This window comes from Streptomyces pimonensis (genome assembly GCF_041380215.1).
Classification (GTDB): Bacteria; Actinomycetota; Actinomycetes; order Streptomycetales; family Streptomycetaceae; genus Streptomyces; species Streptomyces pimonensis.
On the sequence record NZ_JAHWZY010000007.1, the window covers coordinates 1 to 114,460 of the forward strand.

Below are 114,460 nucleotides of genomic sequence, written 5' to 3' on the forward strand. Positions count from 1 at the left end.
GTCAGGGCCCATAGCTTCAGGTAGTGGTCGTGATCGAATCGAACCGCGCCGTCCTCGGGATTCTGCAGGTCTTTCCATGCCTTCTCGACGAACGGCATGACAATCTCAGCAAGTTGAGCTCGTTCGTCGGGTGCTCCGAGCCTCCGCAGCATCGGTACATGGTGCGGTGCCGGGAACCTGTCGGCGGACTGGCAGAAACGGGCGACCGTGCTCAACACGGTCTGGGACTGAACCCTGGGGCTGATCTCGTGAACACCGATACGGACGGGGGATGTGATGCCGAGAGCCTGCCCGATCCGCCAGGCAGGCCGTCGAGGACTGTTGAGACGGCGAGCGAAGCGGTAGCCGACTGCCGCGTAGGCCGTGGCATGCGCGGTCTTGCACAGGACGGAGCGCGAGAATCGGCCGGCGGCGTCGTTGGCAATGTCCTTGTTGAACGCGAGGTAGCGGCCACGACGTGCGGTACTCGCGGCAAGCATGCCCAGTGTGCTCGTTTTGCCTGTCCCAGCGCCGGCCTGCAACACCAAATGGTGGCCGTCACGGAAAGTATCGATGGCGTGGACTTGTTCGTCTGTGGGCGTGTGCAACAAAGGCTCCGAGGTGTAGAGGGATCAGGGGGTCGCGTCGCCGCGATTCAGAGGGTTACGATCCGCGTCGTGCGAAGCAGGTGAAGCGGAGCGCTGGCGGTTGAGCAAGAGACGGACCGCGCAGGCAAGTACCTCTTCAGGCGCCTTGTCGGCAATGAGACCTTGGAGTTGCTCGGTCAATTGCCGAGCACGCAACTGTCTGTCCCGTTCAACGGCGGCTACGACAGTCCGGGCCACGAAGTCGTGGGGCTCCTGCCTCTGAGCTGCTGCGGCCTGGCCGATTGCCGAGCGCACGGCCGGAGTGAGGGCAACGTTGACTAGGACGTGGTCCGACGCATCTGGATAGTGGGTCGTCAAGACGTCGATGGGTAGCAGCCGACCGAGTTCCCTGCGAAGTGACCGCAGCGCATGTCTCGGTGACTTGGCCCGCCGCATGGTCATGAGACAGGTGCGATCAGCGTTGGCCGCGAGCGGTACGGCTCGGCAAGCCTTGTGAAGCTCTGCCCTGGTGGCCGGCCTGACCAGGATGATCTCTACGGCATGTCGCCCTCTCACCGCTGTGCTGCCTTCCGCGGATCGCCGCCATCGTGTGGCCTACGAATGTGAGCGCGAAGACGAGGGTGCGCGTGCCCTTGGTGGATGAGCGGATCGAAGCGTGCCCAATCGGTCAGGGCCAGGTCCGCTGCGGTCAGCGCGGCCGCGTGCTGAGGGCAGCGCTGCCTGTGCCAGCGCAACTGCTCGGCGTACGGGAGACAGGGCAGGTCGTACAACGCCATTGCATCGACGGACAGAACCAGTTGGCGGCGGGCGGAAGTTGCCGTAACCAGCTTCCAGAGCCCGGCCAGGCCGTCCCACGTGAGCACCGTGTGGGTGCATAGGTCACGGTGCAGCGTCTGGGCTACGCACTGGATCTCGTCCACAGGGCGTGCGGCGAGGTAGCGAACGTAGAGGAGTTGGAGGACGGGTCTGGCAGGACGACAGGCATCGTCGGGCTGTTGCGTCGTATGTGTCGGTGCGTTCGGCGTGAACACGCCGGCCTCGGTCAGGCGACACGTGTTCACCATCAGCACCAGACGCAGCCCGGTCAGTTCAGGGGCATTGGTGGCATCGACCGCGCGAGCGGGGCGCACCACACCATGGGCCAGCCGACACCAGGGGCTGCCATCCCCGGCGTGATGCACCAAGCTGGCGCTGACGTGCCAGTGGTAGCCGACGGGCACGTCAGCCACTGACAGCTCATGTGGATGCAGGCGGACGAAGCGGTCATCAACTCGGCGGTACCACGCGATGTGGTTGCCGCATTCACGGCAGCGACTTTGGTGGGCGCAGCGGAGGAGCCTGGACGGGCTGTCTGGAGCGACGCACAGCGGACGGGATCGGCGGCTGTTGATGGGGCTGCCGTCCCCACAACGACGAAACGGTGAAGAGGAGTGCATGTGGCCGAAGGTGTCAGGTGACACGCCGTAGGGCCTGCGGCCGGGCTGGTCTGATCCCCCGGATGGCCTCAATCACTAAGACACACCTTCGATTGGCCGCTCATACCTTCGCATGCCGTCGCCGGTTTGGGTGATCGTCCCGCAGAGCCTGGGTTGGCTCTCAGGCCTGGTTCCGCCCGGGAGGCTCGTGGTCGCCACACAGGGTTCCGAAGAGCTCGTCAAGCGGAGTGCTCAGCGCATGAGCGAGGGCATGCCACGTCTTGAGGGTGCCGATGGTGCGCCCCTGCTCGATCTCGATGAGCGTCCGTCTGGCCAGGCCGCTACGGTCCGCCAGTTCGTCATACGTCCACCCATGCTCCGCCCGCAGCCGCGCGAGTTCCAGACGCAAGGCCTCGAAGTCGGGGTCGGGCGGGAAGATCGTCACCTGACTATCCGACGGTGCAGACACCTGCCCTGTCAGTGCAGACCTCTGCCCTATTTCGTCTGCGACATCCAATACTCAAGGGCAGAGCTCTGCACTAGCCTGTGCGCGTGCTCCAGCCCGACAGAGGGCGGCACAGCGAATAACGGGAGGTAGACGCCCGCCATGAGGCTCTGTCTTGCGCGTTCCGGAGTCCGGCGGACCTGGACGGTTGAACTGCGACCGGAGCCCGGCGGACCGGTCCTCGTATGCCATCAGTGCACGCATCGCGGGGGACAACTAGCCGGCTCTGCGGCTCGAACAGAACTAGTGGCTCATTTGGCCCTGCACGCTCGCCGAGACCCGCTCCCTGCCCATCTGCGGATCTGCCAGTGTCACGAGCGGGGCTGCAGCTGGCATCCCCGCCACCGCGGTTGCCACGGCCCGATCCGGCTTCTCCTGGTCCGGGAGCAGGGTGGACGCTTGTGGCGCCTGACCGACGCATGCACGGCGTGTGCGGCCTCTACTTCCCAATCCGCCGTCGTTCCCGACACGGTCCTGGGCACCGCCGCTGCGCCCCCTGGACACGTGAAGGTGCGGCGCAGGCGGCGCCCGAAGGAACCCGACAGCCAGACCCGGGTCCGCGAGATGCTGAGCTACTTCGCCGCTGCGTTGCCTGCCGAGACGAGCGCCGGTGCACGAATGCTCGCCCTCCAGTGTGCACTGCGCATGAATGTCTCGGCGCAAGCCAGGCTCAGCTTCGGGGTGCTGCGCAGCCTGCGCCTCGAAACCGCTGCGGACGCATGGTGTGAACTGCGCGACGCGGGGCTGATCCGCACACTGCCGTCCGATGAGCGCGCGGTGGTGGTTCAGATCCTCGACGCAGGTCTACTCACACAGCATCCCGCGCGCCCCGACCGGCTCCGTGCCGCTGACTGGGCAATGCGCGGCTTCTGCCCTGCTCGCACCGGATCGACCCCGCCGCTTCAACTCGCCGCCCTTTTCGCCATCGCCTGGACCGACAGAGGAACCGGACAGGGAACAACGGAGATGGAGCAGATGTCACGGGAATGCGGGTCTACTATCGCCGCGCTGCCACCCCTGCTGGATCAGCTGGTAACTGCCGGCGTTCTCACCACCTGGCAGGCGGTACGGGAGGATGGAGAGCTGAGGTGGCGTATCGGCCCAAACGGCTTCTATTATCACGCTGGTAGCGAGATTTCGTGATGCATCAAGTCTCCTGAGGGCGTCGGCCACACGGCCGACGTGGCACGCCTTCACGCATCAGGATGTTGCGTACTGTGGCGCGGCACATTCCTGCCGCATCGGCGATATTTTGAAGAGACTCGCCGAGGTGGCTGTACCGATGGATCACCTCCTGAATCAGGTGCCCATACACGCGCTCCGGAGCCCTGGAACGGATTTCCACCCCCATACGCCTTAGCTCTTTGAGGATCCTCGTCCTGCTTCCGCCCGCCACCTGACTGATTTGCGCTACAGAGAGACCGTCGAGATACAATTGACGCCATTTCTCGTTGCGCTGCGCTAATGGGCTTCTTCTGTTGAGCGGCTGCCTGTCCAGGATGCATCGCACATGGGCTGGGCTCGTTTGGAGCTTTCTGGCCACCGCCGAGGCGCTCAAGGCTCCTTCAAGTATCACATCGTGTACCTTAGAGTGATGGATACTTTCACGTACGACGCCGGGTAGCTTTGCGTTAACCGCCACAGCATACGGAACGTCTGGCTCCCAAGTAAAAGGCTCTACAATCCCCTCGGCGGACAACAGTTTTCGACCAATCTTGACCAGCCCATCGATTTCGACTGGATCCAGTTCAAATGTGAATTGTGGATATTTCTTTACTGTGTCAAGTGGGTCGGATCCGGGAGGAGAAGGAAACTGGCGGATGGGATTTCCGGTGAGGCGTTGATAAATCCATCGATTCGCCTGCTGAACATAGGCCCGCGCATCGTGCACGGGCCTGGCCAGTCGCCGGATCCTAGCCCATTCTTCAGGATCGATGAACTCTCTCCGCTGTCCGAAGACTTCGCGTCGACGTGCGTAGTCGATCGGGGAACCTGATTGATCGAGGACGTCGGCCAGCGTGGTCACGGCGCGCAGGATTTCCACGCTGGCCTCGTGGGCATGAAGGGTTTCTAGTGTGCGGGACAGAGTCTTGCGGCTGAGATCAGTACCGAGTAACTGCTGGGCCTGCGGCAAGTTGATCCATGCCCCGACCTGGAGAACACTGATCGCGAGGGCTTGCTGAACAGTGGTCCAACGGAGGTTTCCGCCAGCGTTGCGGGGCATCATCTGCAACGCCCAGTTGTCCCACAGGCTGGCGGGCACCTTTTGTGCACGTGCGCGCGGCACGGCGAGTCCCTTCGCTGGTCGCTGCGGCCGGCCTGTCGTCGTCCGGTAGTGCAGTCGTACCGCCCTACGCCCCTGACTGCGGTGCACGGCGCCCAGAACAATGGTCACGAGGTCCGGGGAGATTTCCGCACTCCATTTACCAATGTCGCAGTGCGCAGCGCTCTCGCCTCGCTCCTGCAGTCGATCGGTGAGCCAGGCGATCCGGTCGATGACAGTGTCAGGCTCAGCACCATTCAGACTGTCGAGCGCTGCGGTCAGCGCCAGGCCGGTTGCTGCGGCATCAGTGGGCGCAACCCACGATCCGCGGGTGTGTGCTTCCCGGCGGCCACGGTAAGTAGTCAGCGGGGCTTCACGGTAGGAATTGCAGCGGCGCACAAGGTCGGTGGGGCCCCAACGGGCGAAATCATCGTCCTGCGCATGCGCCAGCACGCGGGAGGCAAGCGTTTTCAAATCTGCCAACACACGCACGATTGGGACAGGGTTGCTGCCATAGACGCCTGCGAAGTCCGTTGTATTGGGTGTTTCGCCCTCGACGAGTCCGGTGAGTTTTTGCTGCGCCAGAAGAATCGGCCCATCAGCCTCCAGTTGAGGGGTATCCACCTCACCTAGGTTGTATCCGCATCGTACTGATGGGGCGTTCCTCGATTTACTCGGACAGACTCCTGGTGCGAGCGCGGTCCCGGAGTAGATGTTTCTGCTGCGCGGGATCTCTCCGCAAGAGGGGCAGGCATCCACGAGCAGCAGGTGATGGCGCGTACAAGCGAAAGTGAAGCTCAGGCGCCACGACAACTGCCAGCGCCCACCAGATTCCCTTAGACACTCCGGGCAGTAGCGAGAACCGCATGCGCGGCCCCAGAGCCGCTTCTTGTCGACGCGGCGGCGGTCCCAATCGATGAAGAGTGCCCTCCCGTGCCAACGAGCCAGCGTCATAGCCAATAGCAAGTCCCGGTCGATTCCGGAGGCCATCGCGAGGTGCTCCACCTCTCCGTCGGCCAATGCAGTTGTCCAAGGAGGCCTCGCTGATGAGTGTCGACTCGCCGGTCCGCTAAGGCCCAGCGCCTCGGTAATGTGCGTCAGGGGTGCTCTGCTACGGCAGGCGACGACCTCGAGCCAGCTGTCGAGTGCCTCACCATTCACGGGCTGGACCCGGAGGGGCAGTGTACGTGCCGCATTCAACGGCTTGCCTGCTTCTTGGAAGTCGCGGACGGGACTAGGTTGACCTTTGAGGTCCAGCTGCGGGCTCGTAGTCCTGCCTCAAGCTGTTTTCGTGCCTGCTCTGAAGCGGCATCAATCTTGACGCTGTTGAGCAGGTCGGCATCCAGCCGCTCCGCTCCGGTCCGGACTGCCCGCTGGCAACCGCGGTTGATCAGGGTCATGAGCGAGCCGATGTGTCCGGTCGTGCGGGCATAGATATAGTCCGACAGCTCATCGGCCAGCATGCCCGGAAACTTGTTCGCGAGAATCAGGCGTTTCTCCAGCCAGAGCAGCAGGCCCCGCCATTGCCGCCGAGACTGATCGTCGTTCACTGAGAACGGCGCCATCGTCAGGGGCGTGGTACGACGAGCGGTCTGAGCTAGGGTCACGTCCCCGCCCATATCCATCTCCGAGTACAGACCTCGCGCCTCCAATTCAACACCTACGAAAATCAAGGTCACGGGAAACTCGTTGGCGATGTGTTTGAAGTGGTTACTGACCTCTCGACCGTTCCGGTCCGACCACTTCAGGAAGTGGAGGTCGTCAATGATCAGGATTCGCGTCTCGCAGTCCAGGACGCAGTCAAGGGCCCGCTGCAGGAACTGCGCGGAGGTTCCCCGGAAGCGGGCCGGGTGGGCAAAGAACTCTAGGATGGAACGATTGAAGTCCTTCATGCCGATGTTACTGGTCAGACCTACCCGACACACCGGCCACCGCTCATTTCCATCCTGAGTCAGCCGCCCCAGTTCCGCGATTTCCCGACGATGGAACTCCTGAGCAAAATGCAAGACAGCGGTGGTCTTGCCAAGACCTGGAAACGCGTCGACCGCAACTGCTCCCTTGGGCTTGTCACCATCCTGCACATTACTGTCGATGATGTCCCACAAATCGTCCTGAAGTGCATTGAGCTGCGGCGTCTTGATCGGCCCGAGATTGGCGTGCCAATCTCGCCGAAGTCGGTTGTAAGCGGCATGTGCCGGCTCGTCGAGCAGAGCGACCTGCCCAACGGTCATGAGGTCGGGCTGGATACGTTTCGGCGCCTCGGCCAGTTGGCGAAATCCTTCCTTTCGGGACAGTGTCAGGTTGTCCAGCGGCAGGCTCGCACCATTCGGCGTTCTATCGGTCATGCGTCCTCCAGAGCATCCGCGTAGTAGTCGTCCTCGCCATCAGGACCGTCCGACGGACAGACAAGAACATCCAGTTCGTCGTCCTCGTCGTCATCGCCTGCTTGGGCGCCTTCGTACGGTTCGGGCTCTGGCTCCTCTTCGTCCTGCATCGTTTCCACGTTCGTGGCCATCACCTTGGCCACGGAGGGCAGCATGGCGACCTCGCCGTCAGTAGCGGGCAAGTCGATAGCCGACTGCTCACGCGCCATACGCAATGCCACGCGTCGCTCAGACCTGGTCAGGCCCAGCCCGAGATTCCAGCGCTCCAGCAGCTGCGTCAGCGCGTTCTCGTCGTCCGGATAGCGATACTTGTGCCGCGCCATCTTCCGGGCGAGCTCCAAAGCGTCCTCACTTACCGGAAAGTTCATGGCCGGAGCGTGCTCCCAGTCCAGCGTGTGCCACTTACGGGTATCAGGGCGGCGGAAGTAGACGCGGGTGATGTCGTCAGGGTCGACGTGAATAGGCCAGCGTCCTTTGGCATGGGGGGAGGTATAAGGGCTCGTCTGGTTGCGGAGGCCGTTCAGTCCCGGCCCGTTGTAGCGGCAGCCGCGGATTTCGATGCCGTAGTGCTGGATTGACCTCCAGTCAGTCTTGAGGAATTCGAATCCGAGGTCGGGATCGCGAGGGACCTCGATGTAACCAGCTCGGGCGATACCGTGATCGAACATTGCGGCCGGAGACAAATCCAGTCCTGGGATCCGAGGATCGACGAGGCCGTCGTGAGGACGCTGGTGGTAGACCAAGGCCACCCACTCCCGGATGATCGATTCCAGTTCGTTGAGGAAGAAGAAGGCCTCGCCTTCCGGATTCACCCCCCGCCCGTAGATATCTGGCCCTTTGTATCCGGGAAGGTTCTCAAGCAACCCTTCACGAAGTGTTCGGAAGAACCGCTCAAGAGGGCCCTTGTCCCGTCCTGTACGCAGTCGGGCAGGTTGGATGGAGATGCCCAGCCGCTGGCAGACACTGGTGATGTGCTCGGACACGTAGGGCTTGCCGTGGTCCACCACGATGGTCTCAGGGACCAGGCCTGGCCCCTGAGAACCCCGTCCTGTTACACGGGCTGCGGCATCCGCCATGGGGCCCTCGATGGCATCCCGATCCAGCAGGACTGTCCGGGGAATGCCGTGGTCGGGCCAAACCGCGTCACGCGGCCAGTCCTTGCCCGCCGGACGGGGACGGTAGGTTTCAAAGAGTGTCGCGGCTACGTCAACGGACTTGGTGGATGCGGGGGTCATCCGCAGTCCAGTAATACAGCGGTCGTACCAGTCCATGGCTGCCGTCAACTCCGGCTGCACCCACTTCAATGTCAGCGGGTCGAGCGCGAAGACGTCCAGCCGATTCGTGTCCAGCAACAGGAACTCACCAGGTCGTGTCGGCCGCAACTTTCCGTATACGCCGGCTGGCCGGGAAGCAATGTCACGGTTCCTCTGTGCGCTAAGGCGGAAAGTCGGCCGGCGTTTCTCGAGCTCGGAAAGCCATCGATACGCCGTTGCCCTGCTAGGGAGCGGTACCTCACTCTTCCCGTAGCGGGCTTCGAGGCGGGGACCAATGGTTCGGATGACCTTAGATTGGGTTGGCGTCGCGTCATCTTCGTGCTCTGCCATGCTCTCCAAGGCCATTTCCACCCACCGGGGGTCAGCTCGCCCCACTCCTGCCGAGTCGGTGGACCGCTCAGGCAAGTCACGCACCAGAGCTGCTTCACGTTCCGCCTCGAACGCGGCAATCCAGCGTCTGAGCGTCCTCACGCCAACGCCGAGTTCCTCCGCCTTGGCCCTGTAACGATCCATCTTGGGCGTGCCCGGCGTGTACTCGGGCCGTGGTTCCCCCGGGCCCGCCAACTCCGGCGTTCCGGAACGGTAGCCGTACAGCACCTCGTTAAGGTGCGCCGCCCGCTCGCGAATCGTCTCCAGCTCGGAATCCTCGAGCAGGGCAAGAGTTACCGAGGCTGTTTCGCCCGGATCTTCTGAGGAGGGCCCTGGGTTTTCCGCAATGACACGGGCACGGCCCGAGGCCAGCACCTCTCTTAGGGAGAGTCGGAACCTGCGACCGCGTCCGTCCTTGACCAGGATCTCGTTGCCACGGGAAGAGCCAAACATCTCCACCACCGTGACGACTTCACCGTCGTAGTGAAACCGTGTCCCCACCCCTACACGTGCTGCGCCCTGTCCGCTTCTCCGTTTGCCACCCAAGTCATCGACTTGGTTCGACACGGCGGCTTCTCGGTCATCCTGTTCTGGATCGTGGATTGGATCAGGCATCACACTCACCCCTGCACCTACAAGAGTTGCCGCTTTCCCGCTCAGTACACTCCGTTCGGACAGAATCCCAGCAAAGTCAGTAGAGAGATGCTGCGACCAAAGAAGGTGGAAGATGCTGGCACGCACAAGCTCTTTGGGCCAGTTCGGGAATGAGCGAAATGCATCACCCAGGGTCGCTCCTTCTAGGTCCGCACCGCGGATTTCTTGCAGCAGTTCCGCACGGAACAGCCAGTCGCACCTATATCCGGCCAGGAATCGCAGATTAGCCCGCTCATCATGCGGCGGTTCACACCATACTTGATACTCCTAACCCCAGGACTCGACCACCTCTCGTGCCCACCCAAGCGAAAATGACACTTTCGGTCGGGTCAGTAACTCACGCGGCTTGACATCAACCACCATAGGCACCGAGTCATCGCGCAGCAGCAAGAAATCAGGCACATGCCGTCGCCGGACCTTATCGATCTCCGCCGTAATCAAAAATGGCTGAGCGTGAATCGACCTAACTTCAGGCGAGAAATCTGCATAGATCAGGCGCGTCAGCTCCAGCCGTGATTCATAAATCACGTGAGCACGCATGGTCGAGGACCAGTAGAAACCCGAGTAATGCTTCTGGCCGTAATACCAGCGGAACGTGCGCCACGGAACCAACGATTCCATTCTTTCAATGTCCGTATACGGCCATGGCGCCGCCGCAAGCTCACCGTCACTCCGGCGTACCGTCAACGAGACAGAGTCGACCGCAATGCTCACACGTCCCCCAGCAACTCATGTGCTGGCCTCATAGCATGGTGCCGTCAGGCCGTCCCTCCGACGGTTACATGGGGGCACCCAGACACACAGAGGGGGCCGCAGGGTTCATACTCATGAGCGATGCCTCGAACGACTGTCCGTCTCATTTGATTGGCCAGTTGGCCAGACAGTGGCCAACTGGAATGAGAATTGGTCACTCATTTTGAGAACCTACACCGAGGCGGGCGTCAGCCGGTCCGGCGGATGAGGGCCAGGTACATCGCGTCGGTGCCGTGCAGATGCGGCCACAGCTGTACGTCGGGGCCCTCGCCCAGCTCCGGCACGCCGGGCAGCAGCGGCCGGGCGTCGAGCAGATCGGCGTCCGGGAACTGCTTGAGGAGGTCGGCGACCACGGCCCGGGTCTCCGCGAGGTGCGGGGAGCAGGTGGCGTAGCCGACGACACCGCCGACCCGTACGGACTCCAGAGCGGTGCGCAGCAGCCCGCGCTGGAGCGGGGCGAAGCCGTCCAGGTCCTCCGGGCGGCGCCGCCAGCGCGCCTCGGGGCGGCGGCGCAGGGCGCCCAGCCCGGTGCACGGTACGTCGACCAGCACCCGGTCGAAGCTTCCGGGGCGCCACGCCGGGCGTGTCCCGTCGGCGGCGACGACCTGGTACGGCCCCGGGTTCCCGGCGAGCGCCTTCGCCACCAGCCCGGCCCGGTGCGGCTGCTTCTCGGAGGCCAGCAGCACGGCGCCCCGCTCGGCGGCGAGCGCGCCGAGCAGCGCGGCCTTCCCGCCCGGTCCGGCGCACCCGTCCAGCCACATCCGGTCGGGTCCCTCGACGGGCGCGTTGGCGAGCGCGAGCGCGACCAGCTGGCTGCCCTCGTCCTGCACGCCGGCCCGGCCCTGGGCGACCGCCGTGACGGCGCCCGGCTCCCCGCCCTCGGTGAGCCGCACCGCGTACGGCGACCAACGGCCCGCGACGGCGGCCTCCTCCTCGAGCAGTTCGGTGGTGGTCGCCCGCCCGGGACGGGCGACCAGGGTCACCTCGGGCCGTTCGTTGTCGGCCCGCAGCAGCTCCTCGACGCCGGCGCGTCCGCCGCCGAGGGAGTCCCACAGCGCGGAGACGACCCAGCGGGGGTGCGAGTGCACGACGGCGAGGTGGTCCTCGGGATCCTCGTCGTAGGGCGGCGCGACCCGCTCGAGCCAGCCGTCGAGGTCGTCCTGCGCGATCCTCCGCAGCACGGCGTTGACGAACTTGGCCCGCCCGTCGCCGAGCACCACCCGGGCCAGCTCGACCGTGGCGGACACCGCGGCGTGCGCGGGGATGCGCGTGCCGAGCAGCTGGTGCGCGCCGAGGTTCAGCACGTCCAGCACCGGCGGGTCCACCTCGCGCAGCGGCCGGTCCACACAGGCGGCGACGATCGCGTCGTACGTCCCCTGGCGGCGCAGCGTGCCGTACACCAGCTCGGTGGCCAGCGCCGCGTCGCGCGCCTCGAAGCCGCCGTTCTCGCGCGCCTTGCGCAGCAGCGGGGGCAGGACGAGGTTGGCGTACGCGTCCCGCTCGTCGACGGCCCGCAGGGCCTCGAAGGCGAGGATGCGGACGGGGTCCTTCTCGGGCCGGCGGTAGGGCTTGGCGGGCCTGCGGGGCCGACGGGGCTGGTCACTCACGAAAAAGGTGCTCCGGATGTGGGGTGGGGTGCGCGGTCCAGCCTACGTCGTGCGGGTCCCGTCGGCGTCAGGCGCCGACGGTCTCCCCTGCGGTGATCCGCACCCCGCGCGCCCAGTCCGCCGCCCGCATCGGCTTCTTGCCCTGGGCCTGCACCCACAGCAGCTCCACGGCGTACGAACCGGTGCCCACGTACACGTTGTTCTTGCCCGCGGACAGCCGTCCGGGCGCGAGGTCGGTCAGGTCCGGCACGGGGGCGGCCTGCACGATCTTGAGGCGTTCGCCCCGGAAGGTGGTCCAGGCGCCGGGCGCGGGGGTGCAGCCGCGCACCACGCGGTCGACGCGCAGCGCCGGGGCGTCCCAGTCGACGCGGGCGTCCTCGACGGTGACCTTGGGGGCGAGGCTGACGCCGTCGGCGGGCTGCGGTACGGCCTTCAGGGTGCCGTCCTCGATGCCGTCCATGGTGGCGGCGAGCAGCCCGGCGCCGGCGAGGGCGAGCCGGGTGAGCAGGTCGCCGCTGGTGTCGGTGGGGCGGATCTCCTCGGTGACGGTGCCGTAGACGGGACCGGAGTCGAGCCCCTCCTCGATGAGGAAGGTGGCGGCGCCGGTGATCTCGTCACCGGCCATGATGGCGTGCTGCACGGGCGCGGCGCCGCGCCAGGCGGGGAGCAGCGAGAAGTGCAGGTTGACCCAGCCCCGGGCGGGGATGTCGAGGGCGGCTCGGGGAAGGAGGGCGCCGTAGGCGACGACGGGGCAGCAGTCCGGCGCGATCTCCTCGAGCCGCTCCAGGAACTCGGGGTCCCCGGGCCTGGCCGGCTTCAGCACCTCGATCCCGGCCTCCTCCGCCCGCTCGGCGACGGGGGAGGCGACGAGCCTGCGCCCGCGCCCGGCGGGCGCGTCGGGCCGCGTGACGACGGCGGCCACCTCGTGCCGCCCGGAGGCGAGAAGAGCGTCCAGTGCGGGAACGGCGACCTCGGGGGTGCCGGCGAAGACGAGCTTCATGGGGTGCTGGGGCCTCTCGGGCGAGGACGGACACGGGCGGCGCACCAGTCTATGGCGCGGCGCCGGGGACACCCGTGCCGGGACGCCGACGGCGGCGGGCCCCGGCGAACGTCCGCCTCCCGGCGGATCGGGAACAGGCGGCGCGCAGGTGGAACGACGGTCGGGGCCCGCTCCCCCGCCGGGGGCGTACGCATATGCCGCCGCGCCCCACCCCGTGACCCGCGGAGCGCTCCCGCGTTGGTCAGCGAAGAGTTGACCACGGGCCCCAGACACGGGCTCGATCCCTTCACGCCGGTTCGAGAGGCTTGTTCATGGCCGACCACGCAACCCACGACGCCCAGGCTCGGGCCAGCCTGCACTTGCTGGTGCGGGACATCGAGCGGGTCCGCCGGCAGGTGGACGCGCTGCGCACGCTCACCGCCCAGCTGGGCAACGTCTACCGCCCGCGCCGCTCCGGCCCCTCCACGGGCTTCGTCGTCTACGGACGTGCTCCCGCCCCCACGGTCCGTCTCGCCCAGGAGCTGCGGGACAGTGTCGAGACCCTGGTCACGGCGGCCGTGGACTTCGACCGCTCGCTGGGCTTCTCGTGGGACGCCGTGGGCTCGGCGCTCGGGGTCACCAAGCAGGCGGTCCACCGCCGCTACGGCACCCGCCGTGCCGCCGCCCAGGCGCCGGCGGCCACCGAGGTCCCTTCGGAGGCGTCGAACGCGCGCACGGTGAACGCGGTCGCCGCGGTGCCGACGGTCCCCGCGGCCCCTTCCATGCCGACCCAGCCCACGGCCGGCAGTCCGACCCTCCTCGACGACCCACGCCCGACGTCCTTACCCTCCCCCCGCAACGGCTGAGTCCCCGCTCGCCGCACCGCATCACGCCCTCCCGGACGCACCGCCCCGGGAAGGCGTGGTACGTCCGGCCGGTTCAGCCGATGTCCGGAGGGTCGATCCGGACCCACACGGGGATGCTCCCGCCCCGGGCCATGCGCGTCGCCTGGGCGGACTTCAGCGCGGCGGTCAGTGCGGCGCCGTTGCCGGGAGGCACCCGGACCAGCGCCCGGTCCCAGTGTTCGCCGGGGGGCGGTGCGCCCGGCCGGCGGGGACGGCCCGGCGGGGTGACCGGCAGGGGCACCGGACCCAGGATCTCCGCCCGCGCGGGCAGCTCCACCGCGCGGAGGAACTCGGCCACCGCCTCGCCCGGCCCCGAGACCGCCGCCATCCGGGACACCGGCGGGAACCCCAGTTCGTCCCGCTCGGCCAGTTCCCGTACCGCGTGCCCGACCGGGTCCCACCGGACCAGCGCCTGCACGGGCCGCAGGGTCGGCTCGGCGACCACGACCACCGTGCCGCCCGCCGACTGCGGTCGGACCAGCGCCGCCGCGCCGATCCAGCGGCGCAACGCGTCCTCCCCGGCCCGCAGATCGGGCCGGCTCAGCATGGCCCAACCGTCCAGCAGCAGCGCCGCCGCGTATCCGCCCTCGGCCACCGGCTCCGCGCCGGGCGTGCTCACCACCAGCGCGGGCGTCCCCGGCACCGTGTCCAGCACGTGCTCGCGCCCCGAGGTCCGCACCGGGACCGCGGGGAAGGCGCGGCCCAGCTCCTCGGCGGTCCGCCGCGCCCCGACCACCTGGGCCCGCAACCGGAACCCGCCGCACTCGGGGCAGTGCCAGCCGTCCTCCTCGCGCCCGCACCATGCGCACCGCAGATCGTCGGATCCCTGTGCCTGCAGCGGCCCGAAGCAGTGCCGGCACCGCGCGGGGGCCCGGCAGCCGGCGCACGCCATCCGCGGCACGTAGCCACGGCGGGGCACCTGCACGAGCACCGGCCCGTGTCGGAGTCCCTCCCTGGCGGCCTGCCAGGCGAGGCTCGGCAGCCGCGCCGCGCGGGCGGCCTCGTCACGCGCGAGGTCCCCGTCCCCCACGGTCCGCACCAGCGGTGCGGCGGCCCGCACCCGCTCCCTCCCGGCGACCAGTGGCCGGGCCCAGCCGGTCTCCACCAGCTGGGCGGCCTCCACGGTGCAGTTCCAGCTGCCCAGCAGGAAGCCGCACCGGTCCTGCGCCGCCCGCAGCAGCAGCACCTCACGGGCGTGCGGCTGCGGGGCGTGCGGTTCGCTGTGGCTGTCGTCGCCGTCGTCCCAGACGGCGACCAGTCCGAGGTCCCGCACCGGCGCGAACATCGCCGCCCGCGTCCCGACGACGGCCCGTACGGCGCCCCGCCGCACGGCGAGCCACCGCGCGTACCGCTTCTCCGGGCCGGCGTCGGCGGTGAGGACCGCGTGCCGTCCCTCCCCCAGCAGCTCGGTGAGCGCCGCGTCGACGCGGGCCACGGCTCTTCCGTCCGGCAGGACGACCAGCGCACCGCGCCCGGAGGCCAGGGTCGCGGCGACGGCCCGGGCCAGTTCCTCGCTCCAGTGCGGCCCCGGCAGCGCGTTCCACACGGCCCGTGGGGCGCCTCCCGAGGCCAGGGACCCCAGGAAGGCGGGGCCCTGCTCGTACCGCTCCCAGGGGCCGGGGGCGGGCGCCGACGGCGGCGGCAGCGGGCCGGGCGAGGGCCGTCGCTCCGCGCGGGCGCTGCGCGGCGGCACGGCGAGCTGGAGGACGTCGGCGAGGCTGCCCGCGTACCGGTCGGCGACCGCGCGGGCGAGGGCCAGCAGTTCCTCGCCGAGTACCGGTTCGGGCGAGACGACCTGCGCCAGCGCCGCCAGGGGCCCCGAGTAGTCGGACTCGGCGAGGCGCTCGACGAGGAATCCGTCGATCAGTCCGCCGCCCTCGCGCCGCCCTTCCCGCACCCGGTGCCGTCCGGCCCCGAACCGCACCCGTACCCGTACCCCGGGCTGTGCGTCGGCGTCCAGCTCCTCGGGCACGGCGTAGTCGAAGTAGCGGTCGAGATGGAGCGCGCCCTTGTCGACGAGGACCCGGGCGACGGGCAGTTCCCCGGCGAGCGCGGCGCCGCGCCAGGTGCGCGGTTTGGCCCGGGGGGCCTTGGCCTTGCGCACGCTCTCCCGGATGAGCGCGAGCTGCTCGGGCGGCGCGCCCTCCGCACCGCCGGTCTGCTGTCCGTTCTCGCTGCTCACGCCTGCATTCCTACCAAACGCCGCTGACAGCGGCGCCGTACCCGGGACCGGTCCCGGGTACGGACGGACGCCCGAAGGCGCTTCCGCCTCGGGCCGCTCGGCCGCACCGTGGGCGTGGAGCCCGCTCGTGCGGCGTGCACCGGCGTTCACGGACTCTCCGTACGCGCCGGGGCCCGGCGGCCCCTCGGAAGGGGCCGCCGGGCCCCGGCGGACGCGGGGCCGGGCCTACAGCCCCGCCGCCGTGCGCAGGGCGTCGACGCGGTCGGTGCGCTCCCAGGTGAAGTCGGGCAGCTCGCGGCCGAAGTGGCCGTAGGCGGCGGTCTGGGCGTAGATCGGGCGCAGCAGGTCGAGGTCGCGGATGATGGCGGCCGGGCGGAGGTCGAAGACCTCGTCGATCGCCTTCTCGATCTTCTCGTGGTCGATCTGGGCGGTGCCGAAGGTCTCGACGAAGAGGCCGACCGGCTCGGCCTTGCCGATGGCGTAGGCGACCTGGACCTCGCAGCGGGCGGCGAGGCCCGCGGCGACGACGTTCTTGGCGACCCAGCGCATCGCGTACGCCGCGGAGCGGTCGACCTTGGACGGGTCCTTGCCGGAGAAGGCGCCGCCGCCGTGGCGGGCCATGCCGCCGTAGGTGTCGATGATGATCTTGCGGCCGGTCAGGCCCGCGTCGCCCATCGGGCCGCCGATCTCGAAACGGCCGGTGGGGTTGACCAGCAGCCGGTAGTTCCCGGTGTCGAGCTTGATGCCCTCGTCCAGGAGCGCCTTCAGCTCCGGCTCGACGACGAACTCGCGGATGTCGGGGGCCAGCAGCGACTCCAGGTCGATGTCGGAGGCGTGCTGCGAGGAGACGACCACGGTGTCCAGACGGACCGCCTTGTCGCCGTCGTACTCGATGGTGACCTGGGTCTTGCCGTCCGGGCGCAGGTAGGGGATCGTGCCGTTCTTGCGCACGTCGGACAGGCGCTTGGACAGGCGGTGCGCCAGGAAGACCGGCAGCGGCATCAGCGTCGGCGTCTCGTCCGTCGCATAGCCGAACATCAGGCCCTGGTCGCCCGCGCCCTGCCGGTCCAGCTCGTCCTCGTCACCCTCGACCCGGGCCTCGTAGGCGGCGTCGACACCCTGCGCGATGTCCGGGGACTGCGCGCCGATCGACACCGACACCCCGCAGGAGGCACCGTCGAAGCCCTTCTTCGAGGAGTCGTAGCCGATCTCCAGGATCTTGTCGCGCACCAGCTGCGCGATCGGCGCGTACGCCTTGGTCGTGACCTCGCCGGCGACGTGCACCAGACCGGTGGTGATCAGGGTCTCGACGGCGACCCGGGAGGCCGGGTCCTCGCGCAGGAGCGCGTCGAGAATGGTGTCGCTGATCTGGTCAGCGATCTTGTCGGGGTGACCCTCGGTCACGGACTCCGAGGTGAACAGACGACGGGACACAACGCTCCCTGGGGTTGCAGCGGCTGCTGGCTGATCATTGGCGGACGGCGGGGGCTGCACCCGACGCCGTCCGTGGAACAGTTTATCGGTCGCGCTTCGCCACGGGTCCCCCGTCTCGTCTCGCGAGAGCGCTGTGACCTGCGGCACGGGCATTCTGCCCATGCCGGGCCGGGTTGACCAGAGGCGCCACGCCCCGAAGCGGGCGGGGTTTCGGGGAACCGGACGCGAATGAATCACTCACCCGAGGCGTTCGGCCACCAGGTCCCACACGGTTTCGGCCAGGCTCTCCTTCGGACCGTGCGCCACGGGGGTCTCACTGCCGTCGGCGCCCAGCACCACGGCCTCGCTCTCGTCCGCGCCGAAGGTCTTGCGCTCCCCCACCTCGTTCACCACCAGCAGGTCGCAGCCCTTGCGCTTCAGCTTGGCGCGGCCGTTGGCGAGCACGTCGTCGGTCTCGGCGGCGAAGCCGACGATCACCTGCCCGGCGCGCGGCCGGTCGCCGGAGAGCTCGGCGAGAATGTCCGGATTCCGCACCAGGGTGACGGGCTCGGGCTCCTGGCCGTCCTTCTTCTTGATCTTTCCGGTGGCGTAGGCGGCCGGCCGGAAGTCGGCGACGGCCGCGGCCATCACCACGGCGTCCGCGTCGGCGGCGGCGCCGAGGACGGCCTCGCGCATCTCCACGGCGGTCCCGACGCGGACGAGGTCCACGCCCGCCGGGTCGGGCAGGGCGGTCTCCGCCGCGATCAGTGTGACGCGGGCGCCGCGGGCGGCGGCGGTGCGGGCGAGGGCGTAGCCCTGCTTGCCGGAGGAGCGGTTGCCGAGGAAACGGACGGGGTCGAGCGGCTCGCGGGTGCCTCCGGCGCTGACGACGACGTGCCGGCCCCGGAGGTCGGGCTCGGTGACGCCGCGGGCCAGTACCCGGCGGCAGACCTCGAAGATCTCGCCGGGGTCGGGCAGCCGGCCCTTGCCGGTGTCGACGCCGGTGAGGCGGCCGACGGCCGGTTCGATGACGACGGCGCCCCGCGCGCGCAGCGTCGCCACGTTCTCCCGGGTGGCCGGGTGTTCCCACATCTCGGTGTGCATGGCGGGGGCGAAGACCACCGGGCAGCGGGCGGTGAGCAGGGTGTTGGTGAGCAGGTCGTCGGCCAGGCCGTGGGCCGCCCTGGCGAGTGTGTCGGCGGTGGCGGGGGCCACGACCACCAGGTCGGCGTGCTGCCCGATGCGGACGTGCGGCACCTCGTGGACGTCGTCCCAGACCTCGGTGGAGACCGGGTTGCCGGAGAGCGCGGACCAGGTGGCGGCACCGACGAAGTGCAGCGCGGAGGCGGTGGGGACGACCCGGACCTCGTGTCCCGACTCCGTCAGCCGCCTGAGCAGCTCGCAGGCCTTGTACGCGGCGATGCCGCCGCTGACCCCCAGAACGACCTTCGGCTTGTCCACCGTCTCTCCCCGGACCTCGGAAATGTGCGACCGCTCCCCATGAGACACCACAGGCCCGGCAGACGTGCTGCCGGGCCTGTGCAAAAGTCAGCTGCGAACAGCTGGTACGACGTACCGACCGATTACTGACCGGGGCCCTCGACGGCCTCGGAGGTCAGCAGTCCCGCGTTGATCTCGCGCAGGGCGATCGAGAGCGGCTTCTCGTGGACGTGGGTGTCGACGAGGGGACCGACGTACTCGAGCAGGCCCTCGCCGAGCTGCGAGTAGTACGCGTTGATCTGGCGGGCCCGCTTGGCCGCGTAGATCACGAGGCTGTACTTCGAGTCCGTGGCCTCGAGGAGCTCGTCGATCGGCGGGTTGATGATGCCCTCGGGCGCGGAGATGGAAGAGGACACGCTCTACCTTCCGATGGATGGGAAAGATTCAGTCGGCGCGACCGGTGAACGACTGCTCACGATCACACGACGTTCATCAAGGCTAGCAGCTCGCGGGCCACGTCCTCGACGGAGGTGTTCACCAGGGTGGTGTCGAACTCCGGCTCGGCGGCCAGTTCGGTCCTCGCGGCCTCCAGCCGGCGCTCGATGACCTCGGGCGACTCGGTGCCCCGGCCCGTGAGCCTGCGCACGAGCTCCTCCCAGGAGGGAGGAGCCAGGAACACCAGCTGGGCCTCGGCCATGGACTCCCGGACCTGCCGCGCACCCTGGAGGTCGATCTCCAGCAGCACGGGCACACCCGCCTCCAGGTGCTCCAGCACCGCCGCGCGGGGAGTGCCGTAGCGGTTGCCGGCGAACTCGGCCCACTCCAGCAGCTCGCCGTTGGCGATCAGCTTGTCCATCTCCTCGCCGGTGACGAAGAAGTAGTGGACCCCGTGCTGCTCCCCGGGGCGCGGCTTGCGGGTCGTCGCCGACACCGAGAGCCAGACTCCGGGGTGTTCCTTGCGCATATGGGCGACGACCGTGCTCTTGCCGACCCCGGAGGGGCCGGAGAGCACGGTCAGCCGCGGACGTTCAGTCATGCAGCGATTATTCCAGCAATCACGGGATGCCCGGGACGCCGGCCCCGGACCGCCCCGTGCTCAGGAGCCGGTGCTGCCGAACTCGCGCTCCAGGGAGGCGATCTGGTTGGAACCGAGACCACGCACGCGGCGGCTCTCGGAGATGCCCAGTCGCTCCATGATCTGCTTGGCGCGGACCTTGCCCACGCCCGGCAGAGACTCCAGCAGGGCGGAGACCTTCATCTTGCCGATGACGTCGTTCTCCTGGCCCTGCTTGATGACCTCGTGGAGGGAGGCGCCGGAGTGCTTGAGTCGATTCTTGACCTCGGCCCGCTCCCGGCGAGCCGCGGCGGCCTTTTCGAGCGCGGCTGCGCGCTGTTCAGGGGTAAGGGGCGGAAGAGCCACGCCTACGTCACCTCGGATGTCGAACTGTCGGATACGGACCGGTGAGGAACCTAGTCGCCCCACACCAAGGGAGCCACGAGCAACACACGCGCCCGTTCACTCTCCGTCGGAGACTAGCGGCCAACTCCGCCGGAGTCAGCGAGAACTGCGGAAAAGTCCTGGTCAGCCTCCGCCAGGCCGGGCATTTAGGACATAATTCCCTGGATTTGAGGATGCATCCAGGGGCCGGCGACCACGGATTCCCTCGTCGGCCGGTTCAGACCGACGCCACCGCGGCCCTGACCTCCTCCGCGAACCGCTCCGCGGCGTCACGCAGAGCGACCGCGTCGGGACCGTGGCGCAACACTCCCCGGCTGACGTTCGGCACGACGTTGCGCACCGCGCCGCCGAAGACCGCCGGGAGATCGGCCGCCGTCGCGCCCTGCGCGCCGATACCGGGCGCGAGGATCGGCCCGCCCATGTCCAAGTCGTACGAGGAGAGGTCGCCGAGCGTCGCGCCGACCACCGCGCCGAAGGACCCCAGCGGTTCCTCGCCGGCGTTCTCGACGGCCAGGTGCCCGAGCACGGTCGCTCCGACGGTACGCCCGTCGGCGCGGATCGCGTGCTGCACCTCGCCGCCCTCCGGGTTGGACGTCAGCGCCAGCACGAACAGGCCGGTGCCGGTCTCCCGGGCCAGCGCGACGGCCGGGCTGAGCGAGCCGTAGCCGAGGTACGGCGAGACGGTGAGGGCGTCGGAGAACAGCGGTGCGTCCCTGTGCAGGAAGGACTCGGCGTAGGCGGCCATGGTGGAACCGATGTCGCCGCGCTTGGCGTCCATGACGACCAGCGCCCCGGCCTCCCGCGCCTCGCGCACCGTCGTCTCCAGCACGGCGACCCCGCGCGAGCCGAAGCGCTCGAAGAAGGCGCTCTGCGGCTTGAGCACGGCGACCCGGTCGGCGACCGCCTCGACGACCGTGCGGCTGAACCGCTCAAGGCCCGTGACGTCGTCGCTCAGGCCCCACTCGGCGAGCAGGGAGGCGTGCGGGTCGATGCCCACGCACAGCGGGCCCCGCTCGTCCATCGCGCGGCGCAGCCGCGCTCCGAAGGGTTCCGGACCGGTCATGCCGTCGTCCTCACGTCGGCGCCCACCGCGTCGGCGAGCGTGGCGTACGGGCTGGTGCGCAGCCGCGCGGCGAGCCCCTTGTGCATGGCGCGGCCCCAGAAGGGGCCCTCGTAGACGAAGGCGCTGTAGCCCTGGACCAGCGTGGCACCGGCCAGGATGCGCTGCCAGGCGTCCTCGGCGTTCTCGATGCCGCCGACGCCGATCAGGGTGATCCGGTCGCCCACGCGCGCGTAGAGACGGCGCAGCACGTCCAGGGAGCGTGCCTTGAGGGGGGCACCGGAGAGGCCGCCGGTCTCCCGGACGAGAGCGGGCGAGGACGTCGGTCCGAGCCCCTCGCGCGCGATGGTGGTGTTGGTGGCGATGATCCCGTCCAGGCCGAGTTCCACGGCGAGGTCGGCGACCGCGTCGACGTCCTCGTCGGCGAGGTCCGGGGCGATCTTCACCAGCAGCGGCACCCGGCGGGCCGGAACGGACCGGTCGGCGGCCTCGCGGACGGCGGCGAGCAGCGGGCGCAGGTGGTCCACGGCCTGGAGGTCGCGCAGTCCGGGCGTGTTCGGGGAGGAGACGTTGACGACCAGGTAGTCGGCGTACGGCGCCAGCCGCTCGGCGGACTTCACGTAGTCGGCGACGGCCTCGTCCTCGGGGACGGCCTTGGTCTTGCCGATGTTGACGCCGACGACCGTCCTGAAGACGGGTGTCCGGGAGGCCAGGCGTGCCGCGACGGCGAGCGAGCCCTCGTTGTTGAAGCCCATGCGGTTGATCAGCGCCCGGTCCGCGACCAGGCGGAACAGCCGCTTCCCGGGGTTGCCGGGCTGCGGTTCCCCGGTCACCGTGCCGATCTCGACGTGGTCGAAGCCGAGCATCGCCAGGCCGTCGATCCCTACGGCGTTCTTGTCGAAGCCGGCGGCGAGGCCGAAGGGGCTGTGCAGGCGCAGCCCGAGCGCCTCGGTGCGCAGCTCCTCGTGGCGGGGGGCGAGCACCGCGGCGGCGAAGGTGCGCAGGCCGGGCACGCGCGCGACCAGACGGATCCAGCGGAAGGCCAGGTGGTGGGCCTGCTCCGGGTCCATCCGCTGGAAGAGCAGGGTGAAGAGAGTCTTGTACATGGTGTCCTCATGAGGAGGGGGACACCGTTTCCGGTGTCCCCCTGGGGGCTGCTGCTAGTCGCGGGCCGCGGTCAGGCGTTCCGCGTGTTCCTGCAGTGAGCGGACGCCCACGTCGCCGCGGTTGAGCGCGTCGATCCCCTGGACGGCGGCGGCGAGCGCCTGGACCGTCGTCAGACAGGGTACGGACCGGGCCACCGCCGCCGTACGGATGTCGTAGCCGTCGAGGCGGCCACCGGTGCCGTACGGGGTGTTGACGATGAGGTCGACCTCTCCGTCGTGGATGAGCTGGACGATGGTCTTCTCGCCGTTCGGGCCGGTGCCCTCGGACTGCTTGCGCACCACGGTGGCGTTGATGCCGTTGCGCTTGAGGACCTCGGCGGTGCCGGAGGTGGCCAGCAGCTCGAAGCCGTGCGCCACCAGCTCCCGCGCGGGGAAGATCATCGAGCGCTTGTCGCGGTTGGCGACCGAGATGAACGCGCGTCCCCTGGTCGGCAGCGGGCCGTAGGCGCCCGCCTGCGACTTGGCGTACGCCGTGCCGAAGACGGAGTCGATGCCCATGACCTCGCCGGTGGAGCGCATCTCCGGGCCGAGGACGGTGTCGACGCCGCGGCCGTGGATGTCCCGGAAGCGGGACCACGGCAGCACGGCCTCCTTGACGGAGATCGGCGCGTCCAGCGGCAGCTCGCCGCCGTCGCCGTTCGCCGGGAGCAGCCCCTCGGCGCGCAGCTCGGCGACGGTGGAGCCCAGCGAGATCCGCGCGGCGGCCTTCGCCAGCGGCACCGCGGTCGCCTTCGAGGTGAAGGGGACGGTGCGCGAGGCGCGCGGGTTGGCCTCCAGGACGTAGAGGATGTCCCCGGAGAGCGCGAACTGGATGTTGATCAGGCCGCGCACGCCGACACCTCGTGCGATGGCCTCCGTGGAGGCGCGCAGCCGCTTGATGTCGAAGCCGCCCAGGGTGATCGGGGGCAGGGCGCACGCCGAGTCGCCGGAGTGGATGCCGGCCTCCTCGATGTGCTCCATGACGCCGCCGAGGTAGAGCTCCTCGCCGTCGTACAGGGCGTCCACGTCGATCTCTATGGCGTCGTCGAGGAAGCGGTCGACGAGCACCGGCCGGGAGGGGCCGATCTCGGTCGACTCGGCGATGTAGGACTCCAGCCGGGTCTCGTCGTAGACGATCTCCATGCCGCGCCCGCCGAGCACGTAGGACGGGCGGACGAGGACCGGGTAGCCGATCTCGTCGGCGATGGCCTTGGCCTCGGCGAAGGTGGTGGCGGTGCCGTGCTTGGGGGCCGGCAGCCCGGCCTCCTTGAGGACCCGGCCGAAGGCGCCGCGGTCCTCGGCGGCGTGGATGGCCTCCGGGGGGGTTCCGACGATCGGGACGCCGTTGTCCTTCAGCGCCTGCGCCAGACCGAGCGGGGTCTGGCCGCCGAGCTGGACGATCACGCCCGCGACCGGTCCGGCCTGCTGTTCGGCGTGGACGATCTCCAGGACGTCCTCCAGGGTGAGCGGCTCGAAGTAGAGCCGGTCGGAGGTGTCGTAGTCGGTGGAGACGGTCTCCGGGTTGCAGTTGACCATCACGGTCTCGTAGCCGGCGTCACGGAGCGCGAAGGAGGCGTGGACGCAGGAGTAGTCGAACTCGATGCCCTGGCCGATGCGGTTCGGACCGGAGCCCAGGATGATCACCGCGGGCTTCTCGCGGGACGCGACCTCGGTCTCCTCGTCGTAGGAGGAGTAGAAGTACGGCGTCTTCGCGGCGAACTCGGCGGCGCAGGTGTCGACCGTCTTGTAGACCGGGCGGATGCCCAGCGCGTGCCGGACCTCGCGGACGACGTCCTCGCGCAGGCCCCGGATCTCGCCGATCTGCTGGTCGGAGAAGCCGTGCCGCTTGGCCTCGGCGAGCAGGTCGGCGGTCAGCTCGGGCGCGGTGGCCAGCTCGTCGGCGATCTCCTTGATCAGGAAGAGCTGGTCGACGAACCAGGGGTCGATCTTCGTGGCGTCGAAGACCTCCTCGGGGGTGGCGCCCGCGCGGATGGCCTTCATGACCTCGTTGATCCGGCCGTCGGTGGGGCGGACCGCCTCGCGCAGCAGCTCCTCCTTGCCCGTGGCGGAGCCGGGCTCGCCGACGAAGGTGAACTGGCTGCCCTTCTTCTCCAGCGAGCGCAGCGCCTTCTGGAAGGCCTCGGTGAAGTTGCGGCCGATGGCCATGGCCTCGCCGACCGACTTCATGGTGGTCGTGAGGGTGGAGTCCGCGCTCGGGAACTTCTCGAAGGCGAACCGGGGCACCTTCACGACCACGTAGTCGAGCGTCGGCTCGAAGGAGGCCGGGGTCTCCTGCGTGATGTCGTTCGGGATCTCGTCCAGGGTGTAGCCGACGGCCAGCTTGGCGGCGATCTTGGCGATCGGGAAGCCGGTCGCCTTGGAGGCGAGCGCCGAGGAGCGCGAGACGCGCGGGTTCATCTCGATGACAATGACCCGGCCGTCCTCGGGGTCGACCGCGAACTGGATGTTGCAGCCGCCGGTGTCGACGCCGACCTCGCGGATGATCGCGATGCCGACGTCGCGCAGCACCTGGTACTCGCGGTCGGTCAGCGTCATCGCGGGCGCGACGGTGATCGAGTCGCCGGTGTGCACGCCCATGGGGTCGAAGTTCTCGATGGAGCAGACGACCACGACGTTGTCGTTCTTGTCGCGCATCAGCTCCAGCTCGTACTCCTTCCAGCCGAGGATGGACTCCTCCAGGAGCACCTCGGTGGTCGGCGAGAGGGCGAGGCCCTGCCCGGCGATGCGGCGCAGCTCCTCCTCGTCGTGCGCGAAGCCGGAGCCGGCGCCGCCCATGGTGAAGGACGGGCGGACGACGACCGGGTAGCCGCCGAGCGCCTCGACGCCCTTGAGGACGTCGTCCATGGAGTGGCAGATGTGGGACCGGGCGGACTCGCCGTGGCCGGTCTTCCTGCGGACCTCCTCCACGACCTCCTTGAACAGGTCGCGGTCCTCGCCCTTGTGGATCGCCTCCACGTTGGCGCCGATCAGCTCGACGCCGTACTTCTCCAGGACGCCGTTGCCGTGCAGGGAGATCGCGGTGTTGAGCGCCGTCTGGCCGCCCAGGGTGGGCAGCAGCGCGTCGGGCCGCTCCTTGGCGATGATCTTCTCGACGAACTCCGGGGTGATCGGCTCGACGTAGGTGGCGTCGGCGATCTCCGGGTCGGTCATGATCGTCGCCGGGTTGGAGTTCACCAGAACGACGCGCAGGCCCTCGGCCTTGAGCACGCGGCACGCCTGGGTGCCGGAGTAGTCGAACTCGGCGGCCTGGCCGATGACGATCGGGCCGGAGCCGATGACCAGGACGGACTGGATATCGGTGCGCTTAGGCACGCTGGCCCTCCATCGGGACTGTGCTCATCAAAGACGTGAAGCGGTCGAACAGGTAGGCGGCGTCGTGCGGGCCGGCCGCCGCCTCGGGGTGGTACTGGACGCTGAAGGCCGGCTTGTCGAGCAGCTGGAGGCCCTCCACCACGTTGTCGTTCAGGCAGACGTGGGACACCTCGGCGCGGCCGAACGGGGTGTCGGAGACCTTGTCGAGCGGGGCGTCGACGGCGAAGCCGTGGTTGTGCGCGGTGACCTCCACCTTGCCGGTCGTGCGGTCCTGCACCGGCTGGTTGATGCCGCGGTGGCCGTACTTCAGCTTGTAGGTGCCGAAGCCGAGGGCGCGGCCCAGGATCTGGTTGCCGAAGCAGATGCCGAACAGCGGGGTACCACGCTCCAGGACCGCCTGCATCAGGGCGACCGGGTGGTCGGCGGTGGCGGGGTCGCCGGGGCCGTTGGAGAAGAACACGCCGTCCGGGTTCACGGCGTAGACGTCGTCCACGGTCGCCGTGGCCGGCAGGACGTGCACCTCGATGCCGCGTTCGGCCATGCGCTGCGGGGTCATGCCCTTGATGCCGAGGTCGACGGCGGCGACGGTGAACTTCTTCTCGCCGATCGCGGGGACCACGTACGGCTCGGCGGTGGCGACCTCGGCGGAGAGGTCGGCGCCCTTCATCTCGGGCGCCTCCTGGACGCGGGCCAGCAGTGCGGCGTCGTCGCGCACGGCGTCGCCGCTGAAGATGCCGACGCGCATGGCGCCGCGCTCGCGCAGGTGCCGGGTGAGGGCGCGGGTGTCGATGCCGCTGATGCCGACGACGCCCTGCGCGGCGAGCTCCTCGTCCAGCGTGCGCGTCGAGCGCCAGCTGGAGGGCACACGCGCGGGGTCGCGCACGACGTAGCCGGAGACCCAGATCTTCTTGGACTCCATGTCCTCGTCGTTGACGCCGGTGTTGCCGACGTGCGGGGCGGTCATCACCACGACCTGGCGGTGGTACGACGGGTCGGTGAGGGTCTCCTGGTAGCCGGTCATGCCGGTGGAGAACACCGCTTCGCCGAAGGTCTCCCCCACCGCCCCGTAGGCACGGCCGCGGAAGATCCGGCCGTCCTCCAGAACGAGTACGGCGGGAACCCTGGTGGTTCCCCTGGTGGAGGTCGTCATCGTGCGCCTTCCGTCTTGTCGATCATCTGGTTCAGGGCCTCGGCCCATTCGTTGTGCTCGGCCGCGTGGTCGGAGCGGAAGCCGGAGTCGATCTGCCGCTCGCCGTGCGTCCAGGTGACGACGAGCAGGCCGCCCTCGGTGAGGACCTTGCCGGCGATGCCCTTGTCGAGCCGTGCCCCGCGCAACGCGTGGGCCGGGATGAAGAAGTCGTTCGCCCCGGGGCGTACGACGTCCAGCCCGGCGTCGGTGAGCGTGAGCTCGGCCCGGCTGCGGGTGCCCAGGCCGTGCGCCACGATGCGGTCGAGCCACTGGCCGGCGGTGGTGGAGCCGTGGTAGCGGCCGCTCATCGTCAGTCTCGCCTGGCCGGGGTCGTCCGGCATTCCGGGCAGCGGCGGCTTGCCGCCTCCGTCGGGGGCGGCGGCGGGCGACGGGCGTGAGGGCAGCTCGGGCAGGTCGCCCTGGAGCGTGCCGCGCCACTTCCAGCCCTCGCGCATCAGCCAGTAGACGAGCGCCACGAAGAGGGCGAGTCCGACGACCCAGCCGATCCGGGCGGCCCAGTCGGTCACTTCCGCCGATTCCTTCTCGGCGGCCAGCAGGAGTACAGGTGTCACGTGAGCCTCCCGTCGACGAGCGTGGCCTTGCCCCGCAGCCATGTGTGCGTGACACGGCCCGGCAGCTCGCGGCCCTCGTAGGGGGTGTTGCGGCTGCGCGAGGCGAAGCCCGCGGGGTCCACAGGGCCACGGTATGCCGAGTCGACGAGGGTGAGGTTGGCGGGCTCACCTGCCGAGACGGGACGGCCGTGGCCCTCGGCCCGTCCGATGCGCGCGGGCGTGAAGGACATGCGGTCGGCGACTCCGGCCCAGTCCAGCAGACCGGTGTCGACCATGGTCTCCTGCACCACTGACAACGCGGTCTCCAGGCCGACCATGCCCATGGCGGCGGCGGCCCACTCGCAGTCCTTGTCCTCGTGCGGGTGCGGGGCGTGGTCGGTGGCGACGATGTCGATCGTGCCGTCGGCGAGCGCCTCGCGCAGGGCCGTCACGTCCCGCTCGGTGCGCAGCGGCGGGTTGACCTTGTAGACCGGGTCGTACGAGCGGGCCAGCTCGTCGGTGAGGAGCAGGTGGTGCGGGGTGACCTCTGCGGTGACGCGGATGCCGCGGGACTTGGCCCAGCGGACGATCTCGACGCTGCCCGCGGTCGACAGGTGGCAGATGTGGACGCGGGAGCCGACGTGCCCGGCGAGCAGCACGTCCCGCGCGATGACCGACTCCTCGGCGACGGCCGGCCAGCCGCCGAGCCCCAGCTCGGCGGAGACGACGCCCTCGTTCATCTGGGCGCCCTCGGTCAGCCGCGGCTCCTGCGCGTGCTGGGCGACGACCCCGTCGAAGGCCTTCACGTACTCCAGGGCGCGACGCATGATCACGGCGTCGTGGACGCACTTGCCGTCGTCGGAGAAGACGGTGACGCCGGCCGCGGACTCGTGCATGGCTCCCAGTTCGGCGAGCTTCCGCCCCTCCAGACCGACGGTGACGGCGCCGACGGGCTGCACGTCGCAGTAGCCGGACTCCCGGCCGAGCCGCCAGACCTGCTCGACGACGCCGGCGGTGTCGGCGACCGGGAAGGTGTTGGCCATGGCGAAGACGTTGGTGTAGCCGCCGCCCGCCGCCGCGCGGGTGCCGGTCAGGACGGTCTCGGAGTCCTCGCGGCCGGGCTCGCGCAGGTGGGTGTGCAGGTCGACCAGGCCGGGCAGCAGGACCTTGCCGTCGGCCTCGACGACCTCCGCGCCCTCGGCGGGGAGCCCGGTGCCGACCCGGGCGATCGTCTCGCCGTCGATCAGGACGTCCTGCGGCTCGCCGCCGAGCACCTTCGCACCGCGGATCAGGATCTTGCTCATGGTTCTTACTTCTCCTCGGTGGTGCGGGGTTCGGAGGTGGGCCTCGTCGCGGGGGCGGTGGCGGGCGACGGGTGGGCGAGGGCGGGTTCGTTGCCGCCAAGGAGCAGGTACAGGACGGCCATCCGGATGGAGACGCCGTTGGCGACCTGTTCGATCACGGTGCAGCGGCCGGAGTCCGCGACCTCTGCGGTGATCTCCATACCGCGGACCATCGGGCCGGGATGCATCACGATGGCGTGCCCGGGCATCCGCGCCATCCGGTCGCCGTCGAGGCCGTAGCGGCGCGAGTACTCCCGCTCGGTGGGGAAGAACGCGGCGTTCATCCGCTCGCGCTGGACGCGCAGCATCATCACCGCGTCGGACTTGGTCAGCGTCGAGTCGAGGTCGTACGACACCTCGCAGGGCCAGGTGCCGACGCCGACCGGCAGCAGGGTCGGCGGGGCGACGAGGGTGACCTCGGCGCCGAGGGTGTGCAGCAGGTCGACGTTGGAGCGGGCGACCCTGCTGTGCAGGACGTCGCCGACGATCGTGATGCGCCGGCCGGACAGGTCCTGTCCGAGACCGGCGTCCCGGCCGACCAGCCGGCGCCGCATGGTGAAGGCGTCGAGGAGGGCCTGGGTGGGGTGCTGGTGGGTGCCGTCGCCCGCGTTGATGACGTGGGCGTCGATCCAGCCGGAGGTGGCCAGCCGGTACGGGGCCCCGGAGGCGCCGTGCCGGATGACCACGGCGTCGACGCCCATGGCCTCCAGGGTCTGGGCGGTGTCCTTCAGGGACTCGCCCTTGGAGACGCTGGAGCCCTTGGCGGTGAAGTTGATGACGTCCGCGGAGAGCCGCTTCTCCGCGGCCTCGAAGGAGATCCGGGTGCGGGTGGAGTCCTCGAAGAAGAGGTTGACCACGGTCCGGCCGCGCAGGGTCGGGAGTTTCTTGATCGGCCGGTCGGCGACCCGGGCCATCTCCTCGGCGGTGTCGAGGATCAGGACGGCGTCGTCGCGGGTGAGGTCGGCGGCCGAGATGAGATGACGCTGCATCTGTCAGGCTCCGTAAGGCAGTTCAATGTGGCGAAATCGGGCAGACGGGTACGCGCGTGGGCGTGCCGAGCCGGCGCGCGCCGTCGGCGTGCGCTCCGCGGTGCTACTGGGGGGCCCGCTTGGCGCCGAGCAGCACGGTGTCGCGACCGTCCTCCTCGGCGAGCAGGACCTTGACCGTCTCCCGCAGCGACGTGGGAAGGTTCTTGCCGACGTAGTCGGCGCGGATGGGCAGTTCGCGGTGGCCGCGGTCGACGAGCACGGCGAGCTGCACCGCGCGGGGGCGCCCGATGTCGTTCAGCGCGTCGAGGGCGGCGCGGATGGTGCGGCCGGAGAAGAGCACGTCGTCGACGAGGACGACCAGCCGGCCGTCGATGCCGTCACCGGGGATCTCGGTGCGGGCCAGCGCACGCGGCGGGTGCATGCGCAGGTCGTCGCGGTACATGGTGATGTCCAGCGAGCCGACCGGGACCTTGCGCTCGGTGATCTGCTCGAGCTTGGCGGCGAGCCGCCGGGCGAGGAAGACGCCTCGGGTCGGGATGCCGAGGAGCACCACGTCGTCGGCGCCCTTGGCGCGTTCGACGATCTCGTGGGCGATGCGGGTCAGTACCCGCGCGATGTCGGGGCCTTCGAGAACGGGCCGCGCATCGGACTGCGTGCTCTGCGTGTCCATGTGAAACGGACCTCCTTCTCCGCCTCACGGGACGGACCTTAAAGGACGTCGGATTGCGCCACCCAGGCTATCAGGTCGGGATCCACCCGGAGCGACACCCCCGATCACTCCAATGGCGCAGCCGATCTTCGCTACCACGGAAGAGCCGGTGTGGACCATCCGGCTTGACGCGCAAGAGTAACGCTGCGTAACCTCACAGTGAGTTACCAGCCGCGCGGCATGGAAATCAGCCAGAGCCGCGTCGACACAGTGCCGGGGAGCTATATGTCCAGCGAATACGCCAAACAGCTCGGGGCCAAGCTCCGGGCGATCCGCACCCAGCAGGGCCTTTCCCTCCACGGCGTCGAGGAGAAGTCCCAGGGCCGGTGGAAGGCGGTCGTGGTCGGTTCGTACGAGCGCGGCGACCGCGCCGTGACCGTGCAGCGCCTCGCGGAGCTGGCGGACTTCTACGGCGTCCCGGTGCAGGAGCTGCTGCCCGGTACGACCCCGGGCGGCGCCGCCGAGCCGCCCCCGAAGCTGGTCCTGGACCTGGAGCGGCTGGCCACGGTGCCGGCCGAGAAGGCGGGTCCGCTGCAGCGGTACGCGGCGACGATCCAGTCGCAGCGCGGTGACTACAACGGCAAGGTGCTCTCGATCCGCCAGGACGACCTGCGCACCCTCGCCGTCATCTACGACCAGTCGCCCTCGGTCCTCACCGAGCAGCTGATCAGCTGGGGCGTCCTGGATGCGGACGCCCGCCGCGCGGTGGCCGCGCACGAGGAGGCGTAACCGCTCCGCGGGTACGCAGAAACGTGCCGCCGGGGTGGCCGGAACCCATGGGTTCCGGCCACCCCGGCGGTTTTTCGTCAGCCGGCTGCTGTGGTCCCTTGTCGGCCGCGGGCCGTCGAGGGCCGAGCGCGCTGTTCCCCGCGCCCTCTACGGGGCGGCTCCTACTCCCGGCGCAAGGACGGCTTGAGCTCCTTGAGCCGGCCGAGCAGCCCGTTCACGAACGAGGGCGACTCGTCCGTCGAGAACTCCTTCGCCAGCTGCACCATCTCGTCGAGGACGACGGCGTCCGGGGTCTCGTCGACCCAGATCAGCTCGTAGGCGCCCAGCCGCAGAATGCTGCGGTCGACGACCGGCATCCGGTCGAGGGTCCAGCCGACCGAGTACTGGGCGAGCAGCTCGTCGATGCGCTTCGCGTGCTCCGCGTAGCCCTCGACGAGCTGCATCGTGTACTCGCTCACCGGCGGCTGCCGGGTGTCGGACCGGGCGTGCCGGACCCAGTCGGCGAGGACGGTCAGGACCTCGGCGCCGCGCTGGTCGCCCTCGAAGATGATCTGGAAGGCGCGTTTGCGGGCCGTGTTGCGGGCAGCCACGGTTAGCTGTTCACCCGGCCGAGGTAGTCGCTGGTACGGGTGTCGACCTTGATCTTCTCACCGGTGGTGATGAAGAGCGGCACCTGGATCTGGTGGCCGGTCTCCAGCGTGGCCGGCTTGGTGCCGCCGGTGGAGCGGTCGCCCTGGACGCCCGGCTCGGTCTCCTGGATCGTCAGCTCGACGGCGGCCGGGAGCTCGACGAAGAGCACCTCGCCCTCGTGCTGGGCGACGGTGGCGGTGAAGCCCTCGACGAGGAAGTTGGCGGCGTCGCCGACGGCCTTGCGCTCGACCATGAGCTGGTCGTAGGTCTCCATGTCCATGAAGACGAAGTAGTCGCCGTCCATGTAGGAGAACTGCATGTCGCGCTTGTCGACGGTGGCCGTTTCGACCTTGACGCCGGCGTTGAAGGTCTTGTCGACGACCTTGCCGGAGAGCACGTTCTTGAGCTTGGTGCGCACGAAGGCCGGGCCCTTGCCGGGCTTGACGTGCTGGAACTCGACGACGGACCAGAGCTGGCCGCCTTCGAGCTTGAGCACCATGCCGTTCTTGAGGTCGTTCGTGGAAGCCACGGTTGCGGAATCTCCTGGACTGGACTGACGTGGACGACGGCCGGGGCGTGCGCCTGCGCCCAGCTCAGGGCTAGAGCGCGAGCAGCTCCTTGGTCGTGATGGTGAGTAGCTCGGGTCCGCCGTCCGCCTCGGGGCGTACGACGAGCGTGTCATCGATCCGGACTCCGCCCCGGCCCGGGAGGTGGACCCCCGGTTCGACGGTGACCGGCACACAAGCGTCCAGTTTACCCATGGCCGAGGGGGCCAATTGAGGGTCCTCGTCGATTTCGAGTCCCACGCCGTGACCGGTGCGCTTGGGGAGCTCCTCGGCGTACCCGGCGGAATCCAGGACGTGGCGTGCCGCGCGGTCCACGTCACGGCAGGCTGCGCCGGGTACCAGGGACTCACGGCCGGCCCGCTGGGCGGAGAAGACGAGGTCGTACAGCTCGATCTGCCAGTCCGCGGGAGCTGTGCCGATGACGAACGTACGGCCGATCTCACAGCGGTAGCCGCGGTAGGTGGCGCCGAGGCAGACGGAGAGGAAGTCGCCCTCCTCGACGCGGCGGTCGGTGGGGCGGTGGCCGGGGCGGCCGGCGTTCGGACCGGTGGCGACGGAGGTGGGGAAGGCGGGGCCGTCGGCTCCGTGGTCGACCAGACGGCGCTCGAGTTCCAGGGCGAGGTGGCGTTCGGTGCGGCCGACGAGGATGGACTCCAGAAGTTCGCCGAGGGCCTGGTCGGTGATCTCCGCGCCGATCCGGAGGCAGGAGATCTCCTCCTCGTCCTTGACGATGCGGAGCTGTTCGACCGCGCAGCCGATGCCGGCGAGGCGGAGGCGGGGGGCGACGTCGCGGATCGCACGGTGGCGGCTCACGGTGAGGTGGTGCTCCTCGACGGCGAGGGAGTCCACGCCCTGGCCGACCGCGAGGCCGGCGGCCGTGACGGCGGCCTCGCCGCCGTCGCCGGGTACGACGTGCACACGCAGCGAGTCGTCGGGGGGGCCCTGCGGTGAGCGGTCGTCGGGTGGGCCGGCGCACACCAGCAGGTCCTCGGTTCTGCCCAGCAGCAGCACGGCGCCCTCGGGGGCGGCGCCGGTGAGGTAGCGCACGTTCGCGGGCCGGGACACCAGCGCCGCCGCACTGCCGCCCGCGTGGCAGCATTCCCGTAGCCGCGTCCGGCGGACCGCGTAGACCTCTGACATTCTTCGAGCGTAGGAGGGGCGGCCGGATGCCGCCGGTCGAGCGGGGCCGAGTGGGGGCTGCGGGAGCGCGTGGGGTCACGTCGCGGGGGCGGGGGCGCGGTGGTACGGCGAGGCCGCCGCGATCGGGCCCGTCCGGTGCTGTCACACGGAACGGGGCCGGGACCGGCTGAGCGGCGGCCTCCGCCGCACCCCGCTCCCGCGCATCGGCGCCCTGCGGGAGCGTCCTTCCCGGCTACGAGCAGTCATGCCACGCCACGCGGCTGCGGCAGTCAGTCGTGCCTCCCCCGCGCCTGAACGGCCTGGGAGGCGCCCCAGGGGCGGCACGGGTGGGCGGCGGGGCGCACCTCCCGCTCGGGCGCAGCCGGGAGCGACGGAGAAATCCCGCGGGCAGGTGACACTCCGGGCCCGCCGACCGGCGGGCGGTCGTGCCGCCCCAGTGCCTTGAGCCCCAGGTCTGCGCGCCCCGGTCGACGCCGGTTCCGGAGGCTGTCGCGGCGAGGGGCGGCTACCGGGGACCCTCGCTCACCACTGCGGAGGGCTCGCTATCGCGCGGGCCAGGACGTCGTCCAGGATGCGGGCCGTTTCCGGTATGTCCAGCTGGGAGTTGTCGATGATGGGGAGACCCGAGCCGTACCAGCCGGCCATACGGCCGTGGATACGGGCCACCTCCTCATCGGTGAGGCGGCGGTTGCCGGAGCGTTCGGCGTTGCGCTCCAGGACGATGTCCAGGCCCGGGAGGAGGACGACCGGCAACAGGCCGGGGCCCACGTGCCGCTTCCAGCCGCCGAGGCCGACGACGGGCCGGTCGGGGAAGACCGCGTCGTCGAGGATGCACGAGATCCCGTTGGCGAGGAAGTTGCGCGCCGCGAAGCCGCAGGTGCGGCGGGCCAGGCGGTACTGCGCCTCGGAGTTGTCGTTCCACCCGGACTGCGGGTCGGCGAACCCGGAGCGGACCCACTCGCGTACGTCGTCGAGGCTGATGTGGGCGGTCGGCACGCGTCGGTGGTCCGCCCAGTACTTGGCCACGCTCGTCTTGCCGGCGCCAGCGGGGCCTATGAGCAGCACCGCGAGGATCGTGCCTGCCGGGTCGGGTGCGGCGGGAGCCTGCGGCGGGCTGGGCATGACGACCGGGGCGCCGGGCGGCAGCGGTACGTGGCCGGTGGTGTCCGGCGGCGGGGGCATCGAGGCGTGCCGCGGGCCCGCGGGGGGCGGGGTGGGGCCGGGCGGGGGCGCGGGGTAGCCCGGTGCCGGCGGAGGCGCGGGCGCTGGGGCGGGGCCCGGGTGCTGGCCCGGGTGGTGTGCGGCCGGTGACCAGCCGACGGCCGGTCCGTGCCCCGGCTGATGGGGCGGCGGCAGCGGAGAACCCACTGCGTGCTGCATCCGGTGCCACTCCGTCTCGTACAGGCGATGGGGGCTGACGGCGGGAGGACCCGCGTGCTACCGAACGGTACCGCCCCCTGCCGTCGTTGTGTGAACGGCCGGGGGCGGTGACGAGTGCCCGGGGTCTACTCCCCGACCTCTCCGTACGCGGCGAGCAGCACGGCCGGGTCCGGACCTTCGAGCACCGTGGGCCTGGCCAGACCGTCGAGGACGATGAAGCGCAGCAGGTCGCCGCGGGACTTCTTGTCGACCTTCATGGTCTCCAGCAGCTTGGGCCACTGGTCGTAGCGGTAGTGCAGGGGGAGGCCGACCGATGCGAGGACCGTACGGTGGCGGTCCGCGGTGGCGTCGTCCAAGCGGCCCGCGAGGCGGCCCAGTTCGGCGGCGAAGTGCATGCCGACGGAGACCGCGGCGCCGTGGCGCCACTTGTAGCGCTCGTTCTTCTCGATGGCGTGGCCGAGGGTGTGACCGTAGTTCAGGATCTCGCGGGGACCCGACTCCTTCAGGTCGGAGGAGACGACGTCCGCCTTGACCCGGATCGAGCGCTCGATCAGTTCCGCGGTGTGCGGGCCCGACGGGGTGCGGGCGGCCTGGGGGTCGGACTCGATGAGGTCCAGGATCACCGGGTCGGCGATGAAACCGGCCTTGATGACCTCGGCGAGTCCGGAGACGTAGTCGTTGACCGGGAGGGAGTCCAGGGCGGCCAGGTCGCACAGCACGCCGGCGGGCGGGTGGAAGGCGCCCACCAGGTTCTTGCCCTCGGCCGTGTTGATGCCGGTCTTGCCGCCCACGGCCGCGTCCACCATGGCGAGCACCGTGGTCGGGACGGCGATCCAGCGGACGCCGCGCAGCCAGGTCGCGGCCACGAAGCCGGCCAGGTCCGTCGTGGCGCCGCCGCCCACGCCGACGATGACGTCGGTGCGGGTGAAGCCGGACTGGCCCAGCGCCTTCCAGCAGTAGGCGGCGACCTCGGCGGTCTTGGCCTCCTCCGCGTTGGGCACCTGGATGGCGATCGCCTCGTAGCCCTGGTCGGCCAGGTCGGCACGGAGGGCGTCGCCGGTCTCGGCGAGCGCCTCGGGGTGCACGACCGCGACCCGCTTGGCCTTCTCACCGATCAGCCCGCCGAGTTCGCCCAGGAGCCGGCGGCCCACCAGGACCTCGTAGGGGTCGGTGCCCGCCGTGCCGCCGATGCGGATCCGCGTCACTGCCTCACTGCTCATGCGTCCTTCATCTCCAGTGCGTCCAGGGCTGCCTCGGTGACTTCCTCGGGCGTTCGGCCGTCGGTCGGCACGACGGCCGTGGCGGCCTCCTCGTACAGGTGCCGGCGGGCTTCCATCAGCTCGCGCCACTGCTTGCGCGGGTTGACCGCGAGGAGCGGGCGGGCGGCGCCCAGACCGGTGCGCCTGACCGCCTCCTCGACGTCCATCGACAGGTAGACGACCCGCAGGCCCGCGAGCAGTGCGCGCGTGTCGGCGTCGAGGATCGCGCCGCCACCGAGCGCCAGGACGCCCTCGTGCCCGGTGAGCGCGGCGCGCACCGCGCGCTTCTCGATGGCGCGGAAGGCGGGCTCGCCCTCGTCGACGAAGATGTCGGCGATGGCCCTGCCCTCGGCGGTGACGATGTCGTCGTCGGTGTCGCGGTAGGCGACGCCCAGGCGCTCGGCCAGCAGCCGGCCCACGGTGGACTTGCCCACACCCATCGGGCCGATCAGCACGATGACCGGTGAGCTCATCGGATGGCCAGGTTCTCGAGGTACGACGTCACGTTGCGGCGGGTCTCGGTGACGCTGTCGCCGCCGAACTTCTCCGCGACCGCGTCCGCGAGGACCAGGGCGACCATCGCCTCGGCGACGATGCCGGCGGCCGGCACGGCGCACACGTCGGAGCGCTGGTGGTGGGCGGCGGCTTCCTCGCCGGTGACGACGTCCACGGTCCTCAGCGCCCGCGGCACGGTCGCGATGGGCTTCATCGCCGCGCGTACGCGCAGCGGCTCGCCGGTGGTCAGTCCGCCCTCGGTGCCGCCGGAACGGCCGGAGGCGCGCTTGATGCCCTGGTCGGTGGCGAGGATCTCGTCGTGCGCCTTGGAACCGGGCACGCGGGCGAGGTCGAAGCCGTCGCCGACCTCGACTCCCTTGATCGCCTGGATGCCCATGAGGGCGGCGGCCAGGCGTGCGTCCAGGCGGCGGTCCCAGTGGACGTGGGAGCCGAGGCCGACCGGGACGCCGTACGCCAGTACCTCGACCACGCCGCCGAGGGTGTCGCCGTCCTTGTGTGCCTGGTCGATCTCGGCGACCATCGCCTTCGACGCGTCCGCGTCCAGGCAGCGCACCGGGTCCTCGTCCAGCCGCTCCACGTCGGCGGGGGTCGGGTACACGCCGTACGGCGCCTTGGCCGCGGCCAGCTCGACGACGTGGCTGACGATCTCGACGCCGGCCGTCTCCTTCAGGTACGACCGTGCCACCGCGCCCAGCGCCACACGGGCGGCGGTCTCGCGGGCGGAGGCGCGCTCCAGGACCGGCCGGGCCTCGTCGAAGCCGTACTTCTGCATGCCGGCCAGGTCGGCGTGGCCGGGGCGGGGGCGGGTCAGCGGGGCGTTGCGCGCCAGGCCGGCCAGCACCTCCGGGTCGACCGGGTCGGCCGCCATGACCTGCTCCCACTTCGGCCACTCGGTGTTGCCCACCATGACCGCGACCGGGGAACCCAGGGTCAGACCGTGCCGGACGCCGCCGAGGAAGGTGACCTCGTCGCGCTCGAACTTCATCCGGGCGCCGCGTCCGTGGCCCAGCCGCCGCCTCGCGAGGTGGTCCGCCACCATGTCCGTGGTGATCGGCACGCCGGCGGGAAGACCCTCCAGCGTCGCGACGAGTGCGGGACCGTGCGACTCCCCCGCGGTCAGCCAGCGCAACCTGCTCAACGGTGCTCCTCAATGCTCGCGCCCCGGTACTGCCCTGCGTACACGTGTCCTCGTGTACGGCTGTGGCGTGACGGGGTGCGCGGCCCCGGTCCGCCACTTCCGATCCTCCCACGTCCGGGCCGGGTGTCCGGCCGCCGGTCCATCAGGCGGACGGGCTGGATCACGGGCCGGGCGGTGGGGGAATCAGGCCTGGCCGTCGCCCCGGCGGGGGCAGGGGGCACAGACGCCGAGGAAGTCGGCTGCGGCGCACGGGCGCCCGGGTGGCCGCCCTGCGGCGGCGCGTACGGCCCCAGGTGACCGGCGCCGCTCGGCTGCCGGGCCGGCCGAAAAGCCGCCTGCGGCGCGTAGCCGCCCAGGTGGTCCGCCCCGCTGCCCCGGCCGTGCCGGGCCGCCGCGTGGACCGGCCGTCCGCCGCGGACGGCGCGGCGGTACGCGTTCTTGCGCTTGGTCCTGACGCCCCAGGACGCGACGACGGCGAGCACGATCGGGGCCGGCACCGTGATCTGCACCCAGTCGGGCAGGAAGCCCGGCACGGACTCGAACACCTGGGACCCCACCGACGCCAGCGGCACGCCTGCGGACATGGATCGCGCTCCCCTCCCCTGTCCGCCCCCTGCGGAACCGGGGGTGGATCCTATCGGGCCGCGAGCGCCTGTTCTCCCGCTTTTCGCATGGCGTCCAGCGGGGCCGGTGAACGCCCCGTCATCTGCTCCACCTGGAGCACCGCCTGGTGCACCAGCAGGTCCAGTCCGCTGATCACGGCGCCCCCGTGCGCCGACCAGCGGGCGGCGAGAACCGTCGGCCACGGGTCGTAGAGCACGTCGAAGAGGGCAGCCGGGCGCTCCGGGACGGCCTTGGCGAGGACGTCCGTGACGCCGGCCGGGGTGGTGCTGACGACCAGGGGGGCGTGCAGCGCCTGCTCGGCGTCGTCCCAGGCGGCGATGCGGACCGCGACGTCGAGCCGTTCGGCCCACTGCCTCATCTCCGTCGCACGGGCCTCGCTGCGGACGTGGACGGTGACCTCGCCCGAGCAGATCCGGGCCAGTGCGGCCAGCGCGGAGGAGGCGGTGGCGCCCGCGCCGATGACGGCGGCCGTCTCCACCTTGTCGATGCCGTGCTCACGCAGGGCGGCGACCATCCCCGGGATGTCGGTGTTGTCGCCGGTCCGGCGGCCGTCCGGCGTGAGGACGACCGTGTTGACCGCCTCGACCGAGGCCGCGGTCTCGCTGACCGAGTCGAGCAGCGGGATCACCGCCCGCTTCAGCGGCATGGTCAGCGACAGTCCCGCCCACTCGGTGCCGAGCGTGCCGAAGAAGCCGGGCAGGGACTTCTCGTCGACCTCGAAACGGTCGTACGTCCAGCCTTCCAGGCCCAGTTCGGCGTAGGCGGCGCGGTGCAGCACCGGGGAGAGCGAGTGGGCGATCGGCGAGCCGAGCACGGCGGCCCGGTGGCCCGGGGCCGTCAGTTCCTCTTCGATGCTTCCCACTGCTCAACCAACTTCTCGTGCTCGGCGTAGGTCTCGGTGAACTTGCTGGTCTTGCCGTCCATCGAGATGAAGTAGTACCAGCCGTCGCCCGTCGGGTCGAGCGCGCCCTTGAGGGCGTCCTCGCCGGGGTTGCTGATCGGTCCGGGCGGCAGCCCCTTGTAGAAGTACGTGTTGTACGGGTTGTTGTAGTTCCTGAGCTCCGCGATCGTCAGGTCGATCTTGCTCTGGTTCTTGATGTAGTTGTACGTGGAGTCGAACTCCAGCATGCCGTTGGTCTCGGTATTGCCGGGCTCGAGCCGGTTGTAGATGACCTCGGCCATCTTGCGGAAGTCGCTGTGGCTCCTGCCTTCGGCCTGGACGAGGCTCGCGACGGTGACCAACTGCCACGGGTTTTCCAGGCCCAGCTTCTCGGCTTCCTGCTCGACACCGAGCTTCTCGTAGGTCTCGGTGGCCTGCGCGACCATGCGCTTCAGGACGTCTTCGGGCTTCTGTCCCTTGGACACGCCGTAGCTCGACGGGAAGAGGAAGCCTTCCAGCGGATCCTGGACGTTCTTATGGTCCTGCGCCCAGTCCGGCAGACCGAGTTTCTCCCAGTCCTCCTTGGCGACCTTGGCCGTGGTGCCGTCCTCGACCTCGAGGCGCTTGTCGATGAGCTTGTAGATGTCGGCGTTGCGCTTGCCCTCGGCGATGATCAGGTTGTCGCGGCTCTTGGGGCTGAGCATCAGTTCGACCGCGCTCGCGGCCGACATCTCCTTCTCCAGCGTGTACACGCCGTCCTGGATGTTCTTGCCCTGCGGGTTGGCCGCCTGGGCCGCGACGAAGGCGTCGACGCTCTTGACCACGCCCATCTTCTTGAGCTCCTGGCCGATGGCGTACCCGCCGGACCCCTTGGGGATGACGACGGTCACCTGCTCGCCGTTGCCGGCTCCCGCGAAGTCCGGGGCGCTGCCGAAACTGTCCTGGTAGAACTGGTAGCCGAAGTAGCTGACACCGGCGAGACCGCCGCCGAGGACCACGACCACGACGAGGCAGGCCAGGCCGCTGCGGCGTTTCCTCTCCTTGCCGCCCCGGCCCCGGCGGTCGCCGCGCCCGCTCCGGTCGCCCGGCTCGTCGTCGGCCGCGTCACCGTCGTCGCCACCGCCCGCGAAGAAAGCGTGTTCGCCCTGGTCGGGACCCGGGTCCCAGTCCGTCCGCGGCTCGGGTTCGGCGCGGCGGCCGGGGGGCTCGGGCGGCGGGTAGGCGTCGGGGGTGCCGTAGTGGTCGGGCTGCTCCCCGCCGTACGTCCCGGCCTGCTGTGTGTACGGGTCCGCCGGGTCGGCGGCGTAGGGGTCCTGCGGGTAGGAGCCCGTGGGCCAGCCGTTCTGGTCGTACTGCGGCTGTTGCTGCTGAGGAGCGTACTGCTGTTGGTCGTACCGGGGCTGTGACTGCTGGTCGTACTGCGAAGGCTGCTGCCCGCCGTAGCCGTGCTGTTCCCCGGTGTCCCACTCGCCGTGCTGCTGGTGCGTCTGCGGCTGCTGCGGATAGTGCTGTGGCTGGCCGCCGTAGGGGGACTGCTGACCCTGCTGGGTCCGCTGTTCGTCCCATCCGCCCTCTCCGTACAACGGGTCGTCCGGACGCCACGGTTCGGAGCCCTGGCCCCGGCCATACTCAGTCATCGATCCCCTAGAGCCGCGAGGCGGCGGGCGCGCGGCCGCCTGAAGACCACGGTTCCCGTACCGCCTCTCTCTGTGCGTCGGCTGTTCGAACGCCGTCCACGTCGCGCGGAACGTTACCGTACCGCGATCAGATGACCACTTCGACGCCCTCACCAGGCGGTCCACCTGACACCCGTTCGGATTCCAGCGCCTGCTGAAGGATGATCACAGCGGCGGCCTGGTCGATGACCGAGCGACCCTTCCTGGACCTGACGCCGGAGGCGCGCAGTCCCTGGCTCGCCGTGACCGTGGTCATCCGCTCGTCGACCAGGCGCACCGGGACGGGCGCGATGCCGCGGGCCAGCTCCTGCGCGAAACCCCTGACCTTGACCGCGGCCGGGCCCTCGCCCCCCTTGAGGGAGCGGGGGAGGCCGACGACGACCTCGATCGGCTCGTACTCCTCGACGAGCTGCCGCAGCCGGCGGTGCGCGGCGGGGACGTCCCGGCCGGGGACGGTCTCGACCGGCGTGGCGAGGATCCCGTCGGGGTCGCACGAGGCGACCCCGATGCGGGCGTCCCCGACGTCGATCGCGAGACGGCGGCCCCGGCGCATCACCGGGCCGCCCGCCTGCTCGTTCACCGGGTCGTTCACTTGGCGGTGTCCGCCACGAGCCGCTCGACGGCGTCGACGGCCTCGCCGACGGCGGCGGGGTCCTGGCCGCCGCCCTGGGCGACGTCCGGCTTGCCGCCACCGCCGCCGCCGAGGGCCCTGGCGGCGGTGCGGACCAGGTCACCGGCCTTGAGGCCGCGCTCGCGGGCGGCCTCGTTGGTGGCGATGACCGTCAGCGGCTTGCCGTTGTTCACGGTGAACAGGGCGACCACGGCGGCCCGGCCGCCCTGGATGCGGCCGCGCACGTCGAGGACCAGCTTGCGCAGGTCGTCCGGTGTGGTGCCGTCGGGGACCCGGCCGGTGACGAGGGCGATGCCGCGAACGTCCTTGGCGGACTCGGCGAGACCGGCGGCGGCCTGGAGCACCTTCTCGGCGCGGAACCTCTCGATCTCCTTCTCGGCGTCCCTGAGCTTGCCGAGCATGGCGGAGACCTTCTCCGGAAGCTCCTCCGGGCGGCCCTTGATCAGCTCCTGGAGCTGGGCGACGACCGTGTGCTCACGGGCGAGGAAGTTGTAGGCGTCCACGCCGACCAGGGCCTCGATGCGGCGCACACCGGAGCCGATGGACGACTCGCCGAGCAGCTTCACCAGGCCCAGCTGGGCGGTGTTGTGCACGTGGGTGCCGCCGCACAGCTCCTTGGAGAAGTCACCGATGGTCACGACACGCACGCGCTCGCCGTACTTCTCGCCGAACTCGGCGATGGCTCCCTGCTTCTTGGCCTCGTCGATGCCCATGACGTCGGCGCGCACGTCGAGGTCGCGGGCGAGCACCTCGTTGATCTTCTGCTCGACGTCGGTCATCACCGCCGTCGGTACGGCGGACGGGGAGCCGAAGTCGAAGCGGAAGCGGCCGGGCTGGTTCTCGGAGCCGGCCTGGGCGGCCGTCGGGCCGAGGGCGTCGCGCAGCGCCTGGTGGGTGAGGTGGGTGGCCGAGTGGGCGCGGGCGATGGCCGTACGGCGGCGACCGTCGATGGCGGCGTGGACCTTGGCGCCGACGGTGACCTCGCCGACCTGGACGACGCCCTTGTGGACGTACACGCCCGGCACCGGCTTCTGGCAGTCGCGGATCTCGATGACGGCGCCGGTGTCGACCTTGATGCGGCCGGTGTCGCCGATCTGGCCGCCGCCCTCGGCGTAGAAGGGAGTGCGGTCGAGGACGACCTCGACCTCGTCGCCCTCGGTGGCGGCCGGCGAGGAGACGCCGTCGACGAGGATGCCGACGACGGTGGACTCGCCCTCGGTGTCGGTGTAGCCGATGAAGTCGGTGGCACCGGCGCGGTCGGCGATCTCGCGGTAGGCGCCGAGGTCGGCGTGGCCGGTCTTCTTGGCCCGGGCGTCGGCCTTGGCGCGCTCCCGCTGCTCCTTCATCAGGCGCCGGAAGCCCTCCTCGTCCACGGACAGGCCCTGTTCGGCGGCCATCTCCAGGGTGAGGTCGATCGGGAAGCCCCAGGTGTCGTGGAGCAGGAAGGCCTTGTCACCGGCCAGGACGGTGCCGCCGGCGGCCTTGGTGTCGCTGACGGCGGTGTCGAGGATGTTGGTGCCGGCCTTCAGCGTCTTGAGGAAGGCGTTCTCCTCGGCGAGGGCGACCTTCTCGATCCGCTCGCGGTCGGTGACCAGCTCCGGGTACTGCTGCCCCATCATGCCGATGACGACGTCGACGAGGTCCTTGACGACCGGGCCGGTGGCGCCGAGCAGGCGCATGTTGCGGATGGCGCGGCGCATGATGCGGCGCAGCACATAGCCGCGGCCCTCGTTGCCGGGGGTGACACCGTCACCGATGAGCATCACCGAGGTGCGCATGTGGTCGGTGACCACGCGCAGGGAGACGTCCGAGGCCTGGGCGTCGCCGTAGCGGACCCCGGTCAGCTCGGTGGCCTTGTCGATGACGGCCATGGAGGTGTCGATCTCGTACATGTTCTGCACGCCCTGCAGAATCATGGCGAGCCGCTCGAGGCCGAGGCCGGTGTCGATGTTCTTGCTCGGCAGATCCCCGAGGATCGGGTAGTCCTTGCCCGGGCCCTGGCCCCGCTCGTACTGCATGAAGACGAGGTTCCAGATCTCCACGTACCGCTCGTCGTTGACGGCGGGGCCGCCCTCGACGCCGAACTCGGGGCCACGGTCGTAGTTGATCTCGGAGCAGGGACCGCAGGGACCGGGGACGCCCATGTCCCAGAAGTTGTCCTTCTTGCCCAGGCGCTGGATGCGCTCGGCAGGCACGCCGACGACGTCGCGCCAGATCTGCTCGGCCTCGTCGTCGTCCTGGTAGACGGTGATCCACAGGCGCTCGGGGTCGAGGCCGTAACCGCCCTTGTCCCGGGCGCCGGTGAGCAGCTCCCAGGCGAGCTTGATGGCGCCTTCCTTGAAGTAGTCGCCGAAGGAGAAGTTGCCGCACATCTGGAAGAACGTGCCGTGGCGGGTGGTCCTGCCGACCTCTTCGATGTCGGGGGTGCGCACGCACTTCTGCACGCTGGTGGCGCGGTCGAAGGGCGGCTTGACCTCGCCCAGGAAGTAGGGCTTGAAGGGCACCATGCCGGCCGGGACGAGCAGCAGAGTCGGGTCGTCCGCGATGAGCGACGCCGACGGGACGACGGTGTGCCCGCGCTCCTCGAAGAAGCTCAGCCAGCGGCGGCGGATCTCGGCCGACTCCATCAGTGGTCCTCATTCCGGTTGTACGGGTACGTCTGGTGCGTCGACCTCTGCGCCGGGCCCTCGACGTACTTGGGGCTGTTGCGGTTCTCGATGACGGCGTGGCTCCGGGGCGCGGGGAGTTCGCGGTCGACGGGGGCGTTGAGCCCGAGCGCGTCGCCCAGTTCGGCCTCGCGCCGGGCCATGTGGTCACGGACCTCGAGCGCGAAGTCGACCGCGCGGTCCTTGAGCCGGCCGCCGGCCTCGACCGCCTTGTTCGCCGCGGTGACGGCGAGGTGCTCGGGCGTCAGCTGCTTGATCTTGCGGTTGACCTTGGTGGTGGCCCACACTCCGGCGGCGACGCCGCTGGTGAACCAGAACGTTCGGCGGAACATCGCTGGGTCAGTCCCTCTTTCCCCGGGTCCGCTTGTCACGCCGCGCGCCCGGGACGGTGCGGCCCACGATCACGTCGCGCCTCGGCTCCTTGGCCTGGGCGTCGTCCTTGCGGCCACTGACGGCCCGGCGCACGCCGTAGCCGAAGGCGGCGACCTTGACCAGGGGGCCGCCGAAGGTGGAGGCCACGGTGGTCGACAGCGCGGAGGCGTTGGAGGTGACCTCCTGGACGTCGGAGGCGATCGCGTCGACCCGTTCGATCTGGGTCTGCGCGGAACGCACCGCCGCCGAGGCGTCCGCCAGCAGAGGGACGGCCTGGTCGGTCACGTCCGCCACGAGCCTGGTGGTCGCCCGGAGCGTCTGGGCCAGCCTCGCCAGCGCGACGGCGAGGAAGGAGACCAGGATCGCCCAGAACACGGCCACCAGGATTCCGGCCACCTCGCCACCGGACACTGTGTGCACCCGCTCCCTTGAAACGCGCCTGAACATCGAAAAGTCGTGGGTCGAGCCTATCGCGCCGGTGACGGGACTCCGTACCGGATTACCGTCCGCCACCGGTGGAGCCGCGGAGGGAGCGGGTCGAGCCCGCCGTCCCCCCGCCCAAAGGGGCGGGGGGACGGCGGGCTCGGGATACCGCGCGCCTGCTGGGGTCAGCGGGCGTAGTACTCGACGACGAGCTGCTCGTCGCAGATCACCGGGATCTCCTTGCGGTTCGGCTCACGGTCCAGGCGGAACGCCAGGGACTTGAGGTTCACCTGGAGGTAGCGCGGGATCTCGCCGTCGGGGGCGAAGCCGCCTTCACGGGCGATCGTGAAGAGGGTCTTCTCCTTGCTGCGGTCGCGGACCTGCACGACGTCGTCCGGGCGGACACGGAAGGAGGGCTTGTCCACCTTCTTGCCGTTGACCTGGATGTGGCCGTGGACGACCATCTGGCGGGCCTGGTAGATCGTGCGGGCGATGCCCGAACGCAGGACCAGCGCGTCGAGACGGCGCTCGAGCTCGATGATCAGGGCCTCACCGGTCTTGCCCTGCACCTTGGAGGCACGCTCGTAGGCGCGGACGAGCTGACGCTCGGAGAGGTCGTACTGCGCGCGCAGCCGCTGCTTCTCCAGCAGACGGACCTTGTAGTCCGAGTTCTGCTTGCGGCCACGGCCGTGCTCGCCCGGCGGGTAGGGGCGGGCCTCGAAGTACTTGACGGCCTTCGGGGTCAGCGCGATGCCGAGGGCACGCGACTTCTTGACCTTGGGGCGGGACTGGTTCGCCACTTGTCTTCCTTTTCCTTTTCGGCTGCCTCAGGGTTACGGGAGGTCGCATCCGCAGTCGGGGAATTCCCCTCAGGTCCGCGGGGGACCTGGTGGGCAGCCGCTCCCCTGGACTGGGCACATACGTGCAGCACACGAACGGCCCACCGACCGGTCCCGGGACTTACGGGGGGTGGTGGGCTGCCCGCGACACCTACGACGGTGCGCGACGCTCCTGGATCGAAGGATCCGGCTGGGTGTCCCGCCTGAGGCGCCGACCGGAGCCGGACACGGGACTCAGCACTCCGGGAGATTCTACAGGGTGGTCAGGACCGTCTCCGACCGAGGTGCTTCCTGGTCCACTCCACCGCGTCCGCGTACCGCGCCTCCGCGCCGTGCCGGGTGGGCTCGTAGTACGTGCGGTCCTTCAGGGCGTCCGGCGCGTACTGCTGTGCGGCGATGCCCTCGGGCAGGTCGTGCGGGTAGGTGTAGCCCTTCCCGTGCCCCAGCTTCGTCGCGCCCTTGTAGTGACTGTCCCGCAGGTGCGACGGCACCGGTCCGGCCAGTCCCTTGCGCACGTCGTCCAGGGCCGCGCCGATCGCCGTGGTGGCGGCGTTGGACTTGGGCGCGAGGGCGAGGGCGATGGTGGCGTGGCTGAGGGTGAGGGCGGCCTCGGGGAAGCCGATCATGGCGACGGCCTGGGCGGCGGCGACGGCGGTCGGCAGCGCGTTCGGGTCGGCGAGGCCGATGTCCTCGCTGGCGGAGATCATCAGGCGGCGGGCGATGAAGCGGGGGTCCTCACCGGCCTCGATCATGCGGGCCAGGTAGTGCAGGGCGGCGTCCACGTCGGAACCGCGGATGGACTTGATCAGGGCACTGGCGACGTCGTAGTGCTGGTCGCCGTCGCGGTCGTACTTCACCGCGGCCCGGTCGACCGTCTCCTCCAGCGTGGCCAGGGTGATCGCCGCCTCGCCCTTGTCCAGCGCGGCCCCGGCGGCGGCCTCCAGGGCGGTCAGCGCGCGGCGGGCGTCGCCGCCGGCGATGCGCAGGAGGTGGTCCTCGGTGTCCTCGGGGAGCGTGACGGCGCCCCTCAGGCCCCGTTCGTCGGCGAGGGCGCGCCTCAGCAGGTCCCGGACGTCGCCGTCGGTGAGCGGTTCCAGGGTGAGCAGCAGGGACCGGGAGAGCAGCGGGGAGATGACCGAGAAGTAGGGGTTCTCGGTGGTCGCGGCGATCAGGGTGACCCAGCGGTTCTCCACGGCCGGGAGCAGGGAGTCCTGCTGGGCCTTGCTGAAGCGGTGGATCTCGTCGAGGAAGAGGACGGTCTCCTGGCCGTACCCGCCGGAGGCGCGGCGGGCGCCGTCGATGACCGTGCGGACCTCCTTGACACCCGCGGTGATCGCCGACAGCTCGACGAAGCGCTTGTTGGTGGCCCTGGAGACGACGTAGGCCAGGGTCGTCTTGCCGGTGCCGGGCGGGCCCCAGAGGACGACCGAGGAGGGGCCCGCGGGGCCCGAGGCGCTTTCACCGACCAGTCTGCGCAGGGGGGAGCCCGGCTTCAGCAGATGCTGCTGGCCCACCACCTCGTCGAGGGTGCGCGGACGCATCCGGACCGCCAGGGGGCTGCCGGTCGGGTCCTTCTCCTGGCGTTCTTCTGCTGCGGCGGTGAACAGGTCGGGCTCCACGCTGAAACCCTAAAGCACCGCGCCGACAGCCCGCGGGCGGGCGATCAGCTGGTCCAGAAATCCCACCAGCGGGTCAGGACCAGCATGCCGATGATGCCGATGTGCAGGACCGGCATGACCCAGGTGAACTCGCCGAAGAAGCCCTTCAGCCAGCCCGGGGCGGGCAGGAAGCCCTGGCGGACGTTGAACGACGTCACGTACCAGAACATGATGATCGTGGCGACCCAGGCCAGGCAGCACCACAGGCACAGGGCGTTGATCCGGTACAGCGACTGGAACATCAGCCAGGCGCAGAAGACGGTGCCGAAGAGCGTGCCGGCGTTGAAGGTGAGCCAGTACCAGCGCGGGAAGCGGGCCCGGGCGAGCAGGCTCATGCCGACGCAGACGACGATGCCGTAGGTGACGAGGCCGAGCATCGGGTTGGGGAAGCCGAAGACGGAGGCCTGGTCGCTCTCCATGACGCTGCCGCAGGAGACGACGGGGTTGAGGCTGCACCCGGGGACGAACGTCTCCCCCCTGACCTTGGCCTCGAGCAGTTTGAACTTGTCGAGCGTGATCACCCACGCGGCGAGCACGCCGGCGGCTCCGGTGATCACCAGGAGCAGGGCGAACGCCCGGCTCGCGCCCTCCGTGCGCGGCACGGAGTCGGTGCGCCGCGGTGCGGCCGAGGGCTCGGGCTCCATGTCGACGTCCCTGACTGTCGTCTTGCTCATCACGCCGATTCCGTCACTGGGGAGTGTGGACCTGCTTCGGGCAGGGGCCATTGTGCCGTACGGAGCCGTGATTCGCCGTTGGGCGGGCATAAGGACGTACCGGTGCGCGCCCGTGGGCGTGCGGTTTCGGCCGGTGTCCGTGGGGCGGCCGTGCCTGCGCCCCACCCCCGATCACCCGGTCGAGCGAGACCGCCTGTACGCGTTGACGACGGAGGCGCCGGGGCCCTGCGCGGGCGCCCGGCGCCTCCGTCGGTACGGGGGTCAGCCGAGCCGTGACTCCAGCTCGGCCACGATCTCGTTGACGCCGACCGCCGTCTGCTCGCCGGACTCCATGTCCTTGAGCTGGACGACGCCCTCGGCGAGGTCGCGTTCGCCGGCCACGATGGTGTAGCGGGCGCCGCTGCGGTTGGCGTTCTTCATGGCGCCCTTGAGCCCCTTGCCGCCGTAGCTGAAGTCGGCGGCCACGCCGTTCTTGCGCAGCTCGGTGACCTTCGCGAACAGTACCCGGCGCGCCTCCTCGCCGAGCGGGACGGCGAACACGCTGGTGGCGGCGGGGAGCTCGAGCTCGACGCCCTCCGCCTCCAGGGCCAGCACGGTGCGGTCGACGCCCAGGGCCCAGCCGACGGACGGCAGCGCGGGACCGCCGATCATCTCGGACAGGCCGTCGTAGCGGCCGCCGCCGCCCACCGCGGACTGGGAGCCGAGACCGTCGTGGACGAACTCGAAGGTGGTGCGCGTGTAGTAGTCCAGGCCCCGCACCAGCCTGGGGTCGTCCTCGAAGGAGACGCCTGCCGCCGTGATCAGCTCGCGGACCTCCTCGTGGTAGGCCTTGCAGGCGTCGCAGAGGTAGTCGCGCAGCAGGGGCGCGCCGGTCAGCTGCTCCTGCACCGACTCCCGCTTGTCGTCCAGGACGCGCAGCGGGTTGATCTCCGCGCGGCGCAGCGTGTCCTCGTCCAGGTCGAGGCCGCGCAGGAAGTCCTGCAGTGCCGCCCGGTACACCGGGCGGCACTCCTGGTCGCCGAGGCTGTTGAGCAGGATGCGGAAGTCGCGCAGGCCCAGCGAGCGGTACGCCTGGTCGGCGAGGATGATCAGCTCGGCGTCCAGCGCCGGGTCCTCCGCGCCGATGGCCTCGGCGCCGACCTGGGAGAAGTGGCGGTAGCGGCCCTTCTGGGGGCGTTCGTAACGGTAGTAGGAGCCCGAGTACCAGAGCTTGACGGGGAGGTTGCCCACCTTGTGCAGGTTGGCCTCCAGGGCGGCGCGCAGCACGGAGGCGGTGCCCTCGGGGCGCAGGGCGAGCCGGTCGCCGCCCTTGGTCTCGAAGGCGTACATCTCCTTGGTCACGATGTCGGTGGACTCTCCGACACCACGCGCGAACAGCTCGACGTTCTCGAAGCCGGGCGTCTCGATGTAGCCGTAGCCGGAGCCCCGCAGCGGGGCGGCGATGGCCTCGCGGACGGCGAGGTACTTGGCGCTGTCCGGCGGGATCAGGTCGTACGTGCCCTTGGGGGCCTTGAAGGTGCTCACGGAAGTCTCTCGTCACATTCCTCGTCGGGGAGCCTCGGCGGCGCCGCGTCCTTGGCGGTCCGCCGCCACCTGCCGCAGGTAGGGGTTGGTGGCGCGCTCCTGGCCGATGGTCGTCTGGGGGCCGTGGCCGGACAGCACCACGGTCGAGTCGTCGAGCGGCAGGCACACGCGGGCCAGCGAGTCGAGCATCTCGGCCATGTCACCGCCGGGCAGGTCGGTGCGTCCGACGGAGCCGGCGAACAGCAGGTCGCCCGAGAACATGACCGGCGGGATGTCCGCCGCCTCGGGCAGGCCGAAGGTCACCGACCCCTTGGTATGGCCCGGCGCGTGCGCGACGGAGAACTCCAGACCCGCCAGTGCCAGCCGGGAACCGTCGGTGAGCTCCTTGACGTCGTCCGGCTCCCCCACCGTCAGCTCGCCCATCAGCGGCATGCCGATGGCGCGACCGATCCCCTTCTCGGGGTCGCTCATCATGTAGCGGTCCTCGGGGTGGATCCAGGCCGGCACGTCGTGCGCCCCGCACACGGGGACGACCGAGGCGACGTGGTCGATGTGGCCGTGGGTGAGGACGACGGCGACGGGCTTGAGGCGGTGCTTGCGGACCGCCTCCGCGACGCCTTCGGCGGCCTGGTGGCCGGGGTCGATGATCACGCACTCCTCACCGGCGGCGGGGGCGACGAGATAACAGTTCGTCCCCCAGGCCCCGGCGGGGAACCCGGCAATGAGCACGATCGTCCTTCGTTGTGTCGGTACGGGAGGCTTGCGACGGGGCTGCGCCCGTGGTCAGAGCCTACCGGCGCTGCCGATTCCTCAGCGAACCCATATACGGTACGGGGCACACGCAGGCGGTCGGCTCACCGCACGCACGCACGCGTACCGGCCGGCACACGAGACGCATGAGGAGAGAATCCGGTGGTCAGCCAGGAACAGCGGCGGCGTCAGCTCGCCCGGGAGAAGTTCTTGCGGCAGCAGCAGCGGCGCACCGAGGCGCGGCGGAAGTCGCGGATGCGCAACTCGGTGATCGCGTCCGTGCTCGGTGTGGTCCTCGTGGGCGGCGGCGCGCTGTACACGACCGGGGCGTTCGAGCAGGACGACAAGACCAACGCGAACGCGGAGGTCACGCCGAGCGCCGCGCCGACCAGCAAGGCTCCGGACCCGTGCGACAAGCCCGCCGAGGGCAAGGTCAAGTCGGAGACCTGGAAGAAGGAGCCGGCGATGTCCATCGACAAGTCGGCGAAGTACACCCTGAAGCTGGACACGACCTGTGGCGAGATCGACGTGGCGCTGAAGGCGTCGGCGGCCCCGCGCACGGTCAACTCGTTCAACTTCCTCGCGGGTAAAGGATACTTCGATCACACCACATGCCACCGGCTGACCGACACCGGCATCTTCGTGCTGCAGTGCGGCGACCCGAAGGGCACCGGATCGGGCGGCCCCGGCTACACGATTCCCGACGAGAACCTGAAGGACGAGAGCCTCAAGGGCAACGTGTACCCGGCGGGCACGGTCGCGATGGCCAACCAGTACAACGCGCAGACGCAGCAGGGGCGCGACAGTGGAGGCAGCCAGTTCTTCCTGGTCTACCAGGACAGTCAGCTGCCGCCCGACTACACACCGTTCGGCACGGTGTCCGACGCGGGGATGAAGGTGCTGAAGAAGATCGCGGACGCCGGCGCCCAGCCCATGGACCCCGCGACCGGGAACACCGCGCCCAACGCGACGGTCGTCATCGACAAGGCGACCGTCACCAAATCCTGACCCCCAACTGCGGAACTTCGGTCGCGCGGGATGCGGACAGGCATCCCGTCGGTCGCCTATGTTGGCCGTGACGAAACTGTGGACGATGCCCGGGGGAGCTTCGAGGCCCCCTCGGCGGCATCATGTGGAGGAGGCGCTGTGAGCAGCGACCCGTGGGGCCGCGTCGACGAGACGGGGACCGTGTACGTGCGTACGGCCGACGGCGAGAAGGTCGTCGGTTCCTGGCAGGCCGGCTCCCCCGAGGAGGCGTTGGCCTACTTCGAGCGCAAGTACGAGGGCCTGGTTGTCGAGATCGGCCTCCTCGAGAAGCGAGTGAAGACCACCGACCTGTCGTCCAAGGACGCCCGGGCCGCGATCGGGCACCTGCGCGAGCAGGTGGACGCGCACCACGCGGTCGGCGACCTGGACGCCCTCAGGGTCCGGCTGGACAAGCTCGTGGAGCTGGTGGAGGCGCGCCACGAGGAGCGCAAGGCACAGCGGGCCAAGCAGTCCGACGAGGCGCGTCACGCCAAGGAGGCGCTGGTCGCCGAGGCGGAGGAGCTGGCGCAGTCCGACCAGTGGCGGGCCGCCGGTGAGCGGCTGCGGTCCCTGGTGGACACCTGGAAGGGCCTGCCGCGGCTGGACCGCAAGTCGGACGACGAACTGTGGCACCGGTTCTCGCACGCGCGCTCGGCGTTCTCCAAGCGGCGCAAGCAGCACTTCGCGCAGCTGGACGCGCAGCGCGAGGAGGCCCGTCAGGTCAAGGAGCGGCTGGTCGCGGAGGCCGAGTCGCTGTCGAACTCGACGGACTGGGGGGCGACGGCCGCCCGCTACCGCGAGCTGATGACGGAGTGGAAGGCCGCGGGCCGCGCCCAGCGCGAGCACGAGGACGATCTGTGGAACCGCTTCCGCGGCGCCCAGGACGTCTTCTTCGCCGCCCGCAGTTCGGTCTTCGCCGAGCGGGACGCGGAGCAGACCGAGAACCTCAAACTCAAGGAGGAGCTGGCCGAGGAGGCCGAGAAGCTCCTGCCGATCACGGACCTGAAGGCCGCGCGGGCCGCGTTCCGCGGGATCAACGAGCGCTGGGAGGCCATCGGCCACGTGCCGCGGGACGCCCGCCCGAAGGTCGAGGGCCGGATGCACACCGTGGAGCGGGCCCTGCAGGAGGCCGAGGAGGCCGAGTGGCGCCGGACGAACCCGGAGGCACGCGCGCGTGCCGCGGGTCTGACCGGTCAGCTCCAGGCCGCCGTGGACAAGCTGAAGGGCCAGATCGAGCAGGCACGCGCACAGGGCAACACCGCCAGGGCGGAGAAGCTCGAGCGGGAGCTGGCGGGCCGTCAGGCCCTGCTGGACCAGGCGCTGAAGGGTCTGCAGGAGTTCGGCGGCTGACCCCTCGCACGTCGCACGGAGGGGGCTCCCGTACCTCGAGGTACGGGAGCCCCCTCCGTGCGACCGTCGTCCGCTACGTACGGTTGCGGGCCGAGGTGACCCGGTAGACGTCGTAGACGCCTTCCACGCCCCGTACGGCCTTCAGGACGTGGCCGAGGTGCTTCGGGTCGCCCATCTCGAAGGTGAAGCGGGAGGTGGCGACACGGTCGCGGGAGGTCTGGACGGCCGCGGACAGGATGTTGACGTGCTGGTCGGACAGCACGCGCGTGACGTCCGACAGCAGGCGGGACCGGTCCAGGGCCTCGACCTGGATGGCGACCAGGAAGACCGAGGACTGGGTGGGCGCCCATTCGACGTCGAGGATCCTCTCGGGCTCCCGGGACAGCGAATCGACGTTGACGCAGTCGCTGCGGTGCACCGATACGCCGCTGCCCCGGGTCACGAATCCGATGATCGGGTCGCCGGGCACCGGCGTACAGCAGCGGGCCAGCTTCACCCAGACGTCCTCGACGCCCTTGACGACGACACCGGGGTCGGCGCTGGAGCGGCGCTTGCGGCCGCGGGCCGGCGGGACCGACTCGTCGATCTCCTCGGTGGCGGCCTCCTCGCCGCCGAGGGCCTGGACGAGCTTCTGCACGATGTTCTGCGCGGAGACATGGCCCTCGCCGATCGCCGCGTACAGCGCGGAGATGTCCGAGTAGCGCATCTCGTGCGCCAGCGTGACCAGCGAGTCGCCGGTGAGGATGCGCTGGATCGGCAGGTTCTGCTTGCGCATCGCGCGGACGATGGAGTCCTTGCCCTGCTCGATGGCCTCGTCGCGGCGCTCCTTGGAGAACCAGGCACGGATCTTGTTGCGGGCGCGCGGCGACTTCACGAAGCCGAGCCAGTCGCGGGAGGGGCCGGCGCCGGCCGCCTTGGAGGTGAAGACCTCCACCAGGTCACCGTTGTCGAGGGTCGACTCCAGCGGGACGAGGCGGCCGTTGACCCGTGCCCCTATGGTGCGGTGGCCGACCTCGGTGTGGACCGCGTACGCGAAGTCCACCGGGGTGGCGCCGGCGGGCAGCGCTATGACGTCGCCCTTGGGGGTGAAGACGAAGACCTCGTTGCGGGACAGGTCGAAGCGCAGCGACTCCAGGAACTCGCCGGGGTCCTCGGTCTCCTTCTGCCAGTCCAGGAGCTGCCGCAGCCACGCCATGTCGTTGATGGCGTCCTTGTCCTTGCCGGAGGACCTGGGGGCGTCGGTGCGGATCTTGGAGGCGCCGGCGACGGCCTCCTGCTTGTACTTCCAGTGCGCGGCGATGCCGTACTCGGCGCGGCGGTGCATGTCGAAGGTGCGGATCTGCAGTTCGACGGGCTTGCCGCCGGGACCGATGACGGTCGTGTGCAGCGACTGGTACATGTTGAACTTGGGCATCGCGATGTAGTCCTTGAACCGGCCGGGGACCGGGTTCCATCGCGCGTGCACCGTGCCGAGGGCCGCGTAGCAGTCGCGGACGGTGTCCACGAGGACGCGGATGCCCACCAGGTCGTAGATCTCCGCGAAGTCGCGGCCGCGGACGATCATCTTCTGGTAGACGCTGTAGTAGTGCTTGGGGCGGCCGGTGACGGTGGCCTTGATACGGGCGGCGCGCAGGTCCTGCTGCACCTCGTCGGTGACGATGGCGAGGTACTCGTCGCGCTTGGGCGCGCGCTCGGCGACCAGGCGGACGATCTCGTCGTACATCTTGGGGTAGAGGATCGCGAAGGCGAGGTCCTCCAGCTCCCACTTGATGGTGTTCATGCCCAGGCGGTGGGCGAGCGGCGCGTAGATCTCCAGGGTCTCGCGCGCCTTCTTCTCCTGCTTCTCGCGCTTGAGGTAGCGCATGGTGCGCATGTTGTGCAGGCGGTCGGCGAGCTTGATGACCAGGACGCGCGGGTCCTTGGCCATGGCGACGACCATCTTGCGCACGGTCTCGGCCTGCGCGGCCTCGCCGAACTTGACCTTGTCCAGCTTGGTGACGCCGTCGACGAGCAGGGTGACCACGTCGCCGAAGTCGCGGCGCAGGTCCTCCAGGCCGTACTCGGTGTCCTCGACGGTGTCGTGCAGCAGTCCGGCCATCAGCGTGGCCGGGTCCATGCCCAGCTCGGCGAGGATGGTGGTGACGGCGAGCGGGTGCGTGATGTACGGGTCGCCGCTCTTGCGCTTCTGGCCGCGGTGCCAGCGTTCGGCGACCTGGTAGGCGCGCTCGATCTGGCGGAGCGTGGCGTTCTCGATCTTGGGGTCGTTGCTGCGGACGATCCGCAGCAACGGCTCGAGGACCGGGTTGTACGGGTTCGCGCGCTGCACGCCGAGCCGGGCGAGGCGGGCGCGGACGCGGTTGGAGGAGCCGGAGCGCGGCTGGCCGGTGTTGGGGCGGGCCGGGGGTGCGGAGCGCTCGGGAGGGGCCGGCTTGGGGCGCGGCTGCTCGGGCTTGTCGGCCGACGCGGACTGGGCGTGCTGGACCGGCCCACGTGTGTCGTTCTTCTCGTGGGGCGCGCTCGGCGCGGGCTTGGCCGTGGCCGCCGAGGCGGACTCGGGCTTGGCGGCGGTCAGGTGCTGGGCCTCGTCTGGCAAGAGGGCTCCTCGTGCGCGATCCGGGTCCCGCGGTCAGGCTCCGGAAACCCCATGGTAGCGATCCCGTGCCCGCGGATCGCCTGCGGGCGGGTGTGAGGACGGACTGCTCCTGGAACGCCCCAGGCGGGCACCGGATTCCTCCGGGCCCGCCCGAGCGGTGTTCCCCGTGTGCGGTTCGCGTGCGACACCGCTGGTCAGACCGTGAGCAGCGCCTCCAGCGGGGCGCCGGCCAGGGCCGGTTCCAGCCGGGCGCGGCCGCCGAGGAAGCCGAGCTCCATCAGCACGGCCAGGCCCGCCACCTCGGCGCCCGCCCGACGGATGAGCCGGACCGACGCCTCGGCGGTACCACCGGTGGCGAGGACGTCGTCGATCACCAGAACGCGGTCGGCGGCGGTCAGGTCCTCCGCGTGCACCTCGATCTCGGCGGAGCCGTACTCCAGGTCGTAGGCCTGGCTGAGGGTGGCTCCGGGGAGCTTGCCCGCCTTGCGCACGGGGATGAAGCCGAGCCCCGCGCGCACGGCGACCGGGGCGCCGAGGATGAACCCGCGGGCCTCCAGGCCGACGACCTTGGTGGCGCCGCTGGCGCGGGCGATGTCGGCGAGGGCGTCGCTGAGCGCGGCGAACGCCGCGGGGTCCGCCAGGAGCGGGGTGATGTCCTTGAACATCACACCCGGCTCCGGGTAGTCCGCCACGTCCCGGATGCGGCTGAGCAGCAGCTCCCTGATCCCGGTCATCGGCGCTTCCCGGTAGGACGGCCCCGGCCGCGGGCGCGGGTCGCCGACCGGTCGCGCGGGCCGACGACCGCGGGTGCGGCGTCATCGGGCTCGTCGCCGTGGTCCTCGCCGGTGACCGGGGTCTCCCGCGTCCCCTCCGTGCCCTGGGCGCGCTTGGCCAGGATCCGCTTCCTCAGCGACCTCACCGCCGGCTCGCGCTCCTTGAGGTCGGCGACGAGCGGGGTGGCGATGAAGATCGAGGAGTACGCGCCGGCGGCGAGACCGACGAACAGCGACAGCGAGATGTCGTTCAGCATGCCGGCGCCGAGGACACCGCCACCGATGAACAGCAGGCCCGCCACCGGCAGCAGCGCGACCACCGTGGTGTTGACGGAACGGACCAGGGTGCTGTTGATGGAACGGTTGGCGATCTCGCTGTACGTCCAGCGGGTCTGCTTGGTGATGTCCCTGGTCTGTTCCTTGAGGCTGTCGAAGACGACGACCGTGTCGTACAGCGAGTAACCGAGGATGGTCAGCAGACCGATCACCGTGCCCGGCGTGACCTCGAAGCCGACGAGGGCGTAGATGCCGACGGTGATGGTGATGTCGTGGATCAGGGCGACGAACGCGGCGAGCGCCATGCGCCACTCGAAGGCGATCGCCAGGTAGATCACGACCAGGATCATGAAGATGCCGAGGCCCTGCCATGCCTTGTTGGCGATCTGCTCGCCCCAGCTGGGACCGACCAGTTCGGCGTTGATCTGCTCACTGTCGAAATTGAGGTCCTCGGCGAGCGTCTCCTTGATCTTGTCCGACGCACTGGTGTCGATGCCCGAGATCTGGATGCGCATACTGCCGTCGCCGAGCTGCTGGACGATCGCGTCGTGACCGGAGGCGTCCTCCGCGTACTTTTCGGCCTGGGCGACCGAGACGCTCGTGTTCTTCGGGGTGGTGAAGGCCGCTCCGCCCTGGAACTCGATGCCCATGTGCAGGCCGCGCACCGCCAGGCCGAGGATGGCCGTGATGGTGATCAGGATGGAGACGCCGTACCAGATCTTGCGGTTCTTGACGAAGTCGTAGCCGACCTCGCCGTGGTGCAGTCGGGCGCCGAGGGTGCCGAGCTTCGACATCTCTCACGCCTCCTTCGTCTGGGCAGGGGCGGAGGGACGGCGGGTGCGGCGCAGGGGCGGCTTCGCGCCCAGTGCCTTCGGGTCGAGACCGGACCACTTGTGGCCGCTCGCGAAGAACTTCCGGCGGGCCATCAGCGTGAGCAGCGGTTTGGTGAAGAAGAACACCACCACGACGTCGAGCACGGTGGTCAGGCCGAGCGTGAACGCGAAGCCCTGGACCTTGCCGACGGTGACGACGAAGAGCACCGCGGCGGCGAGGAACGACACGAAGTCGGAGACCAGGATGGTTCGCCGGGCGCGCGGCCAGGCCCGCTCCACGGAGGGACGCAGGGTGCGGCCCTCGCGGATCTCGTCCCGGACCCGTTCGAAGAACACGATGAACGAGTCCGCCGTGATGCCGATCGCGACGATGGCGCCGCACACGGCCGGCAGGTTCAGCGCGAAGCCGATGGCCGGGCCGAGCAGCGACATGATCACGTAGGTGAGGGCGGCGGACACCAGCAGCGACAGGATCGCGATGAAGGACAGGCCGCGGTAGTAGACCAGCAGGTAGAGGACGACCAGGGCGATACCGATGGCACCGGCGATCAGGCCGGCCCTCAGCTGCTCACCGCCGAGCGCGGCGGTGACGGTGTTGACGCTGTCCTCCCGGAAGGTCAGCGGCAGGGCGCCGTAGGACAGCATGTTGGCGAGTTCCTGCGCCGACTGCTGGGTGAAGTTGCCGGAGATCTCGGCGTTGCCTCCGGTCAGGGCCTGGCTGACGTACGGATCGGAGACGACCTCGTTGTCCAGGACGATGGCGAACTGGTTCTGCGGGGACTGGTTCTGGGCGAGCTGGCCGGTGATGTCGGCGAACTTCTTGGCGCCCTCGTCCGTGAAGTCCATGGTGACCACCCAGCCGGCACCGGTCTGGGTGTTCAGGACGGCGCTGGCCTCGTCGACGTCCGTGCCGTCGACCGCGGCGGGGCCGAGGATGTACTTCTGCCACTGTCCCTGGGAGTTCTGGCCACAGGCGACGGTCGAGTCGCTGGACTTGGAACCGTCACCGGCCTTGGCGCGGACGCTCTCCTTGGTGCAGTCGAGCGCTGCGTACTGCGCCTGGAGCTTGCTGTCGGCGTCGCCGGAGGCGCCGCCGGCCGCGGACGCGGAGGGGCTCGCCTCGCCCTCGGCCGTGCCGCTCGGGGAGGCGGACGGCGTCTCGTCGGCCTTCAGCGCCTCGGTGACGGCACGGCCCTGGGTGGTGGCGCTCGACGACGGGGAGGCTCCGTCGGTCGCCTTCTCCGTGGCCTTGTCGGTCGCCTTGTCCTTGCCGGAGTCCTGCTCCGAGCCGTCGCCGGTCGCGCTGGGCGTGGGAGCGACGCCGCCACCGGCGAGTTCGGTGGCGATGACGGGGCGGAAGTAGAGCTTGGCGGTGGTGCCGACCTGTTCCCGGGCCTGATTGGAGTTCGTTCCCTTGGGAATGTTGACGATGATGTTGCGGGTGCCCTGCGTCTGGACCTCTGCCTCGGAGACACCCAGACCGTTGACGCGCCGCTCCATGATGGAGACCGCGGTGTCCATGTTGGTCTTGTTGATCGCGGACTCCTGGCCGGCCTCGGGAACCGCCGCCAGTGTGATGCTCGTACCACCGGCCAGGTCGATGCCGAGACGCGGAGTGGTGTGCCCGGATGCGAACATGCCGCCGGTGAGCGCCACGATGGCGATCAGGATCAGAGCCAGCGAGCGCCACGGCTTACTTGTGGCGCTCGCGTTCTGTCCCTTTTTGAGTGCTGCCACCTTCTCGTACTCCCTCTCGGGCCGCCTCGCTCCGGGTCGGGGAGCGGACGGCCATGACATGGTGTCGGGACTCCGTGCGAGCCGGACGTGTCCCGGGGCGCGCGGGCAGCCCCCGCGCGCCCCGGGACACGACTACTTCGCGTCGGAGTCGCCGTCGGACTTCTTCGACTGCGCGTCCGCCTTCGCCTCGCCGGCGGTGTCGGCGTCGGCCGGCTCGTCGGCCGCGTCCTTCTTGCCGAGGTCGACAGGCGTGTCGTCGGAGACGGCGGCAGCGTCGGAGGAGTCGTCGGTCTCGGTGAGGGAGGAGGCGTCGTCGGGAACGACGTCGGCGTCGGACTTCAGGTCGTGCTCGATGCCGTGGACGATGCGGTTGTACTCCTCGTCGGACAGGACGGCACCGATCGAGTTCTTGGCGAACAGCAGCTCCACACCCGGGCCGGCGTCGAGGAGGACCGTGTCCTCACCGACCTCCTTGACCGTGGCGTACATGCCCCCGATGGTGCGGACGCCGGAACCGGGCTGCATCTGGTTCCGCATGTCGATGGCCTGCTGCTGCTTCTTCTTGGCCGACCGGGTCATCAGGAACATGGCCCCGATGAGCACAATGAACGGGAGGAGGGTCACGAGACTCACGGGTCGGAACTTCCTTCACACGACCGCGATGGTGAACGGCCTGATGGTTGGGGGTATGTACCGCCGCCGACAAGGGCGGCATCGGCGGAGTCTAAGCGAGTCCGCGCGCAGGGAACAACGCTCAGCATCGCACCGGGGTTCCTGCCTGGACCGACGTACTCGCCGTCACGCCCCGAACAGGTCCCCTTGTCCGTTTCCGGAGGTCTGGGAGCGGGGCGGCGTGAGGCCGAGGTGCGCCCATGCCGCCGGGGTGGCCACCCTCCCACGCGGGGTGCGGGCGAGCAGCCCCTCCCGTACGAGGAAGGGTTCGGCCACCTCTTCCACCGTCTCGCGTTCCTCCCCGACCGCGACGGACAGCGTGGACAGCCCGACCGGTCCGCCGCCGAACAGCTTGAGCAGGGCCTCGAGGACGGCCCGGTCCAGCCGGTCCAGGCCCCGGGAGTCGACCTCGTAGACGGCGAGGGCCGCCGCGGCGATGTCCTGGGTGATCAGCCCGTCGGCCTTGACCTGCGCGTAGTCCCGGACGCGGCGCAGGAGGCGGTTGGCGATGCGGGGCGTGCCGCGGGACCGGCCGGCGATCTCCGCGGCGCCCTGCGGGTCGATCTCCACGTCGAGGAGGCTCGCCGAGCGGTGGACGACCCGCTCCAGCTCGGCCGGCTCGTAGAACTCCATGTGCGCGGTGAAGCCGAAGCGGTCGCGCAGCGGGGGCGGCAGCAGGCCGGCGCGAGTGGTGGCGCCGACCAGGGTGAAGGGGGGCAATTCGAGGGGGATGGCGGTGGCGCCGGGGCCCTTGCCGACGATCACGTCGACGCGGAAGTCCTCCATCGCCATGTAGAGCATCTCCTCGGCGGGCCGGGACATGCGGTGGATCTCGTCGAGGAAGAGGACCTCGCCCTCCTGGAGGGAGGAGAGGATCGCCGCCAGGTCGCCGGCGTGCTGGATGGCGGGGCCCGAGGTGATGCGGATGGGGGCTTCCATCTCGGCGGCGATGATCATCGAGAGGGTGGTCTTGCCGAGGCCGGGGGCTCCGGAGAGCAGCACGTGGTCGGCGGTGGCCCCCCGCGCACGTGCGGCGCGCAGCACGAGGTCGAGCTGCTCGCGGACCCTCTCCTGACCGATGAACTCGCCCAGCTCCTTGGGGCGCAGGGCGGCCTCGACGGCCTGGTCCTCGTGGTCGGCGGACGCACCGACGAGCCGCTCCTCGGCGGGGGTGTCGGTGGTGTCGTCCCAGTTCATGTGCGTGTGCCTCAGCTCTTCGTACGGGCCAGGGGGCGGCGGGGCTATCGGGCTCGGCTCAGCGTCTGCAGGGCCGCCTTCAGCAGCTGCCCCACCTGCGGGGCGCCCCCGGCGGCCTCCGCCTGGGGCGCCACGGCGGACACGGCCTCGTCGGCCTCGCGGGCCGCGTACCCGAGGCCGATCAGGGCGGCGTGCAGCTGGTCGCGCCAGCCGCCGGTGACCGGTGCGCCGACGGCGGGGGCGCCGAGCGGCTCGCCGAGGCGGTCCTTCAGCTCCAGGAGCAGCTTCTGGGCGCCCTTCCTGCCGATGCCGGGGACGGCGGTCAGCGCCTTCTCGTCCCCGGTGGAGACGGCTCTGCGCAGGGCGTCGGGGGTGTGCACGGCGAGCATCGCCTGGGCCAGCCGGGGGCCGACGCCGCTGGCGGTCTGGAGGAGCACGAAGACCTGGCGCTCGTCGTCGTCGGCGAAGCCGTACAAGGTCAGCGAGTCCTCGCGGACGACGAGGGAGGTGGCGAGTTTCGCGGGCTGTCCGACACGGAGCGTGGAGAGCGTGTTCGGCGTGCACTGGACAGCCATGCCGACCCCGCCGACCTCGACCACCGCGGTGTCGGGGGTGAGGGCGGCGACCGTGCCGCTGACGAAGGCGATCATGCCGTACGGCCTTTCGATGGGTGCGGGGCTCGGGGTGTGTGGGGGGTCCTCGGGGCGTGCCGGGCGACGGCCTGCTGGAGCCGGTTCTGCGCGGGGGCGCGCCAGATGTGGCAGATGGCGAGCGCGAGGGCGTCGGCGGCGTCCGCGGGCTTCGGCGGCGCGTCCAGCCGCAGCAGGCGGGTGACCATGGACCCGACCTGGGCCTTGTCCGCGCGGCCCGAGCCGGTGACGGCGGCCTTGACCTCGCTGGGCGTGTGCAGGGCGACGGGGATGCCGCGGCGGGAGGCGCACAGGATGGCGACGGCGCTGGCCTGGGCGGTGCCCATCACCGTACGCACGTTGTGCTGGCTGAAGACGCGCTCCACGGCGACGCACTCGGGCCGGTACTCGTCCAGCCACCGTTCGAGGCCCTGCTCGACGGCGACGAGGCGGTGGCCGAGGTCGGCGTCCGCCGGTGTGCGGACGATTCCCACGCCGAGCATGGTGAGCGGTCTGCCCGCGACGCCCTCGACGACGCCGACACCGCACCGGGTCAGCCCCGGGTCCACCCCCAGTACGCGCACGCGCCGCCCCTTTTCCCTCGATCACCTGTTTGTGCAGGCTATCGGGTCCCACTGACAAAGCGACGGGCCGACGGAAGTGTCCCGCCGGCCCGCTGAGCAGTGGACGCGTTACGCGTCGACCTTCTCCATGATCTCGTCGCTCACGTCGAAGTTGGCGAAGACGTTCTGCACGTCGTCGCTGTCCTCCAGCGCGTCGATGAGCTTGAAGATCTTCTTGGCGCCCTCCTCGTCCAGCTCGACCTGCATGGTCGGGACGAAGTTGGCCTCGGCGGAGTCGTAGTCGATCCCGGCGTCCTGCAGGGCGGTGCGCACGGCGACCAGGTCGGTGGCCTCGCTGAGCACCTCGAAGTTCTCGCCGAGGTCGTTGACCTCCTCGGCGCCCGCGTCCAGGACGGCGGCGAGGACGTCGTCCTCGGTCAGCTCGCCCTTGGGGACGATCACCACGCCCTTGCGGTTGAACAGGTAGGACACCGAGCCCGGGTCGGCCATGGAACCGCCGTTGCGGGTCATGGCGACGCGCACGTCCGAGGCGGCGCGGTTGCGGTTGTCGGTGAGGCACTCGATGAGCACCGCGACACCGTTCGGACCGTAGCCCTCGTACATGATCGTCTCGTAGTCGGCGCCGCCGGCCTCGAGACCGCCACCGCGCTTGATGGCGGAGTCGATGTTCTTGTTCGGCACCGACTGCTTCTTGGCCTTCTGGACGGCGTCGTAGAGCGTGGGGTTTCCGTCCAGATCGACGCCGCCCATACGCGCGGCGACCTCGATGTTCTTGATCAGCTTCGCGAAGAGCTTGCCGCGCTTGGCATCGATCACGGCCTTCTTGTGCTTCGTCGTGGCCCATTTAGAGTGGCCGGACATCTGCCTGTCTCCTTCGCGTAACCCATCTCTGCAACGAACGCAGGAATCCTACAAGGACTCGGCCGCCCGGTACGCGCGCACCATGTCGACGAAGAGGCCGTGCACACGGTGGTCGCCGGTCAGTTCCGGGTGGAACGACGTGGCCAGCGTGTCGCCCTGGCGGACGGCGACGATGTGGCCGCCGTGCACGGCGAGCACCTCGGCCCCGGCGCCGACGGACTCCACCCAGGGGGCGCGGATGAAGACGCCCTCCACGGGACCGCCCTCGACACCCCTGACGTCGACCGCGGCCTCGAAGGACTCGTTCTGCCGTCCGAAGGCGTTGCGGCGCACGATCATGTCGATGCCTCCGACGGTCTCCTGGCCCGAGCGCGGGTCGAGGATCTTGCCGGCCAGCATGATCATGCCCGCGCAGGTGCCGTAGACGGGCATGCCGTCGCGGACGCGTGCGCGCAGCGGCTCCATCAGGCCGAAGAGCACGGCCAGCTTGGAGATCGTGGTGGACTCCCCGCCCGGGATGACCAGACCGTCGACCTCGGCGAGTTCCTCGGGCCGCCTGACCGGCCCGGCCGCGGCGCCGGCCGCGGCCAGGGCGGTGAGGTGCTCCCGTACGTCGCCCTGGAGGGCCAGGACGCCTATGACAGGTGCTTCGGTCACGAGTGGGTCACCAGCCGCGGTTGGCGTAGCGCTCGGTCTCGGGGAGGGTGTCGCAGTTGATGCCGACCATGGCCTCGCCGAGGTTGCGGGACGCGTCCGCGATGACCTTCGGGTCGTCGTAGAAGGTGGTCGCCTTGACGATGGCTGCGGCGCGCTTGGCCGGGTCGCCCGACTTGAAGATGCCGGAGCCGACGAAGACGCCCTCGGCGCCGAGCTGGCGCATCAGCGCCGCGTCGGCCGGGGTGGCCACGCCGCCGGCGGAGAAGAGGACCACGGGGAGCTTGCCCAGCGCGGCCACCTCCTTGACCAGCTCGTACGGGGCGCGCAGCTCCTTGGCGGCGGCGTACAGCTCGTTGTTGTCGTAACCGCGCAGACGGGCGATCCCGTTCTTGATCTGGCGCAGGTGGCGTACGGCCTCGACGACGTTGCCGGTGCCGGCCTCGCCCTTGGAGCGGATCATGGCGGCGCCCTCGGCGATCCGGCGCAGGGCCTCGCCCAGGTTGGTGGCACCGCAGACGAACGGGGTGGTGAAGGCCCACTTGTCGGAGTGGTTGACCTCGTCGGCCGGGGTGAGGACCTCGGACTCGTCGATGTAGTCGACGCCGAGGGACTGCAGTACCTGGGCCTCGACGAAGTGGCCGATGCGGGACTTGGCCATCACGGGGATGGAGACCGCGTCGATGATCCCCTCGATCATGTCCGGGTCGGACATCCGGGCCACGCCGCCGTCCTTGCGGATGTCGGCCGGGACCCGCTCCAGGGCCATGACGGCGACGGCGCCCGCGTCCTCGGCGATCCTGGCCTGCTCCGGCGTGACGACGTCCATGATCACGCCGCCCTTGAGCTGTTCGGCCATGCCGCGCTTCACACGGGCGGTGCCGGTCTCGGGACCCTGGTTTTCGGAGAGCGTGCTGGACACGGATGACCTCGCTGGGGAAGGGGGTTTCTGCAGCATTGAGGAAACGTGAACGAAGCAGTCCACAGCAAGGGCCAATGCGAAGCCTGTGGATCGTTCTCGGATGAGGCGGTCTCGCGCGCGGAGCGGTCCGGGCCGTTACGCGGCCCGCTCGATCAGCGCGGCCGGCGGCTCGTCGTCCATCTCGAAGGCCATCGGGAAGGGCGCGTGTCCGGCCAGCCGGAACCAGCGCACCTTGTGGTGCCGTCGCAGCGCCCGTGCCGCCCGTACGGCGTCGTTGTGGAAGCGGCGGGCCATCGGCACCCTGCGCACCGCCTCGGCGAGCTCCAGGGCCGCCTCCTCCCCCCCGGGCGCCTCCCTGACCGCGTCCACCTGCTGCGCGTCTCCGAACACCGCGCGCAGTGCCTGGCTGAGCTCGCTCTCCGCGACCTCGCGCTGCTCCTCGGCCGCCTGCCGGGCGGCGTGCGCGGCCTCGTAGAGCACGATCGACGCGGCGGGGTCGAGCACTCCCGAGGTGGCCAGTTCCTGGGCCACGGAGGCACGACGCAGCAGTTGGGCGTCGAGCGCGGCCCGGGCGGCGTCGATCCGGGCGTGCAGCCGGTCCAGGCGTCCCGCCGTCCAGCTCAGGTAGAGGCCGACGGCGACGAGGGCGACGAGGATCCAGATGAGGGTTGCGGTCACGGGCGGCAAGGCTACCGGGGGCGCCTGCGAGGGCTGCGCCACCGGGCCCCTTGGGCCCTCAGTCCCTGGCCAGGCCCAGCCGGGCCCTCAGCCCCGTCGCGCGGTCGTCCGTCGCCACCGCCGCCGCGCCCGCCGTCACCGTCTCGTAGACCGACAGGATGTCCGCACCGACCGTCGACCAGTCGAAGCGGCGGACGTGGGCGCTGCCGCGTTCGCGGAGCTCCGCGCGGCGTTCCGGGTCCTCCAGGAGTCGTACCGCCGCCTGGGCGAGCGCGTCCGGGTCCTCGTTGGCGAACAGCTCGCCCGCCGCCCCCCGGTCGAGGACCTGGGCGAACGCGTCCAGGTCGGAGGCGAGCACCGGCGCGCCCGCCGACATCGCCTCGACCAGGATGATGCCGAAGCTCTCCCCGCCGGTGTTGGGTGCCACGTACAGGTCGACGCTGCGCAGGAGGCGGGCCTTGTCCTCGTCGCTGACCATGCCGAGGAACTCCACGCGCGGGCGCAACTCCCGGGGCAGCGACGCGACCGCCTCCTCCTGGTCGCCGCGCCCGGCGACCAGCAGCCGCGTCCGCGGCCGGGCGGCGAGGATCTTCGGCAGGGCCTTCATCAGCACCGGCAGGCCCTTGCGGGGCTCGTCGATCCGGCCGACGAAGCCGATGGTGTCGCCCTGCCACTCGGGCCGGGGTTCGGCCTCGGCGAAGAAGTCGACGTCGACGCCGTTGGGGATGACCACCGCGTCGCCGCCCAGGTGCTCGACGAGGGTGCGGCGGGCGTACTCGCTCACCGCGATCCGCGCGCTGATCTTCTCCAGGGCGGCCTGGAGGATCGCGTACGCGGCGATCATCGCGCGGGAGCGCGGGTTGGAGGTATGGAAGGTGGCGACGATCGGCCCCTCGGCCGCCCAGCAGGTCAGCAGGCCGAGCGAGGGCGAGGTCGGCTCGTGGATGTGGACGACGTCGAAGGCGCCCTCGTGCAGCCAGCGCCGTACCCGCGCGGCGGACAGGAAGCCGAAGTTGAGCCGGGCCACCGACCCGTTGTACGGCACCGGCACCGCGCGGCCGGCCGAGACGACGTACGGCGGCAGCGGGGTGTCGTCGTCGGCCGGGGCGAGGACGGACACCTCGTGGCCGAGCCGGACGAAGTACTCGGCCAGGTCACGGATGTGGAACTGGACGCCTCCCGGCACGTCCCAGGAGTACGGGCAGACGATGCCGATCCTCACGAGGTTCCCCTCCGGCCCCGCGCGGGGTCGAGGTCCTTCAGCCACAAGCGCTGCAGCATGTGCCAGTCCTCCGGATGGTCGGCGATCCCCGTGGCGAAGGCGTCGGCCAGCGCCTGTGTCATGACGGACGTCTTCTCGCGGCGCGTACCTGACGCGGGGACCTCGACCGGCGGGTGCACCCGGCCGCGCATCACCGGCGAGTCGTCGTACCAGAGGGTCGCCGGCAGCAGCCGGGCCCCGGTCTGCTGGGCGAGCAGGGCGGGTCCGGCCGGCATCCGGGCGGTCCCGCCGAAGAAGTCGACCTCGACGCCGGAGGAGGAGGACAGATCGCGGTCGGCGACCAGGCAGACCAGTCCGCCGTTGCGCAGCCGTCGGGCCAGGGTGCCGAAGGCGGAGCCGCCGCTGTGCGGGAGCACCTCCATGCCGAGGCCCTCGCGGTAGGCGACGAAACGGTCGTACAGCGTCTCCGGCTTCAGCCGCTCGGCGACGGTGGTGAACGGTACGCCCAGCTTCGTGGTGACCCAGGCGCCGGCGAGATCCCAGTTGGCGAGGTGCGGCAGCGCGACGACGACGCCCCTGCCGGCCGCCAGGGCGTCGGTCACGTGGTGGATGTCCTCGATGTCGACGCCGTCCGCGATGCGCTCGGCGCTCCAGGCGGGCAGCCGGAAGGACTCCATCCAGTAGCGCAGGTACGACCGCATGCCCGCGCGGGAGAGCTCGGCCAGCCGCTCCGGGCCCGCGTCCGGCACGACGCGCGCGTAGTTGCTCTCCAGTCGCAGCACGGCCTCGCCGCGTCTCCTCCACGCGAGGTCGGCGATGGTCCGGCCGAGACGGACGGCGACGGGCTCGGGGAGCTTCCTGACGGTACTCCAGCCGGCGCCGTACAGGGCGTCGGCCAGTCGCTCCCGGGCGCTCACTTCGCGGCCTCGCTGCCCCGGGCCTCCTGCCGCTCCGCGGCCTCCGCCTCGGCGGACTCGCGGCGCACGGTGACCACCCGCTGGATCAGCGTGACCAGACTGCCGACGGCGACGATCCACAGGGCGACCGGCAGCAGGTACTGGATGCCGGGCACACCGAACGCGTGCAGGCCCGCCAGGCCGGCCGCGACCAGCGAGACCACCAGCCGTTCGGCCCGTTCGACCAGCCCGTTGACGGCGACCGGCAGGCCGATCGACTCGCCGCGCGCCTTGGTGTACGACACCACCTGGCCGCTGGCCAGGCAGAAGATCGACACCGCGCACAGGACGATGTCGTCACCGCCCCCGGCGTACCAGAGGGCGAAGCCGCCGAAGACCGCTCCGTCGGCGACCCGGTCCAGGGTCGAGTCCAGGAAGGCGCCCCAGCGGCTGGAGCGGCCCAGCTGGCGTGCCATGTTGCCGTCGACCAGGTCGGAGAACACGAACAGCGTGATCACGACCGTGCCCCAGAAGAACTCGCCCAGGGGGTAGAAGACCAGCGCGCCCGCGACCACCCCCGCGGTGCCGATGAGCGTGACCGTGTCGGGGCTGACCCCCCGCCGGATGAGAAACGCGGCGAACGGTGTGAGGACACGCGTGAAGAATGCACGCGCGTACTTGTTCAGCATGGCCTTCCCGACGGTCGGTGGGGCCGCGCGGCCCCTGCTGGCCACCCGGCGGGCCCAATCGTAGCCACGCGCACGCGCGGGCGACCGCGGGGCACCCGTACATCCGTGCGAAGGACGGAATCCTGCCCGGCGGATCGCGCCGCGGACGCGGCGCCCGGCGCACCTCCCCGCCGCCGCCCGGGGGGCGTGGACGGCGTCCCTGCCGCGTCGTCGCCCGCCGTCCCCCACGTCCGGCTCCGCCCGGGCAGTGGGCTCCCCTGCGCGGGCCGCCCCGCTTCCCCGGGCGGGGGGACGCCCCCGCGAGCGGCGGAACGCCGGGATCACGGCCTTCGTATGGACGCACCGTGACGGGAGTGGAAAGCTCGAAGGACCGCGGGCGTCGCCGGAGCCGCACCGCACGCGGATTCCGCGGGTCCGCGCCCACAGCGACCTCACCGTGCACGGGAGGCAGGACCATGGGCGACAAGGCGTACACGCATCCCGGAGCCGCCGGCAGGGCGCAGGCGGCCGACCACCCCGCGTCCGTACGGAACGTGGTGCTGGTCGGCCCCTCCGGCTCGGGCAAGACGACTCTGGTGGAGGCTCTCGCGCTGACCGCGGGGGCGGTGAACCGGGCGGGCCGCGTGGAGGACGGCGGCACCGTCTCCGACCACGACGACATGGAGCACCGGCAGCAGCGCTCCGTGCAGCTCTCCCTGGTGCCCCTCGAATGGGACGGCATCAAGGTCAACCTGCTGGACACCCCCGGATACGCCGACTTCGTCGGGGAGCTCAGGGCCGGTCTGCGGGCGGCGGACGCGGCCCTCTTCGTCGTCTCGGCCTCGGACGGCGTGAACGGCTCGACCCGCATGCTGTGGGACGAGTGCGCGGCGGTCGGCATGCCGCGCGCCATCGTCGTCACGCACCTGGAGGCGGCCCGCGCGGACTTCGAGGAGATGACCCGCGTCTGCGCGGAGACGTTCGGCGGCGACGACCCCGACGCCGTGCTGCCCCTGTACCTGCCGCTGCACGGCCCGGAGGGACCCGACGGGCACGCTCCCGTGACGGGTCTGACCGGACTGCTGTCGCGGAAGCTGTTCGACTACTCCACCGGCGAACGCGAGGAGTCCGAACCCGCCGGGGACCGGCTGCCGCCGCTCGAGGAGGCCCGGGGCCGGCTCATCGAGGGGATCATCGCCGAGAGCGAGGACGAGACCCTCATGGACCGCTATCTCGGCGGCGAGCAGGTCGACGCCGAGACGCTGATCGGGGACCTGGAACGGGCGGTCGCGCGCGGGACGTTCTTCCCCGTCCTGGCCGCCGCGCCCGCCGCCGACGGCGCGCGCCGGGGACTCGGCACGGTCGAACTGCTGGACTTGATCACCCGTGGCTTCCCGACCCCGCTGGAGCACGGCGCCCCGAGCGTGACCACCCTCGACGGCAGGCCGCGCGAGCTGAAACCGTGCGACCCGGACGCCCCCCTGGTCGCGGAGGTCGTGAAGACCTCCTCCGACCCGTACGTCGGCCGGCTCTCCCTGGTCCGGCTCTTCTCCGGCACCCTGCGCGCCGACCAGACCGTGCACGTCTCCGGGCACGGGCTGACCGGCCGCGGTCATGAGGACCACGACGTCGACGAACGGATCGGCGCCCTGTCCACGCCGTTCGGCAAACAGCAGCGGCCCGTCTCCCACGTCGTCGCGGGCGACCTCGCGTGTGTGGCGAAGCTCAGCCGCGCGGAGACCGGGGACACCCTGTCCGCCAAGGACGACCCGCTCCTCGTGGAACCGTGGGACATGCCCGACCCGCTGCTGCCGCTGGCCATCCAGGCGCACAGCAAACCCGACGAGGACAAGCTCTCGCAGGGTCTGTCCCGGCTGGTGGCCGAGGACCCGACGATGCGGCTGGAACAGAACCAGGACACCCACCAGGTGGTGCTGTGGTGCCTGGGCGAGGCGCACGCGGACGTGGCCCTGGAACGGCTGCGCGGCCGCTACGGCGTCCAGGTCGACGTCGTGCCCCACCGCGTGTCGCTCAGGGAGACCTTCGGCGGCAAGGCGGCCGGGCGCGGCCGGCACGTCAAACAGTCCGGCGGACACGGACAGTTCGCCATCTGCGAGATCGAGGTGGAGCCGCTGCCGAACGGCTCGGGCGTCGAGTTCGTCGACAAGGTGGTCGGCGGCGCGGTGCCGCGCCAGTTCATCCCCTCCGTCGAGAAGGGCGTACGGGCCCAGGCCCTCAAGGGGGTCGCCGCAGGACATCCGCTCGTCGACGTGCGGGTGACCCTGCTGGACGGCAAGGCGCACTCGGTGGACTCCTCCGACGCCGCGTTCCAGACGGCCGGCGCGCTGGCCCTGCGGGAGGCGGCCTCGGAGGCGGGGATCCGTCTGCTGGAGCCGGTGGCCGAGGTGAGCGTCCTGGTCGGCGACGACTACGTCGGCCCCGTGATGAGCGACCTGTCCGGCCGGCGCGGCCGGGTGCTCGGCACCGAGCAGTCGCCCGGCGGACGCACCCTCGTCAGGGCCGAGGTCCCGGAGATCGAGATCGACCGGTACGCCGTCGACCTGCGCTCCCTCGCGCACGGCACCGCCCGGTTCAGCCGCCGGTACGCGCGGCACGAACCCATGCCGCCGCATGTGGCGAAGCGGGTCGGGGAAGAGGCGCGTGCCGCCTCGTAGCGGGCTCCGGGCGCCCCGGTGAGACCCCGTGGGCGCCCGCGTGCGCCTCTCGCACCGGGACGACTCCGGAGTGCTTCACTCCGTGGTGGCGGACGGCTTCGGCCGTCCGCCGACGGACGGCCGTGGGTGCGGATACGCTGAAGTCCTGATCAACAGGTGTGCACGGCAAGGAAGTCGGGAAGGCCGCAAGACGACAGTCGCGGCGATCGGGGGCGGGAATGACCGTTGAGAGCGGTTACGCGGACTTCTTCGGTCCGCAGGTGCCGCGCACGGGCGACGAGGGGCAGACGCCGACGTTCGCGCTGGCCTCGGCGGCCTACCGGGACAACGAGGCCGAGGAGATACTCAAGGCCAACAACGAGTGGCACAAGTCGGCCGTCAGCAAGCCCAGGATGAAGCTGTTCCGGCCGAATCTGGGCGAGGCGTTCTCCAGGGCGATCATCGACCGGATGCTCGGCTCCGGCCGCGCGCCGCTCATCCAGTCCTTCGGCATCCAGCCCCAGGTGGTGGTCGAGCACTCGTTGGCGGCGCACCGCATCCGCCGCGAGCGGGACAACTGGCTGAGCGCCGTCATGGTGCTGTGCGGACTGCTCTTCCTGCCCGGTCTGCTGGTGTGGCTGCTGGTCTTCCAGATCCGTACGACCATGGCCAGGCGGGAGGACAAGCGGGCCGGCGCGCTCGCCACCACCCTGTTGGTCGCGGTGGGTGCCCTCGCCGTGCTGTTCCTGGTCCGCATGCCGTTCGACGGGTTCTGGGGCTGGTACGCGCGCGCATCGGTGGTCGCCCCGGTGGTGGGCTGGTTCTGGGCCAAGCGGATCTGCGAGCGCACGGCGGGGGACCTGCGGGAGCGGTGGAGCAGCCTGCTCTCCGGCAGCAGCGTCGGCGCCAAGGTGCCCGAGGCGGTCCCCTCCAGCCCCGGTGAGACGGCGGCCGAGCAGCTGCGCCAGTCCCTGGCCCGGCTCAGCGCCGAACAGCAGTCCAACTCCGTCTTCTACGCCGGCCCCAAGGGCATACTCGGCATGGGCACGCGCTGGGGCAGCTGGCAGCTCGCCGAGGAACTGGTGCCCGCCGACGCGGACCGGGAGATCAACCCGTTCCGCAGCTGGGACGTCGTCAAGGCCGTCTACGACCGGCTGCGGATGCTGGAGCGCGGGCCGCTGCACACCGGAGGCTTCCCCAAGCCGTCGGTGAGGCACTGGATCGTCACGCCCATCGGGGAGAACGCCAACGCGGTCTCCCGGCCCGAGGGCACGGACGTCGAGGCGTACCAGGTCAAGCCGCACGCCATACAGGAGATCTGCAACAAGCAGCAGTTCGGCGCGGGCGACCGGCACTACCTGGGCGTGCAGTGGACGCTGTGGGACGGCCAGTTGGTGATCACCATGCTGATCACCGTGACGGTGCTGCACGAGACGCTGCGCATCGAGGTGACCGGGCACGCGCTGGGGCCGGTGCACTCGTTGTTCACCAGCGGGCCCGCGGCCAAGGAGAAGGAGGTCCAGAAGTCGATCAGGTTCTGGGAGACCCGGAAGGTGAAGCTCCCGCTGGTCGACGCGGACGAGGTGGTGCGCCTGGCCGCCAGGGCGCCGCTGACCTGGTATCCGCCGCTGCTGTACTGGCTGGGCGGCAAGCTGAGCCTGCCGGAGCCGTTCGGTCTGCGGCACGCGTGGGCGGACAAGCCGTGGCGGCACCGGTTCATGGCGGACGACGCGTTGCGGGCGGCCACGCCGGTGCTGCGGGCGGTGCACTCCGCGGCGATCAAGGTGCTGGCGGAGAACGGGGTGGACACGGAGAAGTTCGGGGCGCGGTCGTCGTTCCTCGGCACGGCGGTGCAGGACGCTTCGCCGCGGAAGGCCGACGTGTACGACGCGTAGGCCTCCGGCGGCCGGACGGCTGTGGGCGACGTCGCGGTGACGGGCACCGGGGGGAGCCCGTCACCCGTCGGCCCTGAACGGGCCTCGTCCCCGGACGCCGGACGGGGCTGGTCGATGCGGCCCCCGCCTGCACGCTCAGGCCGTCGGCCACGCCTCCGCGAGCATCTTGCGGGTGTCCGCCAGGAGCTGCGGCAGGACCTTCGTGTGGCCGACCACCGGCATGAAGTTCGTGTCGCCGCCCCAGCGCGGGACGATGTGCTGGTGCAGGTGGGCGGCGATGCCCGCGCCCGCGACCGTGCCCTGGTTCATGCCGATGTTGAAACCGTGCGCGCCCGACGCGGCCCGCAGTGCCGTCATCGCCTGCTTGGTGAACTCGGCGAGCTCCGCCGTCTCCTCCGCGGTGAGGTCCGTGTAGTCGGCCACGTGCCGGTACGGCACGGTCATCAGGTGGCCGCCCGTGTACGGGTAGAGGTTGAGCACCGCGTAGACCCGCTCGCCGCGTCGCAGGACCAGCCCGTCCTCGTCGGACTTGGCCGGAAGGGAGCAGAAGGGACAGCCGTCGTCGGCGCCCGGGCCGCTCGGCTTGTTCTCACCCTGGATGTACGCCATCCGGTGGGGCGTCCACAGACGCTGGAACGCGTCCTGCGTGCCCACTCCCCACTGCTGCTCCGGCTCACTCGTCATGCGTGCAGCATATGGCGTCACCGGAAGGACCGTGGAAAAGGCCCCCGGGACCGCTCCCGGGGGCTTCGGAACCGTCCGTGCGGTCAGACCTGCGTCCGCTCCTCGACGACCTTCGCGATCTTCGCGACGGCCTCGTCGACGGGGATGCCGTTCTCCTGGGAGCCGTCGCGGTAGCGGAAGGAGACCGCGCCGTTCGCCATGTCCTCGTCGCCCGCGATGACCATGAAGGGCACCTTCTGCTTCTGGGCGTTGCGGATCTTCTTCTGCATGCGGTCCGAGGAGGAGTCGACCTCGACGCGCAGCCCCTGCCTGCGGGCCGTGTCCGCGAACCTCTCCAGGTACTCGACGTGCGCGTCGCCGATCGGGATGCCGATCGCCTGGACCGGGGCGAGCCAGGCCGGGAACGCGCCCGCGTAGTGCTCGAGCAGCACCGCGAAGAACCGCTCGATCGAGCCGAACAGCGCGCGGTGGATCATGACCGGGCGGGTCTTGGAGCCGTCCGCGGCGGTGTACTCCAGGTCGAAGCGCTCGGGCAGGTTGAAGTCGAGCTGGATGGTCGACATCTGCCAGGTGCGGCCGATGGCGTCCTTGGCCTGGACGGAGATCTTCGGGCCGTAGAAGGCGGCGCCACCCGGGTCCGGCACCAGGGGCAGGCCCTGCTTCTCGGCGACCTGGCGCAGCGTCTCGGTGGCCTCTTCCCAGGCCTCGTCGGAGCCGACGAACTTCTCCGGGTCCTTGGTGGACAGCTCCAGGTAGAAGTCGGTCAGGCCGTAGTCGCGCAGCAGGTTCAGGACGAAGGTGAGGGTCTTGTCGAGCTCCTCGGACATCTGCTCGCGGGTGCAGTAGATGTGCGCGTCGTCCTGGGTGAAGCCGCGGGCCCGGGTCAGGCCGTGCACGACGCCCGACTTCTCGTACCGGTACACGGTGCCGAACTCGAACAGGCGCAGCGGCAGTTCACGGTACGACCGGCCGCGCGCGTCGAAGATCAGGTTGTGCATCGGGCAGTTCATGGGCTTGAGGTAGTAGTCCACGCCCTCGTCGAGCTGCATGGGCGGGTACATGCCGTCGGCGTACCAGTCCAGGTGGCCCGAGGTCTCGAAGAGCTTCCCCTTGGTCGCGTGCGGGGTGTAGACGAACTCGTAGCCCTCCTCCTCGTGGCGGCGGCGCGAGTAGTCCTCCATGACCCGGCGGATGATGCCGCCCTTGGGGTGGAAGACGGCGAGGCCGGAGCCGATCTGCTCCGGGATGGAGAACAGGTCCAGCTCGGAGCCGAGCTTGCGGTGATCGCGCTTCTCGGCCTCGGCGAGGAACTCCAGGTGCGCCTTCAGCTCGTCCTTCGACGGCCAGGCGGTGCCGTAGATGCGCTGGAGCATGGGGTTCTTCTCGCTGCCGCGCCAGTAGGCGGCGGCGTTGCGCATCAGCTTGAACGCCGGGATGTTCCGGGTGGTGGGCAGGTGGGGGCCCCGGCAGAGGTCCTTCCAGCACAGGTCACCGGTCTTGGCGTCCAGGTTGTCGTAGATCGTCAGCTCTCCGGCGCCGACCTCCACGTCCGCGCCGTCGTCGTGCGAGGCGGAGCCCTTGAGGCCGATCAGCTCCAGCTTGTACGGCTCGTCGGCGAGCTCCTCGCGGGCGGCTTCGTCGCTCACCACGCGGCGGGAGAAGCGCTGACCGCGCTTCTGGATCTCCTGCATCTTCTTCTCGATGGCCTTGAGATCCTCGGGCGTGAACGGCTTCTCCACGTCGAAGTCGTAGTAGAAGCCGTCCCGCACCGGCGGGCCGATGCCCAGCTTCGCCTCGGGGAACAGCTCCTGCACGGCCTGCGCCATGACGTGCGCGGTGGAGTGGCGCAGGACGTTGAGGCCGTCCTCGGAGGAGATCTCGACGCCCTCGACGGTCTCGCCGTCCTTCACCTCGTGCGCGAGGTCCTTCAGCTCGCCGTCCACGCGGGCGGCGACGACCGAGCGCTCGCCGGGGAAGAGGTCGGCGGCCGTGGTGCCCGTCGTCACCACGCGTTCTTCCCGCTCGGAATCGCGTTGGATGATCACACGGACGTCTGACACCGGTCTCTCCTGACTGAAGTGGGTCGCGGCGCCATACCGGAGCGCACGCATGAGGGCGATCGTACCGACCCGCCCCCTCCGCGGGCGAAACAGATACCCGCCTCAGTCCCCGGCGCAGGCCTCATCGAAGAAGTCGAGGTCCTCCCGGAGCGCCTTGAGCATCCGGTCCCGGTCGGCGTCGTCCACCTGCACGGGCACGACCCCGCCCGCGCCGGTGAGCCGGCGGAAGCCGCCCCGGCTCTCCAGCCGGCCGTCCACCCGTACCGGCAGTCCGACCAGGTGGGCGTGGCCGGCGATGTGGTAGGCGTCCTCGTCGAGGGCGACCCGGACGTGCGGGACGTCGGCGCCGGACAGCACCCGCAGCCGTACGGTGCCCGCGCCGCGCGGTCCCGACCTGCGCATCCGGACGACAGTGCCGGTGAGGCGCACCGGTACGGAGGGTTCGGCACACAGATAGCGGGCGCCGGCCTCGCGCAGGACGGGCAGGTCACCGGGCGAGAACCCGACGGGCTCGGCGGGGGCGGCGCGGCCCTCGGGGGCGCCGGCGGCCGGGGCCCAGTCGACGGCGATCCGGGCGCCCTCGGTGCCCTGGACGAGGGCGACGAGCGCCTCGGTGAGTTCATGGCTGACGCCGGCCTCGACGGCGGTGTCGAAGGCGTCCAGGCCGCCGGTGGCCCGCTGGTAGTCGACGGCCTCGCGGGCCGCGTGGAGGGCCTGGTGGAGGCGGACGGCGAGGGGGCGGCCGGTGGCGACGGGCAGATGCGCGGTGAGGCGGTGGCCGCCGGGGGCGGGGCCGACCAGGACGTCGGCCAGGGTCTCGGCGGCGGCGCGGCGGTGCCGGGCGCCGTAGTAGCCGGCCCGGGCCCGGGTGGCGAGCGCCCCGGCGAGCAGCATGCGGCGGGCGGCGGTGCGCAGCTGCTCCGCCGCCGTCCACGCGGTGGCCTCGCCGGGCCCGGCCGGTGCCTCCCGACACCAGTGGATCTCGTCGCTGGGCACGGCGAGGCCGAGCAGCACCGCGCGGGCGGACGGGGTGCCCGCGCGGGTGAGGGCCAGCAGGGCCTCGGCCAGCAGGTCGTCGCTGTCGGGGAAAGCACGGCTTTCGGGTACCAGCAGGCTGGTGGCGGCGCCGGCCGGACCGGGCGGCGTCCAGCGGCCGTAGCGGCCGGGGGCGCCGCCGCGGCGCTGCCAGCCGTGCCGGCGCAGCAGGGCGGCGAGTACGGCCGGGTCGACGTCGGCCGGGGCGGGCGGCGGGCCGTCCCAGGAACCGGCGGGGTACGGGCGTACCGGCCGCAGCGGCCGGCCGGCGGGGCGGTGCGTCATGGTTTCCCTCCGGTCCCGACCCGCGTCATGATCTCGCACAGCGCCCGGTCGTCGAAGATGCGTGAGGTGGGGATCCGTACGGTGGTGCGGCGCCGACCGGTGACCGGGTGTCCGGCGAGGTTGGTCCAGTAGCAGCAGTGCCGCAGGTCGAGCCGGTCGTGGCCGGCACGCAGCCAGTCGTCCCGGGCGCGCGGCACGATCATCACGACCAGGATCTTGTGCACCGAGACCGGGGTGCGGGCGAGCTTCTCCAGATGCGCGTTGTCGAGCGTGAAGGAGAAGGAGCGGCCCGGCGGGTCCGGGGGGAGCTGGTAGGTCGCCTTGAGCTGCACCTTGATGGTGACCTCGTCGTCGACGGTGTGGCCGGGGGCGCTGTGGCTGACGTGCCAGTCGATGCCGTTGTCCGGGAACGGCTGGGAGAGCGAGCAGCCCGCGGCGGCCGCGACGGCGTGCAGATAGCCGACCTGCAGGGTCTCCATGCAGGCGGTGGTGGCGAGAGTGCCGCGAGCGGGTGGTGTGCGCTCGGGCAGCAGCCCGCCCCGTTCGGGCTGCGCGATGGCCATGGCCAACAGCCTTCCAGAACAAGTGCTTCCCCGCTGCGGGCCGCTGAACTGCTAAGACCCGTACTCCTGTTGTCTCCTTCCGGCGTACGGCGCAAACAGAGCGGGTATCACCGGTTCGGGCAGCGGACGGTGCGTCGACTGCCGATGGTGGACGAGGGGTTGTTGGGTATGGCGTGCTGGTACGAAGGGCCGTTGGCCGCTTTCGACACGGAGACGACAGGTGTGGACGTCGAGGCCGACCGGATCGTGTCGGCCGCCCTCGTCGTGCAGGACGCGCCGGGCGTCCGGCCGCGGGTGACCCGTTGGCTGGTGAATCCGGGGGTGCCGGTGCCGGCCGGGGCGACGGCGGTGCACGGACTGACGGACGATCACCTGCAGCGCAACGGCCGCTGGCCGGCGCCGGTGATGTACGAGATCGCGGAGGCGCTGGCGGAGCAGTCCGGGGTGGGCCGCCCGCTGGTGGTGATGAACGCGCCGTTCGATCTCACCCTGCTGGACCGTGAGCTGCGCCGGCACCGGGCGTCGTCGCTGGGCCGCTGGTTCGAGCGGACGCCGCTGCTGGTGCTGGACCCCCGGGTGCTGGACAAGCACCTGGACCGCTACCGCAAGGGCCGGCGCACGCTGACCGACCTGTGCGCGCACTACGGCGTCGAGCTGGAGGCGGCGCACGACGCGGCGGCGGACGCGGCGGCCGCGCTGGAGGTCGCCCGGGCGGTCGGGCGGCGTTTCGCGTCCCGGCTGGAACGGCTGTCCCCCGGCGAGCTGCACACCCTGCAGGCGGTGTGGCACGCGGCGCAGGCGCGGGGACTGCAGGCGTGGTTCGCGCGCACAGGCACGGACGAGGTGGTGGACCCGGCCTGGCCGCTGCGTCCGAACCTGCCGGCGGCGGCGTGAGAGCCGCCCTCCACCGAGATGCAAAAAGCCGGTCCGTCGGGTACGGACCGGCTTTCCCGGTGGGCGATACTGGGTTCGAACCAGTGACCTCTTCGGTGTGAACGAAGCGCTCTCCCACTGAGCTAATCGCCCGGGAACGCACTGAACAATACAGGTCCGGGAAGGGTTCCTTCAAACCGCTTCCAGGTGGGCGGCCAGGCCGCGCCGGCCGGCCCGCATCATCAGGACGTGGTTGGCGCGGAGGGCGGGCCGTCCCGGTACGGCGAGCAGGCGCAGCAGCGGCTTGCGGACGTCGACCTCCTGCTCGTAGTGGGCGAGGCAGCGGTGGTGCCCCAGGCGGGTGACGGTCCAGCGGGCCCAGCCGTCGATGTCGCCGGACAGGCCGGCCTCCAGGATCCCGGTCTCCGGGTCGCGCCGCCCCTCCCGCACGGTCGAGGTCAGGTCGTACGGCAGGAGGGAGCGGATCGTGACGATCCCACTGGTGTCGTCGAGCCGGGTGACGTCCCGTACCTGGGGCCACCACAGGGGATAGTCCTCGATCCGCTCCAGGACGCGGCAGACCACCGAGGCGGGCGCGGACAGGGTCCACAGGGTGCGGAAGCGGTGACGGTTCCAGTCCATGGACGTCGTGTTCCCGTCCGCGCCCGTGATGTGCCTACGGCATCCGGTCCCCCAGCAGCGCCAGGTTCTCGATGGCGGCGAGGCCGTAGAGCGCGGTGTCGTTGGTGGAGACCCAGGCGGCCTCGCGGCCGGCGACCAGGGCCGTCGGGCCGCTCACCTCCTCGGTCCTCCAGGGCGCCGACTCCTTGTAGCCGTCGGAGTCGTAGAACTTCTCCCACGCCCGCTTCGCCAGCTTCTCGTCGCCGGTCCGCACGGCGGCGTAGGCGTCGAGACGGGAGTGGCCCTGGAAGAGGATCAGGCTGCCGAAGTGGGAGCCGTAGCGCGCGGCCTGTTCCGTCCTGCTCGCGTTGAAGTAGCGGCAGTAGTCGTAGTACGCCTCGTTGAACTCCGGCATGTCGACGAGGTCGATGAGTTCGGCGCACAGTTCGCCCAGGCCGAAGACCGCCGACAGGTGGGAGACGCCCACCACGGGTTCGTCCGCGATCGCGAACCTCCCGGTGTCGAGGTCGTACAGACCGGTGCCCTGGACGAAGCCGTTGGGCTGGGCGGCGATGGTCTCCATGGTGGAGAGCACGCGGGCCCTGGCCTTCTCCCACTTGGGGCCCTTGCGTTCCCACTCGGTGAGCCAGGCGGAGACCAGTCCGCTCCAGTCGGTGCCGAAACCGATCGACAGGGCGTTGCGGTCCGGCGTGTACGGCTCGGTGCGGATCTTGCGGATGGGGTCGAGGACGAGGAAGGTCTCGTCGGAGTCGACGTTGGCGTGCATCAGGTCGCCGACGCGTTCGTCGGCGGTGAGGAAGTAGTAGTAGCGGCGGTAGGTGGTGTTGGCGATGCGCTGCTGCTTGGCGCTGTCGGCGAAGTGCTGGACGCCGTGCCGGGTGCCGAGGCCGGCCCACTTGCCGATGTGGTAGACGTCGACCTCGCCGGTGTGGCGGGTCATCGCCTCGGCGAAGCGGAAGATGTCGGCGCGACCGGAGCGCAGGTACGCGTACCAGAGCCACAGGTCGGGCGAGAGCTCGGAGTTGTCCCAGGCGTAGCCGCCGACGTCGTACCGCCACTGGTGCCGCACGGTGTCGTAGGTGTGCATGATGTCGCCGTAGTCCCAGAAGCCGTACCAGCGGCGCTGCTCCACCTGGTCCTTGTAGTAGGTGAAGAGGAAGTCGAGGTGGTCCTCGATCTTCGCCTTGGCCGGGGTGGAGCGGTCCGGTTCGGCGAACAGTCCCTTGCCGAAGACCCCGGCGCCGATCAGCTGCTTGGGCGGGGCGGCGAGCTGCGGGAGTACGCGGACGGCCTCGACCTGTTCGGCGAGCTTCTCGGCGCTCGGGGTGGACTCGTTGGCCCAGAAGAGGAGTTCGGAGGTGCGGGAGATGCCGTACGGGGTGCCGAACCCGGGCTCGTAGTCCTCGTAGGTGATGTTGAGGCCCTCGAGCTGTTCGGGGAAGGCGTCCTGGCCCATGCCGTCGTGGTAGAAGCGCAGGTCCATGGGCTGGGCCTCGGGCGACCAGAGCCAGAGGGTGACCTCGGCCTCGTCGGTGTGGGCGCCGCGGATGTCGAGCTGGGCGGGGTGCTTCTCCCAGAAGTCGCGCAGGCCGAAGGAGAGGCCGCCGGTGACGCCGCCGACGTAGCCGAAGCCGGAGGCGCGCCGGCCGCCGCCTGCGCCGATCCAGCCGTAGCCCTTCTTGGTGCGCTTGCGCAGGGTGAAGCCGTCGGCGGAGAGCTGGGAGAGGGTGTAGTCGCCCCATTCGGGGATGTACTGCAGGCGGGTGGTGACCCGCTGGTCCCAGGTGGCGGGGTCGGGGAGCTTCTCGCCGGCGAACTGGGCGGCCTGGACGGCGGCTCCCGGGTCACGGCGCAGTCCGGTGATGCCCTTGACGGCCTCGCGGAGCAGACCGGTACCCTCGCCGCCGAGGCGGATGTGCCGGTCGTAGGACGCGTCGCGCAGGGGGACGGTGAAGCGGACGCCGAGGCCGCGGATGAAGTCGCCGCTCGCCTTGCCGGGCTCCTGCTTCCCGTCGTAGGTGATGGTGTGCACCATGCGGAAGGAGTCGGCGCCGGCGTAGAAGTAGAGGCGGATGGAGAAGGGCAGCAGCTCGCGGTGGCCCTTGCGGTGCTTGCCGTCGATGCGGACGACCGCGCGGACGGGGCCCTCCTGCTCGACGGTGACCTCGGAGACGGCGCCGTCGAAGCGTTCGGTCCTGACGGTGGTCTGGTCGCCGTCCTCGTACTCGGGCTGGCGCAGGAGGACGAGGCGGCCGTCGCGGGCGATCTCGGTGGAGCCGCGGCGGACCGACTTGACGAGGGTGGCGCCGGACTTTCCGATCCGGGCGGTGATGACGCCGGTGGAGATGTCGACGGTGCCGCCGCGCTCGTCGACGGTGACCTTCCTCCCGGGGGACGCGGCGGGCGCCCCCGGGGTCAGGGTGAGTTCGCCGGAGCCTGAGCTCACGGCGTGCGCCGTCCACTTGAGGGATCCGTCGGGCCAGTAGGCGATCGGCCAGGACTGGACGGGGACGGACCTGCCGTCGGCATCGGTCAGTGCGAAGGTCTGGTCCTCCTGGTGGGCTCCCTTGGGCCAGGGCACGCCGACGGTGGAGCCGGGGGCCGCGCCGAGGCCGCCGTCCTCCAGCCAGTCGAGGGTGACCGGGTCGGCGCCGGCGGCTTCCGCCCGGGGCGCGGCGGCGGCGTTCTGCGTTCCCAGGGCCCAGCTGACCTGGGCGGCGGCTCCGGCGACGGCGGCCGCCTTGAGCAGGGACCTGCGGGGGATGGGGGACATGGCCTTTCCTTTCCATTGCGGAAGTGCACGGTAATGTCAAGGGCATGACAGACGAAGGTGCGGCGCCGAAGCGCCGGCCTCCGGAGAGGGGCACCGCCCGTCAGCGGTGCCGGTACCGTTCCTCCACGGCGACGGCCGCCGCCGCGACGGCCCCCAGGACGGGGACCGCCAGCGGCGGGACGAACCACGCGGACAGTGCCACGACGGCCAGCCCGCAGACGACCAGGAAGGATCCGGCGGGGTCGAGCACGGTACGCCGGCCGGCGTCCGCGAGCAGTGCCCGCCAGGTCGTGCCGGGCGCCCAGACGGCGGCCGCCCGCAGCAGGGCCACGGCGGCCCCGATCAGCGCGAAGACCCCGACGGCCCCGACGAGCGGCCCACCGGGGAGTCCGGCCCGCGCGGCCAGGACGTCCACCCACACCGCGGCGGCCACGACCCACCCGGCGAGCCCGACGGCCCATCCGCCGCGCACGGCGGTGCGGAAGTCCAGGGCGAACTCCCGCAGTCCGCCGCCCTGGTGGGTGGTACGACGCCTCAGGTGCCGGGCGCCGGCGGCGAACGCCGCGGGGTAGGTGACGATCCCGAGGCAGGCCACGGCGATCCACACGCCGGTGAGCAGGCACTCGGCGAAGACCGCGAAGCGCTCGCCGAACACGGACTCCCTGCGCGAGGTGCGCGCCTTCACACGTGCTTGCGCCACGGTGACCGCCTCAGCCCTTCAGTCCGGAGGTCGCCATGCCGTCGATGAGGTAGCGCTGGAAGGCCATGAAGAAGGCGATGACCGGCACCAGCGCCACCAGCGACATCGCGATCATGCTGCCGTAGTTGGAGATGCCCTCCTGGTCGCGGAACATCATCAGGCCGAGCGAGACGGTGTACTTCTCGGGGGTGTTGAGGTAGATCAGCGGCCCCATGAAGTCGTTCCAGGCGTTGATGAAGGTGAAGATCGCGCTGGTGATGATCGCGGGCCGGCTCAGCGGCAGCACGATCGACCAGTAGGTGCGCAGGTGCCCGCAGCCGTCGAGCTTGGCGGCCTCGTCCAGCTCCCTGGGCAGCCCGCGCATGAACTGCACCATCAGGAACACGAAGAAGGCTTCCGTGGCCAGGAACTTGCCCGCGACGAGCGGCACCAGGGTGTCGGTGAGCTCGAGGTTGCGGAAGAGGACGTACTGCGGGATGAGCAGCACATGGTACGGCAGCAGCAGCGTGCCGATCATCAGCGTGAAGAGCAGGTTCCGCCCTGCGAACCGGATCTTGGCGAAGGCGTACGCGGTCAGCGAGCTGGACAGCACGACACCGACCACGGCGAGGACCGCGTACACCAGCGAGTTCCAGAAGAAGCTGCCGATGGAGATGCCGGAGATGCCGTCGGCGAGCCCGGAGAAGTTCGCCCAGACCGGCGCGGTGGGCAGCAGGTCGAGGCTGGCGATGATGTCCTTGCTCGGCTTGAACGAGGCGCCGACCACCCAGATCACGGGATAGAGGACGACCGCGAGGACGAGGAGCGCGCCCACGTGCCAGGCGATCGATCCGACGCGCCGCCGCTCATGGGCGGTGGGCAGGGCAGGGCTGGTGGCACTGGTCACTTGGCGGCCTCCTCGTAGTGCACCCACTTCTTCTGCGACCAGAACAGGACCGCCGTCACGAGCGCCACCGCGATCACCAGCGTCCAGGCCATCGCGGAGGCGAAGCCCATCTGAGCCTCCTTGAAGCCCTTCTGGTAGAGGTAACAGGTGTAGACGAGCGTGGCGTCGGCGGGTCCGCACCGGGTGTCGGAGACGACGTAGGCGGAGCCGAACACCTGGAACGCGTGGATGGACTCCAGCAGCACGTTGAAGAACAGCACCGGGGAGATCATCGGCAGCGTGACGTTCCAGAACCTGCGCAGCGGTCCGGCGCCGTCCATCTCCGCGGCCTCGTACAGTTCCTGGGGGACCTGCTTGAGGCCGGCCAGGAAGATGACCATGGGGGCGCCGAACTGCCAGATGCTCAGGGCCACCAGGGCGTAGATCACGTAGTCCGGGTTGCCGATCCAGCCGCCCACGTCGAGACCGAAGATCTTCTGCGTACGGTCCACGACCGCGTCGTCGGAGAACAGCGCCCGCCACACGAAGCCGACGGAGACGCTGGCGCCGATGAGCGAGGGCATGTAGAACGCGGCCCGGTACAGGCCCTGCCCACGCCGCTTCTGCGCGAGCAGCAGCGCGACGCCGAGCGCGAGCAGCAGCTTCAGGGGGGTCGCCACGACGACGTACTTGAGGGTGACCTCGACCGACTTCTGCCAGCGCGGGTCCTGGAACATCGTCGTGAAGTTGTCCAGCCCCACCCACTGGGGCGGCGTGAACAGGTTGTAGCTGGTGAACGCGTAATACAGCGACGCGATCATCGGCCCTGCCGTGAGCAGCAGGAACCCCGCGATCCACGGCGACATGAAGAGATAGCCGGCGAGAGTCTCGCGGCGCCGCCCGCGCCGCCCGGCGGCGGGAGCGGCGGGCCGCTTCCCGGCCGGGCGCGCGGGTGCTTCCTTGACGAGCGTCATGGTGGTACGTCCCCTCAGCCGGCGAACGCGGCCTTGGCCTCGCTGAACAGTGCTTTGGCGGCGTCGGCCGGCTTGGCCTTGCCCTGGGCGACCTCGCCGCCGATGCGCAGGAACGCCGCCTCGATGACGTCGGCGCCCGACGGGTGCGGGGTGATCCTGCCGAGGACGCCGGCCGCCGCGACCTTCTCCTCGTACGCCTTGACGCCCTTGCTGTTGTCGTCGGTGGGCGTGAACGCCTCGTACTGCTCGGTGGTGGCGAGGATGCCGCGGTCGTAGCCCATGATCTTGCCGACCTCGGGGTCGTGGACCATGAAGTCGATGAACTGGGCGACCTCCTTGGGGTGCTCGGTCCCCGAGAAGCCGCTCAGCATCAGCGAACCGAGGTACTGGCCGGTGGCCTTGCCGTCCGTGGTGGGGATCGGCGCGAGCCCGTAGTCCGACTCCCCCTCGCCCTCGTAGCGGATGGAGAAGTTGTCCCAGGTGAACTCGGACGCCGCGAGGCCCGCCGAGAGCGCCGACTTGGGCTTGACCTGCTCGACCTTCTTCGGATCGGCGACGAGACCGGACTTCACGCGCTTGTAGCCGTCCTCCCACCACTGCGTCAGGTCGTCCTGGGTGAAGCCGAGGTCGGTGTCCGTGAAGAACGCCTTGCCGTTCTGGCGCAGGTAGAGGTCGTAGAGGTACATGATGCTGAAGTAGCCGGTGTCACCGGCGATCTTCAGCTTGTCCTGGATCGTCTGCAGCGCGTCGAAGTACTCGTCCCAGGTCCAGCCGAACCTCGCCTCCACCCCGGCCTTCTCGAAGGCCTTGAGGTCGATGACGAGCGACATGGTGTTGGCGCCGACGGGGACGGCGATCTGCTTGCCGTCCACCTGACCGTTCGCCAGGACGCCGTTGCGGAAGTTGTCCAGGCTCAGATTCCCCGCGTCCGCCTGCGACTTGAGGTCCAGCAGAACACCACGCTTGTCGTACTTACGCAGGAAGGCGACCGCGTTCTGGAAGACGTCCGGCGGATTCCCGCCGGAGGCCTGGGTCTGGAACTTTTCCCAGAACGCCTCGTAGTCGGTGAATTCGGGCTTGATCCTGATCTTCGGGAACTTCTTCTCGAAGAGCGCGATCGTCTTCTTGATGGCGATGGTGCGCGGCTCGCCGCCCCACCACGCGTAACGGAGCGTCACCGTCCCGTCTCCCGAGCCGCTGCCGCCACCGCAGGCGGTGGCGGTCGCCCCGAGCCCCGCGACGGCCAGCGAGGCCCCCGCCGCTTTGAGGATCGTCCGCCTCTCCACATTCCCACCCTGCTGCATATGAGCCTCCCCGCGACGTTCGCGTCCGCCTCATGAATCGTTTCAAGTAAGCGCTTGCTGGCACAAGTTACGGAGGGCCTACAGGCGCGTCAATGATTCGGACAGGAATTCATGGGCGCCGCGTCCCGGCAGCGGCGGCGGCCGCCTCGCCCTCAGATCCACGCCCGACCACAAACGGCCAGGTGGACGCCTCGCGGCCGACCGGCCGAACGCAGCGGGGCCGACCGGGACGGGCGCGACGGAAGGTCACGGTTGGATGAAGACGGCCGGGAACGGAACGTCCCGGACACACGGAAGGGCCCTCGCCGGACGATCACCCCGGCGCGGGCGCGCCGCACCGGCCGCACACGACGAGACGGCCCGGCTCACGAGTGGTGAGCCGGGCCGCCTGATGATCCGGTGGGCGATACTGGGTTCGAACCAGTGACCTCTTCGGTGTGAACGAAGCGCTCTCCCACTGAGCTAATCGCCCGGACGCAGGAAGAACATTACCCCATGTCAGGGGCGCCCGTGACCAGCGGGGGGACGACGCCCCGGCCCCCGCCGCGGATCACTGCTCCTTGATCTTCCAGGGCATCACGAGACCGAACTTCCACAGGTAGACCCCGGCCAGCACGACCACGATCACCAGGCCGATCGAGGTCAGGATGATGTTACGGCGCCGCACCTTGGGGTCCAGGGCACGCTGTGCCGCCTCGGTGACCTTGCGCTTGGTCCAGCGCAGCACCAGCTGGGCCCAGACGAACTCGGTCGCCCAGATCGCCATGCCGCCGAAGATCACGACCCAGCCCGGTCCGGGCAGCACCAGCATCGCGGCGCCGGCCATCACGACCGCGAGGCCGACGACGAAGACGCCGACCTGCCAGCTGACGTGCAGCACACGACGCGCCCTGACGAACTCCGGCGCACGCGATCCGAGCCCCCGCTCCTCACGGTCCCCGCTCTCGTCCACCGTCACCCCGTGGGCCGCCACCGCGATCTCGCCGGACTTGTCAATCCCCGTGTTCATACAGCCAAACACTACCCGAGCGAAACACATCACCGGAATGGGCGCAGAGCGCGAACGATCTTTCGGCCGGAAGGGTTACGTAAAACGACGCAAAACCCTCAGAGGGGTTTACAACGGCACCGTAGGTGGCATGTCGATTTGGCCGACGTGCGAATCCCCGAGCGCACACTGAGCGAAAGGCCCTGGCGCTTATGAACACCACGGTCAGCTGCGAGCTGCACCTGCGCCTCGTTGTGTCGAGCGAGTCCTCCCTGCCTGTCCCCGCAGGCCTGCGGTACGACACGGCCGACCCCTACGCCGTGCACGCCACCTTCCACACCGGAGCCGAGGAGACCGTCGAGTGGGTGTTCGCCCGCGACCTCCTCGCCGAGGGACTTCACCGCCCCACCGGCACCGGCGACGTCCGTGTCTGGCCGTCGCGCAGTCATGGTCAGGGCGTCGTCTGCATCGCCCTGAGCTCACCGGAGGGAGAGGCCCTGCTCGAGGCCCCCGCAAGGGCCCTGGAGTCCTTCCTGAAGCGCACCGACGCCGCTGTGCCTCCCGGCACGGAACACCGGCACTTCGATCTCGACCAGGAGCTCTCGCACATCCTGGCGGAAAGCTAGGCGAGGCTCGCGAAGCCGCCCGGCGCCGTCGACTCGGGGAGACGGCTCGGGCCCGGACGGCCGTACACGGCCCGTACACGACGGCGCCACACCGCGGGGTCCGCGGTGTGGCGCCGTCGTGCTGCGCGCACGCCGAACCGGTGTCGGCCGAACGAGTGGCCGGGAACGACCACCCGCGTCCGCGCGTCGCATTCGAAGCCATGTGCGGAGCGGGGGGTGCGGGGCGCACCGGAGCCACTACCATCGGCCAGCATCGGCGGGCGCCCGCCCGACCCCCAGGCCAGGGAGCGAACTGTGCTGATCACCCACGACACCCGGTGCGCACTCGACACCGTGGTGGATCTGGTGAACTCCGCGCCGGAGGACACGACACCCGAGGGGCTGCCGGACGTCGCGGCCCTCAAGGAGTTCGTGCGACAGCACAAGGTCAGCGAGGTCGGGGTGCTCACGGAGTTCGACCTGGCCGCGGTGCGCAGGATCCGCGGCCGGTTCGCGGCGGTCTTCGCCGCTCCGGACGCCCGCGCGGCCGCCGCGCTGATCAACGAGCTGATCGCGGCCGCGGGCACCACGCCCCGGCTCACCGACCACGACGGCTACGACTGGCACGTGCACTACTTCGCGCCCGGTGCCACCGTGGCCGACCACCTGGCCGCCGACTGCGGGATGGCGCTGGCGTTCTTCGTGGTCGCCGGGGAGCAGGAGCGGCTGCGACGCTGTGAGGCACCGGACTGCCGGCACGCCTTCGTCGATCTCTCACGCAACCGCTCGCGCCGCTACTGCGACAGCCGCACCTGCGGCAACCGTCTGCATGTGGCCGCCTACCGGGCGCGGCGCAAGGAGGCTGCGGGCTGACCTCCCGGGGCCGTCCCCCGGTCGGCGAGGCGGCTGGCCGATGCCGTGCCGACGCGGTCCCGACGGGTGACGCCGGGTACCGCGGGTACGGCTCACAGCCACAGCAGGTCGTGCAGGGCAGCCGTGAGCAGCAGACACCCGATCACCGCCAGGAAGATCATCAGCGGTGGCTGGGAAAGGGCGAAGAGGCATCCACGCGGCTCGTCCTGCTGCGGCGCGGCATCGCTCTGTGTCGTGTCCAGCATCTCGCGGCGATGATGGCGCATCGAGGGCACCCGACGCGATCAACACTCACGGAGTGAATGCGAGCTCGCCGATTCCGCGACCTACCGTTCGGGTTGTGACCGTTTCCGGGCACTCCTCGACGCCCTGTGACGTTTCCGCCGGTCGCGTGCGCTCAGCCGTGGTGCGTCGCCGTCATATGCCGTGCTTCTTGAGGATGGCCTCGATGTCGCTGAAGTCGTCCTCGCCCCGGGAGGCGGGGGCGGGACGGGCCGCCGGGCGGGATCCCTGCCCCAGGGAGGGCGCGGAGGCCCCGGGCGCCATCGCCTCCGGTCGCGCGTCGGCCCGCGCGGCCTTGCGGGTGCCGCCGCGCCGCCGCTCCACGGTGCGAGTGGTCGCGAACAACGCCCAGGACAGGCCGAGCAGTCCGAAGCCGGCCCAGGCCGTCGGGCTGAAGGCGGTGTCGGCCAGCCAGTCGACGACGCCGGTCATCACCAGCCCGAGGGGCACGAGCGCATAGGCGGCGATGCGGGCGGCCGCGAGGAAGCGTTTGCGGTAGGCCGCGATCGCCGCGATGCCCAGGCCTGCCGCGGAGACGGCGGAACAGACGGTCTCGGCAATCATCCGGTCCTCCAGGCAGGTGGGGCGCTCTGGCGCTTCGTCTCTTCCATCCTGCACCCGCAGGGCCCCGCCGGGCCATGTTCCGACCGGACATCAGGGACATCTCCGGGTCGTCGCTCCTCCGCAGGTGCCGGTGGGCGCCCACCGCGGACTCCGCCGCCGGACGGACCGGGAGACGGGTCCGCCCTCGGTCCCGGACCCGCCCCCGGAACGTCCTGCGCCCGATTGGGTGACAGGCGGCCCGGCTGGGAGACTGTGCCCATGAGTGACTCCTCCCCCGCCCGTCCCGCCGCCCCCGTCCTCGACGTCTGGTGCGAGCTGCAGTGTCCGGACTGCCGGAGCGCCCTCGACGACCTCCGCGCCCTGCGGGCCCGCTACGGCGACCGCCTGGAGCTGCGGCTGCGGCACTTCCCGCTGGAGAAGCACAAGCACTCGTTCGCCGCCGCCCAGGCCGCCGAGGAGGCACTGGAGCAGGGGCGGGGATGGCCGTACGTCGAGGCCGTGCTGGGGCGGGTCGAGGAACTGGATCTCCAAGGAGAGGCCTTCCTCGTCGAGATCGCCCGGGAACTCGGTCTGGACGCCGAGGAGTTCGACACCGCGCTGATCGACGGACGGCACATCCTGATCGTGGACACGGACCAGGCCGAGGGCAAGGCGATCGGAGTGACGGGCACCCCGACGTACGTCATCGGCGGTGAGCGCCTCGACGGCGGCAAGAGCCAGGAGGGGCTGCGCGAGCGCGTCGAGGAGATCGCGGACCGGCTGCTGGCCGAGCGGGAGGGCTGACCCCGGGGCCCGCGGGTCCCGCCCGCCCTCACAGGAGCGGCTTGTACAGCGAGTACCGCGTCGTGCCGTAGCCGAGCGAGTCGTAGAGCCGCTCGGCCGGGGCGTTCCCGGCGAACACGTTGAGCCCGATGGCCCGGTTGCCCGCGGCGACCGACTGGGCCTCGGCAAGCAGCATGAGCGCACGTCCGTGCCCCCGGCCGCGGTGGGCCGCGCCGGCCTCGACGTCGAAGACGTAGGCCCGCTCCCCGCGCACCGACAGCCACAGGGTGCCCACGGGCGTGCCCTCGTGCTCGAGGACGCTGAAGAGCATGCCCTCGGTGGCCCGGCCGTCGGGCAGCAGCACGGCGTGGTCGTTCGCCGCCTTGGCCCGGGCCTCGGCCTCCGGCACCCCGCGCCGGATCCAGTCCCCCGCGTAGTCCTCCTGGCCCTTGGCCGACCAGGGTCCGAACTCGCCCTCCGTCATGGGCCGGGCCACGGTGCCCTCCGGGAGCGTCGGCGGGGCGTCCGGGAGAGCCTTCTCCATGGCCCGGTTGCGCACGACGTAGCCGAGCGCCGTGGCGAGTCCGAGGGCGGCCCGGGCGTCGGCGGGGACCGTCACCTCGATACGGCGGCACCCCCAGCCGCGCGCCGCCTCCTCCGCGGCGAGCGCGGCCACCGTGCCCCGGCCGCGCCGGCGGTCCGGCTCCTCGATGCACAGGCTCATGATCCGGGCCACGGAGTCGCCGAAGACGGGATGGGTGCCGAGGTGGACCGTCCCGACGGGACGGCTGTTCACGCACACCTGGTAGCGGCGCGAACGCGTACCGTCGGGGTTCTGCTGAAGCGGCTCGACCGGCCGCAGGGTGGTGGTCATCGAGGGTGTTCTACCCGCCCGCCCGTCGCCCACCACCACCCTCGACCGAGAGCCCTACGGACCCGCCCCTCCCACCCGCCCGTCGCCCACCACCACCCTCGACCGAGAGCCCTACGGACCCGCCCCACCCACCCGCCCGTCGCCCCGGGTCAGCCGAATTCCGGGTCCGTCACGGGTCGAGGTCGGCCCCGGAGCGCTCGTCGAAGATCCGCATGGCCTTGGCGGTCACCGGGCCGGGGGTGCCGGGCAGTTCGCGGCCGTCGACGCGGTGCACGGCCTGGACGTCGCGCAGGGTGGAGGTGAGGAAGACCTCCTCTGCCCGTTCCAGGACGTCCAGCGGCAGGTCGGTCTCCTCGGCTCCGGTCCACTCGACGACGAGGGCGCGGGTGATCCCGGCGAGGCAGCCGGAGGCGAGCGGCGGGGTGTGGAGCTCGCCGTCGAGGACGACGAAGACGTTCGACCCGGTGCCCTCGCAGAGCTGTCCGACGGTGTTGCCGAACAGCGCCTCGGACGCGCCCCGCTCACGGGCGCGGGCGAGGGCGAGGACGTTCTCGGCGTACGAGGTGGTCTTCAGGCCGGTGAGCGCGCCGCGTTCGTTGCGCGTCCAGGGGGCCGTGACGACGGCGGTGGAGTCGGGGCGGCGGGTGGTCCCGCCGAGGGCGACCACGAGGGTCGGACCGCGGTCGCCGCGGTCGGAGCCGAGCGGGCCGTGACCGCCGGTGTAGGTGAGGCGCAGCCGGCCGAGCGGCATCGGGTTGGCCTCGAGGACGGCGGCGCAGGCACGGCGGACCTCGTCGAGGTCGGGGTCGGGCAGCCCGAGCCCGCGGGCCGACCGGGTCAGCCGGTCGAGGTGCCGGGTGAGCGCGAACGGACGTCCGTGCACGGCCTTCACCGTCTCGAAGATGCCGTCGCCCACGGTCAGTCCGTGATCGAGGACGGAGACGCGGGCGGACTCGATGTCCTGCAGCCCGCCGTCGAGCCAGATCTTCACCTCTGGGTCCCTTCCCTCATCTCGTACGTCCCCGACGCTACCGCGAGCAGCCGGGAGGCCTTCAGTTCGGTCTCCCGCCACTCCCCCTCTGGGTCGGAGCCCCAGGTGATCCCGGCGCCGGCGCCGAACCTCAGAACGGTGCCGCCGCCCGCGGCCCGGTCGATCCAGAAGGTGCGGATGCCCACCGCGAGCACACCGGTGCCGCGGTCCGCGTCGACCCAGCCGATACCGCCGCAGTACGGGCCGCGGGGCGCCGTCTCCAGCGCGTCGATGATCCGCAGCGCGCTGGACTTGGGCGCGCCGGTGACGGAGCCGGGCGGGAAGGCGGCGCCGAGCAGCTCGGGCCATCCCGCGCCGTCCCGCAGCTCGCCCCGCACGGTCGACACGAGGTGGACCAGCCCCGGGTGCTTCTCGACGGCGCACAGGTCGGGCACGGTCACCGTGCCGGTGCCGCAGACCTGTCCGACGTCGTTGCGGACCAGGTCGACGATCATCACGTTCTCGGCGTAGTCCTTCTCCAGCAGGTCGGCCTCGGTGCGCCCGGTGCCCTTGATCGGTCCGGACTCGACGACCCGGCCGTCCCGCCGCAGGAACAGTTCGGGCGAGGCGGTGGCGATCTCCACCCCGTGGCTGGGCAGACGAATCGTTCCGGCATACGGCGCCGGATTGCCCCGGGCGAGCAGCGCGGTGAGGGCGTCTACGTCGGCGTCGGAGGGCACCGGCGCGGACAGGACGCGGCAGAGGTTCGCCTGGTACACCTCTCCGGCGGCTATGTGGTCGCGGATACGACGTACGGCCGCCGTGTACGCGCCGCGGTCGAGCGAGGACGTCCAGTCGCCGGCCGCCGGCCCCCGCCAGGCCCCCGGCACGGGGGCGGGAACCGGCTGCTCCCGGACCTCCCGGAAGCGGGCGCAGGTCAGGCGGCCCTCGAAGTCTGCGGCGACGGCCCAGAACCCCGCGGAGTCCAGGGCGGCGGGATCGTCGGTGACGTCGAGGAGTCCGGTGGCGACGCGGTCGCCGAAACGGACGAGAGGGGGCAGGTCCAGCACGCGACGAGTCTATGGCGGGCGCCGTTCCGGCGGCCCGGGCACGTCCGCGGGCGGGCGCAGCGCAGCACGCTGCACAAACGGGTTTTTGTGCTGGCCCCGGAATCCGCTAGAGTTCAGTTCGTCGCCGGGAAGCGCAAGCCGACCGAAACGACAGGCGGACGTAGCTCAGTTGGTAGAGCGCAACCTTGCCAAGGTTGAGGTCGCGAGTTCGAGCCTCGTCGTCCGCTCGAAGGAAGAGGGGGCCTCCCGGTCCCCTGCACTCCTGGTGGAGTGGCCGAGAGGCGAGGCAACGGCCTGCAAAGCCGTCTACACGGGTTCAAATCCCGTCTCCACCTCCAAGGACGATTAGCTCAGCGGGAGAGCGCTTCCCTGACACGGAAGAGGTCACTGGTTCAATCCCAGTATCGTCCACTGGATCCCCGGATCCTGGATCTCCGGATCCCCCGCGCGATTAGCTCAGCGGGAGAGCGCTTCCCTGACACGGAAGAGGTCACTGGTTCAATCCCAGTATCGCGCACGCAGTGCCCACGATCCGCTCCATGGAGTGATCGTGGCCCCGAGGACGATTAGCTCAGCGGGAGAGCGCTTCCCTGACACGGAAGAGGTCACTGGTTCAATCCCAGTATCGTCCACAACCCCGAAGCCCCCGGTCGCCCGACCGGGGGCTTCGTCGTGCGTCCGTCAGCTGGAGAAGAGCATGCGCCCGAAGCTCTTCTGGCGGTGGTGACCGTGATGGCCGTGGGGAGCACCCCAGGCGGGAGCCGGCGCGGCCGGGTACGCCTGCGGGGCGGCCGGGTACGCCTGTGGGGCGGCCGGGTACGGCGGCGGGGCGGCCGGGGCCGGCGGCGCGGGCTGCGACCACTGGGCCTCCAGCCGGGTCAGCGACTCCAGCTCGCCGTAGTCGAGGAAGATGCCCCGGCACCCGCTGCACTGCTCGATCTGGACGCCGTTGCGGTTGTGGGTGTGCATCGGGGCACGGCACTTCGGACACTGCATGATCGGTTCAACTCCCGGCCGGTCGTTCCTGCTTCACATATCGCCAGAACAGACTCCGTCCGGCTGTGGATCGGTTGCACCCTGCTTCACGGAACTTCCGCTCCACCGGACGGGGCGGCGGGGCGGACGGAACCCATGCGCGCGCAGGCGTCGACCAGTGACTGCTCCACCTCGTCCAGGGGCCGCCCGGCCGCGACGGCCCTGGTGACGGCGCGGGCCGCGGTCTGGACCGTGAGGGCGCGGGCCGGGACGTCCAGCACGGTCCAGGGGTCACCTTCGGACGGTACGGCCGGACCGCCGGCCGCGCGGTAGGCGGTCAGGAAGCGGCGCCACTCGTCGGGGGCGAGCAGTCCGCAGGCGTACCAGGCCGCCGGACGGGCCAGGTCCCACGCCGGTGCGCCCGTGCCGAGGTCGTCGACGTCGATGAGCAGCCAGGGGCCGCCGCGCGCGGGGTGGCGTATGAGCTGACCGAGGTGGAAGTCGCCGTGACAGAGGGCGGTGACGGTGTCCGGCGCGGAGGCCTCGCCACGGGCCCAGGGCGGGAGGGCGGCCCAGGCGTGCCGTACGGCGGCGGTGGCGGGATGGCGGGGGGCGGCGCGGAGGAGGGCGACGGCATGGGCGGCCTTGGCGGGGCCGCGCATGGGGGGTACGGCGGTGGGGGCGGGGGTCCGGTGCAGGCGGGCGAGGAGGGTGGCCGCGGCTTCCCAGGGAGCGGCGTCCGGGTCGTCGGGGTCCACGGGAGTGCCGTACGGCCAGTGGGTGACGAGCCGTCCGTGCAGTTCGGCGGGGGTCGGGGCGAGCGGGGGGAGGAGGACGCCGGGGAGCCGGGCGGCCACGGTGAGGCGGAGGGCCAGCTCGGCGGCGTCGGCGCCGGGGGCGTGGGCCTTGGCGACGGTGCCGGCGTGCCGTACGACGGCGGCGTCCTCGCGGGCGGCGAGGGTGGCGGTGGTGCAGCGGCAGGTGTGGTGGTTCGGGTGGGCCGCCGCCCTGACGTGGGCGGTCAGGGCGGGGAGGAGGTCCGTGGTCACGGGGCGAGGGTAGCCGGGGGTGGGTTGCGCGGACCCGTGGGATCCACGCTCGCCCCCGGAACCGCGCGGGCAGGGCAATGCCGGCGCAGCTCCCCAGCTGCGCCGGCATTCTGCCGTCCGCCACGTCCCCGTCCCCACGGGGTCTCATGGGTGGATGTCCCCGCCCGGACCGCTCTTCCGGGCCTGGGGCCGCCGTTCAGCGCCCCAGCATCTCGCCCACGGACGACGCCTGTGTGGCCACCGTCTCCCACCCGTCGAAGACGAGGAGGAGCAGGACCGCCAGGGGCAGGGCCATCAGCGTCGCCACCAGCGGATGGCGACGCCCCTCGCCACGCTCCCGCGTGCGGATCAGTGTCCGCGGTGCCGTGTACGCCATGGTTCCTCTCCTGGCCGTTTCCGTTGTCGTCGACAGCGGCGGGCGTCTGACCTCGGGGGACGAGTACTGCACCCGCCGCTTGACCTCGAATCTAGGCGTCGGGGCCTCCCCCGGCGTCATGCCCTCGTACCGATTGCCGGGCCTCCCGGAGGATGAGCCCTTCCCCTCGGTGTACTCCCCTGGGTGGAGACGGGTCCCTGCATCTCAGGGACATCCCCGAAGGGCCGCCCGCTCTGCCCGGCTTTCTCCGAGCCGTCCTCCCGCGGCACCGGCTGCTCCACCAGCGCGAGCACCCGATTCGCCGTGAATCGGGCCGTCCGCACCACGGCCCCGGTTCGGGTGACTTCGCTCACTTCCACCACCCCTCGCCGCACCGCCGCCTCGACCCGGCGCCCCGCCCTGCTCGCCACCACCTCGTACGTGCGCGTCGTGTCCCCCGCGTCCACGACGATCTCCACACGGTCACCCTTCACGTGATCAATCCCCCTTCACCGTCGGGTGGTTGGGATCACCGTCCGCGCGAACCAGGTGTGCCCGCGCGTTCCCTGACCACCCTTCGAGTCTCCCACCCCCCACTGACAATCCACCGCTCCGAGAGGGCGCGGCCTCTGCGCACGGGCGGCCGTGGAAACGTAAGCTGTGGCACGTCACAGGACCGGGCAGCGGGGATGAACATGGCGATGATGCGCCTGAGGCGCGAGGACCCGCGCGTCGTCGGCTCTTTCAGGCTCCACCGACGACTCGGCGCGGGCGGGATGGGCGTGGTCTACCTGGGCTCCGACAAGAAGGGACAGCGGGTCGCGCTGAAGGTCATCCGGCCCGACCTGGCCGAGGACCAGGAGTTCCGCTCGCGGTTCGCGCGCGAGGTCTCGGCGGCCCGCCGCATCCGCGGCGGCTGTACGGCCCGGCTGGTGGCCGCGGACCTCGACGCGGACCGTCCCTGGTTCGCCACGCAGTACGTGCCGGGGCCCTCGCTGCACGACAAGGTCGCCGACGAGGGGCCGCTCAACGCGGCCGACGTCGCCGCCGTCGGCGCGGCCCTCTCCGAAGGGCTGGTCGCCGTGCACGAGGCCGGTGTGGTGCACCGGGACCTCAAGCCGTCCAACATCCTGCTGTCCCCGAAGGGGCCGCGGATCATCGACTTCGGCATCGCGTGGGCGACCGGCGCGTCGACGCTCACGCACGTCGGCACGGCGGTCGGCTCGCCCGGCTTCCTCGCCCCGGAGCAGGTGCGCGGCGCGGCCGTCACCCCGGCCACGGACGTGTTCTCGCTGGGCGCCACGCTCGCGTACGCGGCGATGGGCGACTCGCCCTTCGGGCACGGCAGTTCCGAGGTGATGCTGTACCGCGTGGTGCACGAGGAGGCCCAGCTGCACGGTGTCCCGGACGCCCTGGCCCCGCTCGTCCGCGCGTGCCTGGCGAAGGACCCGGAGGAACGGCCCAGCACGCTCCAGCTGTCGCTGCGGCTCAAGGAGATCGCCGCGCGGGAGGCCCAGGGGCTCGCCGACGTGCGCCCGCCTGCCCCGCGCGGCGCCGAGACGGAGCGGCCCACCGGACGCCTCGCGGACACCTACCCGGAGCGGGCGCGGCGCCGGCAGGACGGCCAGGGGACCCCGCCGCCACGCGGACGCGGTCCCGCGCCCAGGAACAGAGGTTCGTCTCCCGGGCGGAGCACCCAGGGCGTGCCCCCTTCGCGCGGCGGCTCCGCGCGCGACAGCTCCCCGCGCGGAGGCACGCCGTCCCGGTCCGGGCCGCGCCCCACGTCGGCGTCCCGGAACACCACGCGGTCCGGCACCGGTGCCCGTCGCCCGGCGCCCCGGACGACCGGGACCGGTCTGCGACCGGCCAATCCGCGCCTGCTCAGGCAGCGGCTGTTCGTGTTCGTCGTCGTGACGCTGTTCGTCGCGCTCGGCATCGCGCTGGTGCAGGGGTGCCAGGGCTCCGGGTGAGTGCCCGGCAGCGGCGGGGACTCACCCGGCCCGCCGCGTCCGGAGCCGCTACTCCCGCGAACGCCCCGTGGCCACCGCGTAGAAGGCGACCGCCGCCGCGGCCCCCACGTTGAGGGAGTCGACGCCGTGCGACATCGGGATGCGGACCCGTTCGTCGGCGGCGGCCAGGGCCCGGTCGGACAGACCGGCTCCTTCCGCGCCCAGCATCAGGGCCACCCGGTCCATACGGTGCGGCGCCACCTCGTCCAGGGTCCGGGCCTTCTCGCCGGGAGTGAGGGCGAGCAGCTCGAACCCGGCCTCGCGCACCGTCTCCAGTCCCCCGGGCCAGGTGTCGACACGGGCGTACGGCACGGAGAAGACCGCGCCCATGGAGACCTTGACGCTGCGGCGGTAGAGGGGATCGGCGCAGTCCGGGGAGAGCAGGACGGCGTCCATTCCGAGGGCCGCCGCGGAGCGGAAGATCGCGCCGACGTTGGTGTGGTCGTTGACCGACTCCATGACGACGACGCGGTGGGCGGTCCGGAGCACGTCGGCCGCCGCGGGCAGCGGTGTGCGCTGCATGGAGGCGAGCGCGCCGCGGTGCACGTGGTATCCGGTGACCTGTTCGGCGAGCGCGGGGTCGACGACGTACACCGGGGCGGTGGCCCGGTCGATGACGTCGTGCATGACGTCGACCCACTTCGCGGACAGCAGCATCGACCGCATCGCGTAGCCCGCTTCCCCGGCGCGCCTGATGACCTTCTCGCCCTCGGCGATGAACAGTCCCTCGGCGGGTTCGCGGCGGCGGCGCAGTTCCACGTCGGTCAGGCCGGTGTAGTCGTGCAGCCGCGGGTCGGCGGGGTCGTCGACGGTGATGGGTTCGGCCATGTCACGCCGTCCCGCGTGGGCCCACGGCGACGACCTCGCCGATGACGATGACGGCCGGCGGCTTGACCCCCTGGGCGGCGGCCGTTTCGGCGACCGTGGCGAGGGTGGCGTCGACCCGGCGCTGGGCGGCCGTGGTGCCCTCCTGGACGAGGGCGACCGGGGTGTCCGGGGACTTGCCGTTGGCGACCAGGGTCTCCGCGATCCGGCCGATCTTGTCGACGCCCATGAGCACGACGAGGGTGCCGGTCAGCTTCGCCAGTGACGGCCAGTCGACCAGGGAGCGCTCGTCGTCGGGGGCGACGTGACCACTGACCACGGTGAACTCGTGCGCCACACCGCGGTGGGTGACGGGGATGCCGGCCGCGCCCGGGACCGAGATGGAGCTGGAGATGCCAGGGACGACGGTGCAGGGGATGCCCGCCTCGGCGAGCGCGTGGAGCTCCTCCATGCCGCGGCCGAAGACGTACGGGTCGCCGCCCTTGAGCCGGACCACCGACCTGCCCTGCTTGGCGTGCTCGACCAGCGCGTTGTTGATGGCCTCCTGGGCCATGAAACGGCCGTAGGGGATCTTCGCCGCGTCGATCACCTCGACGTGCGGCGGGAGTTCGGCGAGCAGGTCCCGCGGGCCGAGCCGGTCGGCGATGACGACGTCGGCCTCGGCGAGCAGGCGGCGGCCGCGCACGGTGATCAGATCCGGGTCGCCGGGGCCGCCGCCGACGAGTGCGACGCCGGGGGTGCGGGTGCGGTGGTGCGGGGCGACGAGGGTGCCGTCGCGCAGTCCCTCGACCACGGCGTCGCGGATGGCGGCGGTGTGGCGGGGGTCGCGGCCGCGCGCCTCCGTCGTGAGGACGGCCACCGTGACGCCCTCGCTGGTGCCCGTGGCCGGGGTCCACGCCGTCGCCGCGTCGGCGTCGTCCGAGCGGACGCACCACACGCGGTGCGCCTCCGCCTCGGCGGAGGCGCGGGTGTTCGCCTCGGTGTCGCTGGTGGCGATGAGGGCGTACCAGGCGGTCGCGAGGTCGCCCTCGGTGTAGGGGCGCCGGTGCCAGGTGATCTCGCCGGCCTCCGCCATGGCCTCCACGGAGGGAGTGGCCTCGGGGGAGACGAGGTGGATGTCGGCGCCGGCCGCGATCAGGGCGGGGAGGCGGCGCTGGGCGACCTGGCCGCCGCCGAGGACGACGACCCGGCGGCCGGTGAGGCGGAGGCCTACGGGGTAGGCGGGGTGTTCGGCCATCAGGTGAGGCTCCTCGGACAAGCGGTGGGTCAGCGGGCACGCTGCGGCTTCGGAGCGGGCCTGACGTGGGGATTTTAAGCGCGCGTCCGGAGGGGCCGGGGTGGGTGGGGTGTTTTCCCCGCCCCTTCCCGGAACCGGGGCGCTGCCCGGCGGCCCCGCACGTGCGGGTGGGTGGACGGCTGTGCCCGCCCGTTTCGCTCTGCGGAACGATCGTCCACAGCCGTCCAGGCTACTTCTCGGTCACCCCGGCCGAATCGAAGGTCGCCACCTCGTGCATGGCTCGGGCCGTGCTCTGGACCAGCGGGAGCGCCAGGAGCGCGCCCGTGCCCTCGCCGAGGCGGAGGTCGAGGTCGACCAGGGGGCGCAGGCCCAGTTTGTTGAGGGCGGCGACGTGACCGGGCTCGGCGCTGCGGTGACCCGCGATGCAGGCGGCCAGGACCTCGGGGGCGATGGCCCGGGCCACCAGGGCGGCGGCGCCGGCGCTGACGCCGTCCAGGATCACCGGCGTACGCAGCGACGCGCCGCCGAGGAGCAGGCCGACCATGGCGGCGTGCTCGAAGCCGCCGACGGCGGCCAGGACGCCGACGGGATCGGCCGGGTCCGGCTGGTGGAGTTCGAGGGCGCGGCGCACGACCTCGGTCTTGCGGGCGAGGGTCTCGTCGTTGATGCCGGTGCCGCGGCCGGTGACCTCGGCCGGGTCGGCGCCGGTGAAGACGGAGATGAGGGCGGCGGACGCGGTGGTGTTCGCGATGCCCATCTCGCCGGTGAGGAGGGCCTTGTTGCCGGCCGCGACCAGGTCGCGGGCGGTCTCGATGCCGACCTCGATGGCCTTCTTGGCCTCCTCGCGGGTCATCGCGGGCCCGGTGGTCATGTCGGACGTGCCGGCGCGGATCTTGCGCGGCAGCAGTCCGGGGGTGGCCGGGAGGTCGGAGGAGACGCCCACGTCGACGACGCAGACCTCGGCGCCGACCTGGGCGGCGAAGGCGTTGCAGACCGCCCCCCCGCCGAGGAAGTTGGCCACCATCTGGGCGGTGACCTCCTGCGGCCAGGGGGTGACGCCCTGGGCGTGCACCCCGTGGTCGCCGGCGAAGATCGCGACGGCCGCGGGCTCCGGGACGGGCGGCGGGCACTGGCGGGACAGGCCGGAGAGCTGGGCGGAGATGATCTCCAGCATGCCGAGCGCCCCGGCCGGCTTGGTCATGCGCTTCTGACGCTCCCACGCCTCGCCGAGCGCCTTGGCGTCCAGCGGGCGGATCTGTGCGACGGTCTCGGCGAGCAGGTCGTGGGGGTCCTCTCCGGGCAGGGCGCGACGGCCGTACGTCTCCTCGTGCACGACCCAGGACAGCGGGCGGCGCTTGGACCAGCCGGCCTGCATCAGCTCGGGCTCGTCCGGGAACTCGTCGACGTAGCCCACGCACAGGTAGGCGACGACCTCCAGGTGCTCGGGGAGCCCCAGCGCGCGGACCATCTCGCGCTCGTCGAAGAAGCTGACCCAGCCGACGCCGAGGCCCTCGGCGCGGGCGGCGAGCCAGAGGTTCTCCACGGCGAGCGCGGAGGAGTACGGCGCCATCCGGGGCTGGGTGTGGCGGCCGAGGGTGTGACGGCCGCCGCGGGTCGGGTCGGCGGTGACGACGATGTTCACGGGTGTGTCGAGGATGGCCTCGATCTTCAGTTCCTTGAACTGCTTCGCCCGGCCCTTGGGCAGGGACTTGGCGTAGGCGTCGCGCTGGCGCATGGCCAGTTCGTGCATGCTGCGCCGGGTCTCGGCGGAGCGGATGACGACGAAGTCCCAGGGCTGCGAGTGGCCGACGGAGGGCGCGGTGTGGGCGGCCTCCAGGACGCGGAGCAGCACCTCGTGCGGGATGGGGTCGCTGCGGAAGCCGTTGCGGATGTCCCGGCGCTCGCGCATGACCTTCAGCACGGCCTCGCGCTCGGCGTCGTCGTAGCCGGGGGCGGCCGGACCGGCGGGCTGCGCGGCTTCCGTGTCCACGCCGGCGCCCCGGGTGTCGAGGTCGTCCGGGTTCTGCGCGGGTTCGGCGTCCGCCTCGCGGGGTCCTCCCCCGGCGGGGACGGCCACGCCCTGGGGCGGGGTCGGCGCGAGGTGGGGGGTGGTGGGCACGGCGCCGTCCACGGGGACGGACTCCCCCGCGGGCCGGTCCGGCTCGGGCTCCGGGGGGACGGCTGCGGCCAGGGGGGTGGCGGGGGCCTGCTGGGAGCCCTGGACCGGGGTCGCGTCGGGCTCGGGCTCGGGCACGGCCGTGCCGGTCACGGGAACGGCGTCGGCCGCCCCGCCGCCGGTATGGGGTGCCTCCGGTCCGGCGGCGGCCGGGGCCTCGGGGGTGAGTGCCTCCGCGAGGACTTCGTCGCCCGTCGCCCCGGAAGCGGGGGGCGCGGCTTCGCCCGCGGTGCCGTCCGCCTCCGCGGCGGGAGCACCGGGGAGTACGGCGGTGTCGGCCCCCGGCGCGGGAACGTCCGGGGAGGCACCGGACGTCCGGACGGGCTCCGGAGCGAGAGCCTCCGCGTCCGGCGCCGGAACGACCTGGACTGCCTCGGGCTCTTCGGCGGTCCCCGTGCCGACCGCCTCGGCAGCCTGCGGCACGACGCCCTCGCCGTCCGACACCTGACCGGACTGCGGGACCTCGGCAGCCTGCGGCACGACGCCCTCGCCGTCCGACACCTGACCGGACTGCGGGACCTCGACAGCCTGCGGCACAACACCCTCGCCGTCCGACACCTGACCGGACTGCGGGACCTCGACAGCCTGCGGCACAACACCCTCGCCGTCCGACACCTGACCGGACTGCGGGACCTCGACAGCCTGCGGCACGGGCTCCGACGCCGCGGCCTGCGGCTCGGACGGCTGAACAGCCTGCGGGGCCCCGGCCTCCTGGAGGTGCTCCGGAGCAACGGCCACCGCGCCCGGTGCCTGGGCGCCTTGCGCCGGCACGGCCGGCTCCGCGTCCGCAGCTTCAACGGTCTGCGGCGCCGCGGGGGCGAGGCCCGGCACCCCGGCACCGTGGGAAGCGTCCGTCCCCGGGGCGTACCCGGAAACGGCAGCCTGCACGACCCCGGCGGTCTGAGCGGAGTCCGGCACGGCGAACGGAGGCCGACCGGCCTGCGGCGCCTCGGCCGCCTGGGTGTGCTCCGGTGCCGTGGGCTCGACGGGCGGCGCTTCGGCGGTCTGCGGCGCTTCCGCTTCCGCTTCCCGGACATGCTCCGGAGCCGCGGCCTCGGCGGATGCTGTGGGCGCGGGTCCGGGCGCCTGGGCGGTCTGCGGCGCCTCGGTTCCCTGCACGGGCTCGGCGGCAGGTGTACCGGGCAGCCCGTGATCCGCGGCCGGGACCGGGACGGGCCCCTGTTCCCCGCCCTCTGCCGAAACGCTCGGCACCGCCTCGCTGCCGCCGGCGGCAGCCACGGCGGCGACAGCGGCACCCTCGGTGTCCTGTTGCACCGCTCCCGCCTCCGTGGCGACGCGGGTCACGACCGCCTGGGCCGCATCCACCGGATCCGGAGCGGGAACAACCGTTTCCGCGGCCACCGCGGGCTGCGCGCCCCAGGGCGCCGCGGCCTGCGGCGCCGCCGCCTCCCGCGCGTGCGGGACGTCGAGGTACTCCGGGCCGAGGGACGGCGGACCGGCCTGGCGGACCGGCACGTCGGCGGGACCGCGGTCGGCCAGGGAGCGCACCGGACCGGCGTTGACACGGGGGATGGGCGGGCCGAGGTGCAGCGGGCGGCGCGGCGCGGGCGGCTCGGGGAGCCGGACGCCGCCGAGGTCGACCGAGCCGCTGTCGCGGCCGGCCGTCTCGTGCGGACCCGGCTGGTGCACGGTCTCGACGACCGGCTCGGGCGCGGGCGGGGCGATCTCGTTGCCCCAGGCGCTCTGGGCGCCGGGCAGCAGCAAATCCTCTTCCTCGGCGGGGCTGTCGGAGAGGTAGGTGTACGCGTCGGGCGCGGGGACGCCCGGCTGCTCCACCATGCCTGCGTTCTCCGGCAGTCCCTCGCCCGGGACCTGGCCGGTGTCGGTCATGCGTACCCCTCGCCCATCGGTTAGTGCTCCTACGACCAGCTCACCCGGAACGGCGCACCGACCGCCCCACTCTGAAGAACGAGCGTGCGTCCCCAGCGGCACGAACAGCCCGTCCGAGAAGGGCGACAAAGCCCTTCACCGTCATTCTCGCGGCCGTAGGGCCGTCGCGTCAGCTTGATCGGCGACGGTTCCGCTGTGGACTGCGCCACGTTGCGCGTCCTCCGGTTCCCGCCGTACCACGACCCACCCCAAAACGGGCGCGTTTTCCGGACATTGGCTGACGAAGCGCCGGGTGCCCGGGTGCGGTACAACGATCGGCCAGCCTACCTCGCATGGTCGGACAATCCGATCACGGGGACGGCGATCGGCTCAGTCGTCGCGCGCGGGCAGCACCCCGCTGAGCAGGAACGCGACGCTCCGTTCCTTCTCCGTCCAGGCACTCGTGTCGAGTTCGACGGACTGCAGCAGGGCGCACTCGACCCGGTAGCCGTGCTCGGCCAGGTTCCGGCCGATGAGTTCGGCCCCGTCGCGGGTGGCGGCGTGCGTGACGATGCGCTGCGGACGGCGGTCGGCGACCGCGGAGACGACGCCCGCTCCCCCTCCGCCGACCCGGACGACGTCCGGCTCGGGGAGGTCCTCCAGGACGTGCGGGGCGGTGCCGTGCACGATCTGGAGCTGGACCCCGTGCCGACGGGCGGTGGACTCGGTGCGGGTGCAGGCGCGCGGATCGCTGTCGACGGCGATGACGGCGGCGCCCGCGCGGGCCGCCTCGGTGGCGAAGGCTCCGCTTCCGCAGCCGATGTCCCAGACGAGGTCACCGATCCGCGGCCCGAGCCGGGCGAGTTGGGAGACGCGCAGCGGTTCCCGCTCGCCCTCGCCGAGGTCGGCACCGCACTCCTCGGCCGGCAGCGACCAGCCGCGGGGGCCGGCGGAGGGGTCGCGTCCGGCGAGCCAGCCGCCGGACTCACCGGCGGCGGCCCGGCCGCCGACGACGATGACGACGTTGGGGTCGCGCCAGGTGTGGTCGGCGGCCTTGTCGGAGGTGACGACGCTGACCCGCTCGCGCTCGGTGCCGAGTTCCTCGCAGATGACGAAGGTGCGGTGGACGCCCTCCATCAGCAGGCCCAGCTCGGCGGGACCGGCCCCGGGCGAGGTGAGAACCGCCACCTTGGGGTGGGCCCGGCACACGTTCACCGCGCGTCGCAGAGTACGCGGGTGCGCGACGACCACGTGGGCGTCGTCCCAGGGCATCCCGGCACGGGCGAAGGCGGAGGCGACGGAGGAGACGCCGGGGACGACCTCGACCTCGAGGCCGAACTCGGGTGCGCGCAGGGACCGTACGACACCGAAGAAGCCGGGGTCGCCGTCGGCGAGGACGACCGCGGTGCCGCGGTGGGCTGCGATACGGCGGGCGGCGAGGGCGACGGAGCCGAGCCGGATGCGCTCGGCGCCGGGAGGCACCTCGGGCAGTGCCAGGTGGTGGGCGGCGCCGGCCACCAGTGTGGCGGCGCCCAGCGCGGCGCGGGCCGCGGTCGTCAGCGGCGAACCGTCCCAGCCGATCACCGTGACCCGGTCGGCCATCGTCGTCAGTCTCCTGAGGTTTGCGCAGGTCGTCGTCGGCTGTCCCGCCGCGGGGCGGGCTCCGTGAGACTACCTGGTGCGGTCACCGATCACACCGTCGGTGCCCGGTCCGGAGGTCAGTTCCAGTCCGTGTACTGGGTGAATCCGCCGGTGTCGGCGAGTCGTCCGTCCGCGCCCTCGATGTCCTCGGGCAGCAGGCTCCACACGATGAAGTCGGTGCGTACGTCGCTCCAGCCGCCGCCTTCGACGCGGACGTGGGCTATGCAGGCGTTGCGCAGTACGCCCTCGCTGATGCAGCCGATCCTCTGGGCGACCTGCTGCGAGGCGGTGTTGGCGGCGGCGGTGCGCAGTTCGACGCGTTCGAACTTCTGGTCGCCGAAGAGCCACTGTGCGGTGGCCAGCGCGGCCTCGGAGGCGTAGCCCTCACCGCGCGCCCAGGGGGCGACGATGTAGGACATCTCGGTGGAGCGTACGTGCCAGTTGGTCCTGGTGAGCTGGATGAGGCCGACCAGGCGCTGGGTGAGGAACTCGGTGACGGCGAGGGCCAGTCCGTTGCCGGCCGAGCGTTCGGCGGGGGCGTACTCGGTGATCCAGGTGCGCGCGGTCTCTTCGGTGAAGGGCCGGGGGACGTCGGTCCAGGCGGCGACCTGCTCGTCGTTCATCATCTCGGCGAGGGCGGGGACGTCGTCCGTGTCGAGGGGACGCAGCACCAACCGCTCCGTGCTGATGGAGATGTTGGGGAAGGTGCTCGCCATGCGCCGCTCCGTAACCTGAGAGACCGTCGGGTGCTGCTGAACTGCCCAGCATGCAGCATGAAAGCACTGAACCGCACCACGGGGTCCTCCCCCACTGCCCGAGCGGCGTGGGGGTGCCTCCACCGTGCAGCGGAGTGGACCCCGTGGGTGGCGCGGGACCGGATCAGAAGGAGGCGAGGACGGAACCGGCGTACTTGTCCTCGATGAACTTCTTCACCTCGGGGGAGGTGAGGAGCTCCGCGAGCTTCTTCACGCGCGGGTCGTCCTCCTGGCCCTCCTTTACGGCGAGGAGGTTGTTGTTCGGGTTGCCCTCGGCGGTCTCCAGGAGGAGGGCGTCCTTCGCGGGCTTGAGGTCGGCCTCGATGGCGTAGTTGCCGTTGACCACCGCGGCGTCGACGTCGTCCAGGGAGCGCGGGGTCTGGGCCGCCTCCAGCTCCTTGAACGTGAGCTTCTTCGGGTTCTCGGTGATGTCGGCGGGGGTCGCCGCGGTGCCGACGCCGTCCTTGAGGGTGAGGAGCCCGTTGGCGGCGAGCAACTGCAGGGCGCGGCCCTCGTTGACGGTGTCGTTCGGGATGGCGACCGTCGCGCCGCTCTTCAGCTCGTCGGCCTTCTTCACCTTGTGCGAGTAGAGGCCGAGCGGCTCCAGGTGCACGTCGACGACGGACACGATGTGGGTGCCGTTCTTCTTGTTGAAGTCGTCGAGGTACGGCTGGGTCTGGAAGAAGTTGGCGCCGACGGAGCCGTCCTCGGTCGCCGTGTTCGGCGTGACGTAGTCGGTGAACTCCTTGACCTCGAGGTCGAGGCCGGCCTTCTCGGCGAGGTTGTCCTTGACGTAGGTGAGGATCTCGGCGTGCGGCACGGGGCTCGCGGCGACGACCAGCGGGCCGGAGGTGTCGGAGGCGTCGCCCTTGTCCGAGCCGCAGGCGGTGAGCCCGAGGGTGAGGGCTCCGGTGGCGAGGACGGCAGTGGTGATCTTGGTGGTGTTACGCACGAAAAGTGCCTTTCCATGGGTGGTGCGGCCCCGTGTCGGGTGGTACGGGGAGCCTTCGGAGGTCACGCGACCTTGCTGATGTCGGCCGCGGCGGGCTCCTCGGCCCTGAGGAACCGGAGCCTGGGCGAGGGGCCGGAGCGGCCGCCCCGGCTGTGCAGGGCGCGGGCCGCGTAGTCGCCGGCGAACTGGATGAGCGAGATGACCACGGCGAGGATCGCGACGGTGATCCACATCAGGCCGGTCTCGAAGCGCTGGTAGCCGTAGCGGACGGCGAGGTCGCCGAGCCCGCCGCCGCCGACGGTGCCGGCCATGGCCGAGTAGCCGATGAGGGCGATGACCGTGGTGGTGGTGCTGGCGATCAGCGAGGGCAGCGCCTCGGGGACGAGGACCTTGCGGACGATCGTCCAGGTGTTGCCGCCCATGGCCTGCACGGCCTCGACGAGCCCGTGGTCCACTTCGCGTACGGCCGTCTCGACGAGGCGGGCGAAGAAGGGGATGCCGCCGATGGCGAGCGGCACGATCGCGGCCTCGCTGCCGATGGTCGTGCCGGTGATCCAACGGGTGAAGTCCATCAGGGCGACCATGAGGATGATGAACGGCAGCGAGCGGCCGATGTTCACGACCTGCCCGATGACCTTGTTCACCAGGGTGTTCTGGAGCAGCCCGCCCTTGTCGGTGAGGACGAGCAGGATGCCCAGCGGGAGGCCGCCGACGACGGCGATCAGGGTGGACCAGCCGACCATGACCAGCGTCTCGGTACAGGCCTGTTCGAGCAGCGGCTGCATCTCGGACCAGGTCACTTGGCCCCCTCCTTCACCAGCACGGGCTGTTCCCGGTCCACGACGTCGATCTGAAGGCCCTGTTCGCGCAGGAAGCCGACGGGTACGACGTTGTCCTCGTAGCGGCCGGGCAGCTCGATGCGCATCCGGCCGACCTGGAGGCCGCCGACGGTGTCGATGGCGGCGCCGAGGATCGATATGTCGATGTTGTAGGTACGCGAGAGCTGGGAGATGACCGGCTGGGTCGCGCTGTCGCCGTGGAAGGTGACGTCGAGGACGGTGCGGTCGTCGCCGGAGGCCTCGCCGCCGACCGGGAACAGCGCGGAGGCCAGTTCGGAGCCGGGGGTCGCGAGGAGTTCGGTGACCGTGCCGGACTCGACGATGCGGCCGTTCTCCATGAGGGCGGCCGAGTCGCAGATCGACTTGACGACGTCCATCTCGTGGGTGATCAGCAGGACGGTGAGGCCGAGCCGGCGGTTCAGGTCGCGCAGGAGGTGCAGGATCGAGCGGGTGGTCTCCGGGTCGAGGGCGCTGGTGGCCTCGTCGGAGAGCAGCACCTTGGGGTCGCCGGTGAGGGCTCGGGCGATGCCGACGCGCTGCTTCTGGCCGCCGGAGAGCTGGGCGGGATAGGCCTTGGCCTTGTCGGCGAGACCGACCAGGTCGAGCAGTTCCAGCGCCTTGCGGGACCGTTCCCTCCCCGACTTCCCGAGGATCTCCAGCGGAAGTTCGACGTTGTCCTGCACGGTGCGCGAGGACAGCAGGTTGAAGTGCTGGAAGACCATGCCGATGCGGCTGCGCGCCTGCCGCAGCTCCCTGCCGGCCCGGGGGCCGCGGCCGGCGAGCGCGGTGAGGTCCCGGCCGGCCACGGTCACGGTGCCCGAAGTGGGGCGTTCCAGCAGGTTGACGCAGCGGATGAGGGAGGACTTGCCGGCGCCGGACTGGCCGATGACGCCGTAGACCTCGCCCTCGCGGACGTGCAGGTCGACGCCGTCCAGGGCGGTGACCTCGCGGCCGCGTGAGCGGTAGACCTTGGTGAGGCCCGTGGTGGTGATCACGTGGGTATCCGTCACTGTCGAGTGCGCGGCACGTCGTGGGCGCCGGGCACGAGGCATTCTGGGTCGAAAGCAGCAGGGCGGCACGGGTCTCGCGGCATGGCGGAGGATTCCGTGGAGAAACGTGCGCGCGGGGGCGTGGCTCGGTCGCGCGTGCGGGGCGTCCGGGCGGACACGAGCCGGCTCTCGCTTCGGGGCGCGAGGCTCAGGTGGTGCGGGGGCCCTCTAGAAGGCGCACATTCGGCACTGGCACATACAACGAGCACCGGGCGTCGGGGGCGCCTCGGTCGCAGGGATGCGGTCGCTCGTCGTGGTCATACGATCAGTAAAGCAGACGTTCGGTCCTGACCGGACACGACTGTCCGCATTCTGGACAGCCGTGGACAGCGGCGGTACGGCGGCGGGCGCACGTCAGGGACGTACGGAGATCTCCACTCCCCTGTCCGTGACCAGTGCGGACAGGGCCGAGAGGTCCTCGACGACGAGGTCGGCGGTCAGCTCGTGGGACCGGTGGGTTGTGGCCAAGGCCACGGTGGCCATGCCGGCGGCACGACCGGCCTGGAGTCCGGCCGGGGCGTCCTCGAAGACGACGCAGTGCGCCGGGTCGACGCCGAGGGTGCGGGCGGCGAGGAGGTAGGGCTCGGGATCGGGCTTGCCGCGGGTGATGTCGTCGGCGGCGATCAGGGTCTTGGGCAGGATGCCGACGGCTTCGAGGCGGGCCTCGGCGAGGCGCCGGGTGGCGGAGGTGACCACGGCCCAGCGCTCGGCGGGCAGCGCGGCGAGGAAGTCCGCGGTCCCGGGCAGCAGCCGCACACCGCCGCCCGGCACGTCCTCCACCTCCAGGTCCTCGATCCGTGCGACGGCCTCCGGCACGACATGGGCGGGCAGCAGATCGGCGGCTATCTCCGCGGCCGGCCGCCCGTGCAGCTCGACCCGGCCGAACTGCTCGGCCGTGATCCCGTACTCGACGGCCCACCGTGTCCAGCAGCGGTTCACGGAGTCGAGGGAGGAGACGAGGGTTCCGTCGTTGTCGAACAGCAGGGCCTGCGCGTGGATGGTCATGCCGTCGACCCTACGGGGCCACCGCCGTGGACCCGCCCGGAGCACGGCCCGTCCGCTCGGGGCCGCCCCGGATCCGGCGTCCGACGCGGACGGCCGCACGGACCCCGGCGAGGGCGGTCGCACGGACCCGGCGAGGGCGGTCGCCGCCGGCCCGGACGCTCCCGGGGGCGGGGGCACCGGGGGTTCTCCGGCGTAATAAAGTCGCTGACATGCTTGATGTCCTGACGGTGGCGACCGGTGCCGCCGCGTTGCTGCTCGGCGCCTGGTGCGGATGGGCCGCCTACCGTGACCAGCCGACGAAGGACTGGCACTTCATCGGGATGGCCGTGGTCACGCTGCTGGCGCTGGTGCAGCTGATCGTCGGGATCGTGCAGCTGGCCCGGGGCGAGAAGCCGGAGCAGGGCACGACGATCTTCGTGGCGTATCTGCTCGGCGCGTTCGCGTGCGTCCCGGCGGCCGGCTTCATGTCGCTGGGCGAGCGCTCCCGCTGGGGATCGCTGACGGTCGCCGCGAGCGGCGTCGTGCTGGCCGTGCTCGAGGTGCGGCTCTATGACATCTGGAGAGGCTGAGATGGCCGCGACGCGGGAGAAGACGCAGCACGAACCGCACCGGACGCGGCTGATCGGCGGGCCGGGGCTGCTGCTGGTGTGGCTGTACGGGGTGATGGTCGTCGGCGCGGTGTCGCGCTCCGCCTACCAGATCGCCACCGAGTTCGACCGGGCGCCGCTCGCCTACTCGCTGTCGGCGGCGGCCGGCGTGGTCTACGGCTTCATCACCTACACCCTGGTGCGCGGCGGGGAGACGGCCCGCAGGGCGGCGCTGGCGTGCTGCGCCGCCGAGCTCGTGGGCGTACTGACCGTGGGGACCTGGACGCTGGTGGAGCCGTCCGCCTTCCCCGACGCCACCGTGTGGTCGGACTACGGGATGGGGTACCTCTTCATCCCGGTGCTGCTGCCCCTGACGGCCGTGTACTGGCTGCGCAGGGCGCGGCCGGGGCAGCGGCCCGCGGCCTGATCAGGCGGTCGTCGCGTAGGCCTGCGCCTGCTTCTCCAGGACGATCACCGGTACGCCGTCGGCGCCCTGGGAGGTGCCCACCCGCTGGTAGCCGACCTTGCTGTACAGCCGCAGATTGCTCTCGCTGCGGTGCCCGGCGTGCAGGCGGAAGGTCCGGGCGCCGCGCTCGCCGGCCAGGGCGGACTCCGCGGCCCGCAGGAGACGCGCGCCGATGCCGTGTCCCTGGAGGCGGGGGTGGACGCAGAGCTTGCCGATCGCGGCGGCGCCCTCCTCGGTGATCCTGCCGTGCACCGAGCCGACGATCTCGTCGCCGAGGCGGGCGACGAAGACGCAGTCGGCGGCGACCTCCTCGCGGACCGAGTCGAGGGTCTGGACGAGCGGGTCGATGCGGTAGTTGCCGTAGAGCGCCGCCTCGCTCTGGAAGCACAGGTACTGCAACCTGAAGATCTGCTCCGCGTCCTGCCCGGCCGCCGCAGAGATGGTCACGCTCATGCCCATGTGCGCATGCCTCCCGCTCACCTGATCACCTGTCGTCCCTCACTCCTATCCCCGTCCTCAGCGCGCCGCAACCTCCTGTGTGAGCAAACGACGCAGACATCCCAGGCATCTGGAGCGTTCCGGGCCAAGAGCACCCTGTGAGATACCCAACTCCCCTGCGATCTCCCGGTATGTCAGGTCGTGCGGGGACAGCAGAGCCTCCATCAGCTCCGGGCAGCGGCCGGGCAGCCGTCGCACGGCGTCCCGCAGGGTACGGCGGCGGGCGGCGGCGAGCGCGAGACGTTCGGGGCCTGGGCGGCCGGTGTCGGCGGGGTCACCGGTCCACGAGGTTTCCCGGCAGGCCCTGCGACGGGTACGGCGGGCCTCCGCACGGACGGCCCGGCGGAGCCAGTCCGGGAGGTCTGACGGCGGGCCGCAGGTGTCGAGACGCTCCAGGAGGCGGAGCCACACCGCCTGTTCCAGGTCTGCCGGTTCGGCCCCGGAGCCGAGCGCCTCGGCGGCGGCCTCCGCGCCGAGCAGCGGACGCAGGAAGACGATCAGCTCGTACGCCGCGACCGGCTCGTGTGTCATACGTGCAACGACTCGGCCGCCCCGGGCAGGGTTCCGGGACGGCCCGAAATCCCCCCTGCCGGGGCGGATCGGATCAGTCGTTGACGAAGTCCTCGCGGGCCAGCAGTCCGGTGTCCGGGTGGTCGGTGAAGACACCGTCGATGCCGGTGGCGAAGTACGCCCGGTAGGCGCCGAAGACGTCGCCGTAGGCGTCGGGGTCGGCGCCCTTGCGGAAGTCGGCGGGCAGGAAGGGGTTCTCGTTGCGCAAGGTGTAGGGGTGCAGGATCAGGCCCGCCCGGTGCGCGTCGCGCACCAGGGTCGTCGGCTCGGTGAGCCGGCCGGCCGCGTCGCGCGGGATGACCAGGTCGAGGGTGGGGCCGATGCCCTGGGCGTAGCCGGCGATCTCGCGCAGGCCCCTGCGGGTGACGAGGTCGGCGACGGTGCGCGGGTCACCCGTCTCGACGAAGTCCCAGGGGCGGGTGGTGGCGCCGGAGAGGAGGACGACGAGAGGGTTGTCGACCAGCTTGTTCAGGCGCTCGATGCTGGTCGGCTCGAAGGACTGGAGGATGACCGGCGCGTTCTTGCCGTCCTTGCCGTGCCGGCGCAGCAACTTGGCGACCCGCTCCTCCAGGCCCAGTCCCAGCGTGCGGAAGTAGGTGGGGTGCTTGAGCTCGGGGTAGATCCAGACCTGCTTGCCGCGCTTGCGGGTCTGCTCCTCCTGCCAGCGCAGCACCTCCTCGAAGGTGGGGATCTCCCAGCGGCCGTCGTAGAGGGTGTTGTGCGGGCGGTTGGCGGGGATGCGCTCGACGGCGCGCAGCCGCTTCAGCTCGGCGAGGGTGAAGTCCTCGGTGAACCAGCCGGTGACGGAGGCGCCGTCCAGTGTCTTGGTGGTCCGCCGTCCGGCGAACTCGGGGTGGTCGGCGACGTCCGTGGTGCCGCCGATCTCCGGCTCGTGCCGGCAGACGAGGTGACCGTCCTTGGTGGGCACGAGGTCGCCGGCCTCGACGATGTCCGCGCCCATGTCGAGGGCGAGCTGGTAGGCGCCGAGGGTGTGCTCGGGCCGGTGACCGCTGGCCCCGCGGTGGCCGATGATCGTCGGGACGGGCAGGCTCTTCAGCCCCCGGCCGCCGCCGTGCCGGGCGTCGGCGGCTCTCGCGGTACCGCCCAGCGCCAGAACCGATCCGGAGGCGCCGAGCACCGCCGCGCCGAGGAGGGCCCGCCGTCCGGTTCCGCCCGCCTGCTCGTTCGACTCCCGCGTTCCCATGAGGACCCTCCTGCTGTCTGCTCGTCCGGTGCGGGGCGATCGTAGGTGCGCGTGGATGACGCACGGGAAGCCCCGGGCCGAACACACGGATGATGTTGCGTGACACGCCCTCCTCATGCGGATGGCGTACACCTGTCGTATTCCGGCGGGGATGTGACGGCTCGTCCGGTTGGGCCGGACGGAGTGGGGCACGCGTGCGGTGTGCGGGTCCGGGCGACATCCGTCACAGCGCGACCGCCGTGTCGCGCGCCGGCCGCGGGCGGGCCACCCCAGGTGAACCCTGGTCAAGAGTGGGTAAGACCTCGGTGAACTCCGCCCGGCCCGGTGTGCGCAACCCCCCGGCCCGCGAGTAATGTCCTCACCTGCACAGACTCGTACGGCATGAACCGACGTCCGTTCCCCACCGGAGGGCCCGTTGTCCCGCTTCGCGCTCATCAAGGCAGTGCTCGGTCCGATCATGCGCCTGATGTTCCGCCCACAGGTGGAGGGCGCGGAGAACATCCCGGGCGACGGTCCCGTCATCCTGGCCGGCAACCACCTGACGTTCATCGACTCGATGATCCTGCCGCTCGTCTGCGACCGTCAGGTCGTCTTCATCGGCAAGGACGAGTACGTCACCGGCAAGGGCCTCAAGGGCCGGCTGATGGCGTGGTTCTTCACCGGCGTCGGCATGGTCCCGGTCGACCGCGACGGCGGCCGGGGCGGGGTGGCGGCGCTGATGACCGGACGCCGGGTGCTGGAGGAGGGCAGGATCTTCGGCATCTACCCGGAGGGCACCCGCTCCCCCGACGGCCGGCTGTACCGGGGCCGCACCGGCATCGCCCGGCTCACCCTGATGACCGGCGCGCCCGTCGTGCCGTTCGCCATGATCGGTACGGACAAGCTCCAGCCGGGCGGCGCGGGTCTGCCCCGGCCGGGCAAGGTGACGGTCCGTTTCGGTGAGGCGATGGAGTTCTCCCGGTACGACGGCATGGACCGTGACCGGTACGTGCTGCGTGCGGTCACCGACTCGGTGATGACCGAGGTGATGCGGCTGTCCGGGCAGGAGTACGTCGACATGTACGCCAGCAAGGCGAAGGCGGCGTAAGCGCCGGGCGCCGGCCTGGACGGGGTTGCGGTCGTACCGCGGGTGCGGGTGGGTGGCTGGTCGCGCCCACGCGGCGGAGCCGCACAGGGCAACAGCCCCGCACCCCTCGAGTCGGCCCCCTGCCGCTCACTCCCCCGAGGCGCCGTCGTCCAGCCGTTGGTCCCGGGACATGAACCATGATGCCGCCGCTGCCGGCAGGACCGCCGCTCTTGCGCCCGCCGCCAGGGTGAGGCAGTCGACGAAGGCCTGGCGGGCCGCTTCCAGCATGGGCTCGGCGGTGTGGGCGGGCAGTGCGGACGCCGCTTCCACCGCGCCGCCCAGTGACTCGTGCGCCTCGGCCGGGGTGCCCGCCGGGCCCGTGAAACCGCGGTGGACGCCGGTCACGACGGAGCCGGGTACGGCGATGCCGAGGGCCGCGCCGAGCTCGTACGCCGTCTCGGAGACGGCGGAGGCCGCGCCCGCCTGTTCCTCGGGCACACTGGAGAGGATCACGTCGGCGGTCACCGTGCGGGAGAGACCGGCACCCAGGCCGACCATCAGCAGCGCCGCCCCGAGCGGGGGTGGCCGGTGGACTGTCCGATCACCGTCAGCGCGGCCAGGGCGAGGCCGACGGCCGCCGGTCCCCGGCGACGACCGAGCGCACCGAGTGGCGCCGGGCGGCCCGGTCGGCGACCAGTCCGGCCGCCACCGCGCCGGTCGCGGCGGGGAGTTCGGCCAGTCCCGCCTCGAACGGGCGGCTGCCCTGCACGAGTTGCAGGTGCTGCGAGAGGAGGAAGACCAGCCCGGACAGGCCGAGGACGGTCAGCGGATCGGCGAGCACGGCCCCGCTGAACCCGCGGTGACGGAAGAGCCGCATGCCCAGCAGCGGGACGGGCAGGGTGAGCCGACGGCGTACGAAGCCG

Annotated in this window: 103 protein-coding genes, 7 tRNA genes and 3 pseudogenes (1 of these 113 cut by a window edge); 20 read left to right on the forward strand and 93 right to left on the reverse strand. The window is 71.1% G+C overall.

Annotated elements, in window-relative coordinates:
• The 3 genes and pseudogenes from KYY02_RS08990 to KYY02_RS09000 all read right to left on the reverse strand — a co-directional run.
• A pseudogene (locus KYY02_RS08990) lies at positions 1–587 on the reverse strand (DNA helicase); the annotation flags it as partial.
• Positions 588–1,138: 551 nt separating this feature from the next.
• Complete coding sequence (locus KYY02_RS08995) at positions 1,139–2,023, reverse strand: DUF6083 domain-containing protein (protein WP_371237413.1); 885 nt, start codon at positions 2,021–2,023, stop codon at positions 1,139–1,141.
• Positions 2,024–2,183: 160 nt separating this feature from the next.
• Complete coding sequence (locus tag KYY02_RS09000) at positions 2,184–2,447, reverse strand: helix-turn-helix transcriptional regulator (protein WP_356928642.1); 264 nt, start codon at positions 2,445–2,447, stop codon at positions 2,184–2,186.
• A gap of 564 nt (positions 2,448–3,011) precedes the next feature.
• Here KYY02_RS09000 and KYY02_RS09005 point away from each other — a divergent pair.
• Positions 3,012–3,650, forward strand: a complete 639-nt coding sequence (locus tag KYY02_RS09005; protein ID WP_371237124.1) for a hypothetical protein — start codon at positions 3,012–3,014, stop codon at positions 3,648–3,650.
• A gap of 4 nt (positions 3,651–3,654) precedes the next feature.
• Here KYY02_RS09005 and KYY02_RS09010 read toward each other — a convergent pair whose 3' ends face one another.
• From KYY02_RS09010 to fmt, 7 genes and pseudogenes are all read right to left on the reverse strand, one after another.
• The gene (locus tag KYY02_RS09010) at positions 3,655–5,394 is read right to left on the reverse strand and encodes a dimerization domain-containing protein (protein WP_371237425.1); all 1,740 of its coding nucleotides are present in this window, start codon (positions 5,392–5,394) and stop codon (positions 3,655–3,657) included.
• Positions 5,395–5,541: 147 nt separating this feature from the next.
• A pseudogene (locus KYY02_RS09015) lies at positions 5,542–5,970 on the reverse strand (TniQ family protein); the annotation flags it as partial.
• Positions 5,967–7,115 (reverse strand): TniB family NTP-binding protein, encoded by a 1,149-nt coding sequence (locus tag KYY02_RS09020; RefSeq protein ID WP_371237125.1) that lies wholly within the window; start codon positions 7,113–7,115, stop codon positions 5,967–5,969. The gene KYY02_RS09020 and the pseudogene KYY02_RS09015, both read right to left, overlap by 4 nt.
• Positions 7,112–9,538 carry a TnsB C-terminal domain-containing protein gene (locus KYY02_RS09025; protein WP_371237126.1) on the reverse strand — a complete coding sequence of 809 codons (2,427 nt, stop codon included), beginning with the start codon at positions 9,536–9,538 and terminating at the stop codon, positions 7,112–7,114. The genes KYY02_RS09020 and KYY02_RS09025 overlap by 4 nt, the downstream gene beginning before the upstream one ends.
• A 180-nt stretch (positions 9,539–9,718) precedes the next feature.
• Positions 9,719–10,165, reverse strand: a complete 447-nt coding sequence (locus KYY02_RS09030) for a TnsA-like heteromeric transposase endonuclease subunit (RefSeq protein ID WP_371237127.1) — start codon at positions 10,163–10,165, stop codon at positions 9,719–9,721.
• 227 nt (positions 10,166–10,392) lie between these two features.
• Positions 10,393–11,811 carry an RsmB/NOP family class I SAM-dependent RNA methyltransferase gene (locus KYY02_RS09035; protein WP_371237129.1) on the reverse strand — a complete coding sequence of 473 codons (1,419 nt, stop codon included), beginning with the start codon at positions 11,809–11,811 and terminating at the stop codon, positions 10,393–10,395.
• 67 nt (positions 11,812–11,878) lie between these two features.
• Positions 11,879–12,811 (reverse strand): methionyl-tRNA formyltransferase, encoded by a 933-nt coding sequence (gene fmt / locus KYY02_RS09040; protein WP_371237131.1) that lies wholly within the window; start codon positions 12,809–12,811, stop codon positions 11,879–11,881.
• A 311-nt stretch (positions 12,812–13,122) separates the two neighbouring features.
• Here fmt and KYY02_RS09045 point away from each other — a divergent pair, with 311 nt between their 5' ends.
• Positions 13,123–13,656: a hypothetical protein gene (locus tag KYY02_RS09045; RefSeq protein ID WP_371237133.1), complete on the forward strand. Its 534-nt coding sequence runs from the start codon at positions 13,123–13,125 to the stop codon at positions 13,654–13,656.
• A 73-nt stretch (positions 13,657–13,729) separates the two neighbouring features.
• Here the strand turns inward: KYY02_RS09045 and KYY02_RS09050 are convergent, their stop codons facing one another.
• From KYY02_RS09050 to pyrR, 14 genes are all read right to left on the reverse strand, one after another.
• Entirely contained in the window at positions 13,730–15,877 is a 2,148-nt protein-coding gene (locus KYY02_RS09050; protein WP_371237135.1) for a primosomal protein N', read from the reverse strand.
• A gap of 225 nt (positions 15,878–16,102) precedes the next feature.
• On the reverse strand, positions 16,103–17,311 hold the full coding sequence (gene metK / locus KYY02_RS09055; RefSeq protein ID WP_371237136.1) for a methionine adenosyltransferase: 1,209 nt from the start codon (positions 17,309–17,311) through the stop codon (positions 16,103–16,105).
• Between the two features lie 237 nt (positions 17,312–17,548).
• Positions 17,549–18,751: a bifunctional phosphopantothenoylcysteine decarboxylase/phosphopantothenate--cysteine ligase CoaBC gene (gene coaBC, locus KYY02_RS09060; RefSeq protein ID WP_371237138.1), complete on the reverse strand. Its 1,203-nt coding sequence runs from the start codon at positions 18,749–18,751 to the stop codon at positions 17,549–17,551.
• 122 nt (positions 18,752–18,873) lie between these two features.
• The gene (gene rpoZ, locus KYY02_RS09065; protein ID WP_004933985.1) at positions 18,874–19,146 is read right to left on the reverse strand and encodes a DNA-directed RNA polymerase subunit omega; all 273 of its coding nucleotides are present in this window, start codon (positions 19,144–19,146) and stop codon (positions 18,874–18,876) included.
• Between the two features lie 62 nt (positions 19,147–19,208).
• A complete protein-coding gene (gene gmk, locus KYY02_RS09070; RefSeq protein WP_371237139.1) occupies positions 19,209–19,766 on the reverse strand; it encodes a guanylate kinase in 558 nt (185 codons plus the stop codon).
• A 60-nt stretch (positions 19,767–19,826) separates the two neighbouring features.
• A complete protein-coding gene (locus KYY02_RS09075; RefSeq protein WP_003977346.1) occupies positions 19,827–20,150 on the reverse strand; it encodes an integration host factor in 324 nt (107 codons plus the stop codon).
• Positions 20,151–20,406: 256 nt separating this feature from the next.
• Positions 20,407–21,252, reverse strand: coding sequence for an orotidine-5'-phosphate decarboxylase (gene pyrF / locus KYY02_RS09080; RefSeq protein ID WP_371237141.1), 846 nt, complete (start codon positions 21,250–21,252; stop codon positions 20,407–20,409).
• A complete protein-coding gene (locus tag KYY02_RS09085; protein ID WP_371237142.1) occupies positions 21,249–22,355 on the reverse strand; it encodes a quinone-dependent dihydroorotate dehydrogenase in 1,107 nt (368 codons plus the stop codon). The genes pyrF and KYY02_RS09085 overlap by 4 nt, the downstream gene beginning before the upstream one ends.
• Before the next feature lie 54 nt (positions 22,356–22,409).
• On the reverse strand, positions 22,410–25,727 hold the full coding sequence (carB, locus tag KYY02_RS09090) for a carbamoyl-phosphate synthase large subunit (protein WP_371237144.1): 3,318 nt from the start codon (positions 25,725–25,727) through the stop codon (positions 22,410–22,412).
• The gene (carA, locus tag KYY02_RS09095; RefSeq protein WP_371237145.1) at positions 25,720–26,877 is read right to left on the reverse strand and encodes a glutamine-hydrolyzing carbamoyl-phosphate synthase small subunit; all 1,158 of its coding nucleotides are present in this window, start codon (positions 26,875–26,877) and stop codon (positions 25,720–25,722) included. The genes carB and carA overlap by 8 nt, the downstream gene beginning before the upstream one ends.
• Positions 26,874–27,488 (reverse strand): PH-like domain-containing protein, encoded by a 615-nt coding sequence (locus KYY02_RS09100; RefSeq protein WP_371237147.1) that lies wholly within the window; start codon positions 27,486–27,488, stop codon positions 26,874–26,876. Before KYY02_RS09100 ends, carA begins: the two co-directional genes overlap by 4 nt.
• A complete protein-coding gene (locus KYY02_RS09105) occupies positions 27,485–28,771 on the reverse strand; it encodes a dihydroorotase (RefSeq protein WP_371237149.1) in 1,287 nt (428 codons plus the stop codon). The genes KYY02_RS09100 and KYY02_RS09105 overlap by 4 nt, the downstream gene beginning before the upstream one ends.
• Before the next feature lie 5 nt (positions 28,772–28,776).
• Complete coding sequence (locus tag KYY02_RS09110) at positions 28,777–29,799, reverse strand: aspartate carbamoyltransferase catalytic subunit (protein WP_371237150.1); 1,023 nt, start codon at positions 29,797–29,799, stop codon at positions 28,777–28,779.
• Between the two features lie 103 nt (positions 29,800–29,902).
• Positions 29,903–30,469: a bifunctional pyr operon transcriptional regulator/uracil phosphoribosyltransferase PyrR gene (pyrR, locus tag KYY02_RS09115; RefSeq protein ID WP_371237151.1), complete on the reverse strand. Its 567-nt coding sequence runs from the start codon at positions 30,467–30,469 to the stop codon at positions 29,903–29,905.
• A gap of 264 nt (positions 30,470–30,733) precedes the next feature.
• Here pyrR and bldD point away from each other — a divergent pair, with 264 nt between their 5' ends.
• Positions 30,734–31,237: a transcriptional regulator BldD gene (gene bldD, locus KYY02_RS09120; protein WP_019984640.1), complete on the forward strand. Its 504-nt coding sequence runs from the start codon at positions 30,734–30,736 to the stop codon at positions 31,235–31,237.
• A gap of 161 nt (positions 31,238–31,398) precedes the next feature.
• On the opposite strand, the gene nusB is transcribed toward bldD, so the two are convergent.
• The 19 genes from nusB to KYY02_RS09215 form a co-directional block, all read right to left on the reverse strand.
• Positions 31,399–31,827, reverse strand: a complete 429-nt coding sequence (gene nusB / locus KYY02_RS09125; protein ID WP_371237153.1) for a transcription antitermination factor NusB — start codon at positions 31,825–31,827, stop codon at positions 31,399–31,401.
• A gap of 2 nt (positions 31,828–31,829) precedes the next feature.
• Positions 31,830–32,396 carry an elongation factor P gene (gene efp / locus KYY02_RS09130; protein WP_371237154.1) on the reverse strand — a complete coding sequence of 189 codons (567 nt, stop codon included), beginning with the start codon at positions 32,394–32,396 and terminating at the stop codon, positions 31,830–31,832.
• Positions 32,397–32,466: 70 nt separating this feature from the next.
• A complete protein-coding gene (locus KYY02_RS09135; protein WP_371237155.1) occupies positions 32,467–33,573 on the reverse strand; it encodes an aminopeptidase P family protein in 1,107 nt (368 codons plus the stop codon).
• Between the two features lie 522 nt (positions 33,574–34,095).
• On the reverse strand, positions 34,096–34,953 hold the full coding sequence (locus KYY02_RS09140) for a Pro-rich N-terminal domain-containing protein (protein ID WP_371237157.1): 858 nt from the start codon (positions 34,951–34,953) through the stop codon (positions 34,096–34,098).
• Positions 34,954–35,078: 125 nt separating this feature from the next.
• Positions 35,079–36,173 (reverse strand): 3-dehydroquinate synthase, encoded by a 1,095-nt coding sequence (gene aroB / locus KYY02_RS09145; protein WP_371237158.1) that lies wholly within the window; start codon positions 36,171–36,173, stop codon positions 35,079–35,081.
• The gene (locus tag KYY02_RS09150) at positions 36,170–36,685 is read right to left on the reverse strand and encodes a shikimate kinase (RefSeq protein WP_371237159.1); all 516 of its coding nucleotides are present in this window, start codon (positions 36,683–36,685) and stop codon (positions 36,170–36,172) included. The genes aroB and KYY02_RS09150 overlap by 4 nt, the downstream gene beginning before the upstream one ends.
• Positions 36,682–37,866, reverse strand: a complete 1,185-nt coding sequence (gene aroC / locus KYY02_RS09155) for a chorismate synthase (RefSeq protein WP_371237160.1) — start codon at positions 37,864–37,866, stop codon at positions 36,682–36,684. Before aroC ends, KYY02_RS09150 begins: the two co-directional genes overlap by 4 nt.
• Positions 37,863–38,450, reverse strand: a complete 588-nt coding sequence (locus KYY02_RS09160) for a hypothetical protein (protein ID WP_371237161.1) — start codon at positions 38,448–38,450, stop codon at positions 37,863–37,865. The genes aroC and KYY02_RS09160 overlap by 4 nt, the downstream gene beginning before the upstream one ends.
• A 50-nt stretch (positions 38,451–38,500) precedes the next feature.
• The gene (locus tag KYY02_RS09165) at positions 38,501–39,352 is read right to left on the reverse strand and encodes a shikimate dehydrogenase (protein ID WP_371237162.1); all 852 of its coding nucleotides are present in this window, start codon (positions 39,350–39,352) and stop codon (positions 38,501–38,503) included.
• Positions 39,328–41,007, reverse strand: coding sequence for an endolytic transglycosylase MltG (gene mltG / locus KYY02_RS09170; protein ID WP_371237163.1), 1,680 nt, complete (start codon positions 41,005–41,007; stop codon positions 39,328–39,330). The genes KYY02_RS09165 and mltG overlap by 25 nt, the downstream gene beginning before the upstream one ends.
• A 127-nt stretch (positions 41,008–41,134) precedes the next feature.
• Entirely contained in the window at positions 41,135–41,599 is a 465-nt protein-coding gene (gene ruvX, locus KYY02_RS09175; protein ID WP_371237414.1) for a Holliday junction resolvase RuvX, read from the reverse strand.
• 35 nt (positions 41,600–41,634) lie between these two features.
• A complete protein-coding gene (gene alaS, locus KYY02_RS09180) occupies positions 41,635–44,304 on the reverse strand; it encodes an alanine--tRNA ligase (protein ID WP_371237164.1) in 2,670 nt (889 codons plus the stop codon).
• Complete coding sequence (locus tag KYY02_RS09185) at positions 44,304–44,675, reverse strand: hypothetical protein (protein WP_371237165.1); 372 nt, start codon at positions 44,673–44,675, stop codon at positions 44,304–44,306. Before KYY02_RS09185 ends, alaS begins: the two co-directional genes overlap by 1 nt.
• A gap of 7 nt (positions 44,676–44,682) precedes the next feature.
• Entirely contained in the window at positions 44,683–45,135 is a 453-nt protein-coding gene (locus tag KYY02_RS09190; RefSeq protein WP_371237166.1) for a DUF948 domain-containing protein, read from the reverse strand.
• A gap of 188 nt (positions 45,136–45,323) precedes the next feature.
• Positions 45,324–45,938, reverse strand: a complete 615-nt coding sequence (gene rpsD, locus KYY02_RS09195) for a 30S ribosomal protein S4 (RefSeq protein WP_371237168.1) — start codon at positions 45,936–45,938, stop codon at positions 45,324–45,326.
• A gap of 302 nt (positions 45,939–46,240) precedes the next feature.
• A complete protein-coding gene (locus KYY02_RS09200) occupies positions 46,241–47,596 on the reverse strand; it encodes a replication-associated recombination protein A (RefSeq protein ID WP_371237170.1) in 1,356 nt (451 codons plus the stop codon).
• 44 nt (positions 47,597–47,640) lie between these two features.
• Positions 47,641–48,309 (reverse strand): vitamin K epoxide reductase family protein, encoded by a 669-nt coding sequence (locus KYY02_RS09205; protein ID WP_371237171.1) that lies wholly within the window; start codon positions 48,307–48,309, stop codon positions 47,641–47,643.
• A 261-nt stretch (positions 48,310–48,570) separates the two neighbouring features.
• Positions 48,571–49,833: a histidine--tRNA ligase gene (gene hisS / locus KYY02_RS09210; protein ID WP_371237173.1), complete on the reverse strand. Its 1,263-nt coding sequence runs from the start codon at positions 49,831–49,833 to the stop codon at positions 48,571–48,573.
• Positions 49,834–49,845: 12 nt separating this feature from the next.
• A complete protein-coding gene (locus KYY02_RS09215) occupies positions 49,846–50,562 on the reverse strand; it encodes an MBL fold metallo-hydrolase (RefSeq protein ID WP_371237174.1) in 717 nt (238 codons plus the stop codon).
• 183 nt (positions 50,563–50,745) lie between these two features.
• On the opposite strand from KYY02_RS09215, the gene KYY02_RS09220 reads away from it, so the two are divergent.
• Both KYY02_RS09220 and KYY02_RS09225 read left to right on the forward strand, forming a co-directional pair.
• Positions 50,746–51,591, forward strand: a complete 846-nt coding sequence (locus tag KYY02_RS09220) for a peptidylprolyl isomerase (RefSeq protein WP_371237175.1) — start codon at positions 50,746–50,748, stop codon at positions 51,589–51,591.
• Positions 51,592–51,729: 138 nt separating this feature from the next.
• Positions 51,730–52,959 carry a DUF349 domain-containing protein gene (locus KYY02_RS09225; protein ID WP_371237176.1) on the forward strand — a complete coding sequence of 410 codons (1,230 nt, stop codon included), beginning with the start codon at positions 51,730–51,732 and terminating at the stop codon, positions 52,957–52,959.
• Positions 52,960–53,032: 73 nt separating this feature from the next.
• Here the strand turns inward: KYY02_RS09225 and relA are convergent, their stop codons facing one another.
• The 15 genes from relA to pgsA form a co-directional block, all read right to left on the reverse strand.
• A complete protein-coding gene (relA, locus tag KYY02_RS09230) occupies positions 53,033–55,552 on the reverse strand; it encodes a GTP pyrophosphokinase (RefSeq protein ID WP_371237177.1) in 2,520 nt (839 codons plus the stop codon).
• A 194-nt stretch (positions 55,553–55,746) separates the two neighbouring features.
• Positions 55,747–56,286 carry an adenine phosphoribosyltransferase gene (locus KYY02_RS09235; protein WP_371237179.1) on the reverse strand — a complete coding sequence of 180 codons (540 nt, stop codon included), beginning with the start codon at positions 56,284–56,286 and terminating at the stop codon, positions 55,747–55,749.
• Positions 56,283–57,395, reverse strand: coding sequence for a protein translocase subunit SecF (gene secF / locus KYY02_RS09240; protein ID WP_371237180.1), 1,113 nt, complete (start codon positions 57,393–57,395; stop codon positions 56,283–56,285). The genes KYY02_RS09235 and secF overlap by 4 nt, the downstream gene beginning before the upstream one ends.
• Before the next feature lie 3 nt (positions 57,396–57,398).
• Positions 57,399–59,171 carry a protein translocase subunit SecD gene (secD, locus tag KYY02_RS09245; RefSeq protein WP_371237182.1) on the reverse strand — a complete coding sequence of 591 codons (1,773 nt, stop codon included), beginning with the start codon at positions 59,169–59,171 and terminating at the stop codon, positions 57,399–57,401.
• Positions 59,172–59,303: 132 nt separating this feature from the next.
• Complete coding sequence (gene yajC, locus KYY02_RS09250; RefSeq protein ID WP_371237183.1) at positions 59,304–59,804, reverse strand: preprotein translocase subunit YajC; 501 nt, start codon at positions 59,802–59,804, stop codon at positions 59,304–59,306.
• A 165-nt stretch (positions 59,805–59,969) separates the two neighbouring features.
• A complete protein-coding gene (ruvB, locus tag KYY02_RS09255; RefSeq protein WP_371237185.1) occupies positions 59,970–61,040 on the reverse strand; it encodes a Holliday junction branch migration DNA helicase RuvB in 1,071 nt (356 codons plus the stop codon).
• A gap of 44 nt (positions 61,041–61,084) precedes the next feature.
• Positions 61,085–61,690 carry a Holliday junction branch migration protein RuvA gene (ruvA, locus tag KYY02_RS09260; RefSeq protein ID WP_371237186.1) on the reverse strand — a complete coding sequence of 202 codons (606 nt, stop codon included), beginning with the start codon at positions 61,688–61,690 and terminating at the stop codon, positions 61,085–61,087.
• Positions 61,687–62,253, reverse strand: coding sequence for a crossover junction endodeoxyribonuclease RuvC (ruvC, locus tag KYY02_RS09265; protein ID WP_371237188.1), 567 nt, complete (start codon positions 62,251–62,253; stop codon positions 61,687–61,689). Before ruvC ends, ruvA begins: the two co-directional genes overlap by 4 nt.
• 108 nt (positions 62,254–62,361) lie before the next feature.
• Positions 62,362–63,114, reverse strand: a complete 753-nt coding sequence (locus KYY02_RS09270) for a YebC/PmpR family DNA-binding transcriptional regulator (RefSeq protein WP_371237189.1) — start codon at positions 63,112–63,114, stop codon at positions 62,362–62,364.
• Between the two features lie 48 nt (positions 63,115–63,162).
• A complete protein-coding gene (pdxT, locus tag KYY02_RS09275) occupies positions 63,163–63,771 on the reverse strand; it encodes a pyridoxal 5'-phosphate synthase glutaminase subunit PdxT (RefSeq protein ID WP_371237190.1) in 609 nt (202 codons plus the stop codon).
• Positions 63,772–63,778: 7 nt separating this feature from the next.
• On the reverse strand, positions 63,779–64,726 hold the full coding sequence (pdxS, locus tag KYY02_RS09280) for a pyridoxal 5'-phosphate synthase lyase subunit PdxS (RefSeq protein ID WP_371237192.1): 948 nt from the start codon (positions 64,724–64,726) through the stop codon (positions 63,779–63,781).
• Between the two features lie 99 nt (positions 64,727–64,825).
• Positions 64,826–65,368: a hypothetical protein gene (locus KYY02_RS09285; protein WP_371237193.1), complete on the reverse strand. Its 543-nt coding sequence runs from the start codon at positions 65,366–65,368 to the stop codon at positions 64,826–64,828.
• A 58-nt stretch (positions 65,369–65,426) separates the two neighbouring features.
• A complete protein-coding gene (locus KYY02_RS09290) occupies positions 65,427–66,590 on the reverse strand; it encodes a glycosyltransferase family 4 protein (protein ID WP_371237194.1) in 1,164 nt (387 codons plus the stop codon).
• On the reverse strand, positions 66,587–67,507 hold the full coding sequence (locus KYY02_RS09295) for a phosphatidylinositol mannoside acyltransferase (protein WP_371237196.1): 921 nt from the start codon (positions 67,505–67,507) through the stop codon (positions 66,587–66,589). The genes KYY02_RS09290 and KYY02_RS09295 overlap by 4 nt, the downstream gene beginning before the upstream one ends.
• Entirely contained in the window at positions 67,504–68,175 is a 672-nt protein-coding gene (gene pgsA / locus KYY02_RS09300; RefSeq protein ID WP_371237197.1) for a phosphatidylinositol phosphate synthase, read from the reverse strand. The genes KYY02_RS09295 and pgsA overlap by 4 nt, the downstream gene beginning before the upstream one ends.
• Positions 68,176–68,630: 455 nt before the next feature.
• Here pgsA and KYY02_RS09305 point away from each other — a divergent pair, with 455 nt between their 5' ends.
• A complete protein-coding gene (locus KYY02_RS09305) occupies positions 68,631–70,829 on the forward strand; it encodes an elongation factor G-like protein EF-G2 (protein ID WP_371237199.1) in 2,199 nt (732 codons plus the stop codon).
• A gap of 218 nt (positions 70,830–71,047) precedes the next feature.
• Complete coding sequence (locus tag KYY02_RS09310; RefSeq protein ID WP_371237200.1) at positions 71,048–72,703, forward strand: AbeC-like domain-containing protein; 1,656 nt, start codon at positions 71,048–71,050, stop codon at positions 72,701–72,703.
• 135 nt (positions 72,704–72,838) lie between these two features.
• On the opposite strand, the gene KYY02_RS09315 is transcribed toward KYY02_RS09310, so the two are convergent.
• The 4 genes from KYY02_RS09315 to KYY02_RS09330 form a co-directional block, all read right to left on the reverse strand.
• Positions 72,839–73,387 carry an HIT family protein gene (locus tag KYY02_RS09315; RefSeq protein ID WP_371237201.1) on the reverse strand — a complete coding sequence of 183 codons (549 nt, stop codon included), beginning with the start codon at positions 73,385–73,387 and terminating at the stop codon, positions 72,839–72,841.
• 83 nt (positions 73,388–73,470) lie between these two features.
• Positions 73,471–75,447, reverse strand: a complete 1,977-nt coding sequence (gene thrS / locus KYY02_RS09320) for a threonine--tRNA ligase (RefSeq protein ID WP_371237203.1) — start codon at positions 75,445–75,447, stop codon at positions 73,471–73,473.
• Positions 75,448–75,549: 102 nt separating this feature from the next.
• Positions 75,550–76,767 (reverse strand): hypothetical protein, encoded by a 1,218-nt coding sequence (locus tag KYY02_RS09325; RefSeq protein ID WP_371237205.1) that lies wholly within the window; start codon positions 76,765–76,767, stop codon positions 75,550–75,552.
• The gene (locus KYY02_RS09330) at positions 76,764–77,330 is read right to left on the reverse strand and encodes a DUF4365 domain-containing protein (RefSeq protein ID WP_371237207.1); all 567 of its coding nucleotides are present in this window, start codon (positions 77,328–77,330) and stop codon (positions 76,764–76,766) included. The genes KYY02_RS09325 and KYY02_RS09330 overlap by 4 nt, the downstream gene beginning before the upstream one ends.
• 168 nt (positions 77,331–77,498) lie before the next feature.
• Between KYY02_RS09330 and KYY02_RS09335 the strand changes: the two genes are divergently transcribed.
• Complete coding sequence (locus KYY02_RS09335; RefSeq protein WP_371237209.1) at positions 77,499–78,224, forward strand: 3'-5' exonuclease; 726 nt, start codon at positions 77,499–77,501, stop codon at positions 78,222–78,224.
• A gap of 60 nt (positions 78,225–78,284) precedes the next feature.
• On the opposite strand, the gene KYY02_RS09340 is transcribed toward KYY02_RS09335, so the two are convergent.
• From KYY02_RS09340 to KYY02_RS09380, 9 genes are all read right to left on the reverse strand, one after another.
• Positions 78,285–78,356: transfer RNA gene (locus KYY02_RS09340), tRNA-Val, on the reverse strand.
• Between the two features lie 39 nt (positions 78,357–78,395).
• Positions 78,396–78,845: an SRPBCC family protein gene (locus KYY02_RS09345; protein WP_371237210.1), complete on the reverse strand. Its 450-nt coding sequence runs from the start codon at positions 78,843–78,845 to the stop codon at positions 78,396–78,398.
• A gap of 34 nt (positions 78,846–78,879) precedes the next feature.
• The gene (locus tag KYY02_RS09350; protein ID WP_371237211.1) at positions 78,880–81,618 is read right to left on the reverse strand and encodes an exo-rhamnogalacturonan lyase family protein; all 2,739 of its coding nucleotides are present in this window, start codon (positions 81,616–81,618) and stop codon (positions 78,880–78,882) included.
• Positions 81,619–81,718: 100 nt separating this feature from the next.
• Positions 81,719–82,318 (reverse strand): hypothetical protein, encoded by a 600-nt coding sequence (locus KYY02_RS09355; RefSeq protein WP_371237212.1) that lies wholly within the window; start codon positions 82,316–82,318, stop codon positions 81,719–81,721.
• 10 nt (positions 82,319–82,328) lie between these two features.
• The gene (locus tag KYY02_RS09360; protein WP_371237213.1) at positions 82,329–83,204 is read right to left on the reverse strand and encodes a carbohydrate ABC transporter permease; all 876 of its coding nucleotides are present in this window, start codon (positions 83,202–83,204) and stop codon (positions 82,329–82,331) included.
• Entirely contained in the window at positions 83,201–84,157 is a 957-nt protein-coding gene (locus KYY02_RS09365) for a carbohydrate ABC transporter permease (protein ID WP_030832427.1), read from the reverse strand. Before KYY02_RS09365 ends, KYY02_RS09360 begins: the two co-directional genes overlap by 4 nt.
• 14 nt (positions 84,158–84,171) lie before the next feature.
• Positions 84,172–85,461, reverse strand: coding sequence for an ABC transporter substrate-binding protein (locus KYY02_RS09370; protein WP_371237215.1), 1,290 nt, complete (start codon positions 85,459–85,461; stop codon positions 84,172–84,174).
• 400 nt (positions 85,462–85,861) lie between these two features.
• Positions 85,862–85,933 (reverse strand) — tRNA-Val (locus tag KYY02_RS09375).
• 78 nt (positions 85,934–86,011) lie between these two features.
• Positions 86,012–86,470 carry a TIGR02611 family protein gene (locus tag KYY02_RS09380; RefSeq protein ID WP_371237216.1) on the reverse strand — a complete coding sequence of 153 codons (459 nt, stop codon included), beginning with the start codon at positions 86,468–86,470 and terminating at the stop codon, positions 86,012–86,014.
• A gap of 191 nt (positions 86,471–86,661) precedes the next feature.
• Between KYY02_RS09380 and KYY02_RS09385 the strand changes: the two genes are divergently transcribed.
• Positions 86,662–87,075, forward strand: coding sequence for an SsgA family sporulation/cell division regulator (locus tag KYY02_RS09385; RefSeq protein ID WP_004002642.1), 414 nt, complete (start codon positions 86,662–86,664; stop codon positions 87,073–87,075).
• A gap of 294 nt (positions 87,076–87,369) precedes the next feature.
• The gene (locus tag KYY02_RS09390) at positions 87,370–87,927 is read left to right on the forward strand and encodes a CGNR zinc finger domain-containing protein (RefSeq protein ID WP_371237217.1); all 558 of its coding nucleotides are present in this window, start codon (positions 87,370–87,372) and stop codon (positions 87,925–87,927) included.
• A 92-nt stretch (positions 87,928–88,019) separates the two neighbouring features.
• Here the strand turns inward: KYY02_RS09390 and KYY02_RS09395 are convergent, their stop codons facing one another.
• Positions 88,020–88,193, reverse strand: coding sequence for a hypothetical protein (locus tag KYY02_RS09395; RefSeq protein WP_371237426.1), 174 nt, complete (start codon positions 88,191–88,193; stop codon positions 88,020–88,022).
• Between the two features lie 151 nt (positions 88,194–88,344).
• Positions 88,345–88,773 (reverse strand): hypothetical protein, encoded by a 429-nt coding sequence (locus tag KYY02_RS09400; protein ID WP_371237218.1) that lies wholly within the window; start codon positions 88,771–88,773, stop codon positions 88,345–88,347.
• 258 nt (positions 88,774–89,031) lie between these two features.
• Here KYY02_RS09400 and KYY02_RS09405 point away from each other — a divergent pair, with 258 nt between their 5' ends.
• A complete protein-coding gene (locus KYY02_RS09405) occupies positions 89,032–89,556 on the forward strand; it encodes a DsbA family protein (RefSeq protein WP_371237219.1) in 525 nt (174 codons plus the stop codon).
• A 28-nt stretch (positions 89,557–89,584) separates the two neighbouring features.
• Here KYY02_RS09405 and KYY02_RS09410 read toward each other — a convergent pair whose 3' ends face one another.
• The 3 genes from KYY02_RS09410 to KYY02_RS09420 form a co-directional block, all read right to left on the reverse strand.
• Complete coding sequence (locus KYY02_RS09410; protein ID WP_371237220.1) at positions 89,585–90,409, reverse strand: GNAT family N-acetyltransferase; 825 nt, start codon at positions 90,407–90,409, stop codon at positions 89,585–89,587.
• A gap of 169 nt (positions 90,410–90,578) precedes the next feature.
• Positions 90,579–91,400, reverse strand: coding sequence for an aminotransferase class IV (locus tag KYY02_RS09415; RefSeq protein WP_371237221.1), 822 nt, complete (start codon positions 91,398–91,400; stop codon positions 90,579–90,581).
• The gene (locus tag KYY02_RS09420) at positions 91,397–92,449 is read right to left on the reverse strand and encodes a chorismate-binding protein (protein WP_371237222.1); all 1,053 of its coding nucleotides are present in this window, start codon (positions 92,447–92,449) and stop codon (positions 91,397–91,399) included. The genes KYY02_RS09415 and KYY02_RS09420 overlap by 4 nt, the downstream gene beginning before the upstream one ends.
• 154 nt (positions 92,450–92,603) lie before the next feature.
• Here KYY02_RS09420 and KYY02_RS09425 point away from each other — a divergent pair.
• The 5 genes from KYY02_RS09425 (at position 92,604) to KYY02_RS09445 (ending at position 93,081) form a co-directional block, all read left to right on the forward strand.
• Positions 92,604–92,676: transfer RNA gene (locus KYY02_RS09425), tRNA-Gly, on the forward strand.
• 37 nt (positions 92,677–92,713) lie between these two features.
• Positions 92,714–92,787: transfer RNA gene (locus KYY02_RS09430), tRNA-Cys, on the forward strand.
• A gap of 1 nt (position 92,788) precedes the next feature.
• Positions 92,789–92,860 (forward strand) — tRNA-Val (locus KYY02_RS09435).
• Positions 92,861–92,894: 34 nt separating this feature from the next.
• Positions 92,895–92,966 (forward strand) — tRNA-Val (locus KYY02_RS09440).
• Positions 92,967–93,009: 43 nt separating this feature from the next.
• Positions 93,010–93,081, forward strand: a tRNA-Val gene (locus KYY02_RS09445).
• 49 nt (positions 93,082–93,130) lie between these two features.
• Here KYY02_RS09445 and KYY02_RS09450 read toward each other — a convergent pair.
• The 4 genes from KYY02_RS09450 to KYY02_RS09465 all read right to left on the reverse strand — a co-directional run bounded on the left by KYY02_RS09450 (position 93,131) and on the right by KYY02_RS09465 (position 95,322).
• Entirely contained in the window at positions 93,131–93,445 is a 315-nt protein-coding gene (locus tag KYY02_RS09450; RefSeq protein WP_371237223.1) for a TFIIB-type zinc ribbon-containing protein, read from the reverse strand.
• A gap of 86 nt (positions 93,446–93,531) precedes the next feature.
• Positions 93,532–94,473, reverse strand: a complete 942-nt coding sequence (locus KYY02_RS09455) for a phosphotransferase (protein WP_371237224.1) — start codon at positions 94,471–94,473, stop codon at positions 93,532–93,534.
• Between the two features lie 196 nt (positions 94,474–94,669).
• Positions 94,670–94,849: a hypothetical protein gene (locus KYY02_RS09460; RefSeq protein WP_030867596.1), complete on the reverse strand. Its 180-nt coding sequence runs from the start codon at positions 94,847–94,849 to the stop codon at positions 94,670–94,672.
• 116 nt (positions 94,850–94,965) lie between these two features.
• Complete coding sequence (locus KYY02_RS09465) at positions 94,966–95,322, reverse strand: DUF8836 family protein (protein WP_371237225.1); 357 nt, start codon at positions 95,320–95,322, stop codon at positions 94,966–94,968.
• Positions 95,323–95,517: 195 nt separating this feature from the next.
• Here KYY02_RS09465 and KYY02_RS09470 point away from each other — a divergent pair, with 195 nt between their 5' ends.
• Complete coding sequence (locus KYY02_RS09470) at positions 95,518–96,798, forward strand: serine/threonine-protein kinase (protein WP_371237227.1); 1,281 nt, start codon at positions 95,518–95,520, stop codon at positions 96,796–96,798.
• Positions 96,799–96,846: 48 nt separating this feature from the next.
• Here the strand turns inward: KYY02_RS09470 and KYY02_RS09475 are convergent, their stop codons facing one another.
• From KYY02_RS09475 to KYY02_RS09515, 9 genes are all read right to left on the reverse strand, one after another.
• Positions 96,847–97,665 carry a TrmH family RNA methyltransferase gene (locus tag KYY02_RS09475; protein WP_371237229.1) on the reverse strand — a complete coding sequence of 273 codons (819 nt, stop codon included), beginning with the start codon at positions 97,663–97,665 and terminating at the stop codon, positions 96,847–96,849.
• 1 nt (position 97,666) lies between these two features.
• Positions 97,667–98,899 (reverse strand): uroporphyrinogen-III C-methyltransferase, encoded by a 1,233-nt coding sequence (gene cobA / locus KYY02_RS09480; RefSeq protein ID WP_371237230.1) that lies wholly within the window; start codon positions 98,897–98,899, stop codon positions 97,667–97,669.
• Between the two features lie 229 nt (positions 98,900–99,128).
• Positions 99,129–102,926: a nicotinate-nucleotide--dimethylbenzimidazole phosphoribosyltransferase gene (cobT, locus tag KYY02_RS09485; RefSeq protein WP_371237232.1), complete on the reverse strand. Its 3,798-nt coding sequence runs from the start codon at positions 102,924–102,926 to the stop codon at positions 99,129–99,131.
• A gap of 369 nt (positions 102,927–103,295) precedes the next feature.
• On the reverse strand, positions 103,296–104,507 hold the full coding sequence (gene cbiE / locus KYY02_RS09490) for a precorrin-6y C5,15-methyltransferase (decarboxylating) subunit CbiE (protein WP_371237233.1): 1,212 nt from the start codon (positions 104,505–104,507) through the stop codon (positions 103,296–103,298).
• A gap of 116 nt (positions 104,508–104,623) precedes the next feature.
• Positions 104,624–105,262, reverse strand: coding sequence for a GNAT family N-acetyltransferase (locus tag KYY02_RS09495; protein WP_371237234.1), 639 nt, complete (start codon positions 105,260–105,262; stop codon positions 104,624–104,626).
• 163 nt (positions 105,263–105,425) lie between these two features.
• On the reverse strand, positions 105,426–106,253 hold the full coding sequence (locus KYY02_RS09500) for a MetQ/NlpA family ABC transporter substrate-binding protein (RefSeq protein WP_371237235.1): 828 nt from the start codon (positions 106,251–106,253) through the stop codon (positions 105,426–105,428).
• Positions 106,254–106,315: 62 nt separating this feature from the next.
• Positions 106,316–107,053, reverse strand: a complete 738-nt coding sequence (locus tag KYY02_RS09505; RefSeq protein WP_371237237.1) for a methionine ABC transporter permease — start codon at positions 107,051–107,053, stop codon at positions 106,316–106,318.
• Positions 107,050–108,087: a methionine ABC transporter ATP-binding protein gene (locus KYY02_RS09510; protein ID WP_371237238.1), complete on the reverse strand. Its 1,038-nt coding sequence runs from the start codon at positions 108,085–108,087 to the stop codon at positions 107,050–107,052. Before KYY02_RS09510 ends, KYY02_RS09505 begins: the two co-directional genes overlap by 4 nt.
• A gap of 408 nt (positions 108,088–108,495) precedes the next feature.
• A complete protein-coding gene (locus KYY02_RS09515) occupies positions 108,496–109,146 on the reverse strand; it encodes an HAD family hydrolase (protein WP_371237240.1) in 651 nt (216 codons plus the stop codon).
• Between the two features lie 209 nt (positions 109,147–109,355).
• Between KYY02_RS09515 and KYY02_RS09520 the strand changes: the two genes are divergently transcribed.
• Both KYY02_RS09520 and KYY02_RS09525 read left to right on the forward strand, forming a co-directional pair.
• On the forward strand, positions 109,356–109,715 hold the full coding sequence (locus KYY02_RS09520) for a hypothetical protein (protein ID WP_371237242.1): 360 nt from the start codon (positions 109,356–109,358) through the stop codon (positions 109,713–109,715).
• Between the two features lies 1 nt (position 109,716).
• Complete coding sequence (locus tag KYY02_RS09525; protein ID WP_371237416.1) at positions 109,717–110,160, forward strand: hypothetical protein; 444 nt, start codon at positions 109,717–109,719, stop codon at positions 110,158–110,160.
• Here the strand turns inward: KYY02_RS09525 and KYY02_RS09530 are convergent, their stop codons facing one another.
• The 3 genes from KYY02_RS09530 to KYY02_RS09540 form a co-directional block, all read right to left on the reverse strand.
• Complete coding sequence (locus tag KYY02_RS09530) at positions 110,161–110,658, reverse strand: GNAT family N-acetyltransferase (protein WP_371237417.1); 498 nt, start codon at positions 110,656–110,658, stop codon at positions 110,161–110,163.
• Positions 110,659–110,715: 57 nt separating this feature from the next.
• On the reverse strand, positions 110,716–111,228 hold the full coding sequence (locus KYY02_RS09535) for a sigma-70 family RNA polymerase sigma factor (RefSeq protein ID WP_371237243.1): 513 nt from the start codon (positions 111,226–111,228) through the stop codon (positions 110,716–110,718).
• Positions 111,229–111,301: 73 nt separating this feature from the next.
• Positions 111,302–112,471 (reverse strand): glycerophosphodiester phosphodiesterase, encoded by a 1,170-nt coding sequence (locus KYY02_RS09540; protein ID WP_371237244.1) that lies wholly within the window; start codon positions 112,469–112,471, stop codon positions 111,302–111,304.
• A gap of 415 nt (positions 112,472–112,886) precedes the next feature.
• On the opposite strand from KYY02_RS09540, the gene KYY02_RS09545 reads away from it, so the two are divergent.
• Entirely contained in the window at positions 112,887–113,558 is a 672-nt protein-coding gene (locus KYY02_RS09545; RefSeq protein ID WP_371237245.1) for a lysophospholipid acyltransferase family protein, read from the forward strand.
• Between the two features lie 126 nt (positions 113,559–113,684).
• Here KYY02_RS09545 and KYY02_RS09550 read toward each other — a convergent pair.
• Positions 113,685–114,460, reverse strand: a pseudogene (locus tag KYY02_RS09550) (MFS transporter) (its annotated part continues 127 nt past the right edge of the window); the annotation flags it as partial.

Excerpts from the sequence above, each read along its gene's own strand:
- KYY02_RS09470 (WP_371237227.1), top strand. The coding sequence starts at position 95,518 with ATGAACATGGCGATGATGCGCCTGAGGCGCGAGGACCCGCGCGTCGTC.
- KYY02_RS09540 (WP_371237244.1), bottom strand. The coding sequence starts at position 112,471 with ATGGGAACGCGGGAGTCGAACGAGCAGGCGGGCGGAACCGGACGGCGG.
- pyrF (WP_371237141.1), bottom strand. The coding sequence starts at position 21,252 with ATGACCGGTCCGGAACCCTTCGGAGCGCGGCTGCGCCGCGCGATGGAC.
- KYY02_RS09345 (WP_371237210.1), bottom strand. The coding sequence starts at position 78,845 with ATGGACTGGAACCGTCACCGCTTCCGCACCCTGTGGACCCTGTCCGCG.
- KYY02_RS09140 (WP_371237157.1), bottom strand. The coding sequence starts at position 34,953 with ATGCAGCACGCAGTGGGTTCTCCGCTGCCGCCGCCCCATCAGCCGGGG.
- KYY02_RS09460 (WP_030867596.1), bottom strand. The coding sequence starts at position 94,849 with ATGGCGTACACGGCACCGCGGACACTGATCCGCACGCGGGAGCGTGGC.
- KYY02_RS09310 (WP_371237200.1), top strand. The coding sequence starts at position 71,048 with ATGACCGTTGAGAGCGGTTACGCGGACTTCTTCGGTCCGCAGGTGCCG.
- KYY02_RS09205 (WP_371237171.1), bottom strand. The coding sequence starts at position 48,309 with ATGAGCAAGACGACAGTCAGGGACGTCGACATGGAGCCCGAGCCCTCG.
- KYY02_RS09235 (WP_371237179.1), bottom strand. The coding sequence starts at position 56,286 with ATGACCGGGATCAGGGAGCTGCTGCTCAGCCGCATCCGGGACGTGGCG.
- ruvA (WP_371237186.1), bottom strand. The coding sequence starts at position 61,690 with ATGATCGCCTTCGTCAGCGGCACGGTCGCCGCCCTCACCCCCGACACC.
- KYY02_RS09535 (WP_371237243.1), bottom strand. The coding sequence starts at position 111,228 with ATGACACACGAGCCGGTCGCGGCGTACGAGCTGATCGTCTTCCTGCGT.
- KYY02_RS09105 (WP_371237149.1), bottom strand. The coding sequence starts at position 28,771 with ATGAGCAAGATCCTGATCCGCGGTGCGAAGGTGCTCGGCGGCGAGCCG.
- KYY02_RS09325 (WP_371237205.1), bottom strand. The coding sequence starts at position 76,767 with ATGACGCACCGCCCCGCCGGCCGGCCGCTGCGGCCGGTACGCCCGTAC.
- bldD (WP_019984640.1), top strand. The coding sequence starts at position 30,734 with ATGTCCAGCGAATACGCCAAACAGCTCGGGGCCAAGCTCCGGGCGATC.
- pgsA (WP_371237197.1), bottom strand. The coding sequence starts at position 68,175 with ATGCTGAACAAGTACGCGCGTGCATTCTTCACGCGTGTCCTCACACCG.
- ruvX (WP_371237414.1), bottom strand. The coding sequence starts at position 41,599 with ATGCGCCGGGGCCGCCGTCTCGCGATCGACGTCGGGGACGCCCGCATC.
- KYY02_RS09380 (WP_371237216.1), bottom strand. The coding sequence starts at position 86,470 with ATGAACACGGGGATTGACAAGTCCGGCGAGATCGCGGTGGCGGCCCAC.
- KYY02_RS09110 (WP_371237150.1), bottom strand. The coding sequence starts at position 29,799 with ATGCAGCGTCATCTCATCTCGGCCGCCGACCTCACCCGCGACGACGCC.
- KYY02_RS08995 (WP_371237413.1), bottom strand. The coding sequence starts at position 2,023 with ATGCACTCCTCTTCACCGTTTCGTCGTTGTGGGGACGGCAGCCCCATC.
- fmt (WP_371237131.1), bottom strand. The coding sequence starts at position 12,811 with ATGAAGCTCGTCTTCGCCGGCACCCCCGAGGTCGCCGTTCCCGCACTG.
- KYY02_RS09400 (WP_371237218.1), bottom strand. The coding sequence starts at position 88,773 with ATGATTGCCGAGACCGTCTGTTCCGCCGTCTCCGCGGCAGGCCTGGGC.
- KYY02_RS09135 (WP_371237155.1), bottom strand. The coding sequence starts at position 33,573 with ATGTCAGAGGTCTACGCGGTCCGCCGGACGCGGCTACGGGAATGCTGC.
- KYY02_RS09530 (WP_371237417.1), bottom strand. The coding sequence starts at position 110,658 with ATGGGCATGAGCGTGACCATCTCTGCGGCGGCCGGGCAGGACGCGGAG.
- aroB (WP_371237158.1), bottom strand. The coding sequence starts at position 36,173 with ATGAGCAGTGAGGCAGTGACGCGGATCCGCATCGGCGGCACGGCGGGC.
- KYY02_RS09085 (WP_371237142.1), bottom strand. The coding sequence starts at position 22,355 with ATGTACAAGACTCTCTTCACCCTGCTCTTCCAGCGGATGGACCCGGAG.
- KYY02_RS09365 (WP_030832427.1), bottom strand. The coding sequence starts at position 84,157 with ATGACGCTCGTCAAGGAAGCACCCGCGCGCCCGGCCGGGAAGCGGCCC.
- KYY02_RS09335 (WP_371237209.1), top strand. The coding sequence starts at position 77,499 with ATGGCGTGCTGGTACGAAGGGCCGTTGGCCGCTTTCGACACGGAGACG.
- secF (WP_371237180.1), bottom strand. The coding sequence starts at position 57,395 with ATGTCGAAGCTCGGCACCCTCGGCGCCCGACTGCACCACGGCGAGGTC.
- KYY02_RS09020 (WP_371237125.1), bottom strand. The coding sequence starts at position 7,115 with ATGACCGATAGAACGCCGAATGGTGCGAGCCTGCCGCTGGACAACCTG.
- cbiE (WP_371237233.1), bottom strand. The coding sequence starts at position 104,507 with ATGGCCGACCGGGTCACGGTGATCGGCTGGGACGGTTCGCCGCTGACG.
- KYY02_RS09410 (WP_371237220.1), bottom strand. The coding sequence starts at position 90,409 with ATGACCACCACCCTGCGGCCGGTCGAGCCGCTTCAGCAGAACCCCGAC.
- cobT (WP_371237232.1), bottom strand. The coding sequence starts at position 102,926 with ATGACCGACACCGGCCAGGTCCCGGGCGAGGGACTGCCGGAGAACGCA.
- alaS (WP_371237164.1), bottom strand. The coding sequence starts at position 44,304 with ATGGAGTCGGCCGAGATCCGCCGCCGCTGGCTGAGCTTCTTCGAGGAG.
- KYY02_RS09315 (WP_371237201.1), bottom strand. The coding sequence starts at position 73,387 with ATGACGAGTGAGCCGGAGCAGCAGTGGGGAGTGGGCACGCAGGACGCG.
- KYY02_RS09495 (WP_371237234.1), bottom strand. The coding sequence starts at position 105,262 with ATGGCGAGCACCTTCCCCAACATCTCCATCAGCACGGAGCGGTTGGTG.
- KYY02_RS09385 (WP_004002642.1), top strand. The coding sequence starts at position 86,662 with ATGAACACCACGGTCAGCTGCGAGCTGCACCTGCGCCTCGTTGTGTCG.
- KYY02_RS09475 (WP_371237229.1), bottom strand. The coding sequence starts at position 97,665 with ATGGCCGAACCCATCACCGTCGACGACCCCGCCGACCCGCGGCTGCAC.
- pyrR (WP_371237151.1), bottom strand. The coding sequence starts at position 30,469 with ATGGACACGCAGAGCACGCAGTCCGATGCGCGGCCCGTTCTCGAAGGC.
- KYY02_RS09045 (WP_371237133.1), top strand. The coding sequence starts at position 13,123 with ATGGCCGACCACGCAACCCACGACGCCCAGGCTCGGGCCAGCCTGCAC.
- KYY02_RS09330 (WP_371237207.1), bottom strand. The coding sequence starts at position 77,330 with ATGGCCATCGCGCAGCCCGAACGGGGCGGGCTGCTGCCCGAGCGCACA.
- mltG (WP_371237163.1), bottom strand. The coding sequence starts at position 41,007 with ATGACTGAGTATGGCCGGGGCCAGGGCTCCGAACCGTGGCGTCCGGAC.
- KYY02_RS09405 (WP_371237219.1), top strand. The coding sequence starts at position 89,032 with ATGAGTGACTCCTCCCCCGCCCGTCCCGCCGCCCCCGTCCTCGACGTC.
- KYY02_RS09350 (WP_371237211.1), bottom strand. The coding sequence starts at position 81,618 with ATGTCCCCCATCCCCCGCAGGTCCCTGCTCAAGGCGGCCGCCGTCGCC.
- cobA (WP_371237230.1), bottom strand. The coding sequence starts at position 98,899 with ATGGCCGAACACCCCGCCTACCCCGTAGGCCTCCGCCTCACCGGCCGC.
- pdxS (WP_371237192.1), bottom strand. The coding sequence starts at position 64,726 with ATGCTGCAGAAACCCCCTTCCCCAGCGAGGTCATCCGTGTCCAGCACG.
- KYY02_RS09150 (WP_371237159.1), bottom strand. The coding sequence starts at position 36,685 with ATGAGCTCACCGGTCATCGTGCTGATCGGCCCGATGGGTGTGGGCAAG.
- KYY02_RS09270 (WP_371237189.1), bottom strand. The coding sequence starts at position 63,114 with ATGTCCGGCCACTCTAAATGGGCCACGACGAAGCACAAGAAGGCCGTG.
- KYY02_RS09450 (WP_371237223.1), bottom strand. The coding sequence starts at position 93,445 with ATGCAGTGTCCGAAGTGCCGTGCCCCGATGCACACCCACAACCGCAAC.
- KYY02_RS09515 (WP_371237240.1), bottom strand. The coding sequence starts at position 109,146 with ATGACCATCCACGCGCAGGCCCTGCTGTTCGACAACGACGGAACCCTC.
- gmk (WP_371237139.1), bottom strand. The coding sequence starts at position 19,766 with ATGACTGAACGTCCGCGGCTGACCGTGCTCTCCGGCCCCTCCGGGGTC.
- carA (WP_371237145.1), bottom strand. The coding sequence starts at position 26,877 with ATGACGACCTCCACCAGGGGAACCACCAGGGTTCCCGCCGTACTCGTT.
- KYY02_RS09395 (WP_371237426.1), bottom strand. The coding sequence starts at position 88,193 with ATGCGCCATCATCGCCGCGAGATGCTGGACACGACACAGAGCGATGCC.
- KYY02_RS09370 (WP_371237215.1), bottom strand. The coding sequence starts at position 85,461 with ATGCAGCAGGGTGGGAATGTGGAGAGGCGGACGATCCTCAAAGCGGCG.
- KYY02_RS09305 (WP_371237199.1), top strand. The coding sequence starts at position 68,631 with ATGGGCGACAAGGCGTACACGCATCCCGGAGCCGCCGGCAGGGCGCAG.
- KYY02_RS09160 (WP_371237161.1), bottom strand. The coding sequence starts at position 38,450 with ATGTCCGCAGGCGTGCCGCTGGCGTCGGTGGGGTCCCAGGTGTTCGAG.
- KYY02_RS09185 (WP_371237165.1), bottom strand. The coding sequence starts at position 44,675 with ATGTTCCGCCGAACGTTCTGGTTCACCAGCGGCGTCGCCGCCGGAGTG.
- KYY02_RS09520 (WP_371237242.1), top strand. The coding sequence starts at position 109,356 with ATGCTTGATGTCCTGACGGTGGCGACCGGTGCCGCCGCGTTGCTGCTC.
- KYY02_RS09525 (WP_371237416.1), top strand. The coding sequence starts at position 109,717 with ATGGCCGCGACGCGGGAGAAGACGCAGCACGAACCGCACCGGACGCGG.
- ruvB (WP_371237185.1), bottom strand. The coding sequence starts at position 61,040 with ATGAACTGGGACGACACCACCGACACCCCCGCCGAGGAGCGGCTCGTC.